The following is a 111,007-nucleotide window of genomic DNA, read 5'->3' as shown; positions in this document are numbered from 1 at the left end:
TCGGCGGAGAATGTCGAGCTGAGAAGCCGCGTCGCCGACGTCAGCGCGGCGTTGCGGCGTTCGGAAGCGCTGCTCAACCTGCGCGATCAGCGTGTCGTCGTCTGGGCCTCGGAAAACAAGAAACCCGAACTCATCGGCACATTGCCGACCGAAAGCGGTGCGCCGGAGGAACGGGCCGCGTTCCTCGCTTTTGGCCGCTGGCTGATGCCGCGTTCGGCGGCGGCACTCGAACATGCCGTGGCGGGTTTGCGCGAAAAAGGCAGGCCGTTCGACCTGGTGATCGAATCCCAGGCCGGCGCTCCGCTGGAAGTGCATGGCCGCAAGAGCGCGGCCCATGTGCTGGTGCGGTTTGTCTCGCTTTCCGAGACGCAGCGCAGCCAGGCCCGGCTCAAGATCGACAACCAGCGGCTGGCCACCGATCATGACACGATGATCGGGCTGCTCGAGGCGCTGAAGATGCCGGCATGGCTGCGTGACGAGCATGGCCGCCTGAAATGGGTCAACCGGGCCTATGCCGACGCGGTCGAAGCCGAGAGCGCGGATGCCGCGGTGCGTGACGCCAAGGAATTCCTCGGCGGCCAGGCGCGCGAGGCGATCGCCACGCAGCACAAATCGCATCCGGTATTCGAGCAGTCGCTTTCGACGGTGATCGAAGGCGACCGCCGCGTGTTCGCCGTGACCGACTTTGCCGGCGCCGACGGTTCGGCCGGCCTTGCCTGCGACACCAGCGCCATCGAGGCTATCCGCGGCGAATATGAGCGGACCGTGCGCAGCCACGCCGATACGCTCGACCAGCTCAACACCGCTGTCGCCATCTTCGACACCGACGAGAAGCTGCGCTTCTTCAACCAGGCTTTCCAGAAGCTGTGGGGGCTCGACAGCGGCTTCCTGCACAGCGCGCCCGACAACGCCCTTTTGCTCGACCGGCTGCGCAGCGAGGGCAAGATCGCCGAACAGCCGGAGTGGCGCCGCTGGAAGGAAGGCCTGCTCAGCGCCTATCGTGCGGTCGAATCGCAGGAACACTGGTGGCATCTGCCGGATGGCAAGACGATCCGCGTCGTCGCCAACCCGCAACCCAAGGGCGGCGTCACCTGGGTGTTCGAGAACCTGACCGAGAAGATGGATCTCGAAAGCCGCTACCGCACCGCGGTTCGGGTCCAGGGCGAAACGCTCGACAACCTCGCCGAGGGCGTCGCGGTGTTCGGCCCCGACGGCCGGCTGCGGCTGTCGAACCCGGCCTTTGCCACGCTGTGGGGATTGGACGCGGAAGCCGCCAAGCCCAATGTGCACGTATCGGCCATACGCGAGCTGTCCGATCGGCAAGCGGTCGAGAGCCCCTGGCCCGGCTTCGTCGCCGCCATCACCGGTTTCGACGACGAGCGCCGCGACCGCCACGGCCAGACCGAGCTCAACAACGGCACCGTGCTGCGTTACGCCGTGATTCCGCTGCCCAACGGGCAAGTGATGATGACCTTCGTCGACGTCACCGACAGCGTCCACATCGAGCGCGCGCTCAAGGACAGGAACGAGGCGCTCGAGAAATCAGACCAGCTCAAGAACGAATTCGTCCAGCATGTGTCCTACGAACTGCGGTCGCCGCTGACCAACATCATCGGCTTCACGGAGTTGCTGTCGCTGCCGGCGACGGGCCCTTTGACGCAGAAGCAGCGTGAATATGTCGAGCATGTCGGCTCGTCCTCATCGGTGCTGCTGACCATCGTCAACGACATACTCGACCTGGCGACGGTCGATGCCGGCATCATGCAGCTAGATATTTCCGAAGTGCATGTCGACCGCACCATCGCGGCCGCCGCCGAGCTTGTCGCCGACCGGCTGGAGGAGCATTCGATCCGGCTCGCGGTCGACGCCGCCGCCGCGCCGAAGACCTTCCATGGCGACGAAACCCGCATCCGCCAGATCCTCTACAATCTGCTGAGCAACGCCGCCAATTACGCGCCGGAGGCCAGCACCATCCGGCTGGCATGCCGCCAGCTGGCGGACGGAGTCGAGTTCTCGGTTCACGACGACGGGCCCGGCATGCCGCCCGACGTGCTCGATTCGGTGTTCCGCCGCTTCGAGCCGCGCGCCAATGGCGGCCGCCGGCGCGGCGCTGGCCTCGGCCTGTCCATCGTCAAGAGCTTTGTCGAACTGCATGGCGGCGCCGTTCGCATCGAAACCGGCAGGGATAAGGGCACGACCGTCATCTGCACCTTTCCCGACATGCCGGGTATCCGCGCAGCGGCCGAGTAGCGCGCTCGATGACGGAACCGGTGCTGGAGCGTTTGCTCGCCGACGAGACCCAGACAGCGCGGCTGGGCGAGGATCTTTCGCTGGCTCTGCGCGTGGGCGACGTGCTGGCGCTCAAGGGCGATCTCGGCGCCGGCAAGTCGACGCTGGCAAGAGCGCTCATCCGGACGCTGGCCGACGATGCCGGTCTCGAAGTGCCGAGCCCGACCTTCACCCTGGTGCAGAGCTACGACACGCGCATCCCGGTCCATCATTTCGACCTCTATCGCCTGTCGTCGGCGGCCGAGTTGGACGAACTGGGCTTCGAGGAAGCGCTGGCGCAAGGTGCAGCCCTTATCGAATGGCCGGAACGGGCTGACGGCTATCTACCCAGGACGACGGTGCTGATCGAACTCGTCCAGCATGGCGAGGGCCGGCTGGCCCGACTGTCGGGGCAAGGCGCGACCTTCGACCGTGTCGCGCGCTCGCTGGCCATGCGCGGTTTTCTGGAGAGCGCCGGATGGGGGCAAGCGCGGCGCCGGCATTTCATCGGCGATGCCTCGGCCCGCTCCTACGAGATCGTCTCGCTTGCCGGCGAGGCGCCGCGCGTGCTGATGAACTCGCCGCGGCTGGTGCTCGGCCCTCCCGTGCGCGACGGCAAACCCTATGCGGTGATCGCCCACACCGCGCAGTCGGTGTCCGCCTTCGTCGCCATCGACCGTGCGCTGCTAGCCGCCGGGGTCGCGGTGCCCAGGATCGACGCGCAGGACCTCGACCAAGGTTTCCTGCTGCTCGAGCATCTGGGCTCGGAAGGCTTCCTCGCCGACAATGGCGAGCCGGTCGCCGAACGTTACGAGGCGGCAGCCGAACTGCTCGCCATGATGCATGGCAAGGCCTGGCCTCACCGGATGGAGGCCGCTCCCGGCGTCGTTCATGACGTCCCGCCCTTCGATCGCGACGCCATGCTGATCGAGGCGGACTTGCTGATCGACTGGTACCTGCCGGCGATATCGGGCGGCCCGGCGGGCGACGCGCTGCGTTCCGGCTACCACAGGACATGGGACGCGCTTCTCGACCGGCTGCAAGGCAGCGAATACACGCTGATGCTGCGCGACTTCCACTCGCCCAACATCATCTGGCGCGGCGAACGCTCCGGCCTCGACCGGCTCGGCATCGTCGACGTCCAGGACGCGCTGATCGGGCCCGCCGCCTATGACGTCGCCTCGCTTGCCATGGACGCCCGCGTCACCATGGCACCCGAGATCGAGAAGCGGACGCTCGATGCCTATCTCGCGGCGCGTCATGCAGCGGGCGACTTCGATGAAGCAGGCTTCCTCGAAGCCTATGCAATCATGGCCGCGCAGCGCAATTCCAAGATTCTGGGCATTTTCGTGCGTCTCGAAAAACGCGACGGCAAACCCTATTATCTCAAGCACCTGCCGCGCATCCGCGACTATCTGAGGCGCGCGCTGTCGCATCCCGCGCTCGCCGACCTGCGGGATTTCTACAGCGCGCACGGGCTGCTGGAGGAACGAGCGCTGTGACAAGAAGACCGAAGACCGCCATCGTTCTTGCCGCCGGGCTCGGCAAGCGCATGCGGCCGATCACCGACACCATCCCCAAGCCGCTGGTCCAGATCGCCGGCAAGACGCTGCTCGACTGGGGCCTCGACAGCCTGGCCGCGGCCGGCGTCGGCAAGGCGGTGGTCAATGTCCATTATCTTCCCGAACAGATCGTCGCCCATGTCGCCGATCGCCGATCGCCGCGCATCGTCATTTCCGATGAGAGCGACCGGCTGCTCGATTCCGCCGGCGGCATCGTCAAGGCGCTGCCGGAGCTCGGCCGGGAGCCGTTCTACATCCTCAACGCCGATACATTCTGGATCGACCACGGCCCGCTCAATCTCGGGCGGCTTGCCCTTGCATGGAACGGCGCGAAAATGGATATTCTGCTGATGCTGGCGGATCTCCACCGGGCGACAGGACACTGTGGCAGCACCGATTTCCTGGTGGCGCCGGATGGCGCCCTGCGGCGTTCAAAAGGCGATCCTGCCGGCTTGATCTATGCCGGCGCCGCGATCATCCACCCGCGCCTGTTCAAGGACGCACCAGCCGAACCGCATTCGATCAATGCCTATTTCGACAAGGCGATTGCCGGCGGCCGCCTGTTCGGCATGCCGATGCATGGCCACTGGATAACCGTCGGCACGCCCGATGCCATTCCGCTCGCCGAAGACGCGGTGGCCGGTGCACTCATCGGGTCGCAATGAGCGGCTCAAGCCGCGTTTTCTCCATTCCCTCCGGAGCGCCGTTTCTGCCGACGCTGGCCGAGGCGCTGCTTGACGGCCGTCTTGTCCCCGGGTTTCGTTTCGAAGGCGACCCGCTCGCCCTGGCCGATGTCACCATCTATGTGCCGACGCGCCGCGCCGCACGTGCCTTGCGCGGCGTCTTCGTCGACAGCCTGAAGGCGCGTGGCGGCGGCGGTTCGGCGATCCTGCCGGTGATCCGACCGCTGGGCGAATTCGACGAGGATGAGGCCGCGTTCGATGCCGAGCCAACCGCGGCAATCGATCTCGCGCCACCCATCGCCGCCACCGAGCGGCTGTTACTGCTGACGCCGCTGGTGCGGGCGTGGAAACGCCGGCTGCCCGCCCATGTCGCGGCCCTCTTCGCCGAGGAGATCGTCGTCCCGGCCTCCACCGCCGACGCGATCTGGCTGGCGCGCGATCTGGCCGGGCTGATGGACGAGATCGAGACGGAAGGCACCGACTGGGCCAAACTCGCCGGCCTGGTGAGCGGGAACCTTGCCGGATGGTGGCAGGTGACGCTCGAATTCCTCGGCATCGTCACCGATGCCTGGCCCAGATTCCTCGAAGAGAACGACCGCTCCAACCCGGCCGCGCATCGCAGCGCCCTGATCCGTGCCGAAGCGGCGCGGCTGCGGCGCAATCCGCCCGCCGGGCCGGTCATAGCCGCGGGGTCCACCGGCTCCATCCCCGCCACGGCGGAGCTGCTTGCGACCATTGCCGGCCTCTCCGGCGGCGCCATCGTACTGCCCGGGCTCGACCGGATGCTGGACGAAGCCTCCTTCCAGGCGCTCGTCGCACCCGGCGCGCGTCCAGCCGTGCTTGGCCATCCGCAATACGGCCTGGCGAAGCTGATCGGCAAGATCGGCGTGCTACGCGGCGATGTCGAGGAGATCGGTGCGGCCGAGCCGAAGCTTGGGCTCCGCGCGGCCCTTGTCGGCGAGGCGCTGCGGCCGGCCGAGACCACCGAATTGTGGGCCGAGACGCGAAACGGGTTTTCGGCGTCCGATATTGCCGGCGCCTTCGCCGACGTGACGCTGCTCGAAGCGGCCAGCGAGCGCGATGAGGCAGTCGCCATCGCCGTCGCGCTCAAGCGTGCGGTCGAAGAACCGGGCCGGAGAGCGGCGCTCGTCACCGGTGACCGCGCGCTGGCACGCCGCGTCAGCGTGGAGCTCAAGCGCTTCGGTGTCGTTGCCGACGATTCCGGCGGCACGCCGCTTTCCAACACCCCGGCAGCCAACCTCCTCAGGCTGGCGCTCGAAGCGGTGTTCCGGCCGGGCGATCCGGTCGGCCTGTTGTCGCTGCTCAAGCATCCACTACTCGGCCTTGGTCTGGAGAGGTCCGATGTGCGCCACGCGGCGGAACTGGTAGAGCTGGTGGCGCTGCGCGGCGGCACCGGCCGCCCCGACATCGCTTCGCTGCCGGACCTTTTCGAGGCCCGCCTCACCGGGCTCGGCGGTGATAGCCGACCGCCCTTCTGGTTTGCCCGCCTGACCGTGCGCTCCATCGAAGGCGCGCGGAATTTGCTTGGGCGTCTCAAGCAAGCGCTGGCGCCGCTTTCGGTCTTTCGCGGCCAGGCGGAAGCTGACCTTGCCGCGCTGGTCGAAGCCAGCGTCGTTGCCCTGGAGAATCTCGGCCGTTCCGCTGATGGCAGCCTTGGCGAACTTTACGCCGGCGACGCCGGCGAAAAGCTCGCCGAACTGCTGCGCGGGCTGGTCGCGGCTTCGGCCTCGCTGTCGTTCGCGGCGAGCGAATGGCCCGATGTGATGGAGGCGCTGATCGCGCCCGAGACCGTCAAGCCGGCGCAAGGCACCGACAGGAACATCGCCATCTGGGGTGCACTCGAGGCGCGGCTGCAGGATGTCGATACGCTGGTCATCGGCGGGCTCAACGAAGGAGTCTGGCCGCGCAAGCCGGAGAGCGACCGCTTCATGTCGCGGCTGATGAAGACCGGCATCGATCTCGAGCCGCCGGAGCGGCGCATCGGTCTTGCCGCGCATGACTTCCAGATGGCCATGAGCGCGAGACACGTGGTGCTGGCGCGCTCGGCGCGTGGCGGCGACGCACCCGCGGTGCCTTCGCGCTGGTTGCAGCGGCTGGTCACCTTCATCGGCAACGACCAGGCGGCAGCACTGCGCCGGCGCGGCGATGAGCTGCTTGCCTGGGCGCGCGCGCTCGACACCGGGCCGAAGCGGGATTTCGCGCCGCGGCCACAGCCGAAACCGCCGCTTTCGATGCGTCCAACGCATTTCTCCGTCACCGAGATCGAGACGCTGCGCCGCGACCCCTACGCCGTCTATGCCCGAAGGGTCCTCGGCCTGATGCCGCTCGATCCGCTCATCCGCGATCCGGGTGCGGCCGAGCGCGGCACGCTTTTTCACGCCATCCTGCATCTCTTCTCGTCCGAGGTGGCGGACCCGCGCGCGCCGGACGCGCTGGCCGGGCTCATCGCCGCCGGCCGCGCCTGTTTCGCCGAGGCAGCGCTTCCAGCCGATGTCGAGGCGGTGTGGTGGCCGCGTTTCGAAAAGCTCGCCGCCAACATCATCGAATGGGAGCGCACGCGCGCCGACGCGGTGGTCCAGCGGCATGCCGAGGAGCGCGCCGGCAAGACCGGCGTCGGACAGTCCGGCGTGACGCTGTCCGGCTATGCCGACCGAGTCGATCTGCTGGCCGGTGGCATGGCCGACATTCTGGACTACAAGACCGGCTCCTCGCCGTCCAAGGCGCAGGCGCATACGCTACTGGCGCCTCAGCTGGCGCTGGAAGGCGCGCTGCTCAGGCGTGGCGCGTTCAAGGACCTGGGCACGCGCGAGCCGTCGCAACTGGCCTTCATCAGGCTGAAGCCGAATGGCGAGGTGTTCGAGGAATCCATACTCGAACACAACCGCCAGCCACGCACCGCGGCCGATCTCGCCGAGGAAGCCTGGGCGCGGCTGGAGAAACTGCTGATCCACTATGCCAACCCGGCGGCCGGCTATCTGTCGCGCGCGCTGCCGTTTCGCGAAGGCGAAACCGATGGCGACTACGACCATCTCGCCCGCGTGCTCGAATGGTCCGCCGGCGGAGACGCCGGGGATGAGGGAGGGGAGGCATGAAGGAAGCCTATCCGATCCCGAGCGATACCGCTTCGAGCCAGGCCCGCGCCGCCGATCCCGGCAATTCCGCCTGGGTGTCGGCCAATGCGGGATCGGGCAAGACCCATGTGCTTGCCCAGCGTGTCATCCGGCTGCTGCTCAACGGCACCGACCCGTCGAAGATACTGTGCCTGACCTATACGCGCGCCGCGGCCGCCAACATGTCGAACCGGGTTTTTTCGACGCTGTCGGAGTGGACGACGCTCAGTGACGCCGACCTGGCGTCCAAAGTCGAGGCGTTGGAGGGACGCCGGCCCGATCGCGACACCATGCGCAGAGCCCGCCGCCTGTTCGCCGAGGCCCTGGAGACGCCTGGCGGGCTGAAAATCCAGACGATCCACGCTTTCTGCGAATCCGTGCTGCATCAGTTCCCGCTGGAAGCCAACATTCCCGCCCATTTCGAAATGCTCGACAGCCAGATGGAGGCCTCGCTTTTTGCCGCCGCGCGCCGCGAGATGATCTCCGCCGCCGGCGACAGGAATTTGGCCGAGGCCTTCGCCACTGTGCTGGAGCGTGGGGGCGAGGCCGGTCTCGACGCGTTGCTCGGCGAAATCGTGCGCAAGCGCGACGGGTTGCGCCATTTCCTCGATGCTGTCGGGCGTGACGGCTTCCAGCCCTTGTTCGATGAATTCCATTTCCAGCCCGGCCAGGCCGCCGAAGGCATAGCGGCATCGATATGGCCGCTGCCCGGCTTCCTGCCGGACTATTTTGCCGGCTTTGCCCAGGCCGCCGAAGCCACCGACGCCAGATCGGCGCTGAACAACATCCTGCCTTATGCGCGCCTAGCCTTCGCCGAGAGCGACCCCGTTCGCCGGCTGCAGTTGCTGGCAAGAGCCTTCCTCAAGACCGATGGCGATCCCTACGACCCGGCGAAGGCCTTCAAGAAGGCGCTGACCGACCGGCTGCCAGATCTCGCCGGGCGCTATCTCTCGGCGGCCAGCGCCATCATGGAGACCGTCGACCGGCTGGCGCTGTTCAGGATGCTGGAAGGCACACGCGCGGCGCTGACCATCGCCGATTGGTTGATCGCGCGCTACGAAGTGTTGAAACGCAGCCGCGGCTTTCTCGACTTCAACGACCTGATCACCCGTACGGTAAACCTCTTGGCGCGGCCCGATGCCGGCCCTTGGGTGCAGTACAAGCTCGACCAGGGCATCGACCACATACTGCTCGACGAAGCGCAGGACACCAGCCCGGATCAATGGGAGGTGGTGAAGCGGCTGGCGGAAGAATTCTTTGCCGGCTTGGGCGCCCGCGAACGGGTCCACCGCACGATCTTCGCCGTCGGCGACGAGAAGCAGTCGATCTACTCCTTCCAGGGCGCGGCACCGGATTCTTTCGCCGACAGCCGGTTGTTGTTCGCCCGACGGGTGCGCGACGCCGAGGCGTCCTTCGCCGACCTTAAGCTGACCTGGTCGTTCCGCTCCACGGACGATGTGCTGGCCGCCGTCGACCGCGTCTTTGCCGATCCCATCGTGCGGCGCGGCATCAGCCACGACCCCGATCCGCTGAACCATAAGGCGATCCGCAGCGATGCGCCGGGCTATGTCGAGGTCTGGCCATCGATCGGCGCCGAGGCCGTCGACGAGCCCGACGACTGGGCGCAAGCCATCGACCATGCCCATGCACCGGCGGTGCGCGTCGCCGAGAATGTCGCGGCCACCATCGCCGGCTGGATCGGCAAGGGCGAAATCATTGAGGGCCGTGGCAAGCGGCTGCGGCCGGGCGACGTGCTCGTGCTGGTGCGCAAGCGCGACAGCTTCGTCCACGCGTTGACACGAGCGCTCAAGCGGCGCGACATTCCGGTTGCCGGCGCCGACCGGCTGAGCCTGCCCGGACATATCGCGGTCAAGGACCTGATCGCGCTCGGCCATCTGCTGATCCAGCCGCAGGACGACCTGTCGCTGGCCGCCGTCCTGCGCAGCCCGGTCTTCGACCTGCCGGAGGAGACGCTGTTCACGCTCGCCGCACAGAGGCCGCCCGGCGTGTCGCTGGCGGCATTGCTGCGCCAGCATGCCGGCGAAAGCGAAGCGCTAGCGGCGATCGTTGCGCAGCTCGACGCCTGGGCTGACGAGGCCGCCTTCAAGCCGGTGTTCGAGTTCTATGCCGCCCTGCTGGCGCGCGATGGCGTGCGCCGCAAGATGATCGCGCGGCTCGGGCCGGAAGCCGGCGATATTCTCGACGAATTCCTGAGCTTCTGCCTTGCCGAGGAGCGGACCGGCCTGCCCGGGTTGGAAGCCTTCCTGTCGACGCTGGAAAACGCCGGCCCCGAGATCAAACGCGAGATGGACCAGACCCGTGACGAGGTCAGGGTGATGACCGTGCACGCGGCCAAGGGCCTGGAGGCGCCGGTTGTGTTCCTGGTCGACGGCGGTTCCGCCCCGTTCAGCGACCAGCATTTGCCGCGCCTGATGCCTTTCGACGGCTCGGGTCGACATTGGGACGGCAAGGGCTATCTCTGGCGTTCGGCGAGCGACGTCGCCAACGGCTTTTCGAAAACGGCCGCCGCTCGCGCCCGTGAACTCGCCGACGACGAGTACCGCCGGCTGCTCTATGTCGGCATGACGCGCGCCGAGGACCGGTTGATCGTCTGCGGCTATCACAGCAAGCGGGCGCCGAACAGTGGCACCTGGCATTCGATCGTCAGCCGAGCGCTGAGCGGCGCGCCCGAAAGCGAACAGCGTCCGCATCCTGCCGGTGGCGAGCCTGTCTACCGTTTTCACGTCACCAAACTGCCGCCGGTTACGCCAAGCCCGGGCGAGCAGGCGCGGCAGGTCGATGCGTTCGGTCCGTTGCCGGCGACTTTGTTCCGGCCCTTGCCGCCTTTCGAGGACCTGCCGCGTCCATTGTCGCCGTCGGGCGCCTCGGCGCTGATCGAGGAAGGCAAGGGAGCGGTGGTCGACAAGGCCTCGCCGGTGCTGGACGCCGATGCCGAGCCGGGTTTTGCCGTGCTGCGCGGGCTCGCCCTGCACAAACTGCTGCAGATGTTGCCCGGCATTGCCGAGAGCGACCGCCAAGGTGCGGCAGAGCGTTACCTCTCGCGAACGGGTGCGGCGTGGCCGCAAGCCGAGCGCCAAAAGGCTCTGGCCTCGGTCGTCGCCATCCTTGCCGAGCCCGGCCTCGGTCAACTGTTCGCGCCGTCGTCACGTGCCGAGGTCGCGATCATGGGCAGCCTTGCGGTCAAGGGCAAAATCCGCTCCATCTCCGGGAAGATCGACCGGTTGGCGGTGACAGCGGATACGGTTTCGATCGTCGACTACAAGACCAACAGGCCCGCACCAGCTTCCCTGGCCGAAGTCCCGCCGGCCTACCTGCTCCAACTCGCACTGTATCGCGCCCTGCTGCAGCCGCTTTATCCTGGGCGGGAGATCACGGCGGCCCTGCTGTTCACCGAAGCGCCAAGGCTGATCGAACTGCCGGCTCGGGCCATGGACGACGCCCTTGCCCGACTCACGGGAGCGTGACACAAGAACTGCTTGAAGAAGGGTGCGACAACCACCACATTTGGTGCGGCAAAAAATTTCGAAAGGATCTCCGCATGACCACCGTCAAGGTCGACAAGAACAATTTCCAGGCCGATGTGCTCAATGCCCAGGTACCGGTCGTGGTTGATTTCTGGGCGGAGTGGTGCGGCCCCTGCAAGATGATCGCACCGGCGCTTGAGGACATCGCCGCTGAACTCGGCGCCAAGGTCAAGATCGCCAAGCTGAACATCGACGAGAATCCCGAGCTTGCCGCCCAGTTTGGCGTGCGCTCGATCCCGACGCTGATGATCTTCAAGGGCGGCGAAGTGGCCGACATCAAGGTAGGCGCCGCGCCCAAGACCGCGCTGTCGCACTGGGTCAATGGCAATCTCGCCTGATACCATCTGAATTCGATGCATTGAGCCCGGCCAGCGCGCCGGGCTTTTTGTTGGCGTCATCGGTGCGCCGCTCTGGCCCTCACATCGGGGCTCTCCATGTCTTCTGCTGGCAGCAGAAGCAGGAGAGAGAAATGACCGGATCCGCCAAGGCCACCGTCTTCATCGACAATGAGCGCGTCATCGTCACCGAATACCGCTTCCAGCCGGGCGACAATACCGGCTGGCATCGCCATGGCCACGACTATGTCGTGGTGCCGCTGATGGACGGCAAGCTGAAGCTGGTGACCAAGGACGGCGAAACCTTCGCCGAAATGAAGAAAGGTTCCCCCTATTTCCGCAAGGAGGGCGTCGAACACGACGTCATCAGCGCCAATGAGGGCGAGTACGCTTTTATCGAGATCGAGCTGAAGTAAACCGCGCTGAGGCGAACCTCAGGTAGGCGGCGTGCCGTTTTCGGCCAGGACCGCGCCGGCCAGGTAAAGCGACCCCCCGATCAGGATGCGCGGCGTCGGGCCGTCCCAGGTATCGCGCAGCAGCATCAGGGCGCTGGCGACGGAGTTTACCGGTTCGGCCGTCAGCCCGGCTTCCGTGGCGCGGATGGCCAGTTCGTCGTTTGGCACGCCGGCGTCGCTCTGGCTCACTGGCACCGTGTAGACATGCTTGACTAGGCCCTTGAAGGCGCGGAAATAGCCGCTCTGGTCCTTGGTGTTGATCATGCCCGAGATGAGGAACAGTGGGCGCGGGTTCTTTTCCTCCTGCTCGGCCAGCGCTTCGGCGACGACCACGCCGGCGCCCGGATTGTGGCCGCCGTCGAGCCAGATGTCGGCGCCCTTCGGTGCCAGTTCCGCCAGCTTGCCCTGCACCAGCTTCTGCATACGGCCCGGCCAGGCGACGTTGGTCATCGCCTTCTCGGCGGCGCGGTGGCTGATCTCGAAACCGGCGGCCTTGACCGCGGCGATCGCCGCCGCCGCATTCGCAAATTGGTGGCGACCGGGCAGACGCGGTGATGGCAGGTCCATCAGGCCATCATCGTCCTGGTAGACCATGCGGCCGTTTTCCTCGAAAGCGAGAAAATCCTGGCCATAGACCAGGGTCGGACATTCCAGCCGCTCTGCGGTGTCGATCAGCGTCTGCAGCGCGGTCTCGCTTTCCTGCGCGCCGATGACCACCGGGCAGCCGCGTTTCATGATGCCGGCCTTTTCGGCGGCGATCAACTCGACACGGTCGCCGAGATAGGCCTCATGGTCCATCGAGACCGGCATGATCACCGACACGGCCGGCCGCGCGATGACATTGGTGGCATCGAAGCGGCCGCCAAGACCGACCTCGATGATGGCGGCATCGGCCGGATGTTCCGAAAACAGGACGAAGGTGACAGCGCTGAGTATCTCGAAGACGGTAATCTTCTGGCCGCCATTGGCCTTTGCGACGCGGGCAATGGCCTCGGCGAAGATGTCATCGTCGACCAGCCTGCCGCCGCCCTCGGCCGCAAGCCTGTAGCGCTCGTGCCAGCTGACCAGATGCGGCGAGGTGTGGACGTGGACGAGCCGGCCGGAAGCTTCCAGCAGCGCCCGCGAGAAGGCTGCGCAGGAACCCTTGCCGTTGGTGCCGGCGATGTGGATGACCGGCGGCAGCAGGTCCTGCGGGTTGCCCAGCCGCTCCAGAAGCCGCGTGATGCGGTCGAGCGAAAGGTCAAAGCCTTTCGGGTGAAGCGCCATCAGGGCTTCGATTTCGCGGTCGGCGGCAAGCGTCGTCATGGCACAATCCCGGCGCATGGCCCGAGAGCCAGAATCGCTCCCGCAATGACCACGGCTATCAAAAAGCTACAGCGCGCCACGGATGCTGCGCAATCGCTGTCCGCGGCGGCCAATGTCGCGTCAGGCCAGTCTCACGTCAGGCCGGTGTCGCGGCCGGCCATGTAGCGTCAAGCTTGCGGCCGGGCTTCGGCGGTAAGCACGGCCGGCGGCATGATTTCCGGTTCCAGTGGCTTTTGCTCCTCGGGCATCTTGAGCAGCATTTTCAAAAGCCGCGCGATCGTCTGGCGCATTTCCAGCCTGGACACCACCATGTCTACCATGCCGTGCTCCATCAGATATTCGGAGCGTTGAAAGCCGTCCGGCAATTTCTCGCGGATGGTCTGCTCGATGACGCGCGGACCGGCAAAACCGATCAACGCTCCTGGCTCGGCGATGTGCACATCGCCCAGCATGGCGTAGGAGGCGGTGACGCCGCCGGTGGTCGGGTTGGTCAGCACGACGATGTAGGGAAGGCCGGCTTCCTTCAGCCGGTCGACACCGACCGTGGTGCGCGGCAGCTGCATCAGCGACAGGATACCTTCCTGCATGCGGGCGCCACCGGAAGCGGCGAATAGGATCAGCGGTCGCTTGCGCTGCAAGGCGACCTCGAAGCCATGCACGATGGCGTCACCCGCCGCCATGCCGAGCGAGCCGCCCATGAAAGCGAAATCCTGCGCCGTCACCACGACTGGCAGGCCCTCGACGGTCCCCAGCGCATTGATGATGGCGTCTTCCAGGCCAGTCTTGGCCTTGGCGTCCTTCAGCCGGTCGACATAGCGTTTCTCGTCGCGGAACTTCAGGGGATCCTGCATGACCTTGGGATTGTCCAGAGTCTCGTACTTGCCGTCATCAAAGAAGAATTTCAGCCGCTCCTTGGCCGAGATCTTCATATGATGGCCGGAGGACGGGATGACGAACTGGTTGGATTCCAGGTCCTTGTGGAACACCATCTCGCCGGTCTCGGGATCCTTGATCCAGAGATTCTCGGGCATGTCGGTACGCCGGCCGAGCATCGAGTTGATCTTCGGGCGAACGTAATTGGTGATCCAGTTCATCGCTTCGGTTCCTGTCCTGACGAAGAGTTGGGAAGAGAAGTAGGAAAACTATTCGGCAGCAGCAAGGCGGGCCGAGCGCACGCCTTGCGCAAGGCCGCTGACTAGCGTGGCGACCGCCTCGGCCGGATCAGCGGTCTTTTCGCCCTTCGGCCCCAGCACATTGGCAACCGCATTGACGATCGCCGTGCCCACGACCACGCCGTCGGCGTTGGCGCCGATGACGCGCGCCTGTTCGGCGGTCTTGACACCGAAACCGACGCAGACCGGCAGGTTGGTGTGACCCTTGATACGCTGGACCGCCGTAGCGACCTTGCCTGTGTCGGCAAGCGCCGAGCCGGTGATGCCGGTCATCGACACGTAGTAGACGAAGCCGGACGTGTTCTGCAGCACCTTGGGCAGGCGCTTGTCGTCAGTGGTCGGCGTCGCCAGCCGAATGAAGTTGATGCCGGCCTTCAACGCCGGGATGCAGAGTTCCTCATCCATCTCCGGCGGCAGGTCGACGACGATCAGCCCGTCAATGCCGCTGGCAATCGCATCCTTCAGGAAGCGGTCGACGCCGTAGATGTAGATCGGGTTGTAGTAGCCCATCAGCACGATCGGTGTTTCATCGTCGCCGGCGCGGAAGTCCGACGCCATCTTCAGCGTCTTGACCAGCGTCTGGCCGCCTTTAAGCGCCCTGAGGCCGGCGGCCTGAATCGCCGGGCCGTCAGCCATCGGATCGGAAAACGGCATGCCGAGCTCGATGACGTCTGAACCGGCGCCCGGCAGCGCCTTCATGATCGACAGCGAGGTTGCATAGTCGGGGTCGCCACCCATGAAATAGGTGACGAGCGCCGGACGGCCTTCGTTCCTGAGCTTCGCCATGCGGCGGTCGATGCGGGTTGCCATGATCAGATCTCCATGCCCAACATCGAGGCCACCGTGTGCACGTCCTTGTCGCCACGGCCGGACAGGTTGACGATGACGATCTGGTCCTTGTCCATGGCGGGTACGATCTTGACGGCATGAGCGATGGCGTGCGCCGATTCCAGCGCCGGGATGATGCCTTCGACGCGCGTCGTCAGCTTGAAGGCTTCCAGCGCCTCGTCGTCGAGAATAGGCACATACTCGACACGGCCCGAGTCGCGCAGCCAGGAATGCTCCGGACCGACGCCGGGATAATCGAGGCCGGCCGAAATCGAATGGCCGTCCATGATCTGGCCGTCGGCGTTCTGCAGGAGATAGGTGCGGTTGCCGTGCAGCACACCGGGAGAACCGGCATTCATCGAAGCGCAATGCTCGATGCCGTCGAGGCCGCGCCCGCCCGCTTCGATACCGATGATGCGAACGTCCTTGTCATCGAGGAAGGGATGGAACATGCCGATGGCGTTGGAACCGCCACCGACAGCGGCGATGATGGTGTCGGGCAGCCGTCCCTCCTGTTCGAGGATCTGCGCGCGGGCTTCCGTACCGATCACCGACTGGAAGTCGCGCACCAGCTCCGGATAGGGGTGCGGACCAGCGGCGGTGCCGATCAGGTAATAGGTGTCCTCGACATTGGTCACCCAGTCACGAAGGGCTTCGTTCATGGCGTCCTTCAGTGTGCCGTGGCCCGCGGTCACCGGCCGCACTTCGGCGCCGAGCAGCTTCATGCGGAAGACATTGGGGCTTTGCCGGGCAACGTCGGTCGCGCCCATATAGACGACGCAGGGAAAGCCGAAGCGGGCGGCGACGGTCGCGGAGGCCACGCCATGCTGGCCGGCGCCCGTCTCGGCGATGATGCGCTTCTTGCCCATGCGCTTGGCCAGCAGGATCTGGCCGAGGCAATTGTTGATCTTGTGCGAGCCGGTGTGGTTCAGGTCCTCGCGCTTGAAATAGACTTTCGCGCCGCCAAGATGCTTCGTCAGGCCTTCGGCGAAATAGAGCTTCGAGGGCCGCCCGGCATAGTGGGTCGACAAGTCGGTCAACTCAGCCCTGAAGTCCGGATCGTTCTTGACCTCGTTCCAGTTCTTCTCCAGGTCGAGGATCAGCGGCATCAGCGTTTCGGCGACGAAGCGACCGCCGAAAATGCCGAACATGCCCTGTTCGTCGGGTCCGGTGCGGAAGGAATTGGGTGTCGCCGGCTTGTTCATCGCCGATCTCCTAGATCTGTACTTTGAGCATGTCCCTGTCGGAAAACCGGTTCCCACTTTTCCGGGACATGCTCAGGGTTCGAAATTTTGTTCAGGCGGCGCGGTCGTCCCGCGCGGCCCTGACGGCCCGGAAAAACTGTTCGATCAGCGCCGGATCCTTGACGCCCGGCACACTTTCCACGCCCGACGAAATGTCTATTGCGGGCGGATTGGCAAGCCGAAGGGCATCGCCGATATTGGCGGCGTTGAGCCCACCGGAAAGCATGTAATCGATCCCGGCGTCAAGGCCGGCGAGGATGCGCCAGTCGAAGGCGACGCCGTTGCCGCCCGGCAACTCGGAGCCCTTGGGCGGCTTGGCATCGAACAGGAAGCGGTCGGCAACGCCGATGAACGACCTTATCCGGTCGAGATCGGCAGCCTCGCTGAGCGGCAACGCCTTCATCACCGGCAGCCCATGGCGGGCTTTCAGTTCGGTCACCCGCTCGGGGGTTTCGGAGCCGTGCAGTTGCAGCATGTCGGGCTGCATCTTCTCCACGATTTCATCGAGGACGGCGTCGCTGGCATCGACCGTGACGACAACCGCCAAGGCCTTGCCGCGCGCCGCTTCGCGCAGACGGCCGGCTTCGGTCGGCTCGACGTAACGGGGGCTTTTTGGAAAGAAAATGAAGCCGACATGGCTGGCGCCGCCGGCCAGGGCCGCGGCCATTGCCTGGTCGGTTTTCAAACCGCAGATCTTGATGTCGAGCGCCATGGCGCGGGAATTGGCACGAAAAGCGCCAAGAGTCGAGAAAAAGCATGCTGTTTGCCGGCAAGGTGAAAGGCGCTACCTATTGATGGACAGCATGCAAGGCGGGAGCACAGCCATGGCCGACCAGACCGTTGCCGAACTGAAGCAGAAGATCGCGCAGGCGCGCGAGGTCATCGCGCATCTGATGGACAAGGCCGCGTTCAACGGCGCCGAAGCGCATCGGGCGCTGGATTATTTCGGCGGCGACGCCTTCGACCGGAACTTTCTGCCCTGGCCGCATCATGGCGAAGAGGGGCTGCGGCCGGAGGAGTTGAATGCGGCGAATGACGACTAGCGGCCTTCCCTGGGGCCGTCCATACATGACGAAGTGGCGAAGCCTTCGCCTGACTCCAGGTGACTCCGCCGCACCCTACTCAAACACGATCGCCTGCAGGGCGCCGCCATTGCGCTTCAGCCAGTCCTTGCAGCGCTCGGTGTCGGGGCAGAGCTTTTCGCACAATTTCCAGAATTTCGGCCCGTGGTTCATCTCCTTGAGATGCGCCACCTCATGTGCAACGAGGTAGTTGATGACCGGCTGCGGCGCCATCATGATGCGCCAGGAGAAGGAGAGATTGCCTTCGGAGGTGCAGGAGCCCCAGCGGCTGGAGGTGTCCTTATAGCGGATCGCCTTGGCGCGCTTGCCGAGCGCCTCGGTGTGCCTGACGACCAGCTTCTCGATCTCCTTCTTGGCCTCGCGCTTCAAGAAATCGGCGATGCGGCGCGGCAGATGGATGCGCTCGCCATGCACGATCAGCAGCGGACCGCGCTCGTCGCGCGATATGGTTACGGTGCCGCGCTTTGACGGCTCGTGGACGATGCGGTGCGGCACGCCGCGCACCGGGATCTTGATGCCCGGCCGCACCTGCGGCCGCGTCGGCACCTTGGCCAGCCGCTGCTCCAGCCAGTCCTGGTGGCGGTCGAGGAACCTGTCCACCTCGCCGCGGCGCAGGCCCGGCGGCACGGTGATGCGCAGACCCTGACCGCCGGAATCGATGCGCAGCGTCAGGCGTTTTGCCCTGGCGCTCTCGACGATCTTGAGCGGCAGGGTGCGGCCGGCGACACAGTATTCCCGCTCCACGGCAGGCGTGGGTTTGGGCTTCGTCAGATTGCGGAAGAACCCGATGGTCATGGCGGGACGATACGCGATTCGAGGAAAACGAATAGAACAAAAAAGAAACGGCGCCGCTCGCGCGACGCCGTCATTACACCTTGGCCCTGTCGCCTGGCCTCAGTCGTCGAGCAGGTTCGAGCCTTTGCCACGCTTGGTGGGGGTCGTTCCGGTGCCCGGATCGGTCTTGGTCGGCGCGGTCGACTTGTTGCGGTTGGCCATGAACCGGTCGAACTCGTCCTGATCCTTGGCGCGGCGCAACTCGCGGGCATACTCGTCGAACTGCGTCAGCATCTCGTCGAGCTTGCGGCGCTCTTCGTTCAGGCGCTCAAGCTCCTTTTCGCGCCAGTCGTCGAAAGCGACGTTGCCGGTGCGGGCGGAGCCGTTGCCCCAGCGTGCGGCCTTGTCGGAACCACGGCGGCAACCGGCGAAGATGCCGTCGGTCGCGCGATTGACGTCACGCTTGAAGCCCTCAAGCCGGTCGCCCCAGATGATGTAGGCGAGCATGGCGAAGCCGAGCGGCCAGAACACCATGAAGCCGATCACCATCAACGCGATGGTCGCCGGCGTCCAGGCCGGGCGGATCAATGCAGATGTGTTCATTTTCTCCCATTCCTTCGGTTGGAGACAGCCAGAACCGGCTGCGTGGAATCGAAATGGGAAGGCGAAAACGGCGATTCAAGACAATGTCGGCCAAAACCGGACAAGCTTCTGAAATGATTGCCGCTTTTTGAGCATATCGAGGAAAAGCATGGCCAAACCGGCGATCAGGCCCCAAAATGCCGCACCGACGCCGAACAGCGTCAGCCCGGAGGCGGTGACGACGAAGGTGACGGTGGCTGCCATCCGGTCATCCTCATCCCTAAGCGCGATCGCCAGCGCGTTGGCGAGCGAGGCCATCAGCGCGAGACCCGCCACAAGCACAATCAGGCTCTGCGGCAGGACGGCGAAGATCGCCACCAGCGAAGCGCCGAAAATCGCGAAGATCAGATAGGCAAGCGCATAGAACGGGCCGGTCTTCCAGCGTTCGGCCGGATCGGGATGGACGTCCGGCCCGGTGCATATCGCCGCCGAGATCGCCGCCAGATTGGTGGTTGCGGCCCCGAAAGGCGCCGACAAGAGCGAAAATAGGCCGGTGACACCGATCAGCGGGCCTGGCTCGGGGTGGTAGCCGGCGGCGCGCAGCACAGCGAGGCCGGAAAGGTTCTGCGAGGCCATGGTGACGAGATAGAGCGGCAGCGCCAGGCCGATAATGGCCTTGGCGGTGAAATGGGGAGCAATGAACGTCAGTGTCGACAGTTCGGGCGCGGGCAAGCCGCCGACACGGCCGGTAAGGAAGGCGGCAAGGCCACCGCCAACCAGCACCGCCAGTACCGATAGCGCCGGATTGAACAGCCGGATGACAAAGAATGCGGCGATCAGCGGCAGGATGAGCCAAGGGTCCGCTGGAATGGCTTTCATGGCATTGATGGCGAAGGTGACGACGATGCCGGCCAGCATGCCGGAAGCGACCGAAGCCGGTATTCTCGATATCAGCCGGGTCAGCGGCCCAAACAGGCCGGTCGTGACCAGCAGGACGCCGGTGATGATATAGGCGCCGACGGCCTCGCCCATCGAAAAGCCACTCGAGGCGGCGACCAGTGCCAGGCCCGGAGTCGACCAGGCGGTGATGACAGGCATTTTCGTGCGCCATGACAGCCACAGGCACTCGACCGTCATGGCCAGACAGATCGCCGTCACACCGCTTGCCGTCTCGACCTGCGTCGCGCCGACCGCCTTGGCGGCGGCGATGACGATGGCCAGCGTGCCGCCAAAGCCGACGATGGCCGCGACGAAGGCGGAGACCGGGATGGAAAGGCGCATGGTCATCTGCCTCTGCCTCGTCCGGCCATGTCACCGACGGCCCGCACCAGCATGTCGAGATCTTGCGGCCGCGACAGGCGATGGTCGCCGTCGGGAATCAGCGACAGCGTGACATCGTCGGCCGGCAGCAGGCTGACCAGCCTCAAGGCGTGGCTCGACGGCACGTCCGCATCGGCCAGCCCCTGCAAGATGTGAACCGGGCAATGCGTGTCGATAGGCCCGGTCATCACCCGGTTATGGCGGCCATCCTCGATCAGGGCGCTCGTGTAGATGTAGGGTTCCGCGGAATAGTCCGACGGCTCCGCGAAGTAGCCCTTTTTGGCGAGGTCGCGCTTCTGCGCCTTGGTCAGCACGGGTTCGACCAACTCACTGGTAAAATCCGGCGCCGGCGCCAGCAGCACCATGCCGACCACGCTTGTGTCGCCCGCCTTGCGCAATTCCTGCACCATGCGCAGGGCGATCCAGGCACCCATGGACGAGCCGACCAGGACCTGATCGCCCCTGGCGAAATTCCGGAAAACCGCAAGGCTTTGCGCAAGCCATGTCGAAATCGTGCCGTCAGCAAAAGCGCCGCCGGATTCGCCATGGCCCGAATAGTCGTGCCGCAGGAAGGCGCGGCCTTCTCGTGCCGCCCAGTCCGACAGCGTCTCGGCTTTCGTGCCCAACATGTCCGACTTGTAGCCGCCGAGCCAGACGATGCCGGGCGTCGAGCCCGCCGAATGGCGCACGGCGATATCGGATCCATCAACATCCAGAAAGATCGGAGCGGCGGTCATGGCTGTGGGGCGGTCCTGGTTTTTTTCACGCCTGCTTTTGGCACGGCCGGAGGCAAGGCGGAAAGTGCTCGCGATGTTTCTTTGCTTGGCACAGGCTCGTGATCAGGTGATTTCCTGAGAACGCTGTGCTATTGACTTGCGCCGCGCGCTTCCCACATTGGCGCGTCCACACAGATTTGTACGAACCCCGAACGAAACGGCCAAGGAGACCACGACCATTCGCAGACCTTTCAAAGCAGCGGCGCCGACCAAGGATGGGCCGCGCTCCAACCGTGATATCCGGGTTCCCCGGGTCCAGCTTATCGACGCCGAAGGCCAGAACCGCGGCGATGTTTCCATCAACGACGCATTGCTGCTCGCCGAAGAGGCCGGGCTCGATCTGGTTGAAATATCGCCCAACGCGGTGCCGCCCGTTGTAAAAATCCTCGATCTCGGCAAATTGAAATACGCCAACCAGAAGAAGGCGGCCGAGGCGCGCAAGAACCAGAAGGTCATCGAGATCAAGGAGATCAAGATGCGCCCGAACATCGACAGCCATGACTACGAGACCAAGATGAAGGCGGTCCGCCGCTTCTTCGAGGAAGGCGACAAGGTCAAGCTGACGCTGCGCTTCCGCGGCCGCGAGATGGCGCATATGGAACTCGGCATGCAGCTTCTGAACAAGGTGCGCGAGGAGGTGGCGACCATCGCCAAGGTGGAAGCCGAGCCGAAGCTCGAAGGCCGCCAGATGATGATGGTGCTGGCGCCGCGCTAAGCAGGCTCCGCTCGCTTCGCAACGCGTCGTCTGCATAGTTTCCATGGTTGTCGCGGGTTCTCACCGCAAACCGTGAACGCTTTTGCGGAACCCGCTTGGATCACGATGACGTCAGGTCTAGTCATCGCGCTAAAATCCGCCTGAATTGTGCTACAGGGCGTCCCGACGACCGGCGGGACGCCTATTCCTGGCTAGAGCTGCGATCGCCGGCTAAGCTCCTCGACGATCGGAACCCAAACTTGGACACAGAATACAAACACGGGCTGGGCAACTACCAGCGGATGCGCCGGCTGGTGCTTGCCGTGCTCGTCGCGGTGCTGTTTCTGGCACTGCTGTTCGGCCAATCGACGTTCCCGCCGGACACGCCGGTGCACGAATCGATCGAGATGTTCGGCGTGCTGTTGATTTTCCTCGGCATCGTCGGGCGCCTCTGGGCGACGCTCTATATAGGCGGGCGCAAATCCTCCGAAGTGGTCACTGGCGGGCCCTATTCGATCACCCGCAACCCGCTCTACGTGTTCTCGACCGTGGCCGCCGCCGGCGTCGGCGCGCAGATCGGTTCGTTCTCCGGCATCATCCTTTTCGCGGTTCTGTGCGCCGGCGCCTTCCATATCGTCATCCTGCGCGAGGAGAAATTCCTCAAGGAAGCGCTCGGCGCACCGTATGCCGACTATCTGGCGCGCGTGCCGCGCTTCTTCCCCAAGCTTTCGCTCTACCAGGAAGGCGAAACCGGCAGCTTCAAGCCGCGCCTGCTGTTGACCACGCTGCTCGACGGACTGGTGTTCCTGATCGCGCTGCCGGCTTTCGAACTGATCGACGGCGCGCAGCTGTCGGGCATGCTGCCGGTGTGGTTCAGGCTGCCCTGACCGGGGACAGCGCGCGTCGCACGGCCTGAGGTGTTGCGCCCGCGCCATCTTTGATCTATAGCACCGCCGTTCCAAGAAAACCGCCCGGCAGGGCATGCCGTGGCGGTTTCATTTGCTTTTCGGGCTTTGGTCGGCCTGAAGCGAACAAGAAGCGCGATCGTGCGCCAACATTACGGAGTAGCAAAATGCCCAAGATGAAGACCAAATCGGCCGCCAAGAAGCGGTTCAAGATCACAGGTACGGGTAAAGTCCTGTCGGCTGCGGCCGGCAAGCGTCACGGCATGATCAAGCGTTCCAACAAGTTCATTCGAAATGCCCGCGGCACGATGGTTCTGGCTGAACCGGATGGCAAGAAGGTCATCAAGAATTTTCTTCCGAACGGCCTCTAAGGCATTCGGTCCGGACACGCATTTGTTTTACGCAATTCCGAACGGAAAACCGCAAGCACTTTTCCTGGAATTGCTTTTAAGGAGATCATGACATGGCACGCGTAAAAAGAGGCGTCACCTCGCACGCCAAGCACAAGAAGGTCCTGAAAGCCGCGAAAGGCTTCTACGGCCGCCGCAAGAACACCATCCGCATCGCCAAGCAGGCGGTGGAAAAGTCGCTGCAGTACGCTTATCGCGACCGCAAGAACCGCAAGCGCTCGTTCCGCGCGCTGTGGATCCAGCGTATCAACGCCGCGACCCACGAGCACGGCCTGACCTATGGCCGCTTCATCGACGGTTTGAACAAGGCCGGCATCGAGATCGATCGCAAGATCCTGTCCGACATGGCCATCCACGAGCCGCAGGCTTTCGCCGCCCTGGTCGCGAAGGCCAAGGTCGCGCTCGAATATCTGAAGAACACCACGCCGAATGCTTTTGAGAGCGCTGTCGCCTAGAGCATGATGCCAAAAAGTTTCTGACTTTTTGGACAACATCATGCTCCAGGGAAATTAGCGGGGAGCGCGATCTTTTCCGAAAAGTCTGCAACTTTTCGGGATCGGGCTCCGAGCCCAGCGCTTCCCAAGCACTTTCGACACTTGATTTGGGGAACCCGCGCTGGCACGGCTGGCGCGGGTTTTTCTTACGCCTGAACTTTCACTCCAAACGTGACTTTCACGTCCAGAGCGATTTCCAACGCAGCGAGCTTGATCGTGAACGACGCAACCATTGGCCTTGATGCACTCGAAAATTCCCTGATGGCTGACATCGCCTCGGCCGCCGACGAGGCGTCGATCGAGGCCGTGCGTGTCTCGGCGCTCGGCAAGAAGGGTTCGGTCTCCGAAATGCTGAAGACGCTTGGCGCGATGAGCGCCGAGGAACGGCAGGTGAAGGGCCCGGCGATCAACGGCCTGAAGAACCGCGTCACCGATGCGCTTGCTTTGCGCAAGGCGGAATTGAAAGACGTGGCGATCGCCGCACGGCTTGCCGCCGAAAAGGTCGACGTGACGCTGCCGGTGCGGCAGTCGCCGGCCGAGCGCGGCCGCATCCATCCGATCAGCCAGGTCATCGACGAGATCGCGGCGATCTTCGGCGATCTCGGCTTTGCCATTGCCGAAGGGCCTGACATCGAGACCGACTACTATAATTTCACCGCGCTGAATTTCCCGGAAGGCCATCCGGCGCGCGAGATGCACGACACCTTCTTCTTCCAGCCGGACGAGAAGGGCGAGCGCAAGCTGTTGCGCACCCACACCTCGCCGGTGCAGATCCGTACCATGGAGAAGCAGAAGCCGCCGATCCGCATCGTCATTCCCGGCAAGACCTACCGCCAGGATTCCGACGCCACCCATTCGCCTATGTTTCATCAGGTCGAGGGGCTGGTGATCGACAGGTCGGCCAACGTCGCCAACATGAAGTGGGTGCTGGAAGAGTTCTGCAAGGCCTTCTTCGAAGTGCCGCAGGTCAAGATGCGCTTCCGGCCGTCCTTCTTCCCGTTCACCGAGCCGAGCCTCGAGGTCGACATCCAGTGCGACCGCTCGCGGCCAGGCGAAGTGCGCTTCGGCGAAGGCTCCGACTGGATGGAGATCCTCGGCTGCGGCATGGTCCACCCCAACGTGCTCAGGGCCGGCGGGCTCGATCCCGACGAGTACCAGGGCTTTGCCTGGGGCATGGGCATCGACCGCATCGCCATGCTGAAATACGGCATGCCGGATCTGCGCGCCTTCTTCGACGCCGATGTGCGCTGGCTATCGCATTACGGCTTCCGGCCGCTCGACATGCCGACTCTGTTCGGAGGCCTGAGCGCGTGACGGTCCTGAAGCCTCCTGCTGCCAGCTATTACGGAACAATCCAATGAAATTCACCCTCTCCTGGCTCAAGGATCACCTTGAAACCGACGCCACGCTGGCCGAGATCGTCGAGCGGCTGACCTCGATCGGCCTCGAGGTCGAGCATGTCGACGACAAGGCGGGCCTGAAGCCCTTCGTCATCGCCAAGGTGCTGACGGCGGTGCAGCATCCCGATGCCGACCGGCTGCGGGTGCTGACCGTCGATACCGGCGACGGCAAGCCGCCGGTGCAAGTGGTGTGCGGCGCGCCGAATGCCCGCGCCGGCCTGATCGGCGCCTTCGCCGCGCCCGGCACCTATGTGCCCGGCATCGACGTGACGCTGACGGTCGGCAAGATCAGGGGCGTCGAAAGCCACGGCATGATGTGCTCCGAGCGCGAGCTGGAACTGTCCGACGAGCACAATGGCATTATCGACCTGCCAGAGGATGCGCCGGTCGGCACCAGCTTTGCCGCTTACGCGCATCTCGACGATCCGGTCATCGAGATCAATTTGACGCCGAACCGGCCCGATGCCACCAGCGTCTACGGCATCGCCAGGGATCTCGCGGCGAGCGGACTTGGCCGCCTCGTCGGCGGTGCGATCATGCCGCATGTCGGCAGCGGCATGTGCCCGGTGAAGGTGACGATCGAGGCACCGGAGCTTTGTCCCGGATTCGCGCTCAGGCTGGTCAGGGGCGTCAAGAATGGCCCCTCGCCGAAATGGCTGCAGCAGCGGCTGATCGCCATTGGGCTCAGACCGATCAGCGCGCTGGTCGACATCACCAATTACGTCACCTTCGACCGCGGCCGGCCGCTGCACGTCTTCGATGCCGCCAAGGTCGCCGGCAATCTCGTCGTGCGCCGCGCCAAGGATGGCGAAACGGTGCAGGCGCTCGACGGGCGCGAATACACGCTGACGCCGGAGATGTGCGTGATCGCGGACGACAATGGCGTCGAGTCCATTGCCGGCATCATGGGTGGCGAACACTCCGGCTGTGACGAGAACACGACGGACGTGCTGATCGAATCCGCTCTTTGGGACCCGATCACCACGGCCCGCACCGGCCGCACACTCGGCATCATCACCGACGCGCGCTACCGTTTCGAGCGCGGTGTCGATCCCGAATTCATGGTGCCGGGTATCGAGTTGGCGACGAAGCTGGTGATCGACTTCTGCGGCGGCACCCCGACCGAGACCGAGGTGGCCGGATATGCCGGACATCAGCCGAAGATCGTTTCTCTTCCCTTGTCGGAAGTGAAGCGGCTGACCGGCATCGAGGTGCCGAAGGCGGAGAGCCTCGACATCCTGTCGCGTCTCGGCTTCCACGCGCAGGGATCGGGCTACGTCGTCGACGTGACCGTGCCCTCCTGGCGTCCCGATGTCGACGGCAAAGCCGACCTGGTCGAGGAGGTCATGCGCATCCATGGCGTCGACAATATCGCGCCGCAGCCGCTCGGCGCGCATGACGTGGTCAACGGCAAGATCCTCACGACGCTGCAGATCCGCACCCGTGCCGCCAAGCGCTCGCTTGCCGTGCGCGGCATGATGGAGGCTGTTACCTGGTCGTTCATTCCCGCCAGGCACGCCGAGTTGTTCGGCGGCGGCCAGACGGCGCTGAAGCTTGCCAACCCGATCGCAGCCGACATGTCCGACATGCGGCCCTCGCTCCTGCCGGGGCTGATTTCGGCCGCACAGCGCAACGCCGACAAGGGCATCGGCGACGTTGCCTTGTTCGAAGTGTCGGGCACCTATGAAGGCGATGGCGCCGACCAGCAGCGACGCGTCGCCGCCGGCGTGCGACGCGGCACGGCCAAGCTCGACGGCTCAGGCCGCAACTGGGCCGGCAATTCCGGCCCAGTCGGCGTGTTCGACGCAAAGGCCGATGCCATCGCCGCGCTCGAAGCCTGCGGCGCGCCGGTCGACCGGCTGCAGATCGAGGCCGGCGGACCGGCCTGGTATCACCCCGGCCGTTCCGGCACGATCAAGCTCGGTCCAAAGACCGTGCTCGGCACGTTCGGCGAGTTCCATCCGAAGACGCTGGAAGGGCTCGATGTCTCCGGACCGCTATGCGGCTTCGAAGTGTTCGTCGATGCCGTGCCCGAGCCGAAGGCCAAGCCGACGAAGACCAAGCCCAGGCTGGAGCTGTCCGCTTTCCAGGCGGTGAAACGCGATTTCGCCTTCGTCGTCGACAGGGCCGTCGAGGCCGGCACGCTGGTGCGCGCCGCACTTGCCGCCGACAAGAAGCTGATCACGGCTGTCTCGGTCTTCGACATCTTCGAAGGCGCGTCACTCGGCGAGGGCAAGAAGTCGATCGCCATCGAAGTGTCGATCCAGCCGGTCGAAAAGACGCTGACAGACGAGGATTTCGAGGCGCTGGCCAGGCGCATCGTCGACAATGTCGGCAAGCAGACGGGCGGCGTGCTCAGGGCATAGAGAATTCAGGATTGCGGGCAGGTGGCGAATCGCCCTCAAAAGGGCGATGGACCATCTCGCGTATTCCGGGCTTCCTTTTGAGCCACAGCGTGCGGCGTTTCTCGACATCGTCGCGGCTGATCCGCTGCTGTGTGAAACGCTGGCGCGAGTGCGCGACCTTGCCTTGCCGGATTGGCTGGTGGTTTCCGGCGCGCTCTACAACAGCGTCTGGAACCATCTGACCGGCAAGCCGTCGGGCTACGGCATCAGGGATATCGACCTTTTCTATTTCGATGACTCCGACCTGTCCTATGACGCCGAGGACGCCGTCATCCGCAGGGCGGCGGCACATTTCGAGGGACTGCCGCTGCCGGTCGAAGTGCGCAACCAGGCCCGCGTGCATCTTTGGTATCCGCAGAAGTTCGGGCAACCCTGCCCGCGCTATGCGAGTGCCAGTGAATCCGTCAGCTATTTCGCCTCGAAGACGCATGCGGTCGGTGTGCGCTACGGCGGCGATGGGCAATTGGAACTCGTGGCGCCATTCGGGCTCGACGATCTCTTCTCGTTTCGCATCACACCGAACCGAGTGATGGATAACCGGCGGACGCATGAGACGAAGGGCAAGCGGGCAAAGGAGAACTGGCCGGAGATTTCGGTTGCGCCGTGGTGAGTGGCGGAAATTTTGAATGTCGGCGGGACAGCGCCCCCCTCTGCCCTGCAGGACAGAGGGGGGCGCCTCGCGCCTATCTATCTACCCATCCACCAGCGCCAGCAGCTCCTCGGTATAGCGCTTGCCCATCACCTTGTCGGGCGACAGCGCATCGCCGATCGATGCCACCTCGGCCGTGCTCAGCTCAATCCCGGCCGCCGCTGTGTTCTGCTCCAGATGGCGGATTTTTCGCGCACCCGGGATCGGCACGATGAAGTCGCCCTGGTGCAGTACCCAGGCCAGCGCCAGCTGCGCCGAGGTGACGCCCTTTTCGGTCGCCATCTTGTCCAGCGTGGCGATCACCTTGGCATTGGCGGCCATGGCGTCGGCCTGGAAGCGCGGCAGACCACGGCGCCAGTCGTCGTCGCTCAGGGTCTCCGGCTTGGCGATCGTACCGGTGAGCAGACCGCGTCCGAGCGGGCTGTAGGGGACGAAGCCGATGCCGAGTTCGCGGCAGACGGCGAAGACCTCGTCTTCAGGGTCGCGGCTCCACAGCGAATATTCGCTCTGCACGGCCGCTATCGGGTGGACGGCGTGTGCCCGGCGGATGGTGGCGGCACTCGCCTCCGACAGGCCCAGCGCCCGCACCTTGCCCTCGCGCACCAGCTCGGCCATGGCGCCGACCGTATCCTCGATCGGCACGTTCGGGTCGACACGATGCTGGTAGTAGAGGTCGATGACATCGGTGCCGAGCCGCTTCAGCGAGGCCTCTGCGACAGCCTTGACATGCTCGGGGCGGCTGTCGACACCGGCCATGCGGTCGATGCCGGTGCCTTCTTCAAGAATCTTGAAGCCAAACTTGGTCGCGATCGTCACCTTGTCGCGGACGGATTTCAGCGCCTTGCCGAGCAGGATTTCGTTCTCATAGGGTCCGTAGACTTCCGCCGTGTCGAAGAAGTTGACGCCGATCTCGACGGCGCGGTGCAAGGTGGCGATCGCCTCGGCTTCTGGTTGGCCGCCGTAGGCAAAGCTCATGCCCATGCAGCCAAGGCCGACCGGGAAGACTTCGAGTTCAGTTCCTAGCTTGCGAGTTTTCATCACGCATCTCCTTGTTGTGATGCGGCAGACATAACGGCTTGCAGTCCGTTCGATAATCGGCTCTTCTTCGTACGGGTCGTTCCAAGAAATAGATCAATGAACCGAGCACATCTCTCACAGCTTGCGGTACTGGCAACCGTTGCCCAATGCGGCAGTTTTCGCGGTGCGGCCAGGGAACTGGCGATCGCGCCTTCGGCGGTGAGCCATGCGGTCTCCAGCCTGGAAGCACGGCTTGGCGTGCGCCTTTTGGCGCGCAGCACGCGCAGTGTCGCCCCGACCGAGGAAGGCGCGCAGCTGCTGGAGCGATTGCGCCCGGCACTTTCCGAGATCGACCTGGCGCTGGAGACAGCCGTCGAGGCGCGCGACCGGCCTGCCGGAAACCTGCGGCTCAGCGTGCCACGCACGTCAGCGCATCTGGTGCTGACGCCGCGGCTCGGCGCCTTTGCGTCAGCCTATCCCGACATCGTGCTGGAGATCGTCATCGAGGATCGCTTCACCGACGTGGTGGAAGGCGGTTTCGATGCGGGTGTGCGGCTCGGCGAAAGCCTGCAGCGCGACATGATCGCGGTGCGCATCGGGTCGGACATTCGTGGCGCGGTGGTGGGCGCGCCATCCTATTTCGAGACAAGCCCCAAGCCGCGCCATCCACGCGATCTCGCCGAACATCGCTGCATCCGCTTCCGCTTCTCCAGCGGTGTCCTCTACCGCTGGGAGTTCGAGAAGGACGGCGAAGAGGTCGAGATCGCGGTGCAAGGACCGCTGATCCTCGACGAGGACCATCTGATCGCTCGGGCCGCCGTCGACGGCGCCGGCCTTGCCTTCGTCTTCGAGGAGTATGTCCGCGCGCCGCTTGCCGACGGCCGGCTGATCCGCGTCCTGGAGGACTGGTGCCCGTCCTTCGACGGTTTCTTCGTCTACTATCCGAGCCGCCGGCAAATGCGGCCGGCGCTGAGGGCTTTCGTCGACTTCTTCAAGGTGAGCGGGTAGTCCTTCCTCCCCAAGGGTGGAAGAAACCCAGCCTGGCATTCGTTCGCCTCCCATGCAGACCATCACCAACACCGCGACCCGCTATGGCTGGGCAACCATCGTCCTCCACTGGCTGATCGGGATTATCTTCATCGGCCAGTTCATGCTCGGCTTCGTCATGGTCAGGACCCAAAGCCAACGCACGGCCTTCGAATTGATCCAGTTGCACAAATCCCTGGGCTTTCTGCTGCTTGGCCTCGTCATCCTGCGTATCGCCTGGCGGCTCGGCGATGCGGCACCGCCCTTGCCGCCTTCAGTCGGCATTCTTGAACGGCGTACGGCACCGCTGGCGCATCTGGCGCTCTATGTATTCCAGCTCGCCCTGCCTCTGTCCGGATGGGCGCTGGTGTCGGTTTCGACGCTGGAAATCCCCAGCATGCCGTTCAACCTGTTCGTCATGCCCAACCTGCCGCTGCCCGAATCCGACGCCGCCGAAAGTTTTTGGGCGTCGGCGCACTGGTATCTCGCCTATGCCGGCATCGTGCTCGTTGCGCTGCATGTCTGCGCGGCCCTGCGCCACCATTTCCTGCTGCGTGACAGCGTGCTCACGCGCATGATCACGCCTTCGTCAGCCGGGGAATAGAACGGGCGTTGGTCTCGTTTGTGAGGTGAGGACGCCAGAGAGCGTTGCCTCCTGACAAGGAACAACCCAATGCGTGCGCGAATCCTCGGATTGGCGGCTGCCGCCGCCTGCCTTGCCATGCCAGTCCATGCGGCAGTCGTGCTTAGCGATGCTGCCGGCAACTATACGATCAGCCAGGCTGGTTCCGCGATCCGCTTCACCATCGGCAAGGCCGGCGGCGGCGGCTTCGACGGCGCCTTTGCCCGTTTCAAGGGCACGATCCGCATCGACAACAAGGATGTCGGTCGCTCTAAGGTCGACCTCACCATCTATCCCGAAAGTGTCGGGACCGGCCAGGGCCGCATCGATGCCTTCCTGCGTTCCGACGCGGTGTTCGACGCGGCCAACAGCCCCGAAATCCAGTTCCGCTCGACCAGCGTGACCCGCACCGGCGACACGACGGCGCTCGTCACCGGCCGGCTGACGGCGCGCGGCAAGACGTTTCCGGAAAAATTCGCCGCCGAGCTCGACGGGTTGAAGGGTGGCACGATAAAATTCCACGTCACCGGCAAGGTGCTGCGCTCCCGCTACGGCATGGATGTCGGCACGCCGCTCTATTCCAACGTCGTCGATTTCGACATGACGCTGACGGGGAAAAGGGGTTAAGCGCGGCTGCGGTACCTGGTTTCCTCGCCCACTTTCGTGGCGCGAGGAACAGAGCACCCGCATTGGCTTTTCCACCGATTTCAGGCAAACCTCGTGGCCGGTAAAATCGACATGGAGAAACGTGATGTTCCGATGGGGTGTGTTGTCCACGGCCAAGATCGGCCGGGAGCAATTGTTGCCGGCGATCGTCGGGGCGGAAAACGGCGTGCTCTCGGCGATCGCCAGCCGCGACCTGTCGAAGGCCAAGGCATTGGGCGACCGCTTCGGCGCGCGCCACGCCTTCGGCTCCTATGAGGAGTTGCTCGCTTCCGACGAGGTCGACGGCGTCTATATCCCGCTGCCGACCTCGCAGCACGTCGAATGGACGGCCAAAGCCATCGAAGCCGGCAAGCATGTGTTGGTCGAAAAACCGCTGGCGCTCGACGCCAAGGACATCGCGCCGCTGATCAAGCTGCGCGACGCCAGGAAGGTGCTGGTCTGCGAAGCCTTCATGGTCATCTACCATCCGCAATGGATCAAGGTGCGTGATCTCATCGCCAGCGGCGCCATCGGCCGGCTGCGCCATGTGCAGGGCGCTTTCTCCTACTACAATGTCGACCCCAACAACATGCGCAACAAGCTTGATCTGGGCGGCGGCGCGCTGCCCGATATCGGCGTCTACCCGACCGTGTCGACGCGCTTTTCGACTGGCAAGGAGCCGCTGCGCGTGCAGGCGACGATCGAGCGCGACAAGACATTCGGCACCGACATCTATTCCTCGATCCGCGCCGATTTCGGCGATTTCGAACTGTCCTTCTATTTGTCGACCCAGATGGCGGCACGCCAAGTGATGGTGTTCCACGGTGAAAAGGGTTTCATCGAAGTGTTCTCGCCCTTCAATGCCGGGCTCTACGACCATCACCGCGTCGAACTGCACAACCAGAACCACACCGAGGCGCAGGTATTCCGCTTCCCCGGCACGCAGCAATACAGGCTCGAGGTCGAGACCTTCGCGCGGGCAGCACTTGGCGGCAAGGAGCGGGTCTTCACGCTCGAAGAATCCGTGCTCAACCAGAAAGTCATCGACGCCATCTTCCGCGCCGGCGACACAGGCGGCTGGGAGACCGTCTGAGCCATTGTTTGACGCAATTCCCTAGGGAAAGCGCTACGCGCTTTTCCCGGGAAAACCGCCCCACACTTTTCCTGGAATTGCTTGCTTAGCCGGTTAACCGGAGGAAAAATGGCTGACGACGCGGATGTGATCATTATCGGCGCCGGCCTTGCCGGGCTGGTTGCCGCCGCTGAGCTTGCCGAGGCCGGCAAGAAAATCATCATCGTCGACCAGGAGCCGGAGCAATCGTTGGGCGGTCAGGCGTTCTGGTCGTTCGGCGGACTTTTCCTCGTCGATTCGCCGGAGCAGCGGCGCATGCGCATCCGCGACTCCCATGATCTGGCGCTTGAGGACTGGATGGGCACCGCCGCTTTCGACCGGCCGGAAGACCATTGGCCGCGCAAATGGGCGGAGGCCTATGTCGGCTTTGCCGCCGGCGAGAAGCGCTCCTGGCTGATCGAGCGCGGCCTGAAGTTCTTTCCAGTCGTCGGCTGGGCCGAACGGGGCGGCGGCAATGCCATCGGCCACGGCAATTCGGTGCCGCGCTTCCACATCACCTGGGGGACCGGCCCCGGCGTGCTCGAACCTTTCGTGCTGCGCGTGCGCGAGGCGCAAAAGCGTGGATTGGTCGACTTCAGGTTCCGCCATCGTGTCAATGCGCTGACGCGGACGGGGGCAGCCGTGACCGGGGTACAGGGCGATATCCTGCAGCCGAGCACTGCCGAGCGTGGCCACAAGAGCTCGCGCGAGGTCTCAGGCGATTTCGAGCTTCATGCCCAAGCCGTAATCGTCGCCTCCGGCGGCATCGGCGCCAACCACCAGCTGGTGCGGGAAAACTGGCCCAAGCGGCTGGGCAACGCGCCGAAGCGCATGATCACCGGCGTGCCGGACCATGTCGATGGCCGCATGCTGGCCATATCGGAACAGGCCGGCGGCTCGATCATCAACCGCGACCGCATGTGGCACTATGTCGAGGGCATCAAGAATTGGGCGCCTATCTGGACCGATCACGCGATCCGCATCCTGCCCGGCCCGTCCTCGCTGTGGCTCGATGCGCGTGGGAAACGCCTGCCGGTGCCGCTCTATCCCGGCTTCGACACGCTGGGCACGCTCAGCCACATCATGAGCACCGGTTTCGACTATTCCTGGTTCATCCTGACGAAGAAAATCATCCAGAAGGAGTTCGCGCTGTCGGGTTCCGAACAGAACCCCGATTTGACGGGAAACAGCTGGCGCCAGGTGCTCGGCCGCGCCACGTCGGGCATCCCCGGCCCCGTCAAGGCGTTCATGGAAAAGGGCGAGGATTTCATCGTCGAGGCCGAATTGCCAAAGCTGGTCGCCCGCATGAACGCGCTGGCCGGCGGCGAACCGCTGCTCGATGTGGCAGGGCTCGAGCGCGAAATCCGCGCCCGCGACAGGCAGCTCGACAATCCGTTCTCCAAGGACATGCAGATCACCGCGCTGCGCGGGGCGCGGGCCTATCTCGGCGACCGGCTGATCCGCACGGCAAAGCCGCACAAGATGCTCGACCCCGCGAACGGACCGCTGATCGCGGTGCGCCTCAACATCCTGACCCGCAAGACGCTGGGCGGCCTGCAGACCGATCTCGACAGCCGCGTGCTCGGACCCGACGGCCAGCCGGTGCCGGGCCTCTATGCCGTCGGCGAAGCCGCCGGTTTCGGCGGCGGCGGCGTGCATGGATATGCGGCGCTCGAAGGCACGTTCCTGGGTGGCTGCATTTTCTCGGGCCGCGGCGCCGGCCGGGCGGCGGCACGCTCGGTGGCCTGAGACGGCAACGGCTTGCCGGTACTTGGCTGAGCCGCTGCCATCGACCGTGCAACCAATAAACCGCAGCTTAGGAGATTTGGCGCGCCCGAAGAGATTCGAACTCCTGACCCCCAGATTCGTAGTCTGGTGCTCTATCCAGCTGAGCTACGGGCGCGCATCAGGCCATGTTTTCGACGGCCCCGCGATCCGGTCCGAAAGACCGGCCGCGAATGTGTGCAGTTCCCTAACGACTGAATTTACGAAAAGCAAGCCGATCCGGCAAAAGTTTTGTCGCAAGCCTGTCACGCGGCGATGCCGGCGCCGATCCCGGCACTTCGAGCCGCTGTGGGGCCGGCCTAAATCCAGACAGCGGACGATCGGGAACGGTTGGGGAGAGCGACGGGGAAAGGCACAGCACGAAACCCTCAGGCCGGGCGGCGCAGGCCACCACGGGCCTGGTCGAGCCGCACCGGCTGGTCGGGGATGGTGACGGCGAATGTGGTGCGCCCGCCGATCGATTCGACCAATTCCACCGTGCCGCCATGCGCCCGGATCAGTTCGTGCGCGATCGCAAGGCCAAGGCCGGTGCCGCCGCTGCGCGCCGATCCGCGAAAGGCCGCGAACAGGTTTTCGCGCGCCTTCGGCGGCAGGCCGGGACCTGTGTCGGTGACGGCGATGCGGCTGACACTGCCCATGCGCTCGGCCGAGACCGCCAACCGCCGCACCACGGCGCTTTCGGTGTCGGCCGCCATCGCCTGCACCGAGTTGCGGCAAAGATTGGTGAGCACCCGGAAGAGCTGGTCGGAATCGGCATCCACCTCGAAAGCCATCTCGACGGCGTTGATGAACTCAATGCCCTCCTCGATGTCGAGCAGGCCGTGCACCTCCTCGACCAGTTGGCGCAGCCTCACCCTGCGGCGCGAAGGCGGCGGCTCCTGCGTGCGGCCGTAATGAAGCACGCCCTCCGAATAGGAGACGGCGCGGTCGAGCGCGCGCAACAGTTTTGGCGCGAAGGCCTGCACGGTCGGATCCTTGACCTGGCGCAGGCGGTCCGACATCAGCTGGGCCGAGGCCAGGATGTTGCGCATGTCGTGGTTGATCTTCGATACCGCCAAGCCGAGGTCGGCAAGATGCTTCTGCTCGGCCAGCATCCTTTGCAGCCGCTCCTGCATCTGCGACAGTTCGCGCTCGGCCACGCCGATCTCGTCGGCGCGGTCGGCGGGGTGAATGATCCGCCCGGGGTCATCGGGAGCCTCGGAGAAGGACAGCATCGAGCGCGTCATAGTGCGGATCGGGCCGATCATGATCAGGTCGATCGCGGCATAGACCAGCATGGCCGTGAACAGCGAGATCAGGAGCGAGACGAAGGCGACGTTGCGCGAATAGATGAGCATGGCCTTGCGCAGGGAATAGTCCGGCATGATCAGCTCGAACTCCTTGTCGCTGTCGCCGACCGGTCCGAAAACGCGCAGCATCCTGTCGCCGCCGAAAAACAGCGTGTCCAGCGCGCCGGTCATGCCCTTGACCATGCCGACGCTGGCGAGATCGATGTGCTCGTCGACCTGCGGCGGCATGTCGGCCACCACCAGAAGCCGCGAGACGCCGCCGTCGCGCACCGCGATCGCCTTGGCGCCGATGGCCATCAGCACGTCATTCTGGGCCGTGCGCGACAGCGACGTCGAATCGCCCTGCACCAGCACGATCGACACGGCGGCGGCCGTGCTCAGCCTCTCCTTGAGCCAGCTCAGCCTATAGCTGGCAATCCAGGGCAGGAAGATCAGCACTTCGGCCAGCAGCACGAAAACGATGGTGAGCAGCAGCAATTTGGTCGACAGACCGCGCGACAGCGGTACCGTGCGGACAGCCGCTGGCGCCGTTCCGGTTCCTTCCCCTGCTTGGCTGGCTTCGCTCATGCGACTCGATCTTCACAATCACTTGATCAGCCAAGATTAGGCGATTACGGCTTTTTTGCCAATTTCCCCCTTGGTCGGAAAAATAGATGCTCCAAAAGAGGTGCGTCTTTAGCGCGCCGACGCCGGATTGACTTCCAAAACCCTTCTTTCTATAAGCCCGCTCACGCTCGGGCCATTCGTCCCGGCGCGGTTTCGATCGCGCCAAAGCCGGCCCGGCAAAGCTCCTGTTACAAAGTGACAGAATCAAGAAGGGCCGCACCCCGCGGTATTAAAACAAATGAAGCGTACCTACCAACCGTCCAAACTCGTCCGCAAACGCCGGCACGGCTTCCGTGCCCGCATGGCCACCAAGGGTGGTCGTAGCGTCGTCGCAGCTCGCCGCAACCGCGGCCGCAAGCGGCTCAGCGCCTAAGCGAGACGAGATCGTTGCCCGCAACCGGCAAGCCAGTGGGGCAAAATCCCAAGCGGCTTCTGAAACGCGCGGAATTCCTGGCCGTCCGTCGTGGTGAAAAGCGACGCGGACGGTTTTTCCTCGTCGAGGTCCTCGACCGCGGCGACGGCGGGGTGCCGCGCGTCGGCTACACCGTCACCAAGAAGGTCGGCAACGCTGTTGTGCGCAACCGCGTCAGGCGGCGGCTGAAAGAGGCCGTCCGCGTCCATGCGGCAGATGACATGGTGCCCGGCAATGATTATGTCATCGTCGGGCGCGATGATGCGCTGCGCGCGCCTTTCGGCCAGTTGAAGGCCGAACTCTCCCGCCGACTTCGCGGAACACGATAGGCCAAGGGCTCTCGATGGAAAACAACCGGAACTTCTTCATCACCATCGCGCTGTCGGTGCTGATCCTGGCGGTATGGCAGTACTTCTACGTGCTGCCGCGCAGCGAGGCCCAGCGCGAGGCCGCCAAGGTCGAGCAGCAGCGCGTCGAGGAACAGAAGAAGGCGGCCGAAGCGGCCAATCCGGGCGCATCGACGCCGGCCCCAGGCACTACCGCCCCGGGCGCCATTCCCAACGCCCCCGGCGGTGACGTCGTCACCGCGGCCGGCCGCGATCAGGCGCTGGCGGCATCCAAGCGCGTCAAGATCGACACGCCGAGCCTCGAGGGCTCGATCAACTTGACCGGCGCGCGGCTCGATGACCTCAAGCTCAAGCACTATACCGAGACCGTCGACAAGAATTCGCCCGAGATCGAACTGCTCAACCCGCAGGCTCTGCCCACGGGCTATTTCGCCGAGATCGGCTTTGTCGGCAACGACAAGACCGGCGCGGTGCCGGGTGCCGAAACGGTGTGGAGCGTGGACGGCAATCCGACGCTGACCCCGTCGACGCCGGTGACGCTCACCTACACCAACGACAAAGGCCTGACCTTCAAGCGCACCTTCTCCGTGGACGCGAACTACATGTTCACCGTGTCGGACACGGTGCAGAATTCCGGCTCGAGCGCGGTTTCGCTGTTCAATTATGGCCGTGTCACGCGCTATGACAAGCCGGCCGTCGCCAGCACCTATGTGCTGCATGAAGGCCTCATCGGCTTCACCGGCACGGAAGGCCTGCAGGAACACAAATACGCGTCGGTCGAGAAGGACAAGCAGTACCAGCCTGGCAAATCGACCGACGGCTGGCTCGGCATCACCGACAAATATTGGGCCGTCACGCTGGTGCCGACCGAGAAGCAGCCGTTCCAGCCGCGTTATGCCTATTTCGAGGACGGCCGCCACCGCTACCAGTCCGACTTCCTGACCGACCCGATCAATGTCGAGGCCGGCCAGTCGGCGACCGTCGAGACCGAGGTCTTCGCCGGTGCCAAGGAAGTCGCCAAGATCAACGCCTATGCCGAAGAGCGCCACATCAAGCGGTTCGACCTGCTGATCGACTGGGGCTGGTTCCACTTCATCACCAAGCCAATGTTCTGGCTGATCGACACGCTCTACAAATTCCTTGGCAATTTCGGCCTGGCGATTCTCGCCACCACCGTCATCGTCAAGGCGCTGTTTTTCCCGCTCGCCAACAAGTCCTACGCGTCGATGGCGAACATGAAGAAGGTGCAGCCCAAGATGCTCGAGATCCGCGAGAAATACGCGGACGACAAGATGAAGCAGCAGCAGGCGATGATGGAGCTGTACAAGACCGAGAAGATCAATCCGCTCGCCGGCTGCTGGCCGGTGGCGCTGCAGATTCCGGTCTTCTTCTCGCTCTACAAGGTGCTCTACATCACCATCGAGATGCGCCACGCGCCGTTCTTCGGCTGGATCCAGGATCTGGCAGCGCCCGATCCGACATCGATCTTCAACCTTTTCGGGCTGGTGCCGGTCACGCTGCCGCACATGCTGATGATCGGCGTCTGGCCGCTAATCATGGGCGTCACCATGTTCCTGCAGATGCGCATGAACCCGACGCCGCCGGATCCCACGCAGGCCGCGATCTTCACCTGGATGCCCGTCATCTTCACCTTCATGATGGCCGGGTTCCCGGCGGGTCTGGTCATCTACTGGGCCTGGAACAACACGCTGTCGATCCTGCAGCAGGGCGTGATCATGAAGCGCCAGGGCGCCAAGATCGAACTCTGGGACAATCTGGTGGCGCTGTTCCGCAAGAAACCCTCGCCGGCGGAATAGCCGGCGCCTTTTTGGCAAAAGAGCCCGCCCGGTAGACTGAACCGTAAGTGGGCGGTTTGGGCAGGGGCGGATTTGACGGCTGGGTCCTGTGTTCCACAGGGCTCAGCTTTTTAATTTCAGTGATGCAGCGTGCGATGCCGTGGTCCGGCACGCGCTAGGGACCAGGGACCGAACCGGCATCCTCCTGGCCTCCCGTCATTGATGGCAAACCAGCCGAACCTCGCTGCTGCCGGATTGCCCCGCATGGAACTTATCCTGCGTTCAAGAGTTCGCGCAAAAGGCTTCCTAAAGCTCCCGCGTGGGAGGATCAGGTCGACGCGCCTGTCCAAATTCAAGGCAGTGCAGCGGATCGGCCTCATCATGCTACTTGCAGCGAGGCATTCCGATGAGCAGCAACATTCACCCAAAGACACGCAAGCCCTCCGACAAGGATTTGAAGCAGAATCCCGGAATTGGCGCCTCCAGGGGCACGATCAAGGGTGGCAATCTTCTCGACGAGGACGAGGAACCGGACGGCGAGAACACTTTCAAGGGAGATGTCGATAACGACACCACGCCGCAAGGCGGGGTCAATCCCCGGCAGACCGGGCGAACCAACGAATAGGAGCCTGGCACGATCGGCGCCTGATTGGAGGCTGTTATGCTGGATTTCGAACACGCTAGGCATCGGATGGTGGAGGCGCACATCGCGCGCCGCGGTGTGAATGACAAGCGGGTTTTGAATGCGTTGCGCCGGGTCGCGCGGGAGCAATTCGTCGACGAGGGTTTTGAGGAATTCGCCTATGAGGACAGCCCGCTGCCGATCGGCAGCGGACAGACGATCTCCCAACCCTTCATCGTGGCGAAAATGGCTGAGATGGCCGAGATCGAGGCGACCGATCGCGTGCTGGAAATCGGCACCGGCTCGGGCTACGCGGCAGCCGTACTGGCCGAACTTGCTGAACACGTTTTCACCGTCGAGCGGCATCGATCGCTCGCGCAACAGGCGGAACGGCGGCTCAATGCCGCCGGTTACCGAAACATCGAAGTCAGGGTCGGCGACGGCACGAAAGGCTGGCAGGAAAAGGCACCCTTCGACGCTATCGTCGTCGCGGCCGCCGCCAAGTCCATTCCCCTCGGCTTGCAGGAGCAGTTGGAGATCGGCGGCAGGCTGATCATTCCGGTCGGTGAGGACCCTTACTCGCAGCGCCTCGTTCGCCTCACGCGGATTGCGGCAAACAAGTTCGAGGAGGAGGATCTCGGTGGTGTCATGTTCGTGCCGCTGATCGGCGAGCATGGCGGGCACGACGAAAACGCGCCGTCGGCGCGCGAGATACGCCCTCCTCCATTGCCGCGGCAAATCGCGCGGGCGGCCGAAGATTTGCCGCCGATCGACGATCCGGCCTTCGGCGCAATGTTCGACCGGTTCGGCAGCCGGCGCGTCGTCCTGCTCGGGGAAGCCAGCCACGGTACTTCGGAATTCTATCGTGCCCGGGCGGCTGTCACCCGACGCCTCCTCCAGCGACACGGGTTCACCATCGTGGCCGTCGAGGCGGACTGGCCGGATGCAGCACAGATCAACCGGTATGTTCGCGCAGAGGAACGGCAGTCGAAGGCGCAGCCGTTCTTCCAGCGCTTCCCGACTTGGATGTGGCGCAACACCGAGGTGTCCGAATTCATCGGCTGGCTACGCAACTACAATCGGGACTTGCCCGATCACGCGAAGGCAGGCTTCTACGGACTCGATCTCTACAATATGAGCGGCTCGATCGCCACGGTGCTTGCCTACCTAGACAAGGTCGATCCCGAAGCGGCCGCCGTAGCGCGCGAGCGCTATGGCTGTCTGATGCCATGGCAGAACGAGCCCACCACCTACGGGCGCGCGGCGCTGCGGCCGGGCTACAGAACCTGCGAAGAGGCCGTGGTGAGACAGTGCATGGATCTGTTCGAGCGGTCCATGGCCGAAGGTGACGGCGCTCTCCTCGACGCCAAACAGAGTGCACGTCTGGTCGCATCGGCCGAGCGGTACTACCGCGTGATGTACTATGGCGGCGCCGAGACCTGGAACCTCCGCGATCGGCACATGTTCGAAACGCTCGATCAGCTTCTCGAAGCGCATGGACCGGATTCGAAGGCCGTGGTGTGGGCGCATAACTCGCATATCGGCGACGCGCGGCATACCGACATGGGTATCGTCCGCGACGAGTTGAACATCGGCCAGCTCTGCCGGGAGCGCTTCGGTGCGCGGACAGCGCTGATCGGTTTCGGAACAGATACCGGTACTGTCGCCTGTGCCTCGGATTGGGACGGTGAGATGGAGGTGAAGGACGTGAATCCTTCGCTGCCGAACAGCTTCGAGCGACTGTGTCACGACAGCGGCAAACCATCGTTCCTGCTGGATTTTGGGCGCCATGGCCAGCTCGGCGACGATCTGGCGGCGCCGAGGCCGGAACGCTATATCGGCGTCATCTACCGGCCGGAGACCGAACGGCTCAGCCACTACATGGACTCGTCCGTCTCCCGCCAGTTCGACGCCTTCGTCTGGTTCGATCGAACGTCCGCTGTTACGCCGCTCACAATGTCGGCCGACAGCACCGGCAAGATTCCGGATACATTTCCGTTCGGCATCTGAATGTCCGGAACTCGATGCCAGTGCGTTGGCGGGTCAGACTGTCCTCAACCGCACCGCCTGTCGAAAGCGCCTGGCTCGTCCGGGCTTTTTCTCTGGGCGGCATCCGTTCACGTTCCCGTGATCGGCGAAACTGAAAGCGCTCGCGCGGCGTGACTGCTTGTGCGTTTCCAAAGGCTATCAATTCCGATCAGCCCTCACCCGGAGGAAGACCACATGCGCTTGCCCACATTCAGGACCATCGCCGTATCAGCCCTTGTCGCCGGCATGGCGATTTCCGCTCCCGCTTATGCCAAGAACCCGAATGTCGGCGGCGCGCCGATGTACGCCACCAAGAACATCGTCGAGAACGCTGTCAAGTCGAAGGACCACACGACGCTGGTCGCCGCCGTCAAAGCGGCCGGCCTGGTCGACACGCTGCAGGGCGCTGGCCCCTTCACCGTCTTTGCACCGACCAACGAAGCCTTCTCGGCACTGCCGAGCGGCACGGTCGACACGCTGCTGAAGCCCGAGAACAAGGACAAGCTCACCAAGGTGCTGACCGCACATGTCGTGGCCGGCAAGATTTCCGGCGCCGAGATGATGGAGAAGGCCAAGGCGATGGGCGGCAAATACGAGATGAAGACCGTCTCGGGCGACACGCTCACCGTCGAGATCAAGAAAGGCAAGCTCTACATCATGGACGAGTCCGGCGGCGAGGCGAAGGTGACGATCGCCGACGTAAACCAGTCGAACGGCGTCATCCACGTCGTCAACAAGGTCCTGTTGCCGAAGTAGCGGCTTCCGGCGAAAAGGGGCGCTGGCGGATCGTTGGGGCTTTCTCGGTCCGCCATCCCCGCCTCATGACGAGGTGCCATGTTTCTTGGGAAGCCCCTATCGGCGAGGCCGGGGTCCTGTTGTCCCTCACGGGACCCCGGTTTCTTTTGCTCCCTGTGAGGACGGATTGGCCTCAGCGGCGGTCCACCTTCGACCGCTTCCACCACCTCGACAGGCGCGCTGTCCAACCCGATCGTGATCCGCCGCGGCGACAAATCAGCTTGTCCGCCACGGAAGACTCGCTCCCCGGCCGATTGGTGCTATAGGGCGGATCACGCTATTTTGAGCAGGCGCCTCCTGTCACGGATGCGCCTCTCTGCCAGTTCCCGGACGAACCCACATGAACGGACCCAATCCCGGCATCAAGCACCCGATCCCGATGCACACGCGCGTCGGCTTCCTGAAACCGCTGGTGACAGTGCCGAATATCGAGATCGGTGACTTCACCTATTATGACGACCCGGACGGGCCGGACAAATTCGCCGAAAAATGCGTGCTGCATCACTATCCCTTCATCGGCGACAAGCTCATCATCGGCAAGTTCTGCGCCATCGCCGAAGGCGCACGCTTCATCATGAACGGCGCCAACCATGCCATGTCCGGCTTTTCGACCTATCCGTTCAACATTTTCGGTCATGGCTGGGAAAACGGTTTTGACCCGGCGACCTGGTCGAAGGAAGTGCGCGGCGATACCGTGGTCGGCAGCGATGTCTGGATCGGCATGGAGGCGGTGATCCTGCCTGGCGTGGAAATAGGCCATGGCGCCATCGTCGCCGCCAAATCGGTGGTGACGCACGATGTGCCGCCCTATGCGATCGTCGCCGGCAATGCGGCGAAAGTGGTCAAGGTGCGTTTCGACGACAGGACGATCCGGCGGCTGCTGGCGGTGGCATGGTGGGATTGGCCGGTGGACAAGGTCGGCCGCAACCTCGACGCCATCAGGGGCGCCGATATCTCTCTTCTGGAGGCAGCAGCTTGAACGTTCCCAACAGCACCGCGATCGGCACCGACCTGTTCACGCGCGGGTGGATCTTCATCCGTGGTGTGCCGGCCATGAAGTTCCTGCCGCCGGAAGGGCCGCCCGAAATCGCCTTTGCCGGCCGCTCCAATGTCGGCAAGTCGTCGCTGATCAATGCCCTGGTCAACCAGAAGGGGCTGGCGCGCACCTCCAACACGCCAGGGCGCACGCAGGAGCTCAACTATTTCGTGCCGGACGGGTTTTCCGGCGAGGGCGCCGACCTGCCGCCAATGGCGCTGGTCGACATGCCGGGCTACGGCTACGCCACGGCGCCCAAGGAGAAGGTCGACGAGTGGACCAAGCTGGTCTTCGATTATCTCAAGGGCCGGGTCACGCTGAAGCGGGTCTACGTGCTGATCGATGCCCGCCACGGCATCAAGGCCAAGGACGACGAGGTGCTGTCGCTGCTCGACAAGGCGGCGGTGTCCTACCAGATCGTGCTGACCAAGACCGACAAGATCAAGGCCGCCGGCGTGCCGCGGCTGATCGAGGAGACGCTGGCCAAGATCAAGAAGCGGCCGGCGGCGTTTCCGTTCGTGCTGGCGACCTCATCGGAAAAAGGCGAAGGTCTCGAGGAACTGCAGGCCGCGATCGTGCTTGCGGCCAATGGCGGCTAGTCATCCTGCGCGATCCGTTGACCGCGCCCTGGCAATCCGTCAACATCGCAATGCCGTTCGAGGGCAACCGGATGCGTATCGTTTTTCGTTGTGATCCCGCGCTTGCCGAAATGCTGCCTCGGCCGGTCCCCGCGCGCGGCGTCCTGCCCGACTGGCTCCGCAAGATGCCTCCGAGAGCCTATTCGGAAATCCATGGGCGAGAGATCAGGACGGTAAAACAGTGTCCGCCCTTCGTCGATGCCATGACGCATGGCTTCATGATCCTGCTGCCATGCGACGTGACCGTTGAGAACGGGGCCTTTGAATGGCGGTGGGACATCGCCGAGCCGTCAACGAAGGGCCACCCGCGTTCGCCGCTCAGCTTCCATGTCGCTGAACAGCTCGCCGGCGCACCTTTATCGAATGGGCTGGCGGCCATAAAATTCAACAGTTTCTGGACGATCGAGCTGGAGGAAGGCTGGTCCCTCTTCGCCACCCATCCGGTCAACCGCGATGATCTTCCTTTCCGCCTGGTGACTGGTGTGGTCGATTCAGATCACTTCCAGGACGCCGGCATCAATTTCCCGGCGATTTGGACCGACCAGGGTTTCGCCGGCGTGCTGGCGAAGGGCACACCGATTGCGCAATGCTTTCCCGTGCCGCGCGCCGCGCCCGAACTTGTCTTCGAAAGCTTCGATGCCGTGCGCAAAGCCTCCTATGAAAAAACCGTCGCCGATGTTCTTGCCGAACCCGGCGTCTACCGGAAGCAGTTTCGCGTAAAGCGCGCCCGCTAACCTGCAAGCAAGCCCTTCAACGTTTCGCGATCGATCCAAAGCTTGCCGTGCGGCGCTGACGTCAGGGCCATCGCGATGATGCCGAAGGTTGTGGCGCGCTGCTCGTAGGCCGCTCGATAGGCCTCGATCGCGGCGTCCATGTCGCCCGCTTCCTGAAGCACTACCCCCAGATTGACCGCCGCCTCGGCGTTGTCGGGGCGTATCTCCAGCGCTTTGCGATAGGCGGCCGCTGCCCCCACATGATCATGCAGATCCTGCCTGACAAGGGCGAGATCGAACCACGCCGATGCAGGCGCGTTTCCCTTTACGGCCCGCTCCAGCAAAGGTGCCGCGTCGGCGGGCATTCCCTCCTCGAACAGCATGCGGCCCAAACGCGCTGCCGCCTCCGCCGACAAGGGATCGGCAAGTGTCACCTGTCGCCATGCCTCGAGCGCCTGGGTCCGATCGCCTGTCTCATCGAGCGTTCGCGCCCGCTCGATGAGCACAGCGGCACCAGGCGCCAATTCGGCCGCGCGTGAGAAATGGAACAGCGCTTGGTCAACATCCCGTGCCGCCCGCGCCAAGCGGCCGGCGAGCAATTGAGCGGACGCGTTGTCAGCCCGGATCGCCAGACTTGCCTGAATATGGGAGCGGGCTCCCGAAATCTCTCCCTTGGCGAAAAGAACGGCGGCCATGAGGTGGTTGAGAGCAGGGTCGTCCGCCGCCTGGCGAAGAGCCTCCTCGCAAAGCAGCCGTGCCTGCTCGTGGCGACCGGCGTTGAAGTCCGCCACGATGCGTCGCATCTCATTCTGGAGCTTCGGAACGCCCATCCCGATCTGCCTTCACACTCGCGAACGAGAACCATTCCCGCGGAATGATCAGTTCTACCCACATCCAGACGTCGACGCTCAGCGCCTTGAGGTCAAGCCGGCTTCCGCAAAAAAATGGACGGCCGTTTCGGAGAGTCCTGTCAGGACGAATGTAAGGTCTTTTCTTCCTCTGCCAGCCTTTCGGTGCCGTAGGCTTTCAGGAACATGTCGACGCCGGACCTGACGATGTGGTCGATCTCGTCCTGGGTCGGGGCCTTCGTTCGGTAGGCGAAGATGCACTGCCGGAAAAGACCGGCCAGGCACAATTCGGTGAACTGATAGGCGGCGAGGTCGACATCTTCGATCTCGAGCAGGCCGCGCTCGATGGCGGCATTGAGGAATGTCACGACCTTGTCATGGCCGCGCTTGGGCCCGCGTTCGTAAAATCGGGCCCCCATGTCCGGTATCCTGTCGGAGGCGCCGATAACCGTACGCTGCGCCTGGATGACCCTGGCCGAGGTGATCTTCATGGACAGCACCTTGCCGAACTTGATCAGCGTCTGGCGCAGGTCGTCGGCGCGTTCGAGCACGTCGTACATGTTCTTGAAGATGGTGCCGCGCTCTTCCTCGATCAGCGCCTCGAACAGCTCTTCCTTGTTGGCGAAATAGACATAGATCGTGCCCTTGGAGACGCCGGCCTCGCGCGTGATGTCGTTCATCGAGGCGGCCTCAAAGCCCTTTTCAATGAAGACACGACGGGCGCCGTCGATGATCTGGCTGCGCTTGACCGGGTCCTGTCCAGCCGCCGGCCGGCCGCGGCGCAGACCTTCCAGCAGGTCTTCGCACGCGTCGATGTCGGCGTTGCCCACGATCTCACCCATATAAGTCGCACCTCGAAATAATTCGAACCAACCGGTTCGATTGCCTCTTGATATGGTCCTCTTTACGCGCTATGTCAACGGCCGGATCGAACCGAACGGTTCAGTATTATAACATTAGAGAGATGTCATGTCCTCGAACACGCCCGCCACCGCCGAAGTCCGTCCTTTCCCCAACGCCAAGGTTGCCCCGGCGACGGAAGCACCCGATGTGCATGTCCAGCCGGCAGTCGCACCGCCGCCGGAGGCTGAAGCTCCGGCCAAGAACAAGCGCTCGGTACGCTCTTTCCTGCTGCCGATCATCGGCCTTGCCCTCTTGAGCGGCGGCGCCTGGTACGGCTATGACTACTGGACCACCGGTCGCTTCATGATCTCGACTGACGATGCTTATGTCCAGGCCGACATGTCGTTTGTCTCGCCAAAAATTTCCGGCTATGTCGATCAGGTTCTGGTCAGCGAGAACCAGCAGGTGAAGGCCGGCGATCCGCTGCTGACGATCGATGCCGGCGATTACAAGATCGCCGTTGCCCAGGCCGAGGCGCAGATCGCCACACTGGCCAAGACGCTCGACCGCATCGACGCGCAGACCAAGGCCGCGCAGGCCTCCCTGCAGCAGGCACAGGCGCAGAAGGTCGCCGACCAGGCCGCCGCTGACAATGCCGGCCGTGCCCAGCAGCGCGCCGCGCAACTGGTCAAGACGCATGTCGGCACGCAGGCACAGCTGGACGACGCCCAGACCGCGCTCGACCAAGCCAAGGCCGCGCTCGTCGGCGCCGATGCGCAGATCGCAGCCGCGCAGGCCAATATCGGCGTACTCGAGGCGCAGCGCGCAGAATCCGCCAGCACACTGGCATCGCTGCAGCTCGGCCGCGACAAGGCCGCGCGCGATCTCTCCTTCACCGTGCTCAAGGCGCCGTATGACGGCGTCGTCGGCAACCGCTCCGTCGAACAGGGCGATCTGGTCAGCCCCGGCCAGAAGCTCGCCGTGGTCGTGCCGATGGACAAGCTTTATATCGTCGCCAATTTCAAGGAGACGCAGCTTGCGCGGCTCGTGCCTGGCGAAAAGGTCAACATCTCGGTCGACGCCATTGATGGCCGCCCCATCCAGGGGACCGTCTCCTCGCTGGCGCCGGCGTCAGGCGCGGTGTTCTCGCTGCTGCCGCCGGAAAACGCGACCGGCAACTTCACCAAGGTGGTGCAGCGCGTGCCGGTCCGCATCGAGGTGCCGGCCGACGCGCTGAAAACCGGCAAGCTGCGCGCCGGCTTGAGCGTCGTCGTCGCCGTCGATAGCCGCACCGCGCCTGCCGCGACCAGTAACTAATCGCTTTTCGGAGGGCGGCTTGGTGGCTGATTGAAGCACCGAGCCGCCCGGCCTGCCTCAAGGAGGCTCAGGACATGGCAACCGCAACCATCACCGCAGGATCGCCGCCGGCGATACCGGCCGCGCCCGACACCATCTCGACCCGACGCGTCATCGCCTTCCTCGCGATGGTGTTCGGCATGTTCATGGCGATCCTGGATATCCAGATCGTCTCGGCCTCGCTGGCCGAGATCCAGGCCGGCCTCAGCGCCAGCTCCGACGAGATACCGTGGGTGCAGACGGCCTATTTGATCGCCGAGGTGGTCATGATCCCGCTGTCGGGCTTCCTCAGCCGGATGCTGTCCACGCGCGTGCTGTTCACCGTCGCGGCCGCCGGCTTCACCGCGGCCAGCGCCCTTGCCGCGACCGCCACCAACATCGACCAGATGATCGTCTACCGCGCCGTGCAGGGTTTCATCGGCGGCGGCATGATCCCGAGTGTCTTTGCGGCGGCCTTCACCATCTTCCCGCCCTCGCGCCGCGCCATCGTCTCGCCGATGATCGGCCTGGTGGCGACGCTGGCGCCGACCATCGGCCCGACCGTCGGCGGCTATATCAGCCACGCCTTTTCATGGCACTGGCTGTTCCTGGTCAATGTCGTGCCCGGCATTCTGGTCGCGACCGCGGCCTGGTCGCTGATCGATTTCGACAAGCCCAATCTCAAGCTGTTCTCGAAGTTCGACTGGTGGGGCCTCGCCGGCATGGCCGCCTTCCTCGGCTGCATGGAATATGTGCTCGAGGAGGGTCCGAACAACGACTGGCTGCAGGACCAGGCCGTGTTCATCTGCGCCATCGTCATGACCATCGGCGCGGTGATCTTTTTCTGGCGTGTCTTCACGGCCGAGGAACCGATCGTCGACCTCAAAGCCTTCAGCAACATAAATTTCGCCTTCGGCTCGCTGTTTTCCTTCGTCATCGGCATCGGCCTCTATGGCCTGACCTATCTCTACCCGGTCTTCCTCGGGCGCATCCGCGGCTACGATTCGATGATGATCGGCGAAGCGCTGTTCGTCAGCGGTCTGGCCATGTTCTTCACCGCGCCCATCTCCGGCATCCTGTCGAGCAAGATGGATCTGCGGCTGATGATGATGATCGGCCTGTTCGGCTTCGCCACCGGCACCTGGTGGATGACGCATCTGACCGCCGACTGGGACTTTTACGAGCTGCTCATCCCGCAGATCCTGCGCGGCTGCTCGATGATGCTGTGCATGGTGCCGATCAACAATATCGCACTCGGCACCTTGCCGCCGGACCGGTTGAAGAACGCGTCCGGACTGTTCAACCTCACCCGCAACCTTGGCGGCGCGGTCGGTCTTGCCATCATCAACACCGTGCTGATCGATCGCAATGCCTTCCACTATGCCCGGCTCTCCGAGCATGTGCAGTGGGGCAGTGCCGCCGCGCAGACCAAGCTGCAGAACATGACGCTCAATTTCGAGCAGACCACCGGCCTGGATGCCACAAGCGCGGCGATCTCCAAGCTGTCGGGCATGGTCCACCAGCAGGCGGCGCTCCTGTCTTTCATGGATGTGTTCTATCTGCTGACCGTACTGTTCGGGACGCTGGGCTTCTTCACCATGCTGATCAGGAAGCCGGGCGCGCCCGGTGGTGGCGGCGGCGGGCACTGAAGCAAAGAAAAAGTGGGCAGCGGTTTCGGGAAGCTCCTCCAGTCCACGCCCGAAAAGCTCTGACCACGCAAAAAACTCCGGGCCGCAAAGCCCGGAGTTTTTTATTGCCTTGATATCGTCAGGCGGTCGCCGGCTTGAAGGTCAGCGCCACGCCATTGATGCAGTGGCGCAAGCCGGTCGGCGCCGGACCGTCGTCGAAGACATGGCCGAGATGGCCGCCGCAGCGGCGGCAATGCACTTCGGTGCGGGTCATGCCCAGCGACCGGTCCTCGGTCTTGCCGATGCCATTGGCGATCTCCTGCCAGAAGCTCGGCCAGCCGGTGCCGGAATCGAATTTCGTCTCCGATGGGTAGACCGGCAGGTCGCAGCCGGCGCAGGCGAAGATGCCCTTGCGGTGTTCGTTGAGCAGCGGGCTGGTGCCTGGATACTCCGTGCCTTCCTTGCGCAGCACGTCGAAGGCGGCCGGCGACAGGATGGCTTTCCATTCGTCGTCTGTCTTGGTGATCTCGAATTTCTCGGCGGCTTGTGCGGCCTGCGGGCTGCCCATGCGCAGCATCGTTGCCGCGGCCCCTAGGACGCCGATAGCGGCGGCACCACTCAAAAGAAAGTCGCGACGGTTCATGACCAATTCCTCCTGTCGTCTGTTTTGCCAAACTATGCCGCCGCCCGAAAGTCAAAAGCCGGTGACGGTTGCCCCCAAAACGAGACTCCGCGCCGTACACGGTTGACCGTGGGCGGCAGGGAGCATTCGTGTCGATTGCGGAGCAGGGGAGCGAGACGACGCGATCGACGGAGGGCTCTTGCAGCGGGTTCGTCCGCGGCAAGCTCCTTGTTACATTTTCGGCTCCATCACGTTTTCGGGAGCAGAACCCTGTCCGAACGGGTCGATCAGATGCCCTTCAAATCGCCTGCGGCGACGACGGGGCCGGTCGGCTGGCCGGTCGGCGAGCCTCCGGCAGGCTCAAGGCTGACGGCCAGCACGGCGCCCCGCGCGAGTTTCTGCTGCACCGCCGGCGCAACGGTCACATGCGCGGTCTGGCCGGCCGCGATGACGCCCATCGAGACCGGAGCATTCTTGCCCTCGATCATCCACAGCTCGAAGTCCTTGCCGGCGGCGCGCTCGCCGGAGACGAGAGAGAGACCGACATCGTGGCGGGCAGCGTCGTAGACGGCCAGATATTTGACGTCGCTGCCCTCGGCCGCAAGCGAGGCGACAAGGCGCGTCTGCGGCTGTGCGGCCGGTGGGTTGAGGTAGGGGACGGCGATGTAGAGCGCCAGAGCAGCGACAGCCGCCGCCGCAAGGCCGCGCCAGAAGGCGAGGCTGGACCACAGGCCGGCGGGTGCTTGAGGTGACGTAGCCGATGTCGACGAGAACAGCCGGCGATCGATCGCCGGCTTCACCGAAGCCGGCGGCTCGATTTCCGGATAGGCTGCGGCCAGCGACGACAGGCGAACTTCCCAATCGTCGACGAGCCGCGCGAAATCGGCTTCGGAATCGATGCGCCTGGATGCTATCTGCCGCTCTTCCGCCGACAGTACGCCAAGAACGTATTCGGCGGCGAACAGGTCGTCGCCCCCACGTTCCGGTCCGTTGTCCTCTGCCAGCGTCATCTTTCCAGACATTCTCTGAGTTTCATCAGGCTGCGGCGCAGCCAGGTACGCATCGTATTCAACGGCACGCCGTGGCGTTCCGCCAGTTCGGCATAGCTTTCGCCCTTGAGGTAAGCACCGCGGACGGCCGCCGCACGGTCCGTTTCCAATTCATCGAGACAGTGGTGGATGCGTCCGAATTCATCGCCCGCCACCGCCATCGCTTCAGGTCCCGGCGCCGGATCGGCCACCTCGAGCGCGGCATCTATATCGACGGCAGGCTTGCGCCGCGCCCTGATGCGATCGATCGCATGATTGCGCGCTATTGCCACCAGCCAGGAGATCGGGCTCAGATCGGAGACAGCAAAACGGTCCGCCTTCGTCCAAATCTTGACGAAGACTTCCTGCAGCGCTTCTTCCGCATCTCCCCGGTCGTTCAATACACGAAGGCAAACGCCGAAAAGTTTCGCACTGGTCTGCCGGTAGAGCAGGTCGAATGCGGCCCGATCCTTCATCGAAGTCCGGACGATCAGCTTAGTGATGTCCTGCGGCGTCATGCGCGCCAAATTAGGCAAAAGCGTTGTATTTGCAACGACGGAAATATTCCGCGCCCCTAAAGTTTGGGCGTCCGCACACGTGCCTCGGGGCAGTGTCCCAGTTTGAAATTCAAAATTGGCAATCGCATTTGAGGCGATGACCCCGACATGCTAGGCTTTTAGCGGAAAGCAACGGAGATTTGTCATGGGGTTGGTGGTCGCCAAACCTGAGGATGTCGCACCTGCCTTTGCCGATGCTTGGAACAGACATGACATGGACGACTTCGCAGCGTTGTTTGCCGACGACGCTAATTTTGTCAATGTCGTGGGCATCCGGTGGAAGAACCGCACCGAGATCGAAAGGGCGCACCGCGCAACTCATGAAACCATCTTTCGTGACAGCCGATTGGAGGGTGTTATCTCGTCGGTTGTTGAATTATCCTCCGGCCTTGCATCCGTGCACTATACATGGATCCTGACCGGCGCATCCACTCCGGACGGCTCATCCGCCGGAACACGAGAAGGCATTCTGCTTCTGGTTGTGAAGGAAGAACAATCGGGCTGGCGGATAAAGGTTGCCCAGAACACCGACATCGTTCCGGGGGCGATTGCTCCCCCTCCCACCGCTAGAAGATAGCCGTCTTACAAAAAGTCGCCGCTCAAATTCCAAACTGAGACACTATTGGCCTGGATTGCCAAGGGAATCGCCGCTGGCTAGCTTGGCGGACGTGGGGGGCGGGCATGTCGGTCGAACGGATCCTGTGGGAAGAAGACGCAACCGGTCTTGCCGGTCTGGTGCGCAAGGGTGAACTGTCGGCGATCGAGTTGACCGAGGCGGCGATCGCCCGTGCCGAGGCCACCCGCCCCGAAATCAATGCAACGGCAGAGCCACTCTATGAGTCCGCACGGACCCGCGCGAAGAGCATCGACCGTTCCTTGCCGCTGGCCGGCGTGCCCTTTGCCATCAAGGATCTCGGCATCGCCATCAAAGGGGTGCCGTCGCATAGCGGCAGCCGCATTCCGGCCTGGGTGCCCGATTTCAACTCGGTGATGACCGAGCGCTATCTCGCGGCCGGGCTGATCCCGATCGTCACCTCGACGTCGCCCGAGCACGGGCTGCGGCTGATGACCGAATCCAAAGCCTTCGGCATCACCCGCAATCCCTGGAATACCGGCCACACCACCGGCGGCTCATCGGGCGGTTCGGCAGCGCTGGTCGCCGCCGGCGTCGTGCCGGTGGCGCACGCCTCGGATGGCGGCGGCTCGATCCGCGTGCCGTCGGCCTGCAGCGGGCTTGTCGGCCTCAAGACCTCGCGCGGCCGCATCCCGCTGTCGCCGCTGGTGAGCGAAAGCTGGTACGGCATGGTCGTCGATCACGCCGTCACCCGCTCGGTGCGCGACTGCGCACTGCTGCTCGACCTCACCCATGGTCCAGACACGCTGGCGCCTTATGCCGCGCTGCCGCCAAAGGGCACATTCGCTGCGGCTGCCGCGCGCGATCCCGGCAAGCTCAGGCTGGCGGTGTACCGCAAGTCGCCGCTTGGCCTGCCGATTTCGGCCGAGACGCTCAGGGCGCTCGACATTGCCGTGGCGCTCGCCCGTGAAGGCGGCCATTCGGTCGAGGACATCGAGCTGCCCTTCATCGGCCGTGATTTCTTCGCCGACTTCTGCACCACGGTCGCCTCCGCCGTCGCCGGCTCGTTGCGGTCCGAAGCGCTGCGCGTCGGCCGTTCCGTGACGGGCGACATAGAGCGCGCCACGCGGGTGCTCGGCCGGTTGGGCGAAATGATCTCGGCCGGCGAGACCTATGCCGGCCTGCAGCGGCTGCACGCCGCCTCGCGGCAACTGATCGAGGAGACCGCGCGCTATGATGCGGTGCTGATGCCTGTCATCGCGCACCCGCCGCTCGCCTGCGGTGCCATGGATCCCAAAAGCGCCGATGAACTGATCGAAAACCTGCTCGACAAGCTTCACCTCACCTCCTTGCTCAAGATCAAACCTCTGTTCGGCCAGCTGATGGACAAGAGCCTTTGGTTCACGCATTGGCCCGCGATCCACAATGTCAGCGGCCAGCCGTCGATCGCGCTCCCCGTCCATGTCACGGATGCCGGCCTGCCGCTCGGCATCCAGGCCGCCGGCCGCCCGGGTGACGAGGAAACGCTTTTGTCGCTCGCCGCGCAGATGGAGAAGATCTCGGGCTGGCTGACACGGCGGGCGCCGCTGATGGTGCCGTCATAATGACGACATCGTGAACCGCTCGAATATGACAGCAATGCCATTTGCGGCTCGCGTCAATTGCCGCTAAGACGCCGCCGTCTCCACCTGATGCATGTCGCCCAAAAGTGCCCAGCGGTTTGGGACAACGACATGCATAGAACCAGAAGCCAGGGAACCACGCCGATGACGGACGTTGCCGCCACCGCCGAAATGCAGGCCGCCCTCTTGTCGCGCGCGCTGCCCTACATGCAGCGCTACGAGCACAAGACGGTCGTGGTGAAATATGGCGGCCATGCCATGGGTGATCTCGAACTCGGCAAGGCCTTCGCGCGCGACATCGCGCTGCTGAAGCAATCCGGCGTCAACCCGATCGTCGTCCATGGCGGCGGCCCGCAGATCGGCGCCATGCTGGCCAAGATGGGGATCGAATCCAAATTCGAGGGCGGCCTGCGCGTCACCGACCAGAAGACGGTCGAGATCGTCGAGATGGTGCTGGCCGGTTCGATCAACAAGGAGATCGTCGCGCTGATCAATGCCGAGGGCGAATGGGCGATCGGCCTGTGCGGCAAGGACGGCAACATGGTGTTCGCCGAAAAGGCGCGCAAGACCATGATCGACCCCGATTCCAACATCGAGCGGGTGCTCGATCTCGGCTTCGTCGGTGAACCGGTCGAGGTCGACCGTACGTTGCTCGACCTTCTGGCACGCTCCGAAATGATCCCGGTGCTGGCGCCGGTGGCGCCCGGCCGCGACGGCCACACCTACAACATCAACGCCGACACTTTCGCCGGCGCCATTGCCGGTGCCTGCAAGGCCTCGCGCCTCCTGTTCCTCACCGACGTGCCGGGCGTGCTCGACAAGGACAAGAAGCTGATCGACGAACTGACGGTCGCCGAGGCCAGGGCGCTGATCAAGGACGGCACGGTCTCGGGCGGCATGATCCCAAAGGTCGAGACCTGCATCGAGGCCATTGAGCGCGGCGTCGAAGGCGTCGTCATCCTCAACGGCAAGACGCCGCATTCGGTGCTGCTGGAACTTTTCACCGAACACGGCGCCGGCACACTGATCGTGCCCTGATATTTTGCCCTTCGGCGCCTGGCGTCCTCAGTCCGGCAGAGCGGCGACGGCCACGATCTCGATGACGAGATCGGGATGCGCAAGTGCTGCAACCCCGATCACTTCCGATGGCGGCGGATTGTTGTAGCTGCAGTGCTTCGGGCAGTGCTCGGCGAAGAATTCGTCCATGACGTCCAGCCGGAAGTTGGGCGAGCTCAGCGCGCCGCCGTCTGGAAACGGCCCTTTGACGTACTGTGTGATCTTGACGAGATATTCGAGCGAACTGCCGAGTTCTTCCAGGTCCGATTTGATGTTCTCCAATATGGATCGCCATTGCGTCGCCGCGTCGCCAACGGCGCCACCCTTGCCGCTCGACGGGTCATAGTTCTCTGCCGTGCCCGTATTGCCGGCAAGGAAGACATATCCCTTGGCGCCGGTCACGACGGTGCCTTTGCCCCAAGGCATAAGCCGGCCGCCTTTCATCTTCTTATGCGTGACAAGGTCCATCGCTTCCTCCTGCCAGTCACCATCGTCCGATCGCTGGAAATTAGCGCGTGCACCGCTGGCGGCCAGGCGGGACGGGTCAGGCCGGCAGCGGCGAGATGCGAAAGGCACGCTGCTCGGGCGCCACATGCAGCACGGCGGCAGGCACCGTTGCAGGTCTCTTCGACGGACGCTGGAAGACCATCGATTCCTCCTCGGCGTCCTGCGGCGCGCCCCAGAATTCGGCGAGCGTCGGGCCGCCTTTCACCCGGTGGTCTGTCACCAGAAAACCCCAGACTTCGCGGAACCAGACACGGCGGCCCATTTTTGTGTACCAGCGCATCGAATGCCGCTGCTCGGGGTCGGGATGGAACAGGATGCGCGCCAGCGCCTTCGGCCGCGACTGCACCGCCAGTTCGATCAGCTTGACCGAAAAGAACAGCATCCACGGCTTGAGCCGGCTCATGTGCAGCACCTGGTGCTTGTAGTCCCACAGGCGGGCGTCCCTTTGGATGATCCTGCGGTCGCGAGCGATGCGGAAGAACGGCGTCCACCGATGCGGCGTCACATAGAGCGCCTGGATCTGGTCCGGGTCATAAGCGATGAGTTGGCGAAAGCCGCGCCAGAGATCGCGGAACCCCTCATCCTCGAAGCCGGCCACCCAGGTCGCCATCGACAGGATGCCGTGCCTTCGCAGCAGCCGTATCGCCTCGCGATCGGACGAGGTGCTGCCGCCCTTGCGGATCAATTGCAAGGTCTGCTCGTCGGTGTTTTCCATCCCGAGCAACCAGCGGATGACGCCGGCCTTGCGGTAAAGGTGCAGCATGTCGGCGTCGCGCACGATGTCGTCGGCGCGAGTCGAACCGACGATCAGCACCGGCACGTCCTCGGCGATCATCGCCTCCAGGAAAGCGCGCCAGGCCTTCTTCGAGACGGTCGGGTTCTCGTCGGCGAGGTTGATCAGCTCGACGCCGTGCTGGCGGTGCAGCCAGGCGATCTCCTTGGCGAACTTGACGGGGTCGCGATGCCGCCAGCGGGTCCAGAAACCGCGCTGGCCGCAATAGTTGCACAGATGCGGGCAGCCGCGCGAAAACTGCATGACCACTGCGCGCTTGCCGCCCCAGTAACTGTATCTGCGGTGGTCGATCAGTTCCCAACCGACGCGGTAGGCGTCGAGGTCGGCGATGGTCATCGCCGCTTGCGTGGCGAAAGGACGATTGAGATCGTCGCGATAGGCGATGCCGGCAACGCTTGCCGGCGGCTGGCGCATTTCCATCGCCTCGACCAGCGCCACCACGGTCGCCTCGCCCTCGCCGCGCACGATGAAGTCGAAAACGTCCGTTTCGGCGAGGATGTCGCGCCAGTGATAGGTCGGGAACACGCCGCCGTAGAGGATGATCGTCGCCGGTTCGCGCGCCTTGATCATCCCCGCGATCAACAAGGCGGTCGGGTGCGCCGAGGTCGATCCGGAATGGCCGATCAGGACGAAGTCGGGGCAGTCCTTCAGGGCTTCCGCGACGACCGAGGCGAGCGGCATCGGCCCGAACTCGGCATCGACGAGCCGCACCTCGTGGCCGGCGTCGATCAGCGGGCCGCCGATCGCCAGAAGACCAAGCGGCGGCAAATGATCGTCGGGCACGCGGCTGCCGATGGCTGTGTGCGGCGGATTGATCAGGACGATGTTCATGGCGGACCTCCAGGGAGTTGGTCCGCGCATGCTGGCCGGCGATAGTGCCGCCCGATTGGCCCGTTTCAGCAGTTTGCTTGCAGCTTTTCCGCAAAAACGAGGAATAGCATCAGCGTCTGAGATGCGCGAGCGGCACGTGGCCGGGTCCCTTGATGTTCTGCAGCACCAGTTGCGTGTGGACGTCGCGCACGCCGTCGAGCCGCATCAGCCGGTGCATGACGAAGGCGTTGAGCTCGTCGACCGACGGCACCATGACATGCAGCAGGAAGTCATGGTCGCCGGTCATCGTCCAGCACGACGACACCTCGTCCATGCGCTGCACCGCGGCGATGAAGCTTTCGGGCGAGCCGTCGCTATGGCTAACGAGGCGCACCTGGATGAACACCTCGACCATCAAGCCGACCGCGCGGCGGCTAATCATTGCGGCAAATCCCTTGATGATGCCGGCTTCCTGCAACGCTTCGAAGCGCCGCGCGCAGGGCGTGGTGGAGAGGCCGATCTCCTGCGCCAGCTCGGAGACGGGCTTGCGCCCGTCGCGTTGCAGGACATCGAGCATCCTGATTTCGAAATCGTCGAATTGAGGCATTTTTACTCCTCTCATGCGGATTATGAGTGAATGTTATCCCGAATATGGCGAGCGGTCCATCATCAAAACCGATTTGCCTCGGCAGATCCGGTTACGCTCCGCGTACGTTAGCCATTGATGCTTTGCGAGGAGAAAAACCATGACGACGATGAGCGTTGCCGAATATGCCCGCGACTGCGCGGCGCAGGGGTTGCGTGGTGACTACTCGGTATGCCGCGCCGATTTTACCGTGGCGCAGGGTTATGACTATTCGGCCGAGGAGCAGGCGGTGTGGCGCACGCTGTGCGACCGCCAGACCAAATTGACGCGCAAGCTCGCCCACCACTCCTACCTCGATGGCGTCGAGAAGCTCGGCCTTCTCGATCGCATCCCCGATTTCGAGGACGTCAGCGCCAAGCTGGGCAAGCTGACCGGCTGGGAAATAGTCGCCGTGCCCGGCCTCATTCCGGCCGCCCCCTTCTTCGATCACCTCGCCAACCGCCGCTTCCCGGTCACCAACTGGCTGCGCACCAGGCAGGAACTCGATTACATCGTCGAGCCGGACATGTTCCATGACTTCTTCGGCCATGTGCCGGTGCTGTCGCAGCCGGTGTTCGCCGACTTCATGCAGATGTATGGCAAGAAGGCCGGCGACATCATCGCGCTCGGCGGCGACGAGATGATCACCCGGCTCTACTGGTACACGGCCGAATACGGCCTGATGCAGGAGGCTGGCCAGCCGCTGAAGGCGTTTGGCGCCGGGCTGATGTCATCGTTTACCGAGTTGCAGTTCGCGGTCGAGAGCACGGAGGCCCACCATGTGCCGTTCGACCTGGAGACGGTGATGCGCACCGGCTACGAGATCGACAAATTCCAGCGCGCCTATTTCGTGTTGCCGTCCTTCGACGCCTTGCGCGATGCCTTCCAGACCGCGGATTTCGAGGCGATCGTCGCGCGCCGCAAGGGCCAGCCGGCGCTCGATCCGGCGACGGTCTAGTCCGACTGCATGGCGGCCCCGGTTGGCGGAGCGTTCTCCTCCGCCGCCGGGACATCCCGCCACCTCCTACAATGCGTAGATGGTCCGGTTGAACTTCGTCTCCATCACCACATGGGAAGCGGTTTTGATGACGCCGCCGATTTCATTCAGCGCATTCACCTCCCGGTTCAGCTTCTCGAGCGTCTCGGCGGCAAGGTGGATGATCAGGTCCCATTCGCCGGTTATGGCGTAGACCGCCTGGATCGAAGGCATCGCCTTGATCTTTCTGGAGACGTCCGGATAGCTCTTGTTGTTCAGGGCGGCGAGCGTGAAACAGTGGACGGCGTTCTGGGCCGCCGCCTTGGTCAGCCGCACGGTATAGCCTTCGATGATGCCGCCGGCCTCCAGCTTCTGGATCCGCTCCTGCAACGCTGTCCGCGATACGCCGAGCTGACGTGCAAGTGACGCGACCGGCTCACGCGCATTCTTCTGCATCAGCGCGAGCAGCTGACGATCCTTCTCGGTCAATTCCACAAACAAATCCTCTCGCTCGATCCGCGCTGCAACCATCACACCCGCCGCGCGATCCTATCGGCTGAACAGCCCCCGCGACAATCCGGAAGACTGGCCGGCGCGGACGGAACAAAGCGAACATATCCGGCACTTTGCCGTCTCAAGGCACGCAATGACTGCGCGACCGCCATAATCCCGCATTTCGCCGGGTAGAACCCTTCCTTTTGCGACCTGACTGTCTGGGGTCACAAACGCCGGTCCATCAGGGGAACCAGCTTCGGCTGTGGTGGGCACAAACCGAAACCGGTCCACGTTGAAGCTGTGGCTGAAAGCGCTGAGATCCGACGTCAAGCATCCTATCAGTTTCAACCACAAGGGAGGGATAACTTTGAAAAAGCTACTCGATTTAGCCGTTCTTGCCGCCGCGACATTCGCGATCACAACGGCTGCCATGGCCGGGGAAACCCTGGACCGCGTCACGTCGAAAAAGGCGATGGTCATCGCCACCAACGCGGCCTGGCCACCACAGAGCTTTCTCAACGACAGCAACGAACTCGCCGGTTTCGACATCGATGTCTCGCGCGAGATCGGCAAGCGCCTTGGTGTCGAGGTCTCGTTCGAAACGCCCGATTGGGCGACGCTGACCGGCGGGCGCTGGCAGGGACGCTACGACCTCGGCGTCGGATCGGTGACGCCGACGAAAGCCCGTTCCAAGGTGATCGACTTTGTCGGCATCTATTATTACAGCCCCTATGTCTACGTCCTGCACAAGGACAGCGGCGCGAAATCGGTCACCGATCTCAACGGCAAGATCATCGGCGTCGAGACGGCCACCACCTCGGAGGATTTCATCCGCCGCAAGCTCGAAATCGACGCACCCGGCCTGGCTCCCATCGAATACAAGCTCGAGCCGGGCGAGATCCGCACCTATGCGGATTCCATGCTTCCCTTCGATGACCTGCGGCTTGGCGACGGCGTGCGCCTGAACGCCGTGATCGCCCCGGAGCAGACGGCGCAGAATGCCATCAAGAACGGCTATCCCGTGAAGATCCTGGAAGGCGAGTACGCCTTCCGCGAGCCGCTCGTCGTCATCGCCGAGAAGAAGGATCCCGAGTGGACCGCAAAGGTCGCGGGCATCATCACCGGGATGAAGACGGACGGCACGCTCGCCGCGCTGACCACGAAGTGGTACGGCAAGGACTACAGCGCCAAGTAAAGTCATTCCGCCGGCTGTCCCTCGGCAGCCGGCGGCGTCACCAAACGCATGCCCCTCACCGCAAAGTCATCGATGGCCTATCCGGACACCTATTACGCCCGCACTCTGACCGACCGGAAGACGAGGCCTCCGCTGCAAGGCGAGGCGCAATGTGACGTGGCCGTCGTCGGCGCCGGACTGGCCGGGCTGACGACGGCGCTGCAGCTGGCGCGCGCCGGACTGCACGTCGCCGTGCTGGAAGCCCAGGTCGTCGGTTTCGGCGCTTCGGGCCGCAATGGCGGTTTCGTCACGCCCGGCTTCGCCACCGGCGGCGGCAATATCGCCGCACGGGTCGGCGGGGAGGCGGCGCGCGACCTGCATCGGCTGTCGATCGAAGGCGTGGAATTCGTGCGCGACACCATCGAGACGCTCGGAATATCGGCCGCCCTGCCGCGTGCCGGCCTGCTCAGCGTCTTGCGCTATGACGACGGCGATGCGCTGAAGGCCTATGCCGACCAGATGGCCCGCGACCATGGCTATGAACTTCAGTATCTCGATGGAGAAGACGTCCGTGCGGTGCTGAAGTCCGTCCGTTACCACCAGGGCCTGCGCGACCCGAACGCCTTTCACATCCATCCGCTGAACTATCTGCGTTGCCTGGCTGACGAGATCGAGCGCCTGGGTGGCAAAATCCATGAAAGCTCGGAGGTCGTAGAATGCGATCTCTCGGGGTCGCAAAAGATGCTTCGCACCAGACAGGGCACGCTTCGGGCACCCCAGATCGTGCTCGCGACCGGCGGCTACACCGGCCCGGTGTTCGGCCAGCTCTACCGCGCCTTTCTGCCCATCGCGACCTATGTGATGGTTTCCGAGGCGGCTCCCCGCCTCATTGCGCAAGCCGTCGCCACCACGGATGCCGTCGGTGACAACAGGCGGGCCGGTGACTATTATCGCCTGGTCGAGGGCGGCAATCGCCTTTTGTGGGGCGGGCGCATCACCACGCGCGCCGCTTCCGCCGACGCGCTGGCGCACGAGTTGCGCCGTGAGATGGTCGGCACCTACCCGCAGCTTGCCGGCCTCAGGACCGAGCTGGCCTGGTCCGGGCTGATGTCCTACGCCCGGCATCTGATGCCCCAGATCGGAGAGCTGCGCTCAGGCGTCTGGTACTGCACCGCTTTCGGTGGCCACGGCCTCAACACCACGGCGATTGCCGGAAAAATTGTCGCGGAGGGCATTCTGGGCGTTTCCGACCGGTACCGGCAGTTCGCGCCGTTCGGACTGAGCTGGGCCGGCGGCGCCGCCGGCCTGGCCGCCGCGCAGCTCACCTACTGGAAACTGCAGGCGCAGGACTGGTGGCGGGAACGCCGCGCCACCGCCAAGGACAAGGTGACGGCATGATCGGCAGGCTGATGCTCTCCTATCCAGGGCTTGTTCGCCACGCGGCGGCGGCGCTTTTTCCGGCGCTGCTGGCCGCGGCCCTCTACGCCATGGGTATCAAGTCGAGCTGGATCGGCTCGTTGATGCCGCTTGCATCCGACTGGTTGCATGCCAACCCAGCCCTGTCGCGCGCCCTCTCGGCCGTGTTGATCGCGCTCCTGGTGCTGGTGAACTGCAAGCTGCTGCTGCTCCTGCCCCGACGCCAGCAGATCGCCGGCGTCTGGATCGAGCTGTTCGCGCTGCTGATGCTGTTCTTCTATTCCTTCGACCTCTCCTTTGCCTTCATCGCCAGGAAGGTCGGCTTCCTGATCACCCAGGGCGTCACCACGACGCTTTACATTTCGGCGATCTCAATCCTTATCGCGACCTTGATCGCGCTGGTCGGCGCCATCGCCAAACTGACTGGCAACGGCATCGTTTACGGACTGGCCACCTTCTACACGTCGCTGTTTCGTGGCCTGCCGTTGCTGATGCAGATCTACATCATCTATCTCGGCCTGCCGCAGGTCGGCTACGTGATCGGCGCGGTGCCGGCTGGCATCGTGGCGCTGTCGCTGTGTTATGGCGCCTACATGACCGAGATCTTCCGCGCCGGCATCGAAAGCATTCCGCGCGGCCAAAGCGAAGGCGCAACGGCGCTCGGCCTGAGTCCGGGCCAGACCATGGCGCTGGTCATCCTGCCGCAGGCCATGCGCGTCATCATTCCGCCGACCGGCAACCAGTTCATCGCCATGTTGAAGGATTCCTCGCTGGTATCGGTCGTCGGCGTCTGGGAGATCATGTATCTCGCCCGCACGATGGGTCAGACGGAGTTCCGTCACATCGAGATGCTGATCACCGCCTCGATGATCTACTGGGTCCTATCGATCGCGCTAGAATTCGGCCAAGCCTATCTCGAACGGCGCTTCGGCCGATCGGAACGCTAGGCGGTTGACGATTCAAATCGGCGCGATTGCGGCGCCTCGGCCTTCAGCCGCACAAGCTGGTCGCGTTGCAGATCGAGCGCGGCGGTGACGAAGCGCCGAATGGTGGCAAGCTCGGCGTCGCTGAATGAGGCAATGACCTTTTCACCCTCCTGCGCGACGGCGCCGTAATAGCGCGCCGACAACTCCCGTGTTGCCTCCGTTGCCTCGATGACCACCTTGCGCCTGTCCTCGAGGCTGCGCGTGCGCGTCAACAGGCCGCGCGCCTCCAGCCGATCGATCAGCGCCGTCACCGCTGCCGGTGTCAGCCCGGTCGCGGTGGCGATCGCACCGGCCGATTGCGGGCCGCCATGGAGCAGGCCGATGCAATGGCGCTCAGCCATGTTGAGGCCGAGTCTCGCCCCCACCGCCTCGTCATAGGCCTGCGTCGCGTCCTGCCACTGCATGATGGCAAGGCCGATCGCGGTGGCCAGTTCGGTGCGATCTCCGCTTGACGAATTTGTTTCGATCATCTAATTATCAACCTGTCTAACATTTAGACTGTTATAGCAATATGCGGCCGCGGCTTGCTATAGGCAAGGGTCGTCCGCCAACGAGGAGTGGAAAATGAGCCCGATCCAACGGCATGCGCCTCTCTCGCATGAGGAAGAGTTCAAATATGCCAAGCTGGCGATGGAATGGTATGGCTGGGGCTCGCCCATCGGCGTCGGCACCCTGCTGGTGTCGCTGGCAGCCGCCGCCGTACTGATGCGCATCGCCGTCTACGGCCTGTAATGATGGCTGTCGCCGCCATCGAGGCATTGCCGGTCGCCATCAATGGCGCCGGCATCGCCGGGCTGGCTCTTGCGCCATGCTTCGTCGGCAAACAGTTGGCGTCTGCCTACTCCAGGCACGATCGCGCGAAGCCTCTAGCGAAGGTGCGTTCCTCACCCTGGCGCCCACCATTGAGGACGCCGTGTTGTGGCCGCCTGCCTCGTTGCGACGGCCGACGGGCATTAGTGATCAGTCACGCGGCGGCCGAGATATCCGTGCCCAGGATCGTCAGGTTGCGGCCCGCATGCTTGGCCTGGTAGAGACGCCGGTCCGCAGCGCGCATCAGCTCCGATACGTTGACATCCTCGCCGCAGACGGTGCCGCCTATGCTGACCGTCAACGGGATGGTTCGTTCATCGACAGGCCGGAAGCGGATCAGCTCGACCTCGCGGCGGATCCGTTCGGCAACGCGCTTGGCCTCCTGTTCCGTGGCTCCGGTCAAAAACGCGCCGAACTCCTCGCCGCCGATGCGGCCGAGCACGTCACCGCTGCGCACGCCGCGCTCGATGGCGCTGGCGATCAACAGCAGCGCGTCGTCACCGGTCAGGTGGCCGAAATTGTCATTGATCGTCTTGAAATGATCGGCGTCGATGATCAGCAGCGCGCCGCGGTCGGACTTGCGCCGGGAGCCGTCCAGCGCGGCAAAGAAGCTTTCCCGGTTGAGCATGCCGGTCATGTCGTCGCGGCTCGCCTTTTCCGCCAGGCGGCGGTGCGCTGCGGCGAGTTGGGCATGGGCACGGGCAAGTTCGCGATGGGCGTTCTTCAGCCTGTCGCTCTGCCAGAACGTGCCGGCGCATGCCGTCCAGGCAAGGACCAGCGGACAGAGTGTCGATGTCAGCCAGATCGTGCGGGTGACCGGGAATCCCATGGCTGGAACGATGATCAACGTCAGCAGGAGAGAGGCCGCGACGGAGGCGAAGGCGATGGCGGCGGCTTTGAGAATAATGCTGTTCATCGCAGGCTCCCCACAGGACTGTCTCTGTGCCAGCAAGCCCTGAAGGCTATCTTTCCGGGATGCATAAAATTTGAATCGTGTGGCTATTTCTGCAACTTCAACGCGCAGAAGTTGTGGATAAAGTCCCTTTCAGAATCCCTGTTTCATGCCATAAGGAGCGCATGACCACGCTTCCCGACCCCGCCCGCTTCGCCCATGTCACCGACTGGGTATTCGACCTCGACAACACGCTCTATCCGCACCACTCGAATCTGTTCTCGCAGATCGACGTCAAGATGACCGCCTATGTCGGGGAACTGCTGGCGCTGCCGCGCGAGGAGGCGCGCAAGCTGCAAAAGGAGCTGTATCGCGAATACGGCACGACGCTGAACGGGCTGATGACGCGCCACGGCATCGATCCCGACGACTTCCTCGAGAAGGTCCATGACATCGATTATTCGTGGCTGGTGCCCGATCCCGTTCTCGGCACCGCCATCCGCCAGCTTCCCGGCCGCAAGTTCATCTTCACCAATGGCGACCGCAGACACGCCGAGCGCACCGCGCGCCAGCTCGGCATCCTCGAGCATTTCGATGACATCTTCGATATCGTCGCCGCCGGCCTCAACCCCAAGCCGGCGCGCCAGACCTACGAGAAGTTCGCAGAACTGCACGCCGTCACCGGCCACAATGCGGTGATGTTCGAGGATCTCGCCCGCAACCTTTCCGTGCCGAAGTCGCTTGGGATGACTACGGTTCTCGTGGTGCCGCGCAATTTCGAGCCGACCTTCTCGGAAATCTGGGAACGCGACCCGGCCAACGAGGATGACGTCGATTTCGTCACCGACGATCTCGCCACGTTCCTCACGACCATAATCGTGAGTGAGTGAGGAATTGAGGGATTGAGGAATTGGTCAGGACGCCCCAGTTCCTATTCATTTCCCCACTTCCTCATTTCCCTGCTCCCGCAATTCTTATTCCCCTAGCTTGTAGAAGCGGTTGATGATGCTCCAGGCTTCGTCGGCTGTGTCGACGAAATCGATGATGTCCTGGTCGCCCGGGCTGATGGTGCCTTGCTCGGCGAGGAAGTCGAGGTCGATCGCCCGCTTCCAGAAGGATTTGCCGAACAGGATCACCGGCACGCGCTCCATGCGCCCGGTCTGGATCAGCGTCAGCGTCTCGAAGAACTCGTCCATCGTGCCGAAGCCGCCGGGAAACACCGCCACGGCCTTGGCGCGCATGACGAAGTGCATCTTGCGGATGGCAAAATAGTGGAAGTTGAAACAGAGCTCCGGCGTGACATAGGGGTTCGGTGCCTGCTCGTGCGGCAACACGATGTTGAGCCCGATCGACGGCGCGCCGACATCGGCGGCGCCGCGGTTTCCCGCCTCCATCACGCCAGGCCCGCCGCCGGTCACCACGACATATTCGCGATAATATGACGTGGCCGACTGCTGCGAGCAGAGGCGGGCGAATTTGCGCGCCTCTTCGTAATATTTGCTGTTTTCCTCGAGGTTCTTCTTCTGCGTCTCGTTCTTGGCGGCCCAGGCCTCGCCGCCCGGTTCGGGCAGGCGCGCGCCGCCGAACAGGATCACCGTCGAACGGATGCCGCGCTCGGCCAGGATCATTTCCGGCTTCAGCAGTTCCAGTTGCAGCCTGACCGCTCGCAATTCGCGCCGCGTCATGAAGTCGGGATCGTTCCAGGCCAGGCGGTAGGTTTCGGCCCGCGTCTGCGGCGTGTCCGGCACGCTTTTCGACCGCTCCAGATCCTCGTCCGAATGCGGCAGCGGCGTCCATCCCGCCTTTTCCATGGGAGTCATCGAATCCACCCGTCCATTCCTTTACTTGCGTCGTCCCGTGACGCAGCCGCGATTGACCCCCATTGAGCCTTAACATAGGGTCCGCGCGACTTTTAAACAGGTTAAGGCGCAGCCCCTTAACAGCTTGGTAATGGAGCAAATTCATGTCGAAGCCCGATCTGGCGAGCCTCGAAAAGACCATCGACAGGGCCTTTGAGGAACGCGACGCCATTTCGACCGCGACCCGCGGCGAGGTGCGCGACGCCATCCAGTCGGCACTCGACCTACTCGACCGCGGCACCGCCCGCGTCGCCGAGCGGCAGGCCGACGGCAGATGGCACGTCAACCAGTGGCTGAAGAAGGCCGTGCTGCTCTCCTTCCGGCTCAATCCGATGGAGATCATCAAGGGCGGCCCCGGCGAGGCCGTGTGGTGGGACAAAGTGCCGTCCAAGTTCGACGGCTGGAGCGCCGTCGATTTCGAGAAGGCGGGCTTCCGCGCCGTGCCGTCATCGATCGTGCGCCGTTCAGCCTATGTCGCGCCCGGCGCCGTCTTGATGCCGTCCTTCGTCAATGTCGGCGCCTATGTCGATAGCGGCACCATGGTCGATACCTGGGCTTCGGTCGGCTCCTGTGCCCAGATAGGCAAGAATGTCCACCTTTCGGGCGGCGTCGGCATCGGCGGCGTGCTGGAGCCGATGCAGGCCGGCCCCACCATCATTGAGGACAATTGCTTCATCGGCGCGCGTTCCGAGGTGGTCGAGGGCTGCATCGTGCGCGAAGGCTCGGTGCTCGGCATGGGCGTCTTCATCGGCCAGTCGACCAAGATCGTCGACCGCGCCACCGGCGAGGTCTTCTACGGCGAGGTGCCGCCGAATTCCGTTGTCGTCGCCGGATCGATGCCGGGCAAGGCGTTTCCAAACAACGAACCGGGCCCAGGCCTCTATTGCGCCGTCATCGTCAAGCGGGTCGACGCCAGGACCCGGTCCAAGACCTCGATCAACGAATTGCTGCGCGATTGATCTTTCAGCCGGGCAGGTGCACCTTCCGCCGGCGCGACGATCGGTCGCGCTGGTTCAACATGGAGGGGTGACATGGACTGGAAATATCTGCTCACAAGCTTTGACGGTCGCATCAACCGGGGCAAGTTCTGGGCTGGCATCGGCGTATTCATCGTTATCGGCGTTATTGCTTTCATTCTCGATGCGATCCTCGGCACGCGGTTCACCACGGCCAGCGGTGCCCAGATCGGCATCATCGGCATCCTCTTCGCGCTGGCATCGATCTATTTCGCGATTGCCCTCTATGCCAAACGCTGGCACGACCGCAACAAGTCGGGCTGGTGGACGCTGATCGGCTTCGTGCCCGTCATCGGCGGCATCTGGCTGCTGGTCGAACTCGGCATCCTCGAAGGCACCAGGGGTGCCAATCAATATGGATCGGACCCGCTTGCCTGAAAAATCGGATCTCAACTGGCTTTTCTTCAAGACCTCGGGCCGCGTCAGCCGCGCGGCCTATTTTCTCGGCGGATTGCTCGTCGCCATCATCCAGGCGTTCCCGCTGTACCGCTTCACGCTGGTGCCGGAGGGCTCGGCCGAGAGCAACATGTGGTCGTTCATCTTTTTCATCGCCTTCATCGCCTCGCTGTGGTCGAACATCGCGCTGGCGGTGAAGCGGCTGCACGACCTCGACAAGCCGGGCATCGCCGCGCTGATCCTGTTCGTGCCGGTCGTCTCGATCGTCGCCTTCCTTGTGTTGTGCCTGTTTCCAGGGCAGCCAGGGCCCAACCGCTACGGCCGGCGCACCAACGAGCCGGCTGAATCAAAGAAATAGAGCATGATGTCGTCCGAAACCGCTTCACACTTTTCGGCATCACGCTCTAAGGGAGCCGACAAGGGGGCCGATCGGATATCTCGCCATGCGCTACCGCACGCTTGATCCGAAACTGATCATCGAAACCGCCGAGCGGCTTGAAGGCCGCGTGGCTGACCGTTTCCCGGACGCCGGGTTGCGCGGCGTCGCCGCCGAACTGGTGTCGTTGTCGCGCGATCTGGCCAAGGCCGCCAAGGCCCTGGAAGCGCCGATCTGGTGGCTGCGTGGCATCATTGTCGCCGCCGTGATCGCCGGTGGGCTGATCTTTCTCTTCGTCGGCACCATCCTGCCGCTCATTCACATCTCCCAGGCCGACGACGCGGTGCAGTCGGTGCAAGGCATCGAAGCCACGATCAACATGATCATCCTCGCCGTGCTCGGCTTCCTCGCCCTGATCCGCACCGAGGAGCGCATCAGGCGCAAGCAGGTGTTTCGCCAGTTGCACGGCCTGCGTTCGCTGATCCACGTCATCGACATGCATCAGCTGACCAAGGATCCGGCGGCGCTGTCGGCCAGTTTCAAACCGACCTCGCATTCGCCGGCCCGCATCACCAACGCCGCGGATCTCGCGCGCTATCTCGACTATTGCTCCGAAATGCTGTCGATCACCGGCAAGATCGCGGCGCTGTTCGCCCAGTCCGTCAATGACGCTGTCGTCATCGACGGCGTCAACGACGTCGAGAACCTGGCATCCAACCTGTCGCGCAAAATCTGGCAGAAGATCACGTTGATCGACGGCCGGCCGGCGACGCCACAACCTTCTCCGGCGCCAGGCCCGGCGAGCCGAGCCGCTCGGCTTCCGCCACGCGCACCAGGGCCCTGATCCGCTGGACCGTCGGCGCCGGCGTGCCGGCTTTTTCAGCGAGCCGCAAAACAGCACCCTGCAGGTCGTCGATCTCGGTCGGCCGGTCGCGCCGCAGATCGTCCCACATCGACGAACGCGCCTCGGGGTCGATCGCCAGCATGCGCCGCGCCAGCAATTTGAACAGCCAGTCGGGCAGCCTGAGCACCTTCGACAGCAGCGCCGGCCGCACGCCGGCGATGCGCGCCGGCTCAACGCCGGAGGCCTTCATGGCCCGCAGCGCCTCGTCGATCTGGCCGGCGAGGATCAGCCGCCAGCGCCTGTCGGCGAGTTCGGTTGCCAGCGGAAGGCCCGACAGCGCCACCAACGCATTGTTCAGGTTCATCAGAAGCTTGCCCCACAGCACGGCCTTCATGTCGTCATGCGATTGGACAGCGAGACCTTCGACGTCGAGAAGGCCGGCAAGGCCGGCATCCCCATCCTCGACCATCACCTTGCCATCGCTGGCGCGGTGGACGCGCAGCGGCAGCTCTCCATCGGCTGATTGCACGACATTGAACGGCACCATGCCGGCCAGCACCGTTTGCCGGCCAAGCGCCGCGCGCAGCCTGTCGGCATTGTCGACGCCGTTCTGCAGGCTCACGACCACGGCATCCGGACGGGCATGGGCCCTGATGAGTGCTGCCATATCCTGCGTCGCGCCGCCCTTGACGGTGACCAGGATCACGTCGGCCTCCGCCAAGGCGGCGGCAGGATCGGTGGTGACGGCAAGCGCTTCGGGCTTGATCAGGCGATCGCGGCCGTCGAGGTCGCTGACGCGCAATCCGCCCTGCCGCAGCGCTGCCTCGACGCGCGGCCTGGCGAGCAGGACAACCCGCCGCCCGGCGAGCGCCAGGCAGCCGCCGGCATAACAGCCTATGCTGCCGGCGCCGGCAATGACGATCCTCTTTTCGCCGTTTGCCATCTCTTACTCCGCGTCGGCCAGAACTATACGACATGAAAACCATAATGTCGGCGGTATCGTCGGCCATTGGCTTGGCCCTATGTCTGGCAGTGACAGGCCTTTCGCTTTCGACTATCGCTTTTGCCATGACGCTGCCGACTGACCCCGCCGCAAACCTCGTCTCTCTCATCCGCTGTGCCTCGGTGACGCCAGCCGAAGGCGGCGCCCTGAGCGCGCTCGAGGCTATGCTGAAACCGCTCGGCTTTCTGGTTGATCGGCCGGTGTTCTCCGAGGACGGCACGCCCGATATCGAGAACCTCTATGCACGGCGCTCCGGCAACGGCCCGCATCTGATGTTCGCGGGCCATACCGACGTCGTGCCCATCGGCGACGAAGCCGCCTGGACGCATCCGCCTTTCGCCGCCGAGATCGCCAATGGCGAGATGTATGGCCGCGGCGCCGTCGACATGAAGGGCGGCATTGCCTGCTTCATCGCCGCGGTGGCGCGCCATGTCGAGGCAAATGGCGGCCCGAAGGGCTCGGTATCGCTGCTGATCACCGGCGACGAGGAAGGTCCGGCCATCAACGGCACGGTCAAGCTGCTCGAATGGGCCGCGTCCAAAGGCGAAAAGTGGGACGCCTCGATTGTTGGCGAGCCGACCAATCCGGACACGCTCGGCGACATGATCAAGATCGGCCGGCGCGGCTCGATGTCGGGCAGCATCACCGTCAATGGCCGCCAGGGCCATGCCGCCTATCCGCAGCTTGCCGACAATCCGGTGCGCGGGCTGATGAGCCTGGTGGACGCCTTGCTGCATCCCGTCTTCGACAAGGGAACCAAGGATTTCCAGCCGACCAATCTGGAGGTGACCTCCATCGATGTCGGCAACCCGGCCACCAACGTCATTCCTGCCAAGGCGACCGCCACCTTCAACATCCGCTTCAACGACAGCTGGACGGCAGAGACGGTCCAGGCGGAAATCCACAACCGCCTCGATCAGGCCGCGGGGCGCAAGAAATACCGGCCAGGCAAGAAGACGCCGGTCGACTATGACTTGGTCTGGCGCGACCGGCCGAGCCATGTCTTCCTGACCCGCGACGACAGGCTGGTCGAGACGCTGAGCGGCTCGGTCAAGGCGGTGGTCGGCAAAACGCCGGCGCTGTCCACCTCCGGCGGCACATCGGATGCGCGCTTCATCAAGGATTATTGCCCGGTGGTGGAATTCGGCCTGGTCGGCAAGACCATGCACATGGTCGACGAGCGCGTCGCCATCGCCGATCTGGAAACGCTGACGCGGATCTACCAGCGCTTCATCGATGACTGGTTCGGACAGGGCTGAGCATGCTTACCGCGGACGAAACCCAAGCTTCGCTGACCGGCGCCTGGCGGCTGATGCTCGGCAAGGTCGACGGGCTGCGCCTGCTCGACCTGTCGGCCGACGGCTTCTGGAATTCGTTCTTCGCCATCATCGTCGCGGCACCGGCGCTGATCGTCGGCTGGGTCGGCATCGCCAACGAGATCAGCGATCCCGATGCCTTCGCCGGCCGCTTCAGCATGCTGGTGCGGCTGGCGACGGTCGATATCGGCTCCTGGGTGCTGCCGCTGGTCGCGCTCGCCTTGGTGGCACCACGCGCCGGCATTGGCGGGCGCTTCGTCCACTATGTCGTCGCCAGCAACTGGGCCTCGGCCATCACCGCCTGGCTGATGCTGCCTTCGGCGCTGATCAGGCTTTTCCTGTCGTCGACAAGCCAGGTCGCGAGCCTGGTGTCGCTGCTGTTGTTTTCCCTGTCGATGGTGCTGACCTGGCGCATGACCACCGCCACGATCGGCAGGGGCGCGGCGGTCGGCACCGCCGTTTTCGTCGGCATGTTCATCGCTTCGCTGCTGGCGCTGTTCGGGCTGCAGATGCTGCTTGGGATCAGCGTGCCGGACGATGTCGGGGCCCAGAGCCTTTCCGGGCTCTATCCCGGATAGAGCGAGGCTCTTATCCCGGATAGAACCGTGTTCTATCCGGGATAATCGACGCCTATCAGGAAAAGTCCATCGGGCGGCGCTACCTGACCGCAGGCGGCGCGGTCTCGCGCCTCGAGCGCGGTCTTGAGATCGCCTGATGTCCAGCCGCCCTCGCCGACCCGCTTGAGCGAGCCGACCATGGAGCGCACCTGGTTGTGCAGGAAGGACCGCGCCGAGGCTCTCACCTCGATCACGTCGCCCGTCCGGCTCACATCGAGCCGCTCCAATGTCCTGACCGGGCTGTTGGCCTGGCACTGGGTGGAGCGGAAGGTGGTGAAGTCGTGCCGGCCGAGCAGGAGCTTCGCCGCCTCATGCATGGCCGCGGCATCGAGCCGCTTCGGCACCCACCACACCTTACCCTTCTCCAGCGCCGAGGGCGCCCGCCGGTTGAGGATGCGGTAGAGATAGTGCCGGCCGATGGCCGAGAAACGGGCATCGAAATCGTCCGGGGCGATCGTGGCCTTCAGGATGACGATGCGCGCGCCGGCCACCTGCAGGTGTGCATTGATGGCATCGCGCACCTTGTCGTCGGGCCACGCCTTGGCAAGGTCGACATGCGCCACCTGCGCGGTCGCGTGCACGCCGGCATCGGTGCGGCCGGCGGCGCGCAGCCGGACCGCCTCGCCGCAGAATTTCTCGATCGCCTGTTCGATCGCCTGCTGCACCGAAGGCTGATCGGCCTGGTGCTGCCAGCCGGCAAACAGGCTGCCGTCATATTCGATGTCGAGGCGAAAACGCGGCATGCCGGTCGGTTATACGCCCTCGCCTAGGCGGCGAGAGCGGTAAAGGCGGAGGCGTAGACCAGTCTGCCGGCTTCGGGTGCGTCGCCCCAGGCCAGCGCCTGCAGCGCTTCGCCTTGGTATTGGCTTTCGAACTTTTCAGCCCGGGCGTGGCTATAGCCGAAACGGCCGTAATAGGCCGGATCGCCCAGCACGACAGCCAGCGTCTCGCCGGCATCCCTGAGCCGGATATGGGCCTCGCGGATCAGCGCGCCGCCGATGCCGGAGCCGTGAAAAGACGGCTCCACCGCCAACGGGGCAAGCGCCACGGCGGCAAAACTGTTGCCGCCGCTCTGCACGAACAGCCGCGAAAACAGGATGTGGCCAACGGCCTGGCCGTCCTCTTCCGCCACCAGTTCGACGACAGCGTCACCGCCGGTCACCAACGCGTCGACCAGTCCGGCCTCCGTCTGCTGGCCGAATGCGTGTTCTTCGACGAGGCGAATGGCCTCGCGGTCCCGCGGCGTCGCCGCGCGTATCGACATCATGCTCATGAGAATTTCAGTCCTTTTTCGATCTTGGCTCCGCGCAGGAACTCCGACGCGGCAGCGGGCCTTCCGCCCGCACGTTGAACTTCGACCACCCTGATCGCGCCTTTTCCGCAGGCGACCGTCAGCCGGTCATCGAGAATTCCTCCCGACTCGCCCAAATCTTCCGAAAGCGACAGGCCTTCGGATAGCGTCGAGCGAAGCAGTTTCAGCCGTTCGATGCGGCCGCCAATGTCAATCTCGGACCAGGCGCCAGGAAAGGGCGACAGGCCACGAATGTGGTTGTGGACCTCGGCCGCGGGCCGTGTCCACTCCACGCGCGTCTCGGATTTATCGATTTTCCTGGCGTAAGTCACCCCTTCGGCCGCTTGCGCGGTAAATGTCAGGATGTTCTCTTCCAGCCGTGCCAGCGCTTCCGCCATCAGGGCAGCGCCAACACTCATCAACCGATCATGCAGATCGCCGGCTGTCATATCGGGGTCGATGGCGCATTTTTCAACCAATCCCACCGGACCCGTGTCGAGGCCCTCCTCCATGCGCATCACCATCATGCCGGTCTCGGTGTCGCCGGCCATGATGGCGCGCTGCATGGGCGCGGCGCCGCGCCAGCGCGGCAAAAGCGAAGCGTGGCCGTTGACGCAGCCAAGCCGGGGTGCCTCCAGAACCGCCTTGGGCAGGAGCAAGCCATAGGCGACAACCACGGCGATATCGGCGCCAAAGGCGGCAAAAGCGGCCTGTTCGGCCTCGCCCTTCAACGATGTCGGCGTGCGCACCTCGACACCCAGCCGCTCGGCCTCGCGCTGCACGCGGGACGGCGTCAACTCCAGCCCGCGCCGGCCTGCGGCGCGCGGCGGCTGCGTATAAACAGCTGCTATCTCATGACCGGCTTCAGCGATGGCACGCAGCGTCGGCACCGAAAACTCCGGCGTGCCCATGAAGATGACGCGAAGGGGCATTTTCTTTTGCGGCCTTGTTCCTGCCTTGCCGTGACCCGGCTCAGGCACTCGTTTCAAACGGGTTTACGAGCTTAAGGTCAAGCCCGTCGAAGTCGCGAACATTGCGGGTTGCCAGCGTGGCGTCATGCGCGAGACAGATCGCGGCGATCATGGCATCAGCAAGGCTGATTGGGCGCCCGAGCCGTTCCCGCGTCGCTCGGAGCTTGCCGGCAAGGCGAGTGATAGAACCAGCAAATTCCACGACGCGACCGGAGAACTGCTTCGAGATCAGGTGATCGAGAGCACGGACATGGCGATCGGAGCCGGTCTTGTTCAGAAATCGTCCGGCACCGAAGGATTGCTCCATGACGACAGGGCCGCACAGGTACAGGTCAAGCAACTCCTGTTTGCGAAACCATTCGACCACGTTCGCGTCGGGTGCCGTCCTGCTCGTTTCGGAAATGACGTTGGTGTCGAGGACGATCACTCGAAATCCTCGGCCGGGCGCCCAAAGTCGCGTTTTCTATCCGCTTCGATCTCGTCCATGATCTCGGCGAATTCGTCGTCGATCGCATTCTCCGTCGCGAACGCGGAGCGTATATTGTCCCATGCCGACAGACCGGGCTCTGGCTTGGCCTCCTTTTCGGCGACCATGCCTTTCCGTAACAGATCGATTGCTTTTCCCGATAGGCTCTGGCCGCCGCTTCGTGCAGCCTGTTCGATTTCGCGTTTCAACGGCTCGGGAATGTCCCTGATCAGCATATCGCCCATGCAATTCTCCAACGTTGATATCAATGATATCACAGCTAAGATTGTTGCTCAATGGATTCTGCGCTCGGTACCCTATCCCGCCAGCTTGCCTGGCGCCTTGTCCCTGGCGAGCTTCTTGAACTTCTTCACCACCATGTCGCGCTTCAGCTTCGAGATGTGGTCGATGAACAGCACGCCGTTGAGATGGTCGATCTCGTGCTGCAGGCATGTCGCCATCAGCCCTTCGGCCTCCATCTCCTGCAGCGTACCGTCGCGGTCGAGATATTTGACCCGCACCGAGGCCGGGCGCTCGACCTCGGCATAATAATCGGGGATCGACAGGCAGCCTTCCTCGTAGACGGACCGCGCGTCGGCGCTTTCGAGAATCTCCGGGTTGATGAAGACGTGCGGCGCCGGCGTTTCGTCTTCCTTGGCGAGGTCGATCACCAGCATGCGCAGCGGTTCGCCGATCTGGATAGCCGCCAGCCCGATGCCGGGTGCGTCATACATGGTCGCCAGCATGTCGTCGGCCAGTTTGCGCAAGGGCGCGTCGACGCGCTCCACCGGCTTGGAAACCTGGCGCAGGATGGGGTCGGGAAGGATGATGAGCGGCTTGATCGGCATGGCGTTTCACCTAAGACCTCAAAAGAAAGGCGTCAACCGGTAGGCCTGAGCCTCGTTCACGTTTTGATCTGTGCCGGCCTGCCGAATCGGCTATGCTGTCCACATGAATGATCTGAGCACCATCCTTTCGGAGCCTGTCGTACGGCTCGGCGCCTCGACAATCACGCTCGGCCACGCGCTTGCCTTCGGCGTCTTGCTGTTTCTCGGTCTGTTCGTGGCGCTCGTCGCTGCGCTGTGGCGGTCGGCCAAGGCGCGCGCGGTCGCCGCCGCGGAAGCCGCCGACCATGCCCGCGACGCCGAGACACGCATGGCTGGTATTTTGCAGGCGCAGGCGGAAATGCAAGGCCGCATGGGGGCTATTGCCGAAGTGTTCGGCGCCCGGCAGGCCGAATTGACGCAATCGATCGGCCAGCGGCTCGACGCCATGACCGGCCGCATCGGCCAGACCATGACCGAGCAGACCAAATCAACGCATGAGAGCCTGGCGAAGCTGCAGGAGCGGCTGGCGGTCATCGACACCGCGCAAGGCAACATCCAGTCGCTTGCCGGCCAGGTCGTGCAGTTGCAGGCGATCCTCTCCAACAAGCAGACGCGCGGCGCCTTCGGCCAGTCACGGATGGAGGCGATCGTCGCCGACGGCCTGCCGCATGGCGCCTATGAATTCCAGGCGACGCTGTCGAACGGCAGCCGGCCGGACTGCCTGGTGAAAATGCCAAACGGCGCGCCGTCGCTTGCCATTGATGCCAAATTTCCGCTGGAAGCCTGGAACGCCATCCGCGCCGCCGACGGGGCCGACCTGCAGAAGGTCGCGGCCCAGGCCTTCCGCCGCGACATCGAGGTCCATGTCCGCGACATTTCGGAAAAATACCTGCTCCAGGGCGAGACGCAGGACACGGCCTTCATGTTCGTGCCGTCGGAATCGGTGTTCGCCGAAATCCATGAGAATTTCGAAGCGGTTGTCCAGAAGGCGCACCGCGCCCGGGTCATCATCGTCTCGCCTTCGCTGCTGATGCTGTCGATCCAGGTCATCCAGGCGATCCTCAAGGATGCCCGCATGCGCGAACAGGCGCATCTGATCCAAGGCGAAGTCATCAGGCTGATGGAAGACGTCCAGCGTGTCGACGAGCGGGTGCGCAAATTGCAGGGCCATTTCGGCCAGTCGGCCAAGGACATCGAAGACATCCTCGTCTCGACCTCGAAAGTGACCAAGCGCGGCCAGAAGATCGAGGCGCTGGAATTCGGGGAAGGCGAGCCCGACGCCCCACACGGCGCCAAGGTGGAGGCCGCACCGCGCGTGGCCGATTCCAAGACGGGACAGCTGAGGCTGAGGGTCGTCGAAGGCGACGACTGAACGCTACTGCTCCTCCACTGTGGTCATGCCCTCGAATTCCGGAAGCCAATGCAGCGCCGAGCGGTGCCATTTCTGGTGTCTCGGAACCAGGTCCTGGCGCTGCCGCGAGGTCCCGGCCCTGATGCCATAAACCTTTGGACCGTCGCCGACCGAGGTCGCATAAAGATGCGAGCCGCAGTCGGCACAAAAAGCCTGGGCACGCTTGGCGCCGCTCGCCACGGTCTTGATATAGATTTTCGGCGCGCCCCTGGTGATCCGGTAGTGATCTTCCTGCGTGGGAACAGTGACGCGAAAGGCCGTACCGGTCAGCTGTTGGCAATCGGTACAGTGGCAGATCGAGGTCTTTTCCGGGTCGACCTCCGCCTCATAGGTGATGGCACCACAATGACAGCCGCCGTCGATCTTCATCGTCATTCCTCCAACATCGATCAGGTAATCTTAGTGGCGCGGCGACGCGAAGCAACGGCGCGGCGCTGGTCCAGAGGCCAAGGCATGATCAGGAAGAGGGGATTTTCGGATCATGGCCAAACTCTATCCGGACGCGGATTCGATCAGCTTGCGCCGCTTTTCCCAGGTGCCTGACGTCTGCGGCTTGACGAACAGCCGCGTGATCTCAGGCATTTCCTTCCTTAGCCGGGCCTCGAGACGCTCGACGCAGGCCTCAATGTCCGGCGCCGCCAGATGGTCCTCGAATTCGATGCTCAGGGCGGCAACGATCTCTTCCGGTCCCATATGCACGGTCAGCACACCGTTCGCCCGCTGCACCGCCGGATCCTGCTGGACGATCGCCAGCACCTTCCTCTGCACCTCGGGTGAGGCCGGCTCACCGATGAGCAGGCCCTTGCTTTCACGCGCCAGGAAGATCGCTGTCGCGCCGAGGATGAGCGCGATGCCGATCGAGGCGGCGCCGTCGAGTTCGGGCATCTCGAAAATCTCCGCCGCCGATATGCCGGCAAAGGCGACCGTCAGGCCGAGAAGGGCCGCGCTGTCTTCGAACAGCACCGTATAGACGCTCGGGTCCTTGCTCGATTGCACGGCTTCCAGCCAGCCTTGCTTGCCCTTCTGCCTGCGGAATTCCTTCAGCGCCACCAGCCAGGAACTGCCTTCGAACAGGAAGGACAGGCCGAGAACGACGTAGTTCACCTTGACGTTGGCGACCGGTTCCGGCGCCATGATGTGGATGATGCCCTCGTAGAACGACACGCCGGCGCCCAGCGCGAAGACCAGAAGGGCGACGATGAAGCTCCAGAAATAGAGTTCACGGCCGTGGCCGAGCGGATGGGTGGGGCTGGCCGGGCGTGCGGCCCGGTGCATGCCGTAAAGCAGCAGGCCGCCATTGCCGGTATCGACCAGCGAATGCACGCCTTCCGACAGCATGGCCGAACTGCCGGTGAAAAAGGCTGCCGCGAACTTGGTCAGCGCTATGGCGAGGTTGCCGGCGAGCGCCGCATAGATGACCGTTCTGGAGCCGCCATGCCCTGCCATGCAGGTCTATCCTCTTGAGGTACAATGTAGCGGCCCTGCCGCGGAGCTGCACAGCCATCACAACGCGCCAATCGTCGGGTCGTTCAACGTCTTCGAAACCTGCCGGCAACAACGCCAGCTATTCCTGGATTTCGTCCGTCCATACCTTGAAGCCCGCAAGCATGCCTGGCCCGAAAATATGGGTCAGCGGCACGTCCGCCGCGTCACGGCCCGAGGCGATCAGGATGCGGCCGATACGTGGCGCGTTGTTGCGCGGATCGAAAGCGTGCCAGCGGCCGCCGAGGTAGACCTCCATCCAGGCGCAGAAATCCATGCTCGCCCAGGGCTTCGGCATGCCGATGTCGCTGATGTAGCCTGTGCAGTAGCGCGTCGGGATATTGAGTGCCCGGCAGAATGTGACGGCGAGATGCGCGAAATCGCGGCACACGCCACTCCGTTCACGCCAGGCTTCCGCGGCGGTGCGCGTCACCCGTGCGTTGCCGTAGTCGAAGGCGATGTGGTTGTGGACGAAATCGCACACCGCCTGCACGCGCGGGATGCCGGGCGGCGTATGGCCGAACAGCCGCCATGCCTCGCTTGCCAGGAGGTCGCTTTCGCAAAACCGGCTGGGCAGCAGGAACAGGAGCGTTTCCGCCGGCAGGTCGCGCACCTCGTGCTGCCACGCCATCAGCTCGCCCATCTCGAGTGTGCCGGGTCGCGGATCACCGCATCGGTACCGAAAGTGAAACGCCCGGGCGGAGCGACGAACCGGTTGCACCAGTTTCCGAAACTGTCGCGATAACTTTCAATCGGCACCGGCGGGCTGGAGGTCAGAAAATCCGGGCGCTCAAGATCGGAAGCGCGGGAATAATGGACATTGAGCATTGCGATGAGCGGCGTCTCCTGCGGAAAATCGAAGCTCATCTCGCAGCCGATGTGGATCCGCATTGTCGTCCTGACCGGCCTGCCTGACGATCACCCGGCGGTGCACGGGTCGATGCTGCAGTGCGAAGACAACCATGGCATGGACCGCCCGGGTTTACGAGCAAATTAGAAACCGGTTGAAAGCGGCCTGCCGGCGTTGGCAGCAAGCACTAGCCTCTTGCAGTCCGGCGTTTGTCTTGTTTCACTCCGTCTCCCGCAACAGGAGGAACGAATCATGGCCAAAGGTGCGATGAAGGCAGGCAAGGAAGCCCGCAAACCAAAGAAAGACGCCAAGAAGCCTGTAGCCGCTCCGGCCCTGAAGGCGCCGCCGGTCAAGGCAATGAGGATCAAGGAAAAGTAAGTCTCGGCAACACGACGGGGCGGGACTTCACCGGCGGCATTCGACGATGCCGCCGGCACGTGTTGATCGGGCGTTCGGACAGCCCTATGTCGACGACGCGGGGACGACCTCGCACTTTCCGAAAAAATTCGGTCGGGACGACCCGCCATTGTCGACTGAGCATCCGAGGCCGGAGAGGCTGGATGTTCCGATGGAGCGTTGCGATGTCCTGGACTTTACTGTTTTTCGCCGGCCTGTTCGAAATCGGCTGGGCGATCGGCCTCAAATATACCGACGGCTTCACCAGGCTTGTGCCGACCGTGCTCACGGTCGCTTCGATGATCGTCAGCCTCACCTTGCTCGGCCTGGCGCTGAAGGCGCTGCCTGTCGGCACCGCCTATGCGGTGTGGACCGGTGTCGGCACAGTCGGCACGGCGCTGCTCGGGATCTGGTTGCTGGGCGAGCCTGCCACGGCGATCAGACTCGGGTGCATCGCGTTGATCGTCTGCGGTATCATGGGGCTGAAATTCGCGGCTTGAACGGCCCTGTCCGCCGGCAGACGGTATCGACCGGGCCGATATCCCCGGACGTCAAGCCGATATCCCCGGACGTCAAGCCGACATCCCTGGATGTCAAGCGACATCCTGGATGTCAAGCCGATATCCAGGAATGCAGGGGCTTCCGGTGGCAACATGGACAAACGCGAAAAGGGCCGCGCCTTGGCGCGTCCCTTGTTCATCATCCGTCGCGGCGAGTGCGCTCTTAGCGACCCGTAAAGCCGGGAGGTGTCCTGCCGGTGCGCTGCTTGCGTGCCGCATAGCGCGCGTCGCGCTTTGCCTTGCGCTCGGCTTCATCGGCAAGCAAACGAGCAATACGCTCGTTCTCCTCGGCTTCCCGAAGCTTGGCATCCGCTTGCGCTGCCTCTTCGGCGGCAATGCGCGCCGCTTCGGCTGCGGCCTCACGCTCGGCCTTCTCAATCGCCTCGCGTGCCAGCTTTTCCTGCTTCAGCTTGGCCTTCTCGGCCTCGCGGATCTCCCGAGCCGCAAGGATCGCCTTGCGTTCGGCCTGTCGTGCCAGCACCGCAGGATCGTCTGCTGCCGGCTTTGACTTGAAGCGCTCCAGAAGCGCCTTCTTTGCCTCGGTCGCGGCATTGCGCCGCTCGAAAATGTCTTTTTCCCTGTAGATAGCCAAGTCCACTTCCTTGAAGTCTATTCGCGACGCTTACATACGCGCGAAAACCGGGAGTTCAAGCGCCAAAACGGCATGCCAGCCATGAAATTCCGGGATGTTGCACCGGGGAGACGCATTTCCCGCCGAAATCGACATGCACTGTTCACCAGCCGCCCTCTGGCGGCGTGGCGGGCGTGTCGCTACCTCTAGCGCGACAATCAACACACTGGGATGACATCCAAATGGAACTCGGCCTCTACACTTTTGCCGATGTGAGCCCTGTGCCGGGTCCCGGCGCCATCGGCCCGCATGAGCGGCTGCGCAACCTGATCGACGAGATCGAACTGGCCGACCAGGTCGGCCTCGATGTCTTTGGCCTCGGCGAACACCATCGGCCGGACTATGCCGCCTCGGCGCCGGTCGTGGCTTTGGCCGCGGCGGCGGAGCGTTCGAAGCGCATCAGGCTGACCAGCGCGGTCACCGTCCTGTCCTCCGACGATCCGGTGCGCGTTTTTCAGCAGTTTTCCACGCTCGACCTTCTGTCGGGCGGCCGCGCCGAGATCATGGCCGGGCGCGGATCGTTCATCGAATCCTTCCCGCTATTCGGCTATAACCTCGAAGACTATGACGAACTGTTCGCCGAAAAGCTCGACCTTTTGCTAGCCATCCGCGATCAGGTGAAGGTGACCTGGTCAGGCAATCTGCGCGCGCCGATCAACGATCGCGGCATCTATCCCAGGCCCTTCCAGGACAGGCTGCCGGTCTGGATCGCCATTGGCGGAACGCCGCAATCGGCCGCCCGCGCCGGCGCGCTCGGCCTGCCGCTGGCGCTTGCCATCATCGGCGGCGAACCAGCGCGCTTCGCGCCGCTGTTCGACATCTACCGTGAGGCAGCCAAGCGGGCCGGCAGCGATCCGGCAGGGTTGGCCACCAGCATCAACGTGCATGGCTTCATCGCCGGGACGACCGAGCAGGCGGCGGACGACTTCTACGGCCCGCAGGCGGAAGTGATGAACCGCATCGGTCGAGAGCGTGGCTGGGGCCCGACATCGCGCGCGCACTTCGATCAATCGCGTGGTGCCAATGGTGCCCTGTTCGTCGGCAATCCGGAGCAGGTGGCGGAAAAGATCGTCGCCCAGCATAGGATCTTCGGCAACGACCGCTTCCTGCTGCAAATGGCCATCGGCACCATGCCGCACGCCAAGATCATGAAGGCGATTGAGCTTTACGGAACCAAGGTGGCGCCGGTCGTGCGCAAGGAAACGGCGAAACCCCCGCCGGCCGTGGCGGCGCCTGTCGCGTGAACTTAGTGGGACTCCGCAAGGATAGGGCTTGTTCCATGGGCCCTCCGATAGGTTTGGCTATCACGTTGCCCGGTGCGAGGCTGTATCCATCATCGCGGCATGATGGATTTCGGTCGCCTCGTCGGCTGGGAACATGCACTCGATGCGCAGTTCCTGGGCGGCGACGGTTTGGGGGGTTCCCACCGTGGTAACCATCGAAAAATAGTTCAGGCGGCGACCGTCCTTGATGAAGCCGAGCGGAATGACCGGCATGAAGCCGATCGCCACCGGATTTTTCCAATCACTGTTCACGTCCGGATAGGCGAGCAGCGCCGCCAGCAATTCCCTGGTCTTTTCGTCGACGACGCGGCCGATGGATTCGCGATAGACCCGCTCGAACAGGCTCCGCGCCACGTCAGGCCAATTGGCGACGAACGGGCGCATGCCTTCGGGATCGAACATGAGGTGGAGCATGTTGCGCAGCCCTTCCCGAGCGGCCATATTTCGGGTCCGACGGCACCCTGCCATCCCGGATCGCCTTGACTTCGCTTTCGGCAATCCCGTCCTCCATGGCGAATGTCGAATGCGCGGCGACGGTCCAGGGGCATTTGATGGTGACCGCGTTGGTCAGCAACAGCACCTGCTTCTCGATCTCGTCGAAGCTTCCGCCGTGAAAGCTGCCGAAGCTGCTGACGAAACCGTTGAGGAGAACCGGATTGTTGGCCATCGTCGCCATGACGTTCGGAAGAAAGCCAAACCTCTCCTCCAGCGCCTTCAACGCGGGCCTGGATTTCTCCGGCGCCGACTCGGTTGTTTGAAGGGTAAATCTTTGCATCGTGATGTCCTCTTTTCAGGGTAGCGCGTAATCGCACGGGCGATCTTCGCCACGCCAGCCTTGCGATCCCACGGTTGCGAAGGCCTGCTCCCGTACCAGGCCCGCCACGTGCCCGGACTCAATTACACGGCATGTAATACGGAACACTCGCAGCCGAGCGTCCGTTGAGCTACCGGCGGCAGGACCCCGCAACGGCGGCCCGTGCCGTCAGTGCCGGCTAACGGAACCTTGAAGCCGTGCCGGCGTTTTCCGTCTGCGGATTGCATCAGTTGTGGTGTGCCGCCGAGGGACCACGATGAAAGCCGAGTCCGCCGCTTTGGGCGCAGGCGTTGCCGAAGCTGAAGAGTCGCGTGTGGCGGCGCGCGCAGATACACGCCTGATGCGCTCGCTGCTCATCGGCATCTTCCTGTTCATGACCGTCTATGCGCTCTATTTCGCGCGCGCCTTTTTCATGCCGGTTATTCTGGCCTTCCTGCTGACACTGACACTGACGCCGATCGTGCGGCTGCTGCGCAAGCGCGGCATTCCCGAAGTGGTTTCGGCGACGCTTCTGGTGCTTGTGTCCATCATCGTCTTCGCGAGCGCCGGCTATGTGCTCAGTGGCCCCGTCATCGATCTCATCAACAACACCTCGTCCATCGGCCAGCAACTGACCGAACGCTTGGCGCAGCTGCGGCGGCCGGTCGAGAGGATCATGGATATTGCGCACCAGATCGAAGGGCTGACCGAGACATCGCAGGAACCGGGCGTGCAAAAGGTCGCGGTTGCGCAGTCAGGCTTCCTCTCATCGGCGGCGAGCAACATTCTGTCGGCCGGGACAAGCCTGACCATCATCTTCGTGTTGTCGCTGTTCCTGCTCGCCTCGGGCACGATGTTCTACGAAAAGATCATCCAGTCCTTCGCCAGCCTCACCGAGAAGAAGCGGGCGCTGCGCGTCGTCTACGATGTCGAGCGGGAAATCTCGCACTACCTGCTCACCGTCACCATCATCAACACCGGCCTCGGCACGGTCATCGGCCTAGGCCTGTGGGCGCTCGGCATGCCCAATCCGCTGGTCTGGGGCGCGGCGGCCGCCCTGCTCAATTTCCTGCCCTATGTCGGGGCCATGATCACGTTTGTCCTAGTCACGGTCATCGCGCTGATCAGCTTCGACACGATCGCCTATGCGTTATTGGCGCCTGCCTTCCTGGTATTGTGTGACATCATCGAAGGCCAGTTCGTGACGCCGATGGTGGTCGGGCGGCGGCTCGAGATCAACGCCGTGGCGATCTTCATCGCCATCGCATTCTGGTCATGGCTGTGGGGCTTCGTCGGCGCGCTGATGGCGGTGCCACTGCTGGTCGTCGTCAAGGTGTTCTGCGACCATTTCGAGAGCCTTAGCCATGTCGGCAATTTTCTCGCCGCCCAACATACGGCGGTCATCGAGGAGGAAGCCGAGGAGCAGGACGGCACGGCCGCCGGCTAACCGGCGTACGGTTTGCGGCGGCGGGTTCGAATGCCTATATCCGCCCGATCAGTGCCTGGTGCCCTTCCGATGAACGACGCTCCCTTCGACCTCGACGCCTATTTCGCCCGGATCGGCCATGCCGGGTCCAGGGATGTTTCGCTCGACACGCTGAAGACGCTCCATTTCCTGCATCCGCAGGCGATCCCCTTCGAGAACATGGATCCGTTTCTGGGGCGGCCGGTCCGATTGGACGCCGCATCGCTGCAGGACAAGATCGTCCTTGCCGGGCGTGGCGGCTATTGCTTCGAGCACAATCTCCTCTTCATACATGCGCTGAAGGCGCTTGGCTTCGAGGTCGGCGGCCTTGCCGCGCGTGTGCTCTGGGGTCAGAGCGAGGACGCGATCACTGCGCGCAGCCACATGCTTTTGCGCGTCGAGCTCGATGGCCGGACCTATATAGCCGATGTCGGCTTCGGCGGCCTGACCCTGACCGCCCCGCTGCTGTTCGAGCCTGGCCTCGAACAGACGACCCCGCACGAAACGTTCCGCATCGCCGAAACCGGCGATCACTTCCGCCTGCAGGCCGCCATCGGCGGCGACTGGCGCTCGCTGTATCGCTTCGACCTGCAGCCGCAATATGAGGTCGACTATTCCATCGCCAATTATTTCCTGTCGACCAATCCGGCATCGCATTTCCTGACCTCGGTTTTGGCGGCTCGCGCCGCGCCCGACCGGCGCTATGGCCTGCGCGGCGATCGCCTGTCCATCCATCACATCGATGGCCGCACCGAGCAGAAGCATATCGCCACTGCCGCCGAGCTTGCCGACGCGCTGGAAGGCCAGCTCGGCGTCACCATCCCCGACCGCACGGCCTTCGAGGCCCGGGTGCGCGAGAAGAAGATCGTGGAGACCAGCATATGACCGAACTTTCCGTTCTCGACCTGTCGCCGATCGTCGAAGGTAGCGATGCCTCGCGCTCGCTTGCCAATTCGCTCGATCTCGCTCGCCACGCCGAGCGGCTCGGCTACAAGCGCTACTGGCTGGCCGAGCACCACAACATGCCAGGCATCGCCAGTGCGGCAACGGCTGTCGTCATCGCCCATGTCGCCGGCGGCACCAAGACCATTCGTGTCGGCGCCGGCGGCATCATGCTGCCCAATCATGCGCCGCTGGTGATCGCCGAGCAGTTCGGCACGCTGGCCGCCTTGTTTCCCGGCCGGATCGATCTTGGCCTCGGCCGGGCGCCCGGCACCGACATGAACACGGCGCGGGCGCTACGCCGCAACCTCGAGGCCGGGGTCGACAATTTCCCGCAGGATGTCGTCGAGCTGATTGGCTATTTCCTGCCCGCCGAGGAGGGCCAGCGCCTGCGCGCCGTGCCCGGCGAAGGCCAGACGGTGCCGATCTGGATTCTTGGGTCGAGCCTCTACGGCGCGCAGCTCGCCGCCATGCTCGGCCTGCCCTACGCCTTCGCCTCGCATTTCGCGCCGGCGGAACTGGATCACGCGCTGGACATCTACCGTTCGCGCTTCCAGCCGTCCGAACAACTCGACAAGCCACATGTCATGCTCGGCCTCAACGTCTTTGCAGCACGCACCGACGCCGAGGCACGGCTGCTGTTCACCTCGCTGCAGCAGGCCTTCGTCAATCTGCGCACCGGCAGGCCCGGACGATTGCCGCCGCCCGTCGAGAATTATGACCGCGATCTCGACCCGATGGCCAAGACCATGCTCGGCCAGGCGCTGTCCTGCGCCGTCGTCGGCTCGCCGGAAACGGTCCGCCAGGGCATCGATGCCTTCGTGCGCCGTACCAGTGCCGACGAGCTTATGGTCACCGCGCAGATCTTCGATCATGCCGCCCGTGTGCGGTCGTTCGAGATTTTAGCCGAGGCTCACAAATCTCTGTCACAGGCCGCCTGAAGCGAATAAGCGGCCAGCCGCTTTTGCCGACGTCGATGCTCTGCTAAATGCGGGTATCCTTCGCAACAGCGAGCCTTGCCTTGCCCCATGATCTCGATAGACGCGAGCAGTTTGCCATTGATCTGGCGCGGCGTGCCGGCGAACTCGGCCTGAAATATTTCCGCGATCTCGACAGCCTGACCATCGAAAGCAAGGGCCACCAGGACCTGGTCTCGCAGGCCGATCGCGAGGTCGAGCTGTTCATCCGCGCGGCAATCGCGGCCGACTATCCGCAGGACGGCATCGTCGGCGAGGAGCACGCCTCGGTCGCCGGCTCGACAGGCCATGTCTGGGTGATCGACCCCATCGACGGCACCGCCAATTTCGTCCGTGGCATTCCGGCCTGGTGCGTGGTGATCGCCTGCGCCCGTGATGGAGAGACGATCGTCGGCGTCATCCACGAACCGTCGACCGGCGAGACCTTCCACGGGAGGCTGGGCGGCGGCGCCTTCGTCAACGGCAGGCCGGTCAAGACAAGTGCGGCGGCCAGCCTGGAAGAGGGCTCGGTGGGCACCGGCTTCTCAAACCGGGCCGAGGCCGAAAACATCGCCGTGCTGATCAAAAAGATCCTGGCCGAGGGCGGCGTCTTCTTCCGCAACGCGTCCGGCGCGCTGATGCTTGCCTATGTCGCCTCGGGGCGGCTGCTCGGCTATGTGGAAGAACACATGAACCCGTGGGACTGCGTGGCCGGCATGCTACTGATCGAGGAAGCCGGCGGCACAATCCTGAAGGCGGATCCGAAGACGGTGCTGCAGAGCGGCACACAGGTCATCACGGGCGGCAAGGGCGTCTTTTCGAAACTGCAAGAACTGTGTTCTGGTGTTTTCACGTCCTGATCAATTTCAGGAAGCACGACGTTATCCGAAAACCGCTTCACACTTTCGGCATTTAGGCACTCACGCTGTGCACCACCGCGCCTAGCGGCCGGCATGAATTGCGGATCATCAGCCGGCCCTTGAGGACGAGCTTGCGCGGTGGCGCATCCCGGTTGCCGGCGAGACGGTCGAGCAGCAGATTGGCCGCCTGTTCGCCGATCGCCTGCACCGGCTGCGCCACCGTGGTCAGTTGAGGCTGGAACACGTCGGACCAGGGAAAATCGTCGAAGCAGGCTACCGAAATATCCTCCGGACAGGACAGCCCGATGTCGCGGATCGCCTTCATGGTTCCGATCACCATCGGGTTGTTGGCCGAGAAGATCGCGCTTGGCCGGTCATGCAGCGACAGCAGCTGCATGGTTGCGTTGTAGCCGTCGATCTCGTGGAAATTGCCGGAGCGAACCAGCTCTTCGGCCACCGGCAAGCCGGCGGCCTGGAGCGCCTCGCGATATCCGGTCATGCGGTCATGCATGGGTGAAATGTCCGAGGTGCCGGTAATGTAACCGATGCGGCGGTGGCCGAGATTGATCAAATAGCTCATGGCGTCGAACACCGCGCGCTGGTTGTCGAGAACCACGGCGTCGGTGTCGACGCCCTCGCACAGACGATCCATCAGCACGACCGGCACATTGGCGTCGGCGACGATCCGCTTGAGGATCGCGCCATCCCCGACGCGCGCCACGATCAGCCCGTCGACCATACGGTCGAGCAGCAGCCTGATCTGGTCGTCCTGGGTGTTCAAATCCTCGTCGGTGCAGCACAGCATGACGGCGTAGCCGGCGCGGTCGAAGGCCTGTTGGATGACCGAGACGACATCGGTGAAGAACGGGTTGGTGATGTGCGGAACGGTCAGGCCAATGGTGCGCGTCGTGCCCATCTTCAGGCTGCGGGCGATGGCGTTGCGCTTGTAGCCGATATCGCGGATCGCCTGCTCGATGCGGGCGCTGAGCTCGGGGCTTACGGTCGCCGTGCCGTTGATCAGCGCCGACACGGTGGCGACCGAGACACGCGCCGCTTCAGCCACGTGAAGCATAGTGGGTGCGGTGGATTTGCGCTGTTTTTTTCGCCCTGACGCTGTCATTTTCGAAACGTTTCACCACCCCTTGCCGCCAATACCTACGGAATCTTGCCGTTTTAGGCAAGAATCGAAATGAATCAAAGTTGCGCTACCCCCATATCGGCTTGACATGATCGAAACGTTTAGATTAGCGTTCAAGTAGCTGACGAGGACGGAAGGGAGGCCGCTATTGTCATGGAACAGAACAATTCCCTTTCCTCGACGCGCAGTGCGGCGTCGGATCGCTCGGACATCGTTCTGAGTGCCGAGTATATTTCCAAGAGTTTTGGCGGCATCGCCGCCTTGGTCGACGTCGGCTTCGAATTGCGGCGCGGCGAAGTCCATGCCTTGATGGGCGAGAACGGCGCCGGCAAGTCGACGCTGATGAAGATCCTGTCCGGCGTCTATACCGGCTACGAAGGCACGGTCAGTATCGACGGCCGGCCGGTCAGCTTCGCCGGCGTGCGCGATGCCGAGGACGCGGGCATCGCCATCATCCACCAGGAACTCAATCTGGTGCCGGAGCTAAGCGTCGCCGACAACATCTTTCTCGGCCGCGAGAAGCTGATTGCAGGACTGATCGTCGACCGTAAGGCGAGCAGCCGCGCGGCAAGCGCCCTGCTGCAGCGGCTCGGCATCGAACTCGATCCGGACGCACGCGTCGGCGCCTTGCGCGTCGGCGAACAGCAACTGGTCGAGATCGCCAAGGCGCTGTCGATGTCGGCGCGCATCCTGATCATGGACGAGCCGACCTCGGCGCTGTCGCCGGCCGAATGTCAGCGGCTGTTCCGCATCATCGGCCAGCTTGCCGATAGCGGCGTCGCCATCGTCTACATCTCGCATCGCATCGACGAGGTCATGCATCTGGCCGGCCGCGTCACCGTTTTCCGCGACGGACGCCATGTGCTGACGCGGCCGATGGCCGAGCTTGACGAGAATGCCATCATTTCGGCGATGGTCGGACGGGACCTGCTCGCATCCTCTCAAGGTGAGCGGGATCCCGGCGGCAGAACCGTGCTTTCGGTCAGCGACCTGTCGCTGTCGAAGCCCGACCGCCAGGGCTGGCGGCAGGTGATTAGCGGCGTCATCTTCGATCTCGCCGCCGGAGAGATTCTGGGCATTGGCGGCCTGCTGGGCTCCGGCCGCACCGAGATCATGGAAGCGATCTTCGGCGCGAGCGATGGCCGTGCCGGCGGCGAGATCAGGCTCGACGGCCAGCCCGTGGATATCCGCTCACCACGCGATGCGCGGCGGCTGGGCATCGCGCTGGTCACCGAGGACCGCAAGACGCAAGGCCTGCACCTGCAGGCCTCGATATCGGACAATGTGGCGCTGCCGCTGGTCGGCGCGCTGGCCCGCTTCGGCATCCGCTCGCTGGCGGGCGAACAGGGGCTGGCGCGGCAGGCGGTCAAGGCGCTCGGCATCCGCTGCCGGGATATCGACCAGCCCGCCGGCACGCTGTCGGGCGGCAACCAGCAGAAGGTCGTCATCGGCAAATGGCTGGCGACGAGGCCGAGGGTGCTGTTGCTCGACGAGCCGACGCGCGGCATCGATGTCGGCGCCAAGCGCGAGATCTACGACCTCATCTTCCGGCTGGCGCGCGATGGCCTCGCTATCGCCGTCATCAGCTCCGAGCTGCCGGAATTGCTGCATCTTTCCGACCGCATCCTGGTGATGGCCGATGGCCGCCAGACAGGCATCCTTTCCCGCGACGCGGCGAGCGAGGAGGCCATCATGCGCCTCGCGGCGCCGCGCCGGACCCTATCGAGACCCGCCGCATGACCGCACTGAAACTCCTGTCCCGCACCAAGCTCTATTGGGGCCTGATCGCCATCTTCCTGATTGGCGTGCTCGGCTCGCCGGTGAGTTCCAAGGGCAACAACATCTTCCTCTCCTACGGCAATCTGCTCGACGTGCTGCGCCAGGTGTCGACCACCGGGCTGATCGCGACCGGCATGACGGCGGTGATCATCACCGGCGGCATCGACCTTTCCGTCGGCTCGCTGATGGCCATCTGCTCTGTGGTGTGTGCCATGCTGCTGACGGTTCCCGGCGTGACGCCGGGCGTCGTGCTGGGCGTGCCTACCGTTGCCCTGGTTGCGCTGTGCCTCGGCATCGTCGTCACGCGCTTCATCCTCCTCAATTTGCAGAAATCCCGCGCCGGCTCGGATGCCGCCGCGCGCGACGTCAGGCTGGACACCATTCGCGGCCTGGTCACGCCGGCGATCGTCGGCGTCGTCCTGTGCTGCCTTTCGCTCTGGTACCTGCTGCCGCAGATCGAGCCTAAATTCGGTGTTCTCGGTGTGCTGCTGGTGGCGCCCTGCGTCGGCCTGCTGTTCGGCGCCATCAACGGTTTCATCATCGTCGGCGGGCGGCTGCAGCCCTTCATCGTCACGCTGGCGATGATGGTGACGGCGCTCGGCATCGCCCGGCTCACCGCCGGCCAGAACAATGCCGTGCTGCCGGTCTATACCGGTTCCAACGCCACCGCCGACTTCGAGCTGCTGCGCTCGCTGGTGTTCGGCGTCATCCCCATGCCCGGCCTGTTCTTCCTCGGCGCCATCGTCATCTATGGCGCGGTGCTGCGCTTCACGCCGTTCGGCCGCTATGTCTATGCCATCGGCGGCAATGAGGAGGCGGCCCGGCTTTCCGGCATCGCCGCCGGGCGCGTCAAGATCGCCACCTACGCCATATCAGGCCTGCTCGCCGGTATTGCCGCCGTGCTCTACGTGGCGCAATACCGGCAAGGCAAGCCGGACGCCGGCGCCGGGCTGGAGCTCGACGCCATCGCCGCCGTGGTCATTGGCGGCACCAGCCTGATGGGCGGGCGCGGCAGCCTGATAGGGACCTTCTGCGGGGTGCTGATCTTCGGGCTGCTCTCCAACATATTGCAACTCCACAACATCAATTCGAACCTTCAGCTGGTGCTGAAGGGGATGATCATCATCGGCACCGTGCTCGTGCAGGAGCGCAATGCCGGTGATCTGCTGGCCTATCTGCGCCTGCCTGGAGCGGCGCACAAGGAAACGGCCGCCGCAAAACGGCCGTCGCAAGAGACACCGTCTCTCAATCTCGGAGGAAACAAGAAATGAAACGACGTGACATGCTGAAGCTTGCCGCACTCGGCGCGGCATTGCTGACCACCACGGCACTGCTCTCCACCGGCCATGCCTTCGCCCAGGATAAGAAGTGGAAGATCGGCTTCTCGCAGGTGACCACCATCGAGCCCTGGCGCGCCCAGTTCAACAAGGACATCATTGCCGAGGCCGCCAAGCATCCGGAGGTCGAGCTGATCATCACCGATGGCGAGGACAAGACCGAGAAGCAGGTCGCCGACGTCGAAAACCTGATCCGCCAGGAGGTCGACGCGCTGCTGGTATCGCCGAAGGAATCGGCTGGCCTGACCGGCGTCGTGCAGCAGGCGATCGACGCCAAGATCCCGGTCTTCGTGCTCGATCGCAATGTCGACACCAAGGATTACACGCAGTTCGTCGGCGGTGATAACAAGCTGATCGGCCGTGCGGCCGGTGAATATGCCGTCGAACTGCTCGGCGGCAAGGGCAAGGCGGCAGGCAATGTCGTCGAGATCTGGGGCGGCATGGGCACCCAGCCGGCGCATGACCGTCATGACGGCTTCCATGAATTCACCGACAAGGAGCCGGGCATCAAATATCTGCTCGACCAGCAGTCGGGCGACTGGAAGCAGGACCAGGCCTACAATTTGATGGCCAACGCGCTGAAGACCAACGAGAAGATCGATCTCGTCTACGGCCATAACGACCCAATGGCCTACGGCGCCTATCTCGCCGCCAAGGATGTCGGCCGCGAGAAGGACATCAAGTTCATCGGCATCGACGGCCTGCCCAACGAAGGCGTGCAAATGGTGAACAAGGGTGAGCTGACGGCGACGTTCACCTATGTCACCCCAGGTGCGGAAGGCTTGCGCCAGGCGATCAAGTTCCTCAACGGCGAGAAGGTCGAGAAGACCATCACCTTGCCGACCGAGAAGATCACCAAGGAAAACGCCGCCCAGGTGCTGAAGGACAACGGCCTCTGAGGCGATGCTCTTCTGCCGGGCGCTGATGGCGCCCGGCAGAATCAATCTACGCCAGCTTCGCCAGCAGCTTCATGAAAGTGGCGGCCTCCTTGACCGTGAGCGGCGCCAGCGTTTCCTGCGTGATCTCCCTTGCAAGCGGGATCAGGCGCTCGATCGCGTCGCGGCCCTCGGCCGTCAGGTTGACCAGCAGCCGCCTTTTGTCGACTTCATGCCTGGAAAGCTCGACAAAGCCACGCGCCTTCAGCCGGTCGATGACGCCCTTCACCGTCGCCGCATCCATGGCGATCAGCGTGCCGAGCTGGTTCTGCGAGGTCTCGCCGACATCGCGCAGCTTGGCCAGGGCCGCGAATTGCGGCGGCGTCAGATCGGCGATACGGGCGGCGAAGATCGAGACATGGCGCTGGTGCGCCTTGCGCAGGATGAAGCCGACCTGTTCCTGCAGCAGGTAGTCGTGGTCGTCGGCCTCTTCGGCCTCGACCAGCTTGAGCAGGTTGTCCCCGCCGCTCACCGCAACCCGTCCCAGGCTTTTATGTCGTCCGCCGCGAGGCCACCCATGCGGTTATGGACGCGAGGGCCGCAGGTCATGACGAGGCAGAACAGGATCTCGTCAGGACGCGGGCCGTCGCTGATGCCGACTTCCATGGCGTCGAAATGGCTCCGCACATAGGCGGCGTTGATATGGCCGAGCGGCACGTCGAGCTTTGAGCCGAAGGCGCCGACCTTCTTGGCCGAGGGCACGATCGCCTTGGCATCGCCCAGCCGCTCGCGCATCGCGTAACCGCCCGGCACGTGCCACAGCGCACCATGTTCCAGTTCGCCAGCCGTGCCGACGATGGCGCCCTTGCCGTAGCCATCGATCTGCTTCACGTCACCGCCGAGTGCGGCGATCAGCCGGTCGGCGAGCAGCAGGCCGAGCGGCTTCAGATCGTCCATGGCGCTTTGCAGATCTTCGACATAGCGCCCCGCGAACGGATTCCTGACCACGGCCATGGCGGCGGCACGCCGGCGCGGCACTTCCGCGACCGGGCCGCCTTCGTGAAAGATCTCTTCGCTCAGCACCGCGATCTTGCGGATCGGAAATTCAGGCATGGGCAACTTCCTCCGGTTCATGCTTGTTGGACGCGGCCAGTGCAACGGAGCCGCTGATACGGGCTTCCCCGCCAAGAAACAGCGCCGATGCGGCAATCAGGCCGCGGCGGCGAAAATCTTCGGCGACGGCAAGGCCATTGTCCAGCGCCCGCGCCACCTCATCAGGTGCAAGCGTGCCGACGCCTTGTGTCACCAGCCGCGCGCCAAGATCGCTGTCGGGCGACAGCTCGTGTGCGGGAATGCGCCTGATGGCGGCATTGCCGGGCAGGTCCACCGCGTTGGCGATGAGCGTCGCCGCCGCATCGGCCTCGGCGCCAGTCCGCGCGAGCACGGTGACGGCGTCGGCAATGCCAAGCGAGAAGGAGCGGCCACGCCAGCCGCTGGTTGCGACGCCACGCACGCCATCTTGCGCGCGGATCGTGATCCGGTCGGCCATGCCGTTGCCGGTGCCGGCGACCGCCAAGCCAATCGACGTGCCCTTGTCGAGATGGAGGGCGCTGTCGCCGCCATTGTTGACATAGGCGCGGTCGAGCTTGCGGCCGGCAAGCAGCGCGGCGATCATTTCGTCGGCTACCGATCCGGCAACGGCGGCCATCGGGGTGATGAAGCATTCCGCCAGGGGCATGACGGCTGCTTCCATGCGGCGCGCCGTCGGGCCGGCGAAGACGCGCGGCGCCAGGAAGAATGCAGGAAGGCGCAGTTCGGGAAGCTCCTCGACCAACTCGATCAGGATCGTCTGGAAGCGCGCGACGGCTTGGGCGTAGGCCGCGCGACACTCATCGGCATCACCAAAAGCCTCGACGATCAGGTCGATCGGCCCATGGTTGAGATGCAGCCGCTTGCCGTCCTGCAGCCAATGCGCTTGCGGACCGTGCATCAGCCGGCCCCGTCCGAGCCCGTGCGGCGCAACTGCGCCAGTGGCGGCCATGGATTTTGGGTTGCAGCACCCGTGCCGCGCCGGGGATTGAGATACTCGCCGCCCTTGGCGACGATGTCCGCGACGCTGCGTATCTCCGCCTCGTAGCCGCCGAGCCTGAGGTAATCGTCGCGACGCAGGGTGAACTCGATCGGCGCCACCAGCGCCGGCGTCGGCACATAGCCGAAGGCGCCTTCCGGAACCTTGGTGACATCGACCATCAGCGTGATGCCGCCGCCCGGCCAGACATAGACCGGCGCGCCGCCCACGGTGACATAGGTTTTCAGGCCTTGCACGGAGCGGGTGAGATTGACCGGGTTTTCGGTGACGCCGGCACGCAGCGAGCCGCCGGCGCCGCCAATGAACAGCACGGTGCACAAGGCCGGCTCGCAATTGTCCTCGATCAGGTTGACCGATTTCCGCAGCCGATCGGGAAACGGCTTCTGCACCGGTTTCAGCTCGTCGTCGAGCTCGTAATAAGCGAACTGCTCGCCGGTGGTCGAAACCATCAGCAGCGACAGGCCGGGGCGCGCGCCCTTCTTGGCATTCCACTCGCCAAGAATCGACAGCGGATCGGAAATGCTGGTGCCACCCCAGCCCAATCCTGGCTCGGAGACCTTGAAATAGCGGCCCGGTGTCGAGCGGCGGCCGATGATCTTGATGCCGGTATCGTGCCAGCCCAGTACCTTTCCGGCCTGGTGTTCGGAGACGACGCCGGTGATGTGGTCGTCGACCACCACCACCTCGTCGACCAGCCCGCGCCATTGCGTGGCGAACATGCCGATGGTTGCCGAGCCGCAGCCGACGCGCATGCGATGTTCCTGCTTGCCGTCGATGACGGGCGGTTTGCCGGCTTCGACAACGACCGTGGCGCCGCCGGCTATGCTGAGCTCCACTGGTTTGCGGTTGCACAGGTTGAGCAGCGCGTCGCAGGTAGCGCGGCCTTCCGCCTTGGAGCCGCCGGTCAGATGATGCACGCCGCCCAGCGACAGCATCTGCGAGCCGTATTCTCCCGTCGTGACATGGCCGATCGCCTCACCCTCGGCCCGCACAATAGCCGTTTCGGGTCCGATATGGCGGTCGGTGTCGATCTTCACCTTGACGCCGCAATAGGAGAAGATGCCCTCGGTGACCACGGTGACGAGATCGACGCCCTCGACTTCCTGGCTGACGATGAAGGGAGCGGGCTTGTAGTCGGGATAGGTGGTGCCGGCGCCGATTGCCGTGACGAAGCGGCGGCCGGTGTTGACCAGCTCGCCGTCCCACTGCTCGCCCTCGGCGACAAAGGGCACCATGGCGGCGCCGGTCTCGGCCGCATGGTCCAGGATGGTCAGCGGGTCCATGCGCACGATCCGGCCCGCGACATTGCCATAGCGATCGCAGGCGCCGGTGCGGCCGTCAGCGATGTAGCACATGACGGGACAGGCATCGCAGCGGATCTTTTCCGCCACCAGCTTCTCGCCGGGATCATGGGTTTCGAAGCGTTCGGCAAGCTCGCTCATGCGCGTGCCTCCTTCTCGCGGATGGCCGCCAGGATGCGGCTTGGCGTTGCCGGCACCTTGGTGACCAGCACGCCGGTGGCGTGACGGATGGCGTTGAGGATCGCCGGCGCCGTCGGGATCAGCACGTGCTCGCCCAGGCCCTTGGCGCCGAATGGCCCTTCAGGATCGGGGACCTCGATAAGGATGGTCTCGATCGGCGGCACGTCGCCAATGGTCGGGATGAGATAGTCGTGCAGGTTCTCGGTGCGGCCGGGTATGTATTCTTCCATCAATGCCATGCCTATGCCTTGCGCGATGCCGCCTTCGATCTGGCCCTCGACCAGCAGCGGATTGATCGCCTTGCCGACGTCATGCGCGGCGATGATCCTGATCAGCTTGACCATGCCGAGCTTGAGGTCGACCTCGAGTTCGGCAATCTGCGCGCCATAGCCATAGACCGCGTAGGGCTTACCCTGGCCCTTGGCATCGAGGGGCAGCGTCGGCGGGTCATAGGTCTCCTCGGCACGGAAGACGAAGCCGTCGGCATCCATCTCGAGCGAGGCAAGATCGATACGGCGTGTCGCCTCGCCTTCGCGGATGACGATCGCCGGGCCATCCAGTTGAAGGGAAGCCTTGTCCGAGACATTGGCAAAGCGCAGGATTGTTTCGCGCAGGGCGCGGCCCGCCTTCTCGGCCGCCTTGCCGGTGACGAAAGTCTGTCGCGAGGCCGAAGTCTTGCCGGCGTCGGGGCTGATCGCCGTATCGGCGCTCTTCAACTGGAATTTTTCCAGAGGCAGGCCGAGCGCGTCGGCGCAAATCTGCGTGATGACGGTGTTGGAGCCCTGGCCGATATCGACCGCGCCCTGGTGCAGGATGACCGCGCCGTCAGCCACGATGCCGACCCGGATTGTCGACGGATTGGGCAGCGATGTGTTGCCGCAGCCATACCAGCACGAAGCGATGCCGACGCCACGCTTTCTATCGATACTGGCACTGTTGAAAGCATCCGCATCGGCCGTCGCCCGCGCCCAATGCGGCCGCAGGGCTTGAAGGCATTCGGCAATGCCGACGCCAGACTCCAGAAGCTGCCCGGTAACCGTTTCGGAGCCGTTCCGAAGACAGTTCTTCAGGCGAAAGTCGAGCCGGTCCATGCCGAGCTTGCCGGCGAGTTCGTCATACAGCGTCTCTTGCATGATCGTCGCCTGCGGCACGCCGAAGCCACGGAAGGCCCCGGCAATCGGGCCATGGGTGTGGATTGCGCGGCCCTCGGCGCGGTAGTTCGGCGTCGCATAGGGGCCGGAGGCGTGCACCGGCACGCGGTTGGCGACCGTTGGCCCCCAGCTGGCATAGGCACCGGTGTTGAAATCGCCTTCGAAGACCATGCCGGTGACGTAACCGTCGGCGTCGGCGCCGATGGTGGCCTTCATCCGCGCCGGATGGCGCTTGGTGGTCGACATCATGGATTCGTTGCGGGTGTACGCGAGCGCCGCCGCCCGCCCGGTCTTCAGCGCCACAAGGCCGATGAGAGGTTGCAGGGAAACGTCGAGCTTGGAGCCAAAGCCGCCGCCGGTCGCGGTCGGCACGATGCGCACCTTGTCGACGGCAAGGCCAAGCACCTTCGCCGTCTCGTCGCGGTCCATATAGGGCGCCTGTGTGCAGGCGACGACGACCAGCGTGTCGCCGTCGAGATAGGCATAGCCGGCTTCCGGTTCGATATAGGCGTGCTCGACATAGGAGGTGTCGATCGTGCCGCTCGCGGTGAAGGCCGCACTGGCAAGTGCTAACTCGGGATCGCCGCGTTCGACGAAGCCCTTGGTCAACAAATTGGCCGGGCGGCTTTCGTGGATCAGCGCCGCACCTGTGGCCTGCGCGTCGCAAGGCTGGAGAACATGTGGGAGCTCGGTCCAGCGGACCGGGAAATCCGACAGATCGAGATCGAGCATCGCCTCGCGCTCGCCGGCGACCAGGGCGACCGCCTCGCCGCGAAGCCGGGCAACGCCCTCGGCCAGCGCCGGCTGGTCGGCGAACGGGCCGATAACGCCAAAGCAGTTCTTGCCCGGGATATCGGCGGCCGTGAAGACGCCCGCAATACCGGGATGGCGGCTTGCCCAACCATCGATGTCGCCGAAGGCGAAGCCGGCATGATAATGCGGCGAGCGGATCACCAGCACGGCAAGCGCATCGGCCGGGAAAGAATCGCCACCGAATTTCTCGGCCCCGGTCACTTTTGGTACACCGTCGAGCCTGATCGGTGACGCGCCGATGGCGTGGCAGGACCGAGGCAGACGGAAATCCAGGCTCGCGGCCTGGAGGGAAGCCTCCATCACCGCCGCGATGATCTTCCGGTAGCCGGTACAGCGGCAGAGGATCCCGCCCAGCGCATCCTGCACCTCGGTCTCGGTCGGCCTGGGTTTCGTGTCCAGCAGCGCGGTTGCCGCGACCAGCAGTGCCGGCGTGCAGATGCCGCATTGCGCGGCGCCATGCGCCAGGAACGAGGCTTGCAGCGCCGACAGCCGGCCATTGGCGAGGCCCTCGACCGTCGTCACCGCGGTGCCGGCAGCCGAGGCCGCCGGCGTCAGGCAGGCGCAGACGGGGTCGCCGTCGACCAGCACCGTGCAGGCGCCGCAGTCGCCGGCGTCGCAGCCGACCTTTGTTCCCGTCAGCCGCAATTCATCGCGCAGCACCGAGGACAGCCGGCGCAGCGGCGGCACGTTGACCGAGACGGCGGCGCCGTTGACCGTGAAGGCGATATCAGCGCGATCCATGCTCATGCGGCCACCTTGTCGCCTGCCGGCTTTCCAGCGGCCTCGAGCACGGCGCGGGCAACGATCTCGCGCACCGCGTCCAGCCTGTATTCGGCGCTGCCGCGCACATCGGCGATCGGCGACAGCTCAGCCATCGGCGCCGAACGAACCGCGGCAACAAGCCCGGCATCCAGGGGAAGCCCGCGCAACGCCGCCTCGATACCGGCAAGCCGCCTGGCAACGGCGGAACAGGAGCCGACGGCGACGGCCGCATCCGCGACACTGGCATTCTCGACAACCAGACGCACCGCCACCATGGCTATGGAGATGACGAGATAGCGCCGGGCACCAAGCTTGACGAAGGCCGATGTGCCGGTGGGTTTCGGCACGTGGATGGCCGTCACCATCTCGCCAGGCTGCAAGGCCGTACGGCGGTTGCCCAGGATGAACTCCGCCAAGGGCAGATGGCGTGTCGCCGCCGCCGAGCGCAGCTCGACCTCGGCGTCGAGCACGAGCAATCCCGGCACGCCGTCGGCGGCCGGCGAAGCGTTGCAGAGATTGCCAGCGACCGAGGCAACGTTCTGGATCTGCGCCGAGCCGACCTCGCGCGCGGCCTGTTTCAGCGCATCGAAGGCCGGGGGCAAGGGATGGCGGATGATGTCGGTCCAGGTCGCGCGCGCGCCGATGATCCAGTGACTGCCGGTCTCGGCGATGCCGCGCAGCGCTGCCAGGCCGTTGATGTCGAGCACATTGTCGCGAAACGGCTTGCTGCCTTGCACCGGATAGAAATCCGTGCCGCCCGCAAGGATACGCCAGGCGCCCTCGCCAAGCAGCGCGAGCGCCTCGTCGACCGTGGTGGGTTTCGCGTAACGGATCACGCTTTGCCTTCCAACAAGATGGGCCTTCCCAATAAGATGGGCCTTTCCCGAAACCGGCCCTCCCAGGGAGCTTACCCCCGGGAATATCTTGCCGGTTTCAATCCGGCAAATTCATTCGTATGCAAATGATATCAAGACGGCGGAAATTGTCAAAGCCAGAGTTTACGCCGGTGCCAATGTGGCTGGCATCGCCACGCATTTGTTACGCCGCTGGAGGTTGACGCGGCCCGCCATCTGGTCAAGTTTCTCCCTCCGGTCGCGCCAGCGGCTTTTTCTTTCGCCGGGCCCCTCGTTCGGAGCCCGAGCCCTAGCCTGACAGGAAGGAGGCCCCATGGCCGACGAAGCGCTCGTTGTCATCGACCTGCAGAACGATTTTTGCCCGGGCGGCGCGCTGGCGGTGGCCGGCGGCGACGAGATCGTGCCGCTGGTCAATGACATGATCCGGCGAACCGACAATGTCGTGCTGACGCAGGACTGGCACCCCGCCGGCCATTCCAGCTTTGCCTCCAGCCATCCCGGCGCGCAGCCCTTTTCGATGATTGAGATGCCCTACGGCCCACAGACTTTGTGGCCGGACCATTGCATTCAGGGCAGTCTCGGCTCGGATTTCCATTCCGGCCTTGCCTGGACAAAGGCCGAGCTCGTCATCCGCAAGGGTTTTCGGTCCGCCATCGACAGCTACTCCGCCTTCTTCGAGAACGATCACGCGACGCCCACCGGGCTCGCCGGCTATCTCCGGGAGCGCGGTATCGACACGCTGACCCTGGTCGGCCTGGCGACCGATTTCTGTGTCGCCTTCTCGGCGCTGGATGCGGTCAAACAGGGTTTTAGAACCACGGTCAGGCTCGATGCCTGCCGTGGCATCGATCTCAACGGATCGCTCGAGACAATGCTGGCGAGAATGCGCGATGCCGGCGTGACGCTCGAAGATCACACGTCCGGCTGACCGCACCGTGGGGGGCAGAAGGGGATCTTTGCCGATGGCGATCGGGACGGCCGGTGCGATCGTCGTCGCGATGCTGTTTCCGGTATCGGCATTCGCGGCTGAAGAACACGGCCTGCCTGGCGCCACGATGTCGCTCTGGTGGGCGCTGCCTTTTGCCGGGCTGCTCCTGTCGATCGCCACCGGGCCCCTGCTGTTCCACCATGTCTGGGAACACCACTACGGCAAGATCACCGCCTTGTGGGCGGCGCTGGTGATCGTGCCGCTCGCGGTCGCCTTCGGTGCCCCGGCGGCAACCGAGGCGGTGCTGCACGCGCTGCTCACCGAATACATGTCGTTCATTGTCCTGCTGTTTGCGCTCTACACGATTTCGGGCGGCATCCTGCTTGCCGGCAATATTCACGGCACACCGCTGGTCAATGCCGGACTGCTGATCGTCGGGGCGCTGCTTGCCTCGGTGATCGGCACGACCGGCGCCTCGATGATCCTGATCCGGCCGATCCTGCGCGCCAACGACAACAGGCGTTTCAATGCCCATGTCGTCATCTTCTTCATTTTCCTGGTGTCCAACATTGGCGGCTCGCTGACGCCGCTCGGCGACCCGCCGCTGTTCGTCGGCTTCCTGCGCGGCGTCGATTTCTTCTGGACGACCACCAACCTCTACCGGGAGACGCTGTTCGTCGGCGTCGTCGTGCTGGCGGCGTTCCTGGCGATCGACCTCATCCTGCATCGGCGCGAGGCCGGCGCGCCGAAGATCAAGGATCCGACCCCGGATACGAAGGTGCGCCTGCGCGGCGTGGCCAACCTTCCGCTGTTGGCCGGTGTGATCGGCGCCATCCTGCTGTCGGCAGCCTGGAAACCGGGCGTGAGCTTTTTGATGTTCGGCGTCAGTCTCGAGCTGCAGAACCTGATACGCGACGCGATCATCCTCGTGCTGGCCCTGCTATCGCTTCCCCTCTCGTATAAGAGCCACCGCGAAGCGAACGGCTTCAACTGGGGTCCGATCGCGGAAGTGGCCAAATTGTTCGCCGGCATCTTCACCTGCATCGTTCCGGTCGTCGCCATTTTGAGGGCCGGCCATGACGGCGCGCTGGCGCCGCTTGTCGCGCTCGTCACCTCGGCGCAAGGCGCGCCAAACGACCTCGCCTATTTCTGGCTGACCGGGGCGCTGTCGTCCTTCCTCGACAATGCGCCGACTTATCTGGTGTTCTTCGAGTTGGCGGGCGGCGACCCTCAGCACCTGATGACCGAGTTCGCCTCGACGCTTGCCGCGATCTCAGCGGGTGCCGTGTTCATGGGAGCCAACACCTATATCGGCAACGCACCCAATTTCATGGTCTATGCCATTGCCAGGCATCGCGGCGTCAAGATGCCGGGCTTCTTCGGGTATATGCTGTGGTCCGGGCTGGTGCTGATCCCGACCTTTTTGATCGCGGGGTTTCTGTTCTTTGGCTAGATCCATTCGACGCAATTCCCGGGCTAAAGCGCTACACGCTTTCCCGGAAAAACCCGCTGCACACTTTTCCTGGAATTGCTCCCGTCAGCCGACACCGACATAGCGCCTGACCGCCGACGGGTCGGCGCGCAAGGTCTCGACATCGACCGTCTCGCGGTTGCGGCCGTTCTCGATAAAGCAAACGCGATCGGCGACCGACAGCACGGCATCGACCCGCTGCTCGACCAGGATGGTGGAGACACCCATCTCGCGCAGCTTTGACACCGTCTCGCGGATCTTGGCGATCATCGACGGCATCAACCCTTCGGTCGGCTCGTCGAGCAAAAGCACCTGCGGCTCGAGGCAGAGCGCACGCGCCATGGCCAGCATCTGCTGCTCGCCACCGGACAAGGTGCCGGAGCGCTGCCGCAGCCGCTGACGCAGCAGCGGGAAGAGGTCGAGAACGTTCTCGCGCGTCGCATTGCCCTTGCCGCGCGCCATCAGCCCGATCGCGATGTTCTCGGCCACAGTCATCTCGGCGAACAGCCGCCTTCCCTGCGGCACATAGGCGACGCCTGCCTTCGGCACGTCATGCGCCGGCAGGCCGGTCAATTCTTGCCCGGCGAGCCTGATCGAGCCGGCACTCGCTGGAACCAGGCCCATGATCGCCTTCAGCGTCGTCGTCTTGCCGGCGCCGTTGCGGCCGAACAGGCAAAGCACCTCGCCCTTGTTCAGCACGAGATCGAGCCCGTAGAGCACCTGGACCTCGCCATAGAAGCAGTCCAGCCCCGAGATCACCAGTGCATCGGTCTTGCTCGTCTCCCTCATGGGGCCGTCCCCAGATAGGCGTCCTGCACCGCGGCGTTGTCGCGGATCGCTTCCGGGGTGCCCTCGGCCAGGATCCTGCCGGCGTTGAAGACGGTGATGCGGTCGGCGAGTTGCATGACGACCGGCATGTTGTGCTCGATCAGCAGCACGGTGGCGTTCTTGGCGATGTCGCGCACGAGTTCGATGAAATTATCGATCTCGCTGTCGGCCAGGCCTTGCGTCGGCTCGTCGAGGATCAGCAGGCGCGGCTTCAGCGCCAGGCCCATCGCCACTTCCAGCAATCGTTGATGCCCGTAAGACAATTGCCCGGCCGGCATATGGGCGCGGCCGGCCAGCCCGGTGCGTTCGAGCGCCGACATGACGCCGGCCCGTACCGCACCCTTCGAGCGGCCGTCGCTCAGCGTGCGCTGCACCGGCAGCGCGACATTGTCATAGGCGCTGAGGTTGGCGAAGACGCTGGTGATCTGGAATGTGTAGGCGATGCCCTGGCGGACCCTGACATAGGCCGGCAGGCCGGTGATGTCGGCGCCGTCGAAGAGGATCGCCCCCGAAGAGGGCTGGATGCGGCCGCTGACAAGGCTGACGAAGGTGGTCTTGCCCGCGCCGTTGGGGCCGATGACGGCGCGGATTTCTCCGGGCATCAAGGTGAAGTCGACGCTGTCGACGGCGCGCAAACCGCCGAAATTGCGCGACAGACCCTTGGTGGTCAAAAGCGGCGTCATGGCAACCACCCGAGCCAGCGCTGGCGGATGCTGCCGAGAATGCCCTTCGGGAAGAACAGCACAAGCAGGATCAACGCGATGCCGACGATGAGCAGATACGCCGATGTGTAGCCGCTGGTGACGTCGATGACATAGTACATGAACAGCGTGCCGATCAGCGGTCCAAGCGTTGTGGCAGCACCCCCGAGCAGCACCCACAGCAGCGGCAGGATCGAATACTGCACCGAGGCGAAGCTCGAGCCGACATAGCCGAACAGCAGCGCGTAGGCGGCGCCGGACGCCGCGCAGATCGTGCCGGAGACGACGACGGCTGCGAGCTTGTTGGAGAAGGTGTCGTAGCCCAGCATCTTCGTGCGCTCTTCGTTTTCACGGATGGCGACCAGCACGCGGCCAAAGCGGGAGCGGACGATGGCGAGCATCATCAGAAGCACGAGCGAGAACAGCGCCAGCGCGCTCATGTAGCGCACGGTCGGATCGGTGAGGTCGAGCGAGGTTCCGCCGAAAGTGAGGACACGCGCCGGCTGCGGCACGACCATGCCCTGGTCGCCCCCGGTCCAGGCCGCGAAATAGAGGATGGCGAGATAAAACACCTGGGCGAACATCATGGTGACGATCATGAAGGCGACGCCCGTGGTGCGCAGCGCCAAGAGGCCGATGATCAGGGAGAGAACGGCCCCACAGCCGAGACCCGCGGCGAATGCCGCCGGCACGCTCCAGCCGAGCTGGATGACCGCAAGGCCGGCGCCATAAAGCCCGGCGCCAAAGAACATGGCATGGCCGAGGCTGAGCAGGCCGACATAGCCGAACAGCATGTTGTAGCCCATCGCGAAGACCGCCAGCACCATGATGCGGGCGAGCAGGCCGTGATAATACTCCGGCAGCAGGAAGCTCAGCACGAAGAGCAGGGCAATCACACCGAGGTGCAGCGCGTACGCCTTTGCCGGCGAAGCTTCGCTCATCGCGATGCCGTCCCAAACAGGCCTTGCGGCCGGAACACCAGCACCATGGCGACCAGCAGCGTGGCGATGATCTTGGCCAACGTCGGCGAGAAGAACATCGAGATGATGCCGTCGGACAGGCCGATCAGTACGGCGGCGACGACGGTGCCGCGCAGCGAGCCGAGACCGCCGATGATGACCACGATGAAGGACAGCAGCAGTGGGTCCTGCCCCATCAGGTAGTGCGCCTGGCTGATCGGCACGATCAGCACCGCGGCGATCGCCGCCAGCATGGCGCCGAGCGCGAAGACGCCGCCATAGACACGGCCGACAGGGATGCCGAAGGCCTGCGCCGTTTCGCTGTCATATTGCGTGGCACGCATGATCAGGCCGATTTTCGTGCGCGTCAGCACAAGCCATGTCGCTATCAACAAGAGAGCGGATGCGGCGATAACAGACAACTTGTAGCCGGAATAGCCGAACCACGGCAAAAGGATGCGGTAGCTGAAAGGCGGCTCGACGGGTCGCGCTTCGGGACCATAGAAGGTCAGCGCCAGCTGCTGGATGATGTAGAGCATACCGATGGTGGCGACGATGGTGGCTTCCGGATTGTAATTGAGCCGGCGCAGCACCAGCCGTTCGGCAATCAACGCGATGGCGCCGACGATCAGCGGCGCAATCACCAGCGCCGCCAGGAAGCCGAGGGCCGGATGGCCGCCGATTGCCGATGTGATGGCCCATGCAAGCACGGCGCCGAGCATGAAGAACTCGCCATGGGCGACGTTGACGACGCGCATGACGCCGAACACCAGCGACAAGCCAAGCGCGGTCAGCGCCAGCACGGCCGAGGTGACGAGGCCTTCGAGGGTTGCGAGGAGGAGGTGGGGGCCGAAGTGCATCGATTACACGTCCGATAGGGTGGCGCGAAGCGCCCCCCTCTGACCTGCCGGCCGGCCCGGAGCGATAGCGCAGGGCCAGGTCCGGCAGGACAGAGGGGGGTGGCTTGGCGCTCACGCTTGCTGGAATGAGCCTAGAGCGCCTGCGTCGTGTAATCCCCTTCGGCTTCGTAAAGCCCGTCCTCGATCTTGGTCTTGTGGACGACCTTCAGCTTGCCGCCTTCGACCTTGGAGATGTTCTGGATGCCAAAGCACTGGTGGATCTTGCCGTTGAAGGTTTTTGGTCCTTGCGGATGCTCCGGCCCTTCGGCGAATTCCTTCAGCGCTTCGGTCGCCTCGACCAGCTTGGCGCGGTCTTCCGGTCCCTTGTAGCCGGCGTCTTCCATCGCCTTCTTGACGACATAGAGCGTTTCCCAGCAACCGAACATGTGCGCGGCGGTGGAGACGTCCTTCGGGTCGCCGACGGCGGCGCCATTGTCGTCGATGCCGACGGCGGCGCGATAGGCCTTCTGCGCTTCGGTGTCATCCGGCTGGGCGTAGCGCGGCGAGCCTTCCCAGAAATGGCTGCCGTCGAGGAATTCGAGGCCGGGGCTGTTGATGTCGACGGCTTCGAGCGAATCGATGAAGCCGAACAGCTGCGGCCGGTTCGAACCGTAGAACTCGCCGAGCTCCTTGACGAAGGTGAGCACCGCCGGACCGACCATGACGTGGTAAATCACCTCGGTTTCGGCCGGTATCTGCGGGAAGTATTTGGTGAAGGAACTCTCCGTCGGCGGAATGGCGATCTGCGCGATCACCTCGGCGCCTTGCGCCTTCAGCGCCGGCGGCAGGTAATCGCGATGGTCGTAGCCGAAGGCGAAATCGGGGAATATCTGCGTCACCTTCTTGCCGGCATTGGCCGCGATCCACGGCGCCATCGACTGGATCTGGCTCTTCACGTCGGTGATGCCGGGCTGGAAGACGTAGCGGTTGAGCTTGGTCGAGGCGACATGATGCCCTTCGCTGACGACGAAATAGGGCATCTTGGCTTCGCCGGCGGCCGGAGCCGAACCGATGACGACGTGCGAGAACAGTGTGCCGAAAACGATGTCGGTCTTGTGCTGCGTGGCGAACTTGCCGACCACCTCGGCGCCGCGACCGGGATCTGTGCCGTCGTCCTCGATGATCACCTCGACCTGGCGGCCGTTGATGCCGCCGGCGGCATTGATCGCCTTGATGGCGGCGGCGGTGGTCTTCTCGTACCAGCGGCCGTAAGCGGCGCCGATACCGGTGCGGTGCGACTGGAAGCCAATCTTGATCGGCGCGGAGCTTTGCGCCTGGGAATAACGGACGAAACCGGGCGCCATGGCGAGGCCGGCACCAGCGGCGATCCCCTTCAGCGCGGTGCGGCGGGTGAGTGTGGTTTTGGAGAGGTCGAAAAATCCGTTCTTGTCAGTCACGTTCGTTCCCCTGTTTTTGCGTTTTGACCAACGATAAGGCGGCTCGAACATCCTCGGCAAGAGGATGCAAAATTGCATGTGTACAAACTAAATCACCAAAGGCTTGGCCTGGCAAGCGAGCTTTCCGTCAGGGCATGACCCATAGGAAATGGCTTGTCTCATCCGACCGTCGGCGTGGCAAGCAGCCAGAGACCGAAAATGGTGTAGGCGATCATCAAGACGGTGAGCGGAAACTGGCTGAGCGCGGCGCGGGCAGGTTGCGGATGCAGGCGCCAGGCAAGGCCGTGGGCGACGAGAACCGCGAGCACATGGCCAAGGATGATGGCGCCGGCCTGGACATTCCACAGCCACCACGCTGACGCTGCGCCGGCAACGACGCCGGCTTCGACCTGCATGTCGGCGGTGCCGAACAGATTCCAGCGCAGCGCGAACGGATCGGACAGGGAGGCCAATGCATACTGGCCGTCGACCAGCAGCACCGTCAGATAGTGCGCGACATGGTAGGCGAGCGCGATCGGCACGATCGACCACACCAGCAGGCCCGCCGCCTGGGCGAGCGATCTATCGCTGCCGGCAAGGCACTGACCGAGGAGGACCGCAACCAGGAACACTCCGGCGAGCAGCACAAATGCCAGGACAAGGCCAAGGCTGCCGCTGCCGATCACCGCCGTACGGCCTGGAAATTCGAGCGGGTTGATGCCGAACAGGCCGAGCCAGAAGAAGGTCTTCGACAGCCCGTCGAAGGAGACCGAGGACAAAGCGAGCAGCAGGAAGGCGATGCCGCTGGCGGGCAAGGGCTCGGCCGTGAGCAGCCTGGCACCCGGCCAGCACAGCGCAAGACGGCCTTTGTCGCCGCGCTCGACCGGCGCGAAGCGGGCAACCATCGAGAAGAAGACGCCGAGGAATTCACCGCTGTGGCTCCACTTGTCGTAGCCGAACACCCGCATGGCGATGAAGGTGAGCAGCCAATAGAGGCCGGCTGCCCATGCCAGACGCGCCGGATCGTCAGGGGATGGATAGACGAGTTCGAACCAGGCAAAGGCGAAGAACAGGATGACGGCCGGCCAGCAGCCAAGCCACTGCGGAAGTTGCGCGTCATCGCTTCTGCCGCGCGACAGCAGCCGCCAAGGGCCGCACCAGGGGTTGAGCCACGACCAGAGATCGCCGAGCACGCCTTGCAGCAGGGTCAGACCGGCCCATAGCAGCGTCCAGATCACCAATGGCAGCGGGTTGGAGAGGGGGTCGCGGCTGCCGAGCAAGCCGGCGGCGATGAAAATTGCAAAGCCGGCAAAGGAGATCAGGCTGATGGTGGCGCGGGTGCTGTCGCCGAAGGCGAATAGCGGCAGGCGCCGGCGCCAAAGGAGGCCGAGGGTGTCGGGTGGGAGCAATGCCAGGACGAGGAAACTGGCTGCTACGGCGAAGGCGCCGCCGATCAGGTAATAGCCGGTGGGGAGAAGCAGGACGTGGCCGCGATCGGAGGCGTGGGCGAAGGCGGTGGTGGGGGAGACGAGCCACAAGGCGGCAAGCAAGAGGGCCCGTGACGGACAGTGGCGTTCTACGGCGGAACTCGACCTATCCAGGTTTTCCATCCCGCGCGAGCCTTCAACCTCAAACCTTGACCAGTTGCTCCACGCGATCCTTCTGCCCAAAAATCCTCAAATACCGCTCGATCTCCTTGAGATCGCCGGTCGCCTTGGCTGGATTGTCGGAAAGCTTCACCGCCAGCCGGCCATTGGCCTCGGTGACCTTGCAGACCAGCGATATGGCGTCGAGGTTCTTGGTTTCGGTCGGCGCGCAGCCTTCGAAATCATTGGTCAAATTGGTGCCCCAGCCAAAGGACATGCGCACCTTGCCCTTGAAGTGGCGGTAGGTCTCCTCGATGGTTTCGACCTCGAGCCCGTCGGAGAAGATCAGCAGCTTCTGCCTGGGGTCCTTGCCCTTTTCGCGCCACCAGGACAGGATCTTTTCGCCGCCCTCGATCGGCGGCGCGCTGTCGGGGCGAAAGCCCGTCCAGTCGGCGACCCAGTCCGGCGCGTCGCGCAGGAAGGAGGCGGTGCCGAAGGCGTCGGGCAGCACGATCAGCAGATTGCCGCCATAGTAGCGCTGCCAGTCCTGCAGCACCTTATAGGGCGACTGCTTCAGCTCTTTTTCCGAATTGGCGAGTGCCGCGAACACCATCGGCAGTTCATGCGCGTTGGTGCCGAGCGCTTCGAGGTCGTTGTCCATGGCCAGCAGAACATTGGAGGTGCCGGTGAATGCCTCGCCGATGCCCTCCTTCAGCGCCTCCACGCACCAGCGCTGCCACAGGAAGGAATGGCGACGGCGTGTGCCGAAGTCGGAAATGCGGATGCCGGGCAGCGCCTTCAGCCGTTCGGTCTTGGCCCACATCTTGGCCTTGGCGCGGGCGTAGAGCACATCGAGCGCGAAGGGCCCATAGGCCCGCATGGCCGCGCGAGATCGGAGTTCGTTGATGATGGCGAGCGCCGGGATTTCCCACAGCGTCGTGTACATCCAGGGGCCGGAGAAAGTTAGTTCGTATTGTCCGTCGTGCTTGGAAAGCTCATAGTCGGGCAGCCGAAAACCTTCCAGCCAGGCGAGGAATTCCGGATCGAAAATCTGCTTGCGGCCGTAGAAATTGTTGCCACCCAGCCAGATCATCTCCTTCTTGGAGAAGCGCAGCGTGCGGGCATGGTCGAGCTGTTCGCGCAATTCGCCCTCGTCGATCTCGTCGGCGAGCCGCACCGAGGTGGTGCGGTTGATCAGGGAGAAGGTGGCGTCGACCTTGGGATACATTCCCCAGATCATCTGCAGCATCAAAAGCTTGTAGAAGTCGGTGTCGAGCAGGCTGCGCACGATCGGGTCGAGCTTCCAGGTGTGGTTGTAGACGCGCCGCGCAATATCGGTCTTGGCCATGTCTCGTTACCGCCTTCGCTGCCCTGCCACCACAATAGCGACAGGCCTCATAGCATCGAATTGACCAAAACGCTGCCCGCTTTCAGGCTGGCCCGACAAAAAGAAAGTCCTGCGTGCGGCTACGAAGATTTACCGCCCATCACCTTGAGCGCGGGACGTTTGCGGCGGGTGACGAGGCGGCCCGCCACCGGGGCGTCGGCGCGGCCGTCATCCCCGGCCTTCTCGGCGAACAGCCAGTCAATGAACACCTGCACGATCGGCGTCGCCCGCATCTCGTTGCGGCAAACGACATAGAAGTCGTCGACCGCCGGCACCGACAGGCTGAACGGCGCGACCAGCATGCCCCTGGCGAGCAGCGCGCTTGCCGTCACCGAGTCGCCCAACGCCACGCCATGGCCGTGGACGGCGGCTTCCGCCGTCATGCGCGCATCGCCGAGATGATGGCGCCGGCCGCGCTCGAGGTCCAGCGCGTCGGCGGCGGCCAGCCAGGTGTGCCACTCGCGGCCGTCGTCACCATGCAGCAAGACATGGTCGGCAAGGTCGCGAACATTGCGGATCGGCCGGTTGTTGATCAGCGTCGGGCTGACCACGGGAAACAGTTCGAGGCCCGACCATTTGCGCATCCAGCAATCGGCCCAGCTGCCATCGCCATAGTGCACGCAGACATCGATATGCGGCGCCCGGATATCCCTGGGATCGTTGGAGGGAATGAGCGTCAGCTGGATGTCGGGGTATTGCGCGGTGAAGCTGCCCAGCCTCGGCGTCATCCACAAGAGCAGCAGCGCCGGCACGCAGGACACCGACAGCGCGCCGCTGCTTGCCGGTCGGGTCAGCCGTTGCGTGGCGGCAGCGATGCCGTCGAACGCAACCGATACCGCAGGCAAGAGCTCGGCGCCGTGCGGGGTCAATTTGACCCGCTGGCCGACGCGTTCGAAAAGCTTGACGCCAAGCGATTGCTCCAGCGCCTTGATTTGGTGGCTGACGGCGCCATGGGTGACATTCAGTTCGCTCGCAGCCTTGGTCAACGAGGCATGGCGCGCCGTTGCCTCGAAGGCGCGCAGCGGGTTGAGAGGTGGCAAGCGCTTGGCCATGGATGCTCGGCTTCATTGTGAGATTTTCTCACAGAAAACACCCTAACAATATCAATTGCTTTTTCAAGGCGGCTGCCGGACACTTTGCCCCAAGACAACATCAAGACGTGAAATCTGCGGACAGCCAGCGGGACAGCGGCCCGGCCGGATGACGGTCGGTTCGCCCGAAGTCACCGACGGCAACACCGCATCGGCTGAGGAGGAGCGGATATGGGATACGATCGCGGCAAGCTCGACGCGCTGCGTCGCAAATATGGCGAGAGCCATGGCGGCGAGATGTTCGACCCGAAATTCCGCAAGGTCGCGGACAAGATTTTTTCCAAGAGCGGCACGCGGCTGGCGCCCTATTCCGGCATCCCGACCTTCCTCACCGCGCCCTATCGTGAAATCGCCGCCGAAAATCCGGACTTCGGCGACCTGCAGGTGGCGATCATTGGCGTGCCGATGGATCTTGGCGTCACCAATCGGCCGGGCTCGCGCTTCGGGCCGCGCGCATTGCGGGCCATCGAGCGCATCGGCCCCTACAACCATGTGCTGGAATGCGCGCCGACGCATGAGCTCAGGGTGGCCGACATCGGCGACGTTCCGTTCCAGAGCCGCTACCGGCTGGAGACCAGCCATGAGGATATCGAACGGCGCATCAACCAGATCGTCGACGCCGGTGTCATTCCGCTGTCGGTCGGCGGCGACCACTCGATCACGCACCCGATCCTGAAGGCGGTCGGCAAGAAGGCGCCGGTCGGCCTGATTCACATCGACGCCCATTGCGACACCAGCGGCCTGTTCGACCTGACCAAATTCCACCATGGCGGCCCCTTCCGCAACG

110 protein-coding genes, 1 tRNA gene and 1 pseudogene (2 of these 112 running past the window's edge) are annotated in these 111,007 nt (G+C 64.0%); 60 read left to right on the top strand and 52 right to left on the bottom strand.

The features are described 5' to 3' along the window. From FJ434_RS04090 to FJ434_RS04060, 7 genes are all read left to right on the top strand, one after another. A protein-coding gene (locus tag FJ434_RS04090; protein ID WP_140748895.1) for a PAS domain-containing sensor histidine kinase crosses the window boundary here: on the top strand, positions 1-2,250 show its 3' portion. Its footprint begins 306 nt before the window's first position; the window shows 2,250 of its 2,556 coding nt (coding positions 307-2,556); its start codon lies off the left edge, out of view; its stop codon occupies positions 2,248-2,250. An 8-nt stretch (positions 2,251-2,258) separates the two neighbouring features. After that, positions 2,259-3,770 (top strand): tRNA (adenosine(37)-N6)-threonylcarbamoyltransferase complex ATPase subunit type 1 TsaE, encoded by a 1,512-nt coding sequence (gene tsaE / locus FJ434_RS04085; RefSeq protein ID WP_140506849.1) that lies wholly within the window; start codon positions 2,259-2,261, stop codon positions 3,768-3,770. After that, on the top strand, positions 3,767-4,495 hold the full coding sequence (locus FJ434_RS04080) for a nucleotidyltransferase family protein (protein ID WP_140506851.1): 729 nt from the start codon (positions 3,767-3,769) through the stop codon (positions 4,493-4,495). The genes tsaE and FJ434_RS04080 overlap by 4 nt, the downstream gene beginning before the upstream one ends. Continuing rightward, positions 4,492-7,626, top strand: coding sequence for a double-strand break repair protein AddB (gene addB / locus FJ434_RS04075; RefSeq protein WP_140748892.1), 3,135 nt, complete (start codon positions 4,492-4,494; stop codon positions 7,624-7,626). Before FJ434_RS04080 ends, addB begins: the two co-directional genes overlap by 4 nt. Beyond that, complete coding sequence (gene addA, locus FJ434_RS04070; protein ID WP_140748890.1) at positions 7,623-11,129, top strand: double-strand break repair helicase AddA; 3,507 nt, start codon at positions 7,623-7,625, stop codon at positions 11,127-11,129. Before addB ends, addA begins: the two co-directional genes overlap by 4 nt. A gap of 74 nt (positions 11,130-11,203) precedes the next feature. Further along, entirely contained in the window at positions 11,204-11,527 is a 324-nt protein-coding gene (trxA, locus tag FJ434_RS04065; RefSeq protein ID WP_027143880.1) for a thioredoxin, read from the top strand. Positions 11,528-11,658: 131 nt separating this feature from the next. After that, positions 11,659-11,940 carry a cupin domain-containing protein gene (locus FJ434_RS04060; RefSeq protein WP_140506860.1) on the top strand — a complete coding sequence of 94 codons (282 nt, stop codon included), beginning with the start codon at positions 11,659-11,661 and terminating at the stop codon, positions 11,938-11,940. An 18-nt stretch (positions 11,941-11,958) separates the two neighbouring features. On the opposite strand, the gene FJ434_RS04055 is transcribed toward FJ434_RS04060, so the two are convergent. The 5 genes from FJ434_RS04055 to FJ434_RS04035 all read right to left on the bottom strand — a co-directional run bounded on the left by FJ434_RS04055 (position 11,959) and on the right by FJ434_RS04035 (position 17,240). After that, the gene (locus tag FJ434_RS04055; protein WP_140748887.1) at positions 11,959-13,284 is read right to left on the bottom strand and encodes a folylpolyglutamate synthase/dihydrofolate synthase family protein; all 1,326 of its coding nucleotides are present in this window, start codon (positions 13,282-13,284) and stop codon (positions 11,959-11,961) included. 167 nt (positions 13,285-13,451) lie between these two features. Beyond that, complete coding sequence (accD, locus tag FJ434_RS04050) at positions 13,452-14,378, bottom strand: acetyl-CoA carboxylase, carboxyltransferase subunit beta (protein WP_140748884.1); 927 nt, start codon at positions 14,376-14,378, stop codon at positions 13,452-13,454. Positions 14,379-14,426: 48 nt separating this feature from the next. Beyond that, on the bottom strand, positions 14,427-15,266 hold the full coding sequence (gene trpA / locus FJ434_RS04045; RefSeq protein ID WP_027143876.1) for a tryptophan synthase subunit alpha: 840 nt from the start codon (positions 15,264-15,266) through the stop codon (positions 14,427-14,429). 2 nt (positions 15,267-15,268) lie between these two features. Further along, on the bottom strand, positions 15,269-16,489 hold the full coding sequence (trpB, locus tag FJ434_RS04040; RefSeq protein ID WP_027143875.1) for a tryptophan synthase subunit beta: 1,221 nt from the start codon (positions 16,487-16,489) through the stop codon (positions 15,269-15,271). 91 nt (positions 16,490-16,580) lie between these two features. Next, positions 16,581-17,240, bottom strand: a complete 660-nt coding sequence (locus tag FJ434_RS04035) for a phosphoribosylanthranilate isomerase (protein WP_140748881.1) — start codon at positions 17,238-17,240, stop codon at positions 16,581-16,583. A 112-nt stretch (positions 17,241-17,352) separates the two neighbouring features. On the opposite strand from FJ434_RS04035, the gene FJ434_RS04030 reads away from it, so the two are divergent. Further along, entirely contained in the window at positions 17,353-17,571 is a 219-nt protein-coding gene (locus FJ434_RS04030) for a hypothetical protein (RefSeq protein WP_140506871.1), read from the top strand. A gap of 75 nt (positions 17,572-17,646) precedes the next feature. Here FJ434_RS04030 and FJ434_RS04025 read toward each other — a convergent pair whose 3' ends face one another. The 4 genes from FJ434_RS04025 to FJ434_RS04010 all read right to left on the bottom strand — a co-directional run bounded on the left by FJ434_RS04025 (position 17,647) and on the right by FJ434_RS04010 (position 21,023). After that, entirely contained in the window at positions 17,647-18,405 is a 759-nt protein-coding gene (locus FJ434_RS04025) for a M48 family metallopeptidase (protein ID WP_027143872.1), read from the bottom strand. A 99-nt stretch (positions 18,406-18,504) separates the two neighbouring features. After that, positions 18,505-18,987, bottom strand: a complete 483-nt coding sequence (locus FJ434_RS04020) for a DUF2852 domain-containing protein (RefSeq protein ID WP_027143871.1) — start codon at positions 18,985-18,987, stop codon at positions 18,505-18,507. 75 nt (positions 18,988-19,062) lie between these two features. After that, positions 19,063-20,247: a benzoate/H(+) symporter BenE family transporter gene (locus FJ434_RS04015; RefSeq protein ID WP_140506894.1), complete on the bottom strand. Its 1,185-nt coding sequence runs from the start codon at positions 20,245-20,247 to the stop codon at positions 19,063-19,065. A gap of 2 nt (positions 20,248-20,249) precedes the next feature. Beyond that, positions 20,250-21,023 carry an alpha/beta hydrolase gene (locus FJ434_RS04010; RefSeq protein WP_140748878.1) on the bottom strand — a complete coding sequence of 258 codons (774 nt, stop codon included), beginning with the start codon at positions 21,021-21,023 and terminating at the stop codon, positions 20,250-20,252. A gap of 217 nt (positions 21,024-21,240) precedes the next feature. On the opposite strand from FJ434_RS04010, the gene infC reads away from it, so the two are divergent. From infC to FJ434_RS03975, 7 genes are all read left to right on the top strand, one after another. After that, positions 21,241-21,777 carry a translation initiation factor IF-3 gene (gene infC, locus FJ434_RS04005; RefSeq protein WP_010912915.1) on the top strand — a complete coding sequence of 179 codons (537 nt, stop codon included), beginning with the start codon at positions 21,241-21,243 and terminating at the stop codon, positions 21,775-21,777. A gap of 239 nt (positions 21,778-22,016) precedes the next feature. Beyond that, entirely contained in the window at positions 22,017-22,643 is a 627-nt protein-coding gene (locus FJ434_RS04000; RefSeq protein ID WP_140748875.1) for an isoprenylcysteine carboxylmethyltransferase family protein, read from the top strand. A gap of 185 nt (positions 22,644-22,828) precedes the next feature. Then, positions 22,829-23,032, top strand: coding sequence for a 50S ribosomal protein L35 (gene rpmI / locus FJ434_RS03995; protein ID WP_006201248.1), 204 nt, complete (start codon positions 22,829-22,831; stop codon positions 23,030-23,032). A 92-nt stretch (positions 23,033-23,124) separates the two neighbouring features. After that, positions 23,125-23,526, top strand: a complete 402-nt coding sequence (gene rplT, locus FJ434_RS03990) for a 50S ribosomal protein L20 (protein WP_006201247.1) — start codon at positions 23,125-23,127, stop codon at positions 23,524-23,526. Positions 23,527-23,826: 300 nt separating this feature from the next. Further along, on the top strand, positions 23,827-24,879 hold the full coding sequence (gene pheS / locus FJ434_RS03985; RefSeq protein ID WP_246672882.1) for a phenylalanine--tRNA ligase subunit alpha: 1,053 nt from the start codon (positions 23,827-23,829) through the stop codon (positions 24,877-24,879). Between the two features lie 43 nt (positions 24,880-24,922). Then, positions 24,923-27,331 (top strand): phenylalanine--tRNA ligase subunit beta, encoded by a 2,409-nt coding sequence (gene pheT / locus FJ434_RS03980; protein ID WP_140748872.1) that lies wholly within the window; start codon positions 24,923-24,925, stop codon positions 27,329-27,331. 46 nt (positions 27,332-27,377) lie between these two features. Beyond that, positions 27,378-27,980, top strand: coding sequence for a nucleotidyltransferase family protein (locus tag FJ434_RS03975; protein WP_140748869.1), 603 nt, complete (start codon positions 27,378-27,380; stop codon positions 27,978-27,980). A gap of 81 nt (positions 27,981-28,061) precedes the next feature. On the opposite strand, the gene FJ434_RS03970 is transcribed toward FJ434_RS03975, so the two are convergent. Then, positions 28,062-29,057, bottom strand: a complete 996-nt coding sequence (locus tag FJ434_RS03970; RefSeq protein WP_140748866.1) for an aldo/keto reductase — start codon at positions 29,055-29,057, stop codon at positions 28,062-28,064. A 96-nt stretch (positions 29,058-29,153) separates the two neighbouring features. Between FJ434_RS03970 and FJ434_RS03965 the strand changes: the two genes are divergently transcribed. From FJ434_RS03965 to FJ434_RS03945, 5 genes are all read left to right on the top strand, one after another. After that, positions 29,154-30,044 (top strand): LysR family transcriptional regulator, encoded by an 891-nt coding sequence (locus FJ434_RS03965; RefSeq protein WP_140748863.1) that lies wholly within the window; start codon positions 29,154-29,156, stop codon positions 30,042-30,044. A 52-nt stretch (positions 30,045-30,096) separates the two neighbouring features. After that, positions 30,097-30,666 carry a cytochrome b gene (locus tag FJ434_RS03960; RefSeq protein WP_140748860.1) on the top strand — a complete coding sequence of 190 codons (570 nt, stop codon included), beginning with the start codon at positions 30,097-30,099 and terminating at the stop codon, positions 30,664-30,666. Positions 30,667-30,735: 69 nt separating this feature from the next. After that, positions 30,736-31,311 (top strand): YceI family protein, encoded by a 576-nt coding sequence (locus FJ434_RS03955; protein ID WP_140748857.1) that lies wholly within the window; start codon positions 30,736-30,738, stop codon positions 31,309-31,311. A 124-nt stretch (positions 31,312-31,435) separates the two neighbouring features. Continuing rightward, positions 31,436-32,422: a Gfo/Idh/MocA family oxidoreductase gene (locus tag FJ434_RS03950; RefSeq protein WP_140508428.1), complete on the top strand. Its 987-nt coding sequence runs from the start codon at positions 31,436-31,438 to the stop codon at positions 32,420-32,422. A gap of 108 nt (positions 32,423-32,530) precedes the next feature. Beyond that, entirely contained in the window at positions 32,531-34,189 is a 1,659-nt protein-coding gene (locus FJ434_RS03945; protein ID WP_140748854.1) for an FAD-binding dehydrogenase, read from the top strand. 77 nt (positions 34,190-34,266) lie between these two features. Here the strand turns inward: FJ434_RS03945 and FJ434_RS03940 are convergent. Beyond that, positions 34,267-34,343: transfer RNA gene (locus FJ434_RS03940), tRNA-Arg, on the bottom strand. A gap of 250 nt (positions 34,344-34,593) precedes the next feature. Beyond that, on the bottom strand, positions 34,594-36,081 hold the full coding sequence (locus tag FJ434_RS03935; RefSeq protein ID WP_140508425.1) for a HAMP domain-containing sensor histidine kinase: 1,488 nt from the start codon (positions 36,079-36,081) through the stop codon (positions 34,594-34,596). Positions 36,082-36,358: 277 nt separating this feature from the next. Between FJ434_RS03935 and rpmH the strand changes: the two genes are divergently transcribed. The 9 genes from rpmH (at position 36,359) to FJ434_RS03890 (ending at position 44,528) form a co-directional block, all read left to right on the top strand. Continuing rightward, positions 36,359-36,493, top strand: a complete 135-nt coding sequence (gene rpmH / locus FJ434_RS03930; protein ID WP_140508423.1) for a 50S ribosomal protein L34 — start codon at positions 36,359-36,361, stop codon at positions 36,491-36,493. 14 nt (positions 36,494-36,507) lie between these two features. After that, the gene (gene rnpA / locus FJ434_RS03925) at positions 36,508-36,861 is read left to right on the top strand and encodes a ribonuclease P protein component (protein ID WP_027040889.1); all 354 of its coding nucleotides are present in this window, start codon (positions 36,508-36,510) and stop codon (positions 36,859-36,861) included. Positions 36,862-36,875: 14 nt separating this feature from the next. After that, entirely contained in the window at positions 36,876-38,696 is a 1,821-nt protein-coding gene (gene yidC, locus FJ434_RS03920) for a membrane protein insertase YidC (protein ID WP_140508421.1), read from the top strand. 385 nt (positions 38,697-39,081) lie between these two features. Next, complete coding sequence (locus FJ434_RS03915; RefSeq protein ID WP_140508419.1) at positions 39,082-39,300, top strand: hypothetical protein; 219 nt, start codon at positions 39,082-39,084, stop codon at positions 39,298-39,300. Between the two features lie 36 nt (positions 39,301-39,336). Continuing rightward, positions 39,337-41,307, top strand: coding sequence for a protein-L-isoaspartate(D-aspartate) O-methyltransferase (locus FJ434_RS03910; protein WP_140508417.1), 1,971 nt, complete (start codon positions 39,337-39,339; stop codon positions 41,305-41,307). Between the two features lie 213 nt (positions 41,308-41,520). Then, positions 41,521-42,081, top strand: a complete 561-nt coding sequence (locus tag FJ434_RS03905) for a fasciclin domain-containing protein (protein ID WP_140508415.1) — start codon at positions 41,521-41,523, stop codon at positions 42,079-42,081. Between the two features lie 379 nt (positions 42,082-42,460). Beyond that, complete coding sequence (locus FJ434_RS03900) at positions 42,461-43,099, top strand: CatB-related O-acetyltransferase (protein WP_140508413.1); 639 nt, start codon at positions 42,461-42,463, stop codon at positions 43,097-43,099. After that, positions 43,096-43,755, top strand: a complete 660-nt coding sequence (gene yihA, locus FJ434_RS03895) for a ribosome biogenesis GTP-binding protein YihA/YsxC (protein ID WP_027143852.1) — start codon at positions 43,096-43,098, stop codon at positions 43,753-43,755. Before FJ434_RS03900 ends, yihA begins: the two co-directional genes overlap by 4 nt. A gap of 71 nt (positions 43,756-43,826) precedes the next feature. Then, positions 43,827-44,528 carry a hypothetical protein gene (locus FJ434_RS03890; protein ID WP_140508411.1) on the top strand — a complete coding sequence of 234 codons (702 nt, stop codon included), beginning with the start codon at positions 43,827-43,829 and terminating at the stop codon, positions 44,526-44,528. Here FJ434_RS03890 and FJ434_RS03885 read toward each other — a convergent pair. Next, positions 44,525-45,337, bottom strand: coding sequence for a tetratricopeptide repeat protein (locus FJ434_RS03885; RefSeq protein WP_246678300.1), 813 nt, complete (start codon positions 45,335-45,337; stop codon positions 44,525-44,527). The two genes, FJ434_RS03890 and FJ434_RS03885, sit on opposite strands and share 4 nt — an antisense overlap. A gap of 140 nt (positions 45,338-45,477) precedes the next feature. Next, a complete protein-coding gene (locus FJ434_RS03880) occupies positions 45,478-46,197 on the bottom strand; it encodes a TetR/AcrR family transcriptional regulator (protein WP_140748851.1) in 720 nt (239 codons plus the stop codon). Positions 46,198-46,324: 127 nt separating this feature from the next. On the opposite strand from FJ434_RS03880, the gene FJ434_RS03875 reads away from it, so the two are divergent. Further along, entirely contained in the window at positions 46,325-47,515 is a 1,191-nt protein-coding gene (locus tag FJ434_RS03875; protein ID WP_140748848.1) for an HlyD family secretion protein, read from the top strand. Positions 47,516-47,589: 74 nt separating this feature from the next. After that, positions 47,590-49,182: a DHA2 family efflux MFS transporter permease subunit gene (locus FJ434_RS03870; protein WP_140508406.1), complete on the top strand. Its 1,593-nt coding sequence runs from the start codon at positions 47,590-47,592 to the stop codon at positions 49,180-49,182. 118 nt (positions 49,183-49,300) lie between these two features. On the opposite strand, the gene msrB is transcribed toward FJ434_RS03870, so the two are convergent. From msrB to FJ434_RS03855, 3 genes are all read right to left on the bottom strand, one after another. Then, positions 49,301-49,804, bottom strand: a complete 504-nt coding sequence (gene msrB / locus FJ434_RS03865) for a peptide-methionine (R)-S-oxide reductase MsrB (protein ID WP_140508404.1) — start codon at positions 49,802-49,804, stop codon at positions 49,301-49,303. A 266-nt stretch (positions 49,805-50,070) separates the two neighbouring features. Further along, positions 50,071-50,793, bottom strand: a complete 723-nt coding sequence (locus FJ434_RS03860; protein WP_140508442.1) for an anti-sigma factor — start codon at positions 50,791-50,793, stop codon at positions 50,071-50,073. Further along, complete coding sequence (locus tag FJ434_RS03855; protein WP_027143843.1) at positions 50,790-51,329, bottom strand: sigma-70 family RNA polymerase sigma factor; 540 nt, start codon at positions 51,327-51,329, stop codon at positions 50,790-50,792. The genes FJ434_RS03860 and FJ434_RS03855 overlap by 4 nt, the downstream gene beginning before the upstream one ends. A gap of 184 nt (positions 51,330-51,513) precedes the next feature. On the opposite strand from FJ434_RS03855, the gene FJ434_RS03850 reads away from it, so the two are divergent. From FJ434_RS03850 to argB, 3 genes are all read left to right on the top strand, one after another. Beyond that, positions 51,514-51,945 (top strand): SgcJ/EcaC family oxidoreductase, encoded by a 432-nt coding sequence (locus FJ434_RS03850; protein ID WP_140508403.1) that lies wholly within the window; start codon positions 51,514-51,516, stop codon positions 51,943-51,945. Positions 51,946-52,049: 104 nt separating this feature from the next. Beyond that, on the top strand, positions 52,050-53,546 hold the full coding sequence (locus FJ434_RS03845) for an amidase (protein ID WP_140748845.1): 1,497 nt from the start codon (positions 52,050-52,052) through the stop codon (positions 53,544-53,546). A gap of 162 nt (positions 53,547-53,708) precedes the next feature. Further along, positions 53,709-54,602, top strand: a complete 894-nt coding sequence (argB, locus tag FJ434_RS03840) for an acetylglutamate kinase (RefSeq protein WP_027143840.1) — start codon at positions 53,709-53,711, stop codon at positions 54,600-54,602. Positions 54,603-54,629: 27 nt separating this feature from the next. Here argB and FJ434_RS03835 read toward each other — a convergent pair whose 3' ends face one another. From FJ434_RS03835 to FJ434_RS03825, 3 genes are all read right to left on the bottom strand, one after another. Further along, on the bottom strand, positions 54,630-55,088 hold the full coding sequence (locus tag FJ434_RS03835) for a RidA family protein (RefSeq protein WP_140508400.1): 459 nt from the start codon (positions 55,086-55,088) through the stop codon (positions 54,630-54,632). Positions 55,089-55,164: 76 nt separating this feature from the next. After that, entirely contained in the window at positions 55,165-56,751 is a 1,587-nt protein-coding gene (gene bchE / locus FJ434_RS03830) for a magnesium-protoporphyrin IX monomethyl ester anaerobic oxidative cyclase (protein ID WP_140748842.1), read from the bottom strand. A 109-nt stretch (positions 56,752-56,860) separates the two neighbouring features. Beyond that, the gene (locus FJ434_RS03825; RefSeq protein ID WP_027143838.1) at positions 56,861-57,337 is read right to left on the bottom strand and encodes an Lrp/AsnC family transcriptional regulator; all 477 of its coding nucleotides are present in this window, start codon (positions 57,335-57,337) and stop codon (positions 56,861-56,863) included. A 139-nt stretch (positions 57,338-57,476) separates the two neighbouring features. Here FJ434_RS03825 and phhA point away from each other — a divergent pair, with 139 nt between their 5' ends. Continuing rightward, the gene (phhA, locus tag FJ434_RS03820) at positions 57,477-58,313 is read left to right on the top strand and encodes a phenylalanine 4-monooxygenase (protein ID WP_140748839.1); all 837 of its coding nucleotides are present in this window, start codon (positions 57,477-57,479) and stop codon (positions 58,311-58,313) included. Positions 58,314-58,379: 66 nt separating this feature from the next. On the opposite strand, the gene FJ434_RS03815 is transcribed toward phhA, so the two are convergent. Further along, a complete protein-coding gene (locus FJ434_RS03815; protein WP_198028776.1) occupies positions 58,380-58,826 on the bottom strand; it encodes an Lrp/AsnC family transcriptional regulator in 447 nt (148 codons plus the stop codon). A 430-nt stretch (positions 58,827-59,256) separates the two neighbouring features. Between FJ434_RS03815 and FJ434_RS03810 the strand changes: the two genes are divergently transcribed. The 3 genes from FJ434_RS03810 to FJ434_RS03800 all read left to right on the top strand — a co-directional run bounded on the left by FJ434_RS03810 (position 59,257) and on the right by FJ434_RS03800 (position 62,363). Next, complete coding sequence (locus FJ434_RS03810; protein ID WP_246678304.1) at positions 59,257-60,021, top strand: transporter substrate-binding domain-containing protein; 765 nt, start codon at positions 59,257-59,259, stop codon at positions 60,019-60,021. A 72-nt stretch (positions 60,022-60,093) separates the two neighbouring features. Next, positions 60,094-61,398: an FAD-binding oxidoreductase gene (locus tag FJ434_RS03805; protein WP_140749030.1), complete on the top strand. Its 1,305-nt coding sequence runs from the start codon at positions 60,094-60,096 to the stop codon at positions 61,396-61,398. Next, complete coding sequence (locus FJ434_RS03800) at positions 61,395-62,363, top strand: amino acid ABC transporter permease (RefSeq protein ID WP_140716238.1); 969 nt, start codon at positions 61,395-61,397, stop codon at positions 62,361-62,363. The genes FJ434_RS03805 and FJ434_RS03800 overlap by 4 nt, the downstream gene beginning before the upstream one ends. On the opposite strand, the gene FJ434_RS03795 is transcribed toward FJ434_RS03800, so the two are convergent. After that, positions 62,360-62,872 carry a MarR family transcriptional regulator gene (locus tag FJ434_RS03795; protein WP_140748833.1) on the bottom strand — a complete coding sequence of 171 codons (513 nt, stop codon included), beginning with the start codon at positions 62,870-62,872 and terminating at the stop codon, positions 62,360-62,362. The two genes, FJ434_RS03800 and FJ434_RS03795, sit on opposite strands and share 4 nt — an antisense overlap. 94 nt (positions 62,873-62,966) lie before the next feature. Here FJ434_RS03795 and FJ434_RS29660 point away from each other — a divergent pair, with 94 nt between their 5' ends. Beyond that, positions 62,967-63,134 carry a hypothetical protein gene (locus tag FJ434_RS29660; RefSeq protein WP_181165945.1) on the top strand — a complete coding sequence of 56 codons (168 nt, stop codon included), beginning with the start codon at positions 62,967-62,969 and terminating at the stop codon, positions 63,132-63,134. Positions 63,135-63,366: 232 nt separating this feature from the next. Here FJ434_RS29660 and FJ434_RS03790 read toward each other — a convergent pair whose 3' ends face one another. Further along, positions 63,367-64,128: a GGDEF domain-containing protein gene (locus FJ434_RS03790; RefSeq protein ID WP_140748831.1), complete on the bottom strand. Its 762-nt coding sequence runs from the start codon at positions 64,126-64,128 to the stop codon at positions 63,367-63,369. 161 nt (positions 64,129-64,289) lie between these two features. Here FJ434_RS03790 and FJ434_RS03785 point away from each other — a divergent pair, with 161 nt between their 5' ends. Beyond that, positions 64,290-64,994: a pyrimidine 5'-nucleotidase gene (locus FJ434_RS03785; RefSeq protein WP_140508386.1), complete on the top strand. Its 705-nt coding sequence runs from the start codon at positions 64,290-64,292 to the stop codon at positions 64,992-64,994. Positions 64,995-65,078: 84 nt separating this feature from the next. Here FJ434_RS03785 and FJ434_RS03780 read toward each other — a convergent pair whose 3' ends face one another. Then, the gene (locus tag FJ434_RS03780; RefSeq protein WP_140508385.1) at positions 65,079-65,924 is read right to left on the bottom strand and encodes an LOG family protein; all 846 of its coding nucleotides are present in this window, start codon (positions 65,922-65,924) and stop codon (positions 65,079-65,081) included. Positions 65,925-66,067: 143 nt separating this feature from the next. Between FJ434_RS03780 and dapD the strand changes: the two genes are divergently transcribed. The 4 genes from dapD to FJ434_RS03760 all read left to right on the top strand — a co-directional run bounded on the left by dapD (position 66,068) and on the right by FJ434_RS03760 (position 68,595). Further along, a complete protein-coding gene (gene dapD / locus FJ434_RS03775) occupies positions 66,068-66,922 on the top strand; it encodes a 2,3,4,5-tetrahydropyridine-2,6-dicarboxylate N-succinyltransferase (protein ID WP_140748829.1) in 855 nt (284 codons plus the stop codon). 72 nt (positions 66,923-66,994) lie between these two features. Further along, a complete protein-coding gene (locus FJ434_RS03770) occupies positions 66,995-67,357 on the top strand; it encodes a DUF805 domain-containing protein (protein WP_027143827.1) in 363 nt (120 codons plus the stop codon). Continuing rightward, positions 67,350-67,733, top strand: a complete 384-nt coding sequence (locus FJ434_RS03765; protein ID WP_246672860.1) for a DUF805 domain-containing protein — start codon at positions 67,350-67,352, stop codon at positions 67,731-67,733. The genes FJ434_RS03770 and FJ434_RS03765 overlap by 8 nt, the downstream gene beginning before the upstream one ends. An 85-nt stretch (positions 67,734-67,818) precedes the next feature. Further along, positions 67,819-68,595: a hypothetical protein gene (locus FJ434_RS03760; protein ID WP_140748826.1), complete on the top strand. Its 777-nt coding sequence runs from the start codon at positions 67,819-67,821 to the stop codon at positions 68,593-68,595. Here the strand turns inward: FJ434_RS03760 and FJ434_RS03755 are convergent. Beyond that, complete coding sequence (locus FJ434_RS03755) at positions 68,495-69,538, bottom strand: 2-dehydropantoate 2-reductase (protein ID WP_140748823.1); 1,044 nt, start codon at positions 69,536-69,538, stop codon at positions 68,495-68,497. The two genes, FJ434_RS03760 and FJ434_RS03755, sit on opposite strands and share 101 nt — an antisense overlap. Before the next feature lie 125 nt (positions 69,539-69,663). Between FJ434_RS03755 and dapE the strand changes: the two genes are divergently transcribed. After that, entirely contained in the window at positions 69,664-70,857 is a 1,194-nt protein-coding gene (gene dapE / locus FJ434_RS03750) for a succinyl-diaminopimelate desuccinylase (RefSeq protein WP_140715494.1), read from the top strand. A 2-nt stretch (positions 70,858-70,859) separates the two neighbouring features. Beyond that, on the top strand, positions 70,860-71,492 hold the full coding sequence (locus FJ434_RS03745) for a transporter (RefSeq protein ID WP_140715492.1): 633 nt from the start codon (positions 70,860-70,862) through the stop codon (positions 71,490-71,492). Between the two features lie 32 nt (positions 71,493-71,524). On the opposite strand, the gene truA is transcribed toward FJ434_RS03745, so the two are convergent. The 6 genes from truA to def form a co-directional block, all read right to left on the bottom strand. Then, on the bottom strand, positions 71,525-72,274 hold the full coding sequence (gene truA, locus FJ434_RS03740; RefSeq protein WP_140748820.1) for a tRNA pseudouridine(38-40) synthase TruA: 750 nt from the start codon (positions 72,272-72,274) through the stop codon (positions 71,525-71,527). 23 nt (positions 72,275-72,297) lie between these two features. Continuing rightward, the gene (locus FJ434_RS03735) at positions 72,298-72,804 is read right to left on the bottom strand and encodes an N-acetyltransferase (protein ID WP_140715488.1); all 507 of its coding nucleotides are present in this window, start codon (positions 72,802-72,804) and stop codon (positions 72,298-72,300) included. Further along, entirely contained in the window at positions 72,801-73,754 is a 954-nt protein-coding gene (fmt, locus tag FJ434_RS03730) for a methionyl-tRNA formyltransferase (RefSeq protein WP_140748817.1), read from the bottom strand. Before fmt ends, FJ434_RS03735 begins: the two co-directional genes overlap by 4 nt. A gap of 40 nt (positions 73,755-73,794) precedes the next feature. Further along, on the bottom strand, positions 73,795-74,220 hold the full coding sequence (locus FJ434_RS03725; RefSeq protein WP_140748814.1) for a type II toxin-antitoxin system VapC family toxin: 426 nt from the start codon (positions 74,218-74,220) through the stop codon (positions 73,795-73,797). Beyond that, complete coding sequence (locus tag FJ434_RS03720; protein WP_140508365.1) at positions 74,217-74,504, bottom strand: plasmid stabilization protein; 288 nt, start codon at positions 74,502-74,504, stop codon at positions 74,217-74,219. Before FJ434_RS03720 ends, FJ434_RS03725 begins: the two co-directional genes overlap by 4 nt. Positions 74,505-74,576: 72 nt before the next feature. Beyond that, positions 74,577-75,107 (bottom strand): peptide deformylase, encoded by a 531-nt coding sequence (def, locus tag FJ434_RS03715; RefSeq protein WP_027143816.1) that lies wholly within the window; start codon positions 75,105-75,107, stop codon positions 74,577-74,579. Between the two features lie 103 nt (positions 75,108-75,210). Between def and FJ434_RS03710 the strand changes: the two genes are divergently transcribed. Continuing rightward, positions 75,211-76,458 (top strand): DNA recombination protein RmuC, encoded by a 1,248-nt coding sequence (locus FJ434_RS03710; protein ID WP_140748811.1) that lies wholly within the window; start codon positions 75,211-75,213, stop codon positions 76,456-76,458. 3 nt (positions 76,459-76,461) lie between these two features. On the opposite strand, the gene FJ434_RS03705 is transcribed toward FJ434_RS03710, so the two are convergent. The 3 genes and pseudogenes from FJ434_RS03705 to FJ434_RS03695 all read right to left on the bottom strand — a co-directional run bounded on the left by FJ434_RS03705 (position 76,462) and on the right by FJ434_RS03695 (position 78,870). Then, positions 76,462-76,866: a GFA family protein gene (locus FJ434_RS03705; protein WP_140748808.1), complete on the bottom strand. Its 405-nt coding sequence runs from the start codon at positions 76,864-76,866 to the stop codon at positions 76,462-76,464. A gap of 123 nt (positions 76,867-76,989) precedes the next feature. Next, positions 76,990-77,943, bottom strand: coding sequence for a cation diffusion facilitator family transporter (locus tag FJ434_RS03700; RefSeq protein WP_140748805.1), 954 nt, complete (start codon positions 77,941-77,943; stop codon positions 76,990-76,992). 118 nt (positions 77,944-78,061) lie between these two features. Next, positions 78,062-78,870: pseudogene (locus tag FJ434_RS03695) on the bottom strand (transglutaminase family protein). Positions 78,871-79,081: 211 nt separating this feature from the next. On the opposite strand from FJ434_RS03695, the gene FJ434_RS30435 reads away from it, so the two are divergent. Both FJ434_RS30435 and sugE read left to right on the top strand, forming a co-directional pair. After that, on the top strand, positions 79,082-79,207 hold the full coding sequence (locus tag FJ434_RS30435) for a hypothetical protein (RefSeq protein ID WP_023772267.1): 126 nt from the start codon (positions 79,082-79,084) through the stop codon (positions 79,205-79,207). A 203-nt stretch (positions 79,208-79,410) separates the two neighbouring features. Continuing rightward, positions 79,411-79,725 (top strand): quaternary ammonium compound efflux SMR transporter SugE, encoded by a 315-nt coding sequence (gene sugE, locus FJ434_RS03685; protein WP_140748802.1) that lies wholly within the window; start codon positions 79,411-79,413, stop codon positions 79,723-79,725. 223 nt (positions 79,726-79,948) lie between these two features. On the opposite strand, the gene FJ434_RS03680 is transcribed toward sugE, so the two are convergent. Beyond that, complete coding sequence (locus tag FJ434_RS03680; RefSeq protein WP_015314444.1) at positions 79,949-80,377, bottom strand: DUF6481 family protein; 429 nt, start codon at positions 80,375-80,377, stop codon at positions 79,949-79,951. A gap of 221 nt (positions 80,378-80,598) precedes the next feature. On the opposite strand from FJ434_RS03680, the gene FJ434_RS03675 reads away from it, so the two are divergent. Next, the gene (locus FJ434_RS03675; protein WP_140508356.1) at positions 80,599-81,660 is read left to right on the top strand and encodes an LLM class flavin-dependent oxidoreductase; all 1,062 of its coding nucleotides are present in this window, start codon (positions 80,599-80,601) and stop codon (positions 81,658-81,660) included. 60 nt (positions 81,661-81,720) lie between these two features. On the opposite strand, the gene FJ434_RS03670 is transcribed toward FJ434_RS03675, so the two are convergent. Continuing rightward, the gene (locus FJ434_RS03670) at positions 81,721-82,113 is read right to left on the bottom strand and encodes a hypothetical protein (protein WP_348640955.1); all 393 of its coding nucleotides are present in this window, start codon (positions 82,111-82,113) and stop codon (positions 81,721-81,723) included. Continuing rightward, positions 82,055-82,417, bottom strand: coding sequence for a hypothetical protein (locus FJ434_RS03665; RefSeq protein ID WP_181165944.1), 363 nt, complete (start codon positions 82,415-82,417; stop codon positions 82,055-82,057). The genes FJ434_RS03670 and FJ434_RS03665 overlap by 59 nt, the downstream gene beginning before the upstream one ends. A 352-nt stretch (positions 82,418-82,769) precedes the next feature. Between FJ434_RS03665 and FJ434_RS03660 the strand changes: the two genes are divergently transcribed. The 4 genes from FJ434_RS03660 (at position 82,770) to FJ434_RS03645 (ending at position 86,715) form a co-directional block, all read left to right on the top strand. Continuing rightward, entirely contained in the window at positions 82,770-83,939 is a 1,170-nt protein-coding gene (locus tag FJ434_RS03660) for an AI-2E family transporter (RefSeq protein ID WP_140508354.1), read from the top strand. Between the two features lie 69 nt (positions 83,940-84,008). Next, the gene (locus tag FJ434_RS03655) at positions 84,009-84,842 is read left to right on the top strand and encodes an arylamine N-acetyltransferase (RefSeq protein WP_140508352.1); all 834 of its coding nucleotides are present in this window, start codon (positions 84,009-84,011) and stop codon (positions 84,840-84,842) included. After that, positions 84,839-85,840 carry an LLM class flavin-dependent oxidoreductase gene (locus FJ434_RS03650; RefSeq protein ID WP_140715476.1) on the top strand — a complete coding sequence of 334 codons (1,002 nt, stop codon included), beginning with the start codon at positions 84,839-84,841 and terminating at the stop codon, positions 85,838-85,840. The genes FJ434_RS03655 and FJ434_RS03650 overlap by 4 nt, the downstream gene beginning before the upstream one ends. An 80-nt stretch (positions 85,841-85,920) precedes the next feature. Beyond that, positions 85,921-86,715 carry an inositol monophosphatase family protein gene (locus FJ434_RS03645; RefSeq protein ID WP_140715474.1) on the top strand — a complete coding sequence of 265 codons (795 nt, stop codon included), beginning with the start codon at positions 85,921-85,923 and terminating at the stop codon, positions 86,713-86,715. Between the two features lie 52 nt (positions 86,716-86,767). Here the strand turns inward: FJ434_RS03645 and FJ434_RS03640 are convergent, their stop codons facing one another. Further along, positions 86,768-87,787 carry a LacI family DNA-binding transcriptional regulator gene (locus FJ434_RS03640; protein WP_140508347.1) on the bottom strand — a complete coding sequence of 340 codons (1,020 nt, stop codon included), beginning with the start codon at positions 87,785-87,787 and terminating at the stop codon, positions 86,768-86,770. Positions 87,788-88,006: 219 nt separating this feature from the next. Here FJ434_RS03640 and FJ434_RS03635 point away from each other — a divergent pair, with 219 nt between their 5' ends. From FJ434_RS03635 to FJ434_RS03625, 3 genes are read left to right on the top strand one after another with little or no spacing between them, the layout of a single operon-like run. Continuing rightward, positions 88,007-89,593 carry a sugar ABC transporter ATP-binding protein gene (locus FJ434_RS03635; protein ID WP_140748799.1) on the top strand — a complete coding sequence of 529 codons (1,587 nt, stop codon included), beginning with the start codon at positions 88,007-88,009 and terminating at the stop codon, positions 89,591-89,593. Beyond that, positions 89,590-90,903 (top strand): ABC transporter permease, encoded by a 1,314-nt coding sequence (locus FJ434_RS03630; protein ID WP_140508343.1) that lies wholly within the window; start codon positions 89,590-89,592, stop codon positions 90,901-90,903. Before FJ434_RS03635 ends, FJ434_RS03630 begins: the two co-directional genes overlap by 4 nt. Continuing rightward, positions 90,900-91,868, top strand: a complete 969-nt coding sequence (locus tag FJ434_RS03625) for a substrate-binding domain-containing protein (RefSeq protein WP_140508341.1) — start codon at positions 90,900-90,902, stop codon at positions 91,866-91,868. Before FJ434_RS03630 ends, FJ434_RS03625 begins: the two co-directional genes overlap by 4 nt. Before the next feature lie 46 nt (positions 91,869-91,914). Here the strand turns inward: FJ434_RS03625 and FJ434_RS03620 are convergent, their stop codons facing one another. Genes FJ434_RS03620 through FJ434_RS03595 form a run of 6 tightly spaced genes read right to left on the bottom strand, consistent with a single transcriptional unit; the run spans position 91,915 to position 98,976 of the window. Continuing rightward, positions 91,915-92,376 (bottom strand): MarR family transcriptional regulator, encoded by a 462-nt coding sequence (locus FJ434_RS03620; RefSeq protein ID WP_140508339.1) that lies wholly within the window; start codon positions 92,374-92,376, stop codon positions 91,915-91,917. Next, on the bottom strand, positions 92,373-92,957 hold the full coding sequence (locus FJ434_RS03615; protein WP_140715468.1) for an amino acid synthesis family protein: 585 nt from the start codon (positions 92,955-92,957) through the stop codon (positions 92,373-92,375). Before FJ434_RS03615 ends, FJ434_RS03620 begins: the two co-directional genes overlap by 4 nt. Next, positions 92,950-93,834 carry a UPF0280 family protein gene (locus tag FJ434_RS03610; RefSeq protein WP_140748796.1) on the bottom strand — a complete coding sequence of 295 codons (885 nt, stop codon included), beginning with the start codon at positions 93,832-93,834 and terminating at the stop codon, positions 92,950-92,952. The genes FJ434_RS03615 and FJ434_RS03610 overlap by 8 nt, the downstream gene beginning before the upstream one ends. Next, positions 93,834-95,375: a 6-hydroxynicotinate reductase gene (locus FJ434_RS03605; RefSeq protein ID WP_140748793.1), complete on the bottom strand. Its 1,542-nt coding sequence runs from the start codon at positions 95,373-95,375 to the stop codon at positions 93,834-93,836. The genes FJ434_RS03610 and FJ434_RS03605 overlap by 1 nt, the downstream gene beginning before the upstream one ends. After that, the gene (locus tag FJ434_RS03600; protein WP_140748790.1) at positions 95,372-98,125 is read right to left on the bottom strand and encodes a molybdopterin-dependent oxidoreductase; all 2,754 of its coding nucleotides are present in this window, start codon (positions 98,123-98,125) and stop codon (positions 95,372-95,374) included. The genes FJ434_RS03605 and FJ434_RS03600 overlap by 4 nt, the downstream gene beginning before the upstream one ends. Further along, positions 98,122-98,976, bottom strand: a complete 855-nt coding sequence (locus FJ434_RS03595; protein WP_140748787.1) for a xanthine dehydrogenase family protein subunit M — start codon at positions 98,974-98,976, stop codon at positions 98,122-98,124. Before FJ434_RS03595 ends, FJ434_RS03600 begins: the two co-directional genes overlap by 4 nt. A gap of 331 nt (positions 98,977-99,307) precedes the next feature. On the opposite strand from FJ434_RS03595, the gene pncA reads away from it, so the two are divergent. Then, positions 99,308-99,922 (top strand): bifunctional nicotinamidase/pyrazinamidase, encoded by a 615-nt coding sequence (gene pncA, locus FJ434_RS03590; RefSeq protein ID WP_140715458.1) that lies wholly within the window; start codon positions 99,308-99,310, stop codon positions 99,920-99,922. 34 nt (positions 99,923-99,956) lie between these two features. Then, positions 99,957-101,375 (top strand): sodium:proton antiporter, encoded by a 1,419-nt coding sequence (locus FJ434_RS03585; RefSeq protein ID WP_140748784.1) that lies wholly within the window; start codon positions 99,957-99,959, stop codon positions 101,373-101,375. Positions 101,376-101,459: 84 nt separating this feature from the next. Here the strand turns inward: FJ434_RS03585 and FJ434_RS03580 are convergent, their stop codons facing one another. From FJ434_RS03580 to gcvA, 8 genes are all read right to left on the bottom strand, one after another. Next, complete coding sequence (locus tag FJ434_RS03580) at positions 101,460-102,182, bottom strand: ABC transporter ATP-binding protein (protein ID WP_140508323.1); 723 nt, start codon at positions 102,180-102,182, stop codon at positions 101,460-101,462. Beyond that, positions 102,179-102,904: an ABC transporter ATP-binding protein gene (locus FJ434_RS03575; RefSeq protein ID WP_140508321.1), complete on the bottom strand. Its 726-nt coding sequence runs from the start codon at positions 102,902-102,904 to the stop codon at positions 102,179-102,181. Before FJ434_RS03575 ends, FJ434_RS03580 begins: the two co-directional genes overlap by 4 nt. Beyond that, a complete protein-coding gene (locus tag FJ434_RS03570; protein ID WP_140748782.1) occupies positions 102,901-103,863 on the bottom strand; it encodes a branched-chain amino acid ABC transporter permease in 963 nt (320 codons plus the stop codon). Before FJ434_RS03570 ends, FJ434_RS03575 begins: the two co-directional genes overlap by 4 nt. Continuing rightward, positions 103,860-104,741, bottom strand: coding sequence for a branched-chain amino acid ABC transporter permease (locus FJ434_RS03565; RefSeq protein ID WP_140748779.1), 882 nt, complete (start codon positions 104,739-104,741; stop codon positions 103,860-103,862). Before FJ434_RS03565 ends, FJ434_RS03570 begins: the two co-directional genes overlap by 4 nt. Before the next feature lie 131 nt (positions 104,742-104,872). Beyond that, a complete protein-coding gene (locus FJ434_RS03560) occupies positions 104,873-106,177 on the bottom strand; it encodes an ABC transporter substrate-binding protein (RefSeq protein WP_140715448.1) in 1,305 nt (434 codons plus the stop codon). Between the two features lie 158 nt (positions 106,178-106,335). After that, positions 106,336-107,766 carry a hypothetical protein gene (locus FJ434_RS03555; RefSeq protein WP_140748776.1) on the bottom strand — a complete coding sequence of 477 codons (1,431 nt, stop codon included), beginning with the start codon at positions 107,764-107,766 and terminating at the stop codon, positions 106,336-106,338. Between the two features lie 19 nt (positions 107,767-107,785). Further along, the gene (gene pncB / locus FJ434_RS03550; RefSeq protein WP_140748774.1) at positions 107,786-109,090 is read right to left on the bottom strand and encodes a nicotinate phosphoribosyltransferase; all 1,305 of its coding nucleotides are present in this window, start codon (positions 109,088-109,090) and stop codon (positions 107,786-107,788) included. A 119-nt stretch (positions 109,091-109,209) separates the two neighbouring features. Further along, positions 109,210-110,181, bottom strand: coding sequence for a transcriptional regulator GcvA (gcvA, locus tag FJ434_RS03545; RefSeq protein ID WP_140748771.1), 972 nt, complete (start codon positions 110,179-110,181; stop codon positions 109,210-109,212). A gap of 210 nt (positions 110,182-110,391) precedes the next feature. On the opposite strand from gcvA, the gene speB reads away from it, so the two are divergent. Beyond that, positions 110,392-111,007, top strand: the 5' portion of a protein-coding gene (gene speB / locus FJ434_RS03540) for an agmatinase (RefSeq protein WP_140748768.1). It continues 446 nt past the right edge of the window; only the first 616 of its 1,062 coding nucleotides appear in the window; it begins with the start codon at positions 110,392-110,394; its stop codon lies beyond the right edge, outside the window.

Origin of the sequence: Mesorhizobium sp. B2-5-13 (assembly GCF_006440535.1) — a bacterium.
In the GTDB taxonomy this organism is placed as follows: domain Bacteria; phylum Pseudomonadota; class Alphaproteobacteria; order Rhizobiales; family Rhizobiaceae; genus Mesorhizobium; species Mesorhizobium salmacidum.
This window is presented reverse-complemented; position numbering and strand designations above follow the sequence as displayed.

What these genes read in the sequence shown, in the direction of transcription:
- tsaE (WP_140506849.1), top strand. Translation starts at nt 2,259, where the DNA reads ATGACGGAACCGGTGCTGGAGCGTTTGCTCGCCGACGAGACCCAGACA.
- addB (WP_140748892.1), top strand. Translation starts at nt 4,492, where the DNA reads ATGAGCGGCTCAAGCCGCGTTTTCTCCATTCCCTCCGGAGCGCCGTTT.
- addA (WP_140748890.1), top strand. Translation starts at nt 7,623, where the DNA reads ATGAAGGAAGCCTATCCGATCCCGAGCGATACCGCTTCGAGCCAGGCC.
- trxA (WP_027143880.1), top strand. Translation starts at nt 11,204, where the DNA reads ATGACCACCGTCAAGGTCGACAAGAACAATTTCCAGGCCGATGTGCTC.
- FJ434_RS04060 (WP_140506860.1), top strand. Translation starts at nt 11,659, where the DNA reads ATGACCGGATCCGCCAAGGCCACCGTCTTCATCGACAATGAGCGCGTC.
- FJ434_RS04055 (WP_140748887.1), bottom strand. Translation starts at nt 13,284, where the DNA reads ATGACGACGCTTGCCGCCGACCGCGAAATCGAAGCCCTGATGGCGCTT.
- accD (WP_140748884.1), bottom strand. Translation starts at nt 14,378, where the DNA reads ATGAACTGGATCACCAATTACGTTCGCCCGAAGATCAACTCGATGCTC.
- trpA (WP_027143876.1), bottom strand. Translation starts at nt 15,266, where the DNA reads ATGGCAACCCGCATCGACCGCCGCATGGCGAAGCTCAGGAACGAAGGC.
- trpB (WP_027143875.1), bottom strand. Translation starts at nt 16,489, where the DNA reads ATGAACAAGCCGGCGACACCCAATTCCTTCCGCACCGGACCCGACGAA.
- FJ434_RS04035 (WP_140748881.1), bottom strand. Translation starts at nt 17,240, where the DNA reads ATGGCGCTCGACATCAAGATCTGCGGTTTGAAAACCGACCAGGCAATG.
- FJ434_RS04030 (WP_140506871.1), top strand. Translation starts at nt 17,353, where the DNA reads ATGGCCGACCAGACCGTTGCCGAACTGAAGCAGAAGATCGCGCAGGCG.
- FJ434_RS04025 (WP_027143872.1), bottom strand. Translation starts at nt 18,405, where the DNA reads ATGACCATCGGGTTCTTCCGCAATCTGACGAAGCCCAAACCCACGCCT.
- FJ434_RS04020 (WP_027143871.1), bottom strand. Translation starts at nt 18,987, where the DNA reads ATGAACACATCTGCATTGATCCGCCCGGCCTGGACGCCGGCGACCATC.
- FJ434_RS04015 (WP_140506894.1), bottom strand. Translation starts at nt 20,247, where the DNA reads ATGCGCCTTTCCATCCCGGTCTCCGCCTTCGTCGCGGCCATCGTCGGC.
- FJ434_RS04010 (WP_140748878.1), bottom strand. Translation starts at nt 21,023, where the DNA reads ATGACCGCCGCTCCGATCTTTCTGGATGTTGATGGATCCGATATCGCC.
- rpmI (WP_006201248.1), top strand. Translation starts at nt 22,829, where the DNA reads ATGCCCAAGATGAAGACCAAATCGGCCGCCAAGAAGCGGTTCAAGATC.
- rplT (WP_006201247.1), top strand. Translation starts at nt 23,125, where the DNA reads ATGGCACGCGTAAAAAGAGGCGTCACCTCGCACGCCAAGCACAAGAAG.
- pheS (WP_246672882.1), top strand. Translation starts at nt 23,827, where the DNA reads ATGGCTGACATCGCCTCGGCCGCCGACGAGGCGTCGATCGAGGCCGTG.
- pheT (WP_140748872.1), top strand. Translation starts at nt 24,923, where the DNA reads ATGAAATTCACCCTCTCCTGGCTCAAGGATCACCTTGAAACCGACGCC.
- FJ434_RS03975 (WP_140748869.1), top strand. Translation starts at nt 27,378, where the DNA reads ATGGACCATCTCGCGTATTCCGGGCTTCCTTTTGAGCCACAGCGTGCG.
- FJ434_RS03970 (WP_140748866.1), bottom strand. Translation starts at nt 29,057, where the DNA reads ATGAAAACTCGCAAGCTAGGAACTGAACTCGAAGTCTTCCCGGTCGGC.
- FJ434_RS03965 (WP_140748863.1), top strand. Translation starts at nt 29,154, where the DNA reads ATGAACCGAGCACATCTCTCACAGCTTGCGGTACTGGCAACCGTTGCC.
- FJ434_RS03960 (WP_140748860.1), top strand. Translation starts at nt 30,097, where the DNA reads ATGCAGACCATCACCAACACCGCGACCCGCTATGGCTGGGCAACCATC.
- FJ434_RS03955 (WP_140748857.1), top strand. Translation starts at nt 30,736, where the DNA reads ATGCGTGCGCGAATCCTCGGATTGGCGGCTGCCGCCGCCTGCCTTGCC.
- FJ434_RS03950 (WP_140508428.1), top strand. Translation starts at nt 31,436, where the DNA reads ATGTTCCGATGGGGTGTGTTGTCCACGGCCAAGATCGGCCGGGAGCAA.
- FJ434_RS03945 (WP_140748854.1), top strand. Translation starts at nt 32,531, where the DNA reads ATGGCTGACGACGCGGATGTGATCATTATCGGCGCCGGCCTTGCCGGG.
- FJ434_RS03935 (WP_140508425.1), bottom strand. Translation starts at nt 36,081, where the DNA reads ATGAGCGAAGCCAGCCAAGCAGGGGAAGGAACCGGAACGGCGCCAGCG.
- rpmH (WP_140508423.1), top strand. Translation starts at nt 36,359, where the DNA reads ATGAAGCGTACCTACCAACCGTCCAAACTCGTCCGCAAACGCCGGCAC.
- yidC (WP_140508421.1), top strand. Translation starts at nt 36,876, where the DNA reads ATGGAAAACAACCGGAACTTCTTCATCACCATCGCGCTGTCGGTGCTG.
- FJ434_RS03915 (WP_140508419.1), top strand. Translation starts at nt 39,082, where the DNA reads ATGAGCAGCAACATTCACCCAAAGACACGCAAGCCCTCCGACAAGGAT.
- FJ434_RS03910 (WP_140508417.1), top strand. Translation starts at nt 39,337, where the DNA reads ATGCTGGATTTCGAACACGCTAGGCATCGGATGGTGGAGGCGCACATC.
- FJ434_RS03905 (WP_140508415.1), top strand. Translation starts at nt 41,521, where the DNA reads ATGCGCTTGCCCACATTCAGGACCATCGCCGTATCAGCCCTTGTCGCC.
- FJ434_RS03900 (WP_140508413.1), top strand. Translation starts at nt 42,461, where the DNA reads ATGAACGGACCCAATCCCGGCATCAAGCACCCGATCCCGATGCACACG.
- FJ434_RS03890 (WP_140508411.1), top strand. Translation starts at nt 43,827, where the DNA reads ATGCGTATCGTTTTTCGTTGTGATCCCGCGCTTGCCGAAATGCTGCCT.
- FJ434_RS03885 (WP_246678300.1), bottom strand. Translation starts at nt 45,337, where the DNA reads ATGGGCGTTCCGAAGCTCCAGAATGAGATGCGACGCATCGTGGCGGAC.
- FJ434_RS03880 (WP_140748851.1), bottom strand. Translation starts at nt 46,197, where the DNA reads ATGGGTGAGATCGTGGGCAACGCCGACATCGACGCGTGCGAAGACCTG.
- FJ434_RS03875 (WP_140748848.1), top strand. Translation starts at nt 46,325, where the DNA reads ATGTCCTCGAACACGCCCGCCACCGCCGAAGTCCGTCCTTTCCCCAAC.
- FJ434_RS03870 (WP_140508406.1), top strand. Translation starts at nt 47,590, where the DNA reads ATGGCAACCGCAACCATCACCGCAGGATCGCCGCCGGCGATACCGGCC.
- msrB (WP_140508404.1), bottom strand. Translation starts at nt 49,804, where the DNA reads ATGAACCGTCGCGACTTTCTTTTGAGTGGTGCCGCCGCTATCGGCGTC.
- FJ434_RS03860 (WP_140508442.1), bottom strand. Translation starts at nt 50,793, where the DNA reads ATGACGCTGGCAGAGGACAACGGACCGGAACGTGGGGGCGACGACCTG.
- FJ434_RS03855 (WP_027143843.1), bottom strand. Translation starts at nt 51,329, where the DNA reads ATGACGCCGCAGGACATCACTAAGCTGATCGTCCGGACTTCGATGAAG.
- FJ434_RS03850 (WP_140508403.1), top strand. Translation starts at nt 51,514, where the DNA reads ATGGGGTTGGTGGTCGCCAAACCTGAGGATGTCGCACCTGCCTTTGCC.
- FJ434_RS03845 (WP_140748845.1), top strand. Translation starts at nt 52,050, where the DNA reads ATGTCGGTCGAACGGATCCTGTGGGAAGAAGACGCAACCGGTCTTGCC.
- argB (WP_027143840.1), top strand. Translation starts at nt 53,709, where the DNA reads ATGACGGACGTTGCCGCCACCGCCGAAATGCAGGCCGCCCTCTTGTCG.
- FJ434_RS03835 (WP_140508400.1), bottom strand. Translation starts at nt 55,088, where the DNA reads ATGGACCTTGTCACGCATAAGAAGATGAAAGGCGGCCGGCTTATGCCT.
- bchE (WP_140748842.1), bottom strand. Translation starts at nt 56,751, where the DNA reads ATGAACATCGTCCTGATCAATCCGCCGCACACAGCCATCGGCAGCCGC.
- FJ434_RS03825 (WP_027143838.1), bottom strand. Translation starts at nt 57,337, where the DNA reads ATGCCTCAATTCGACGATTTCGAAATCAGGATGCTCGATGTCCTGCAA.
- phhA (WP_140748839.1), top strand. Translation starts at nt 57,477, where the DNA reads ATGACGACGATGAGCGTTGCCGAATATGCCCGCGACTGCGCGGCGCAG.
- FJ434_RS03810 (WP_246678304.1), top strand. Translation starts at nt 59,257, where the DNA reads ATGGCCGGGGAAACCCTGGACCGCGTCACGTCGAAAAAGGCGATGGTC.
- FJ434_RS03805 (WP_140749030.1), top strand. Translation starts at nt 60,094, where the DNA reads ATGGCCTATCCGGACACCTATTACGCCCGCACTCTGACCGACCGGAAG.
- FJ434_RS03800 (WP_140716238.1), top strand. Translation starts at nt 61,395, where the DNA reads ATGATCGGCAGGCTGATGCTCTCCTATCCAGGGCTTGTTCGCCACGCG.
- FJ434_RS03795 (WP_140748833.1), bottom strand. Translation starts at nt 62,872, where the DNA reads ATGATCGAAACAAATTCGTCAAGCGGAGATCGCACCGAACTGGCCACC.
- FJ434_RS29660 (WP_181165945.1), top strand. Translation starts at nt 62,967, where the DNA reads ATGAGCCCGATCCAACGGCATGCGCCTCTCTCGCATGAGGAAGAGTTC.
- FJ434_RS03790 (WP_140748831.1), bottom strand. Translation starts at nt 64,128, where the DNA reads ATGAACAGCATTATTCTCAAAGCCGCCGCCATCGCCTTCGCCTCCGTC.
- FJ434_RS03785 (WP_140508386.1), top strand. Translation starts at nt 64,290, where the DNA reads ATGACCACGCTTCCCGACCCCGCCCGCTTCGCCCATGTCACCGACTGG.
- FJ434_RS03780 (WP_140508385.1), bottom strand. Translation starts at nt 65,924, where the DNA reads ATGACTCCCATGGAAAAGGCGGGATGGACGCCGCTGCCGCATTCGGAC.
- dapD (WP_140748829.1), top strand. Translation starts at nt 66,068, where the DNA reads ATGTCGAAGCCCGATCTGGCGAGCCTCGAAAAGACCATCGACAGGGCC.
- FJ434_RS03770 (WP_027143827.1), top strand. Translation starts at nt 66,995, where the DNA reads ATGGACTGGAAATATCTGCTCACAAGCTTTGACGGTCGCATCAACCGG.
- FJ434_RS03760 (WP_140748826.1), top strand. Translation starts at nt 67,819, where the DNA reads ATGCGCTACCGCACGCTTGATCCGAAACTGATCATCGAAACCGCCGAG.
- FJ434_RS03755 (WP_140748823.1), bottom strand. Translation starts at nt 69,538, where the DNA reads ATGGCAAACGGCGAAAAGAGGATCGTCATTGCCGGCGCCGGCAGCATA.
- dapE (WP_140715494.1), top strand. Translation starts at nt 69,664, where the DNA reads ATGACGCTGCCGACTGACCCCGCCGCAAACCTCGTCTCTCTCATCCGC.
- FJ434_RS03745 (WP_140715492.1), top strand. Translation starts at nt 70,860, where the DNA reads ATGCTTACCGCGGACGAAACCCAAGCTTCGCTGACCGGCGCCTGGCGG.
- truA (WP_140748820.1), bottom strand. Translation starts at nt 72,274, where the DNA reads ATGCCGCGTTTTCGCCTCGACATCGAATATGACGGCAGCCTGTTTGCC.
- FJ434_RS03735 (WP_140715488.1), bottom strand. Translation starts at nt 72,804, where the DNA reads ATGAGCATGATGTCGATACGCGCGGCGACGCCGCGGGACCGCGAGGCC.
- fmt (WP_140748817.1), bottom strand. Translation starts at nt 73,754, where the DNA reads ATGCCCCTTCGCGTCATCTTCATGGGCACGCCGGAGTTTTCGGTGCCG.
- FJ434_RS03720 (WP_140508365.1), bottom strand. Translation starts at nt 74,504, where the DNA reads ATGGGCGATATGCTGATCAGGGACATTCCCGAGCCGTTGAAACGCGAA.
- def (WP_027143816.1), bottom strand. Translation starts at nt 75,107, where the DNA reads ATGCCGATCAAGCCGCTCATCATCCTTCCCGACCCCATCCTGCGCCAG.
- FJ434_RS03710 (WP_140748811.1), top strand. Translation starts at nt 75,211, where the DNA reads ATGAATGATCTGAGCACCATCCTTTCGGAGCCTGTCGTACGGCTCGGC.
- FJ434_RS03705 (WP_140748808.1), bottom strand. Translation starts at nt 76,866, where the DNA reads ATGAAGATCGACGGCGGCTGTCATTGTGGTGCCATCACCTATGAGGCG.
- FJ434_RS03700 (WP_140748805.1), bottom strand. Translation starts at nt 77,943, where the DNA reads ATGGCAGGGCATGGCGGCTCCAGAACGGTCATCTATGCGGCGCTCGCC.
- FJ434_RS30435 (WP_023772267.1), top strand. Translation starts at nt 79,082, where the DNA reads ATGGCCAAAGGTGCGATGAAGGCAGGCAAGGAAGCCCGCAAACCAAAG.
- sugE (WP_140748802.1), top strand. Translation starts at nt 79,411, where the DNA reads ATGTCCTGGACTTTACTGTTTTTCGCCGGCCTGTTCGAAATCGGCTGG.
- FJ434_RS03675 (WP_140508356.1), top strand. Translation starts at nt 80,599, where the DNA reads ATGGAACTCGGCCTCTACACTTTTGCCGATGTGAGCCCTGTGCCGGGT.
- FJ434_RS03670 (WP_348640955.1), bottom strand. Translation starts at nt 82,113, where the DNA reads ATGCTCCACCTCATGTTCGATCCCGAAGGCATGCGCCCGTTCGTCGCC.
- FJ434_RS03660 (WP_140508354.1), top strand. Translation starts at nt 82,770, where the DNA reads ATGAAAGCCGAGTCCGCCGCTTTGGGCGCAGGCGTTGCCGAAGCTGAA.
- FJ434_RS03655 (WP_140508352.1), top strand. Translation starts at nt 84,009, where the DNA reads ATGAACGACGCTCCCTTCGACCTCGACGCCTATTTCGCCCGGATCGGC.
- FJ434_RS03650 (WP_140715476.1), top strand. Translation starts at nt 84,839, where the DNA reads ATGACCGAACTTTCCGTTCTCGACCTGTCGCCGATCGTCGAAGGTAGC.
- FJ434_RS03640 (WP_140508347.1), bottom strand. Translation starts at nt 87,787, where the DNA reads ATGCTTCACGTGGCTGAAGCGGCGCGTGTCTCGGTCGCCACCGTGTCG.
- FJ434_RS03635 (WP_140748799.1), top strand. Translation starts at nt 88,007, where the DNA reads ATGGAACAGAACAATTCCCTTTCCTCGACGCGCAGTGCGGCGTCGGAT.
- FJ434_RS03630 (WP_140508343.1), top strand. Translation starts at nt 89,590, where the DNA reads ATGACCGCACTGAAACTCCTGTCCCGCACCAAGCTCTATTGGGGCCTG.
- FJ434_RS03625 (WP_140508341.1), top strand. Translation starts at nt 90,900, where the DNA reads ATGAAACGACGTGACATGCTGAAGCTTGCCGCACTCGGCGCGGCATTG.
- FJ434_RS03615 (WP_140715468.1), bottom strand. Translation starts at nt 92,957, where the DNA reads ATGCCTGAATTTCCGATCCGCAAGATCGCGGTGCTGAGCGAAGAGATC.
- FJ434_RS03610 (WP_140748796.1), bottom strand. Translation starts at nt 93,834, where the DNA reads ATGCACGGTCCGCAAGCGCATTGGCTGCAGGACGGCAAGCGGCTGCAT.
- FJ434_RS03605 (WP_140748793.1), bottom strand. Translation starts at nt 95,375, where the DNA reads ATGAGCGAGCTTGCCGAACGCTTCGAAACCCATGATCCCGGCGAGAAG.
- FJ434_RS03600 (WP_140748790.1), bottom strand. Translation starts at nt 98,125, where the DNA reads ATGAGCATGGATCGCGCTGATATCGCCTTCACGGTCAACGGCGCCGCC.
- pncA (WP_140715458.1), top strand. Translation starts at nt 99,308, where the DNA reads ATGGCCGACGAAGCGCTCGTTGTCATCGACCTGCAGAACGATTTTTGC.
- FJ434_RS03585 (WP_140748784.1), top strand. Translation starts at nt 99,957, where the DNA reads ATGGCGATCGGGACGGCCGGTGCGATCGTCGTCGCGATGCTGTTTCCG.
- FJ434_RS03580 (WP_140508323.1), bottom strand. Translation starts at nt 102,182, where the DNA reads ATGAGGGAGACGAGCAAGACCGATGCACTGGTGATCTCGGGGCTGGAC.
- FJ434_RS03575 (WP_140508321.1), bottom strand. Translation starts at nt 102,904, where the DNA reads ATGACGCCGCTTTTGACCACCAAGGGTCTGTCGCGCAATTTCGGCGGT.
- FJ434_RS03570 (WP_140748782.1), bottom strand. Translation starts at nt 103,863, where the DNA reads ATGAGCGAAGCTTCGCCGGCAAAGGCGTACGCGCTGCACCTCGGTGTG.
- FJ434_RS03565 (WP_140748779.1), bottom strand. Translation starts at nt 104,741, where the DNA reads ATGCACTTCGGCCCCCACCTCCTCCTCGCAACCCTCGAAGGCCTCGTC.
- FJ434_RS03555 (WP_140748776.1), bottom strand. Translation starts at nt 107,766, where the DNA reads ATGGAAAACCTGGATAGGTCGAGTTCCGCCGTAGAACGCCACTGTCCG.
- pncB (WP_140748774.1), bottom strand. Translation starts at nt 109,090, where the DNA reads ATGGCCAAGACCGATATTGCGCGGCGCGTCTACAACCACACCTGGAAG.
- gcvA (WP_140748771.1), bottom strand. Translation starts at nt 110,181, where the DNA reads ATGGCCAAGCGCTTGCCACCTCTCAACCCGCTGCGCGCCTTCGAGGCA.